69 protein-coding genes, 2 pseudogenes and 1 CRISPR repeat array (1 of these 72 running past the window's edge) are annotated in these 103,444 nt (G+C 32.4%); of the genes and pseudogenes, 64 read left to right on the top strand and 7 right to left on the bottom strand.

Annotated features, from left to right (window positions below; genetic code table 11):
- Positions 1-219: 219 nt before the first annotated feature.
- Genes N5B56_RS11350 through N5B56_RS11340 form a run of 3 tightly spaced genes read left to right on the top strand, consistent with a single transcriptional unit; the run spans position 220 to position 3,807 of the window.
- On the top strand, positions 220-1,701 hold the full coding sequence (locus N5B56_RS11350) for an HsdM family class I SAM-dependent methyltransferase (RefSeq protein WP_260978989.1): 1,482 nt from the start codon (positions 220-222) through the stop codon (positions 1,699-1,701).
- 14 nt (positions 1,702-1,715) lie between these two features.
- Positions 1,716-2,855, top strand: coding sequence for a TaqI-like C-terminal specificity domain-containing protein (locus N5B56_RS11345; RefSeq protein ID WP_260978988.1), 1,140 nt, complete (start codon positions 1,716-1,718; stop codon positions 2,853-2,855).
- 16 nt (positions 2,856-2,871) lie between these two features.
- Positions 2,872-3,807, top strand: coding sequence for a ComEC/Rec2 family competence protein (locus N5B56_RS11340; RefSeq protein WP_260978987.1), 936 nt, complete (start codon positions 2,872-2,874; stop codon positions 3,805-3,807).
- A gap of 442 nt (positions 3,808-4,249) precedes the next feature.
- Here N5B56_RS11340 and N5B56_RS13545 read toward each other — a convergent pair.
- Positions 4,250-4,903 (bottom strand): annotated as a pseudogene (locus N5B56_RS13545) (IS91 family transposase); the annotation flags it as partial.
- Between the two features lie 62 nt (positions 4,904-4,965).
- Here N5B56_RS13545 and N5B56_RS11330 point away from each other — a divergent pair.
- The 14 genes and pseudogenes from N5B56_RS11330 to N5B56_RS11265 form a co-directional block, all read left to right on the top strand.
- Positions 4,966-5,325 (top strand): annotated as a pseudogene (locus N5B56_RS11330) (2-iminoacetate synthase ThiH); the annotation flags it as partial.
- Between the two features lie 524 nt (positions 5,326-5,849).
- A complete protein-coding gene (locus N5B56_RS11325; protein ID WP_260978985.1) occupies positions 5,850-9,188 on the top strand; it encodes a lectin like domain-containing protein in 3,339 nt (1,112 codons plus the stop codon).
- Between the two features lie 53 nt (positions 9,189-9,241).
- Positions 9,242-9,400, top strand: a complete 159-nt coding sequence (locus N5B56_RS11320; RefSeq protein WP_158562608.1) for a hypothetical protein — start codon at positions 9,242-9,244, stop codon at positions 9,398-9,400.
- Between the two features lie 36 nt (positions 9,401-9,436).
- On the top strand, positions 9,437-10,054 hold the full coding sequence (locus N5B56_RS11315) for a sugar O-acetyltransferase (protein ID WP_260978984.1): 618 nt from the start codon (positions 9,437-9,439) through the stop codon (positions 10,052-10,054).
- Positions 10,055-10,513: 459 nt separating this feature from the next.
- The gene (locus N5B56_RS11310; protein WP_260978983.1) at positions 10,514-11,494 is read left to right on the top strand and encodes a cohesin domain-containing protein; all 981 of its coding nucleotides are present in this window, start codon (positions 10,514-10,516) and stop codon (positions 11,492-11,494) included.
- Positions 11,491-16,905, top strand: coding sequence for an InlB B-repeat-containing protein (locus tag N5B56_RS11305; protein WP_260978982.1), 5,415 nt, complete (start codon positions 11,491-11,493; stop codon positions 16,903-16,905). Before N5B56_RS11310 ends, N5B56_RS11305 begins: the two co-directional genes overlap by 4 nt.
- A 58-nt stretch (positions 16,906-16,963) precedes the next feature.
- The gene (locus N5B56_RS11300) at positions 16,964-18,220 is read left to right on the top strand and encodes an SH3 domain-containing protein (protein ID WP_260978981.1); all 1,257 of its coding nucleotides are present in this window, start codon (positions 16,964-16,966) and stop codon (positions 18,218-18,220) included.
- Positions 18,221-18,710: 490 nt separating this feature from the next.
- Complete coding sequence (locus N5B56_RS11295; protein ID WP_178514684.1) at positions 18,711-19,445, top strand: histidine phosphatase family protein; 735 nt, start codon at positions 18,711-18,713, stop codon at positions 19,443-19,445.
- 88 nt (positions 19,446-19,533) lie between these two features.
- Entirely contained in the window at positions 19,534-22,512 is a 2,979-nt protein-coding gene (locus tag N5B56_RS11290) for a DEAD/DEAH box helicase (RefSeq protein ID WP_260978980.1), read from the top strand.
- 131 nt (positions 22,513-22,643) lie between these two features.
- Entirely contained in the window at positions 22,644-23,045 is a 402-nt protein-coding gene (locus N5B56_RS11285) for a (deoxy)nucleoside triphosphate pyrophosphohydrolase (protein WP_022088140.1), read from the top strand.
- Between the two features lie 128 nt (positions 23,046-23,173).
- Complete coding sequence (gene iorA, locus N5B56_RS11280; RefSeq protein WP_022088141.1) at positions 23,174-25,021, top strand: indolepyruvate ferredoxin oxidoreductase subunit alpha; 1,848 nt, start codon at positions 23,174-23,176, stop codon at positions 25,019-25,021.
- A gap of 69 nt (positions 25,022-25,090) precedes the next feature.
- Positions 25,091-25,654, top strand: coding sequence for an indolepyruvate oxidoreductase subunit beta (locus N5B56_RS11275; protein ID WP_022088142.1), 564 nt, complete (start codon positions 25,091-25,093; stop codon positions 25,652-25,654).
- A gap of 190 nt (positions 25,655-25,844) precedes the next feature.
- Positions 25,845-27,077: a phenylacetate--CoA ligase family protein gene (locus N5B56_RS11270; RefSeq protein ID WP_260978979.1), complete on the top strand. Its 1,233-nt coding sequence runs from the start codon at positions 25,845-25,847 to the stop codon at positions 27,075-27,077.
- 54 nt (positions 27,078-27,131) lie between these two features.
- Positions 27,132-27,419, top strand: a complete 288-nt coding sequence (locus N5B56_RS11265; protein WP_199522655.1) for a hypothetical protein — start codon at positions 27,132-27,134, stop codon at positions 27,417-27,419.
- Between the two features lie 412 nt (positions 27,420-27,831).
- Here N5B56_RS11265 and N5B56_RS11260 read toward each other — a convergent pair whose 3' ends face one another.
- Positions 27,832-28,950: an SLC13 family permease gene (locus N5B56_RS11260; protein WP_346432204.1), complete on the bottom strand. Its 1,119-nt coding sequence runs from the start codon at positions 28,948-28,950 to the stop codon at positions 27,832-27,834.
- Positions 28,951-29,495: 545 nt separating this feature from the next.
- Here N5B56_RS11260 and N5B56_RS11255 point away from each other — a divergent pair.
- A complete protein-coding gene (locus N5B56_RS11255) occupies positions 29,496-32,384 on the top strand; it encodes a fibronectin type III domain-containing protein (RefSeq protein ID WP_260978978.1) in 2,889 nt (962 codons plus the stop codon).
- A gap of 117 nt (positions 32,385-32,501) precedes the next feature.
- On the opposite strand, the gene N5B56_RS11250 is transcribed toward N5B56_RS11255, so the two are convergent.
- Positions 32,502-32,795, bottom strand: coding sequence for a hypothetical protein (locus N5B56_RS11250; RefSeq protein WP_260978977.1), 294 nt, complete (start codon positions 32,793-32,795; stop codon positions 32,502-32,504).
- A 263-nt stretch (positions 32,796-33,058) separates the two neighbouring features.
- On the opposite strand from N5B56_RS11250, the gene N5B56_RS11245 reads away from it, so the two are divergent.
- Genes N5B56_RS11245 through N5B56_RS11230 form a run of 4 tightly spaced genes read left to right on the top strand, consistent with a single transcriptional unit; the run spans position 33,059 to position 36,135 of the window.
- Complete coding sequence (locus tag N5B56_RS11245) at positions 33,059-33,820, top strand: ABC transporter ATP-binding protein (protein WP_260978976.1); 762 nt, start codon at positions 33,059-33,061, stop codon at positions 33,818-33,820.
- Positions 33,820-34,383, top strand: coding sequence for an ABC transporter permease (locus tag N5B56_RS11240; RefSeq protein WP_260978975.1), 564 nt, complete (start codon positions 33,820-33,822; stop codon positions 34,381-34,383). The genes N5B56_RS11245 and N5B56_RS11240 overlap by 1 nt, the downstream gene beginning before the upstream one ends.
- Positions 34,384-34,388: 5 nt before the next feature.
- Positions 34,389-35,000, top strand: a complete 612-nt coding sequence (locus N5B56_RS11235; RefSeq protein WP_260978974.1) for an ABC transporter permease — start codon at positions 34,389-34,391, stop codon at positions 34,998-35,000.
- Positions 34,987-36,135 (top strand): ABC transporter permease, encoded by a 1,149-nt coding sequence (locus N5B56_RS11230; protein ID WP_260978973.1) that lies wholly within the window; start codon positions 34,987-34,989, stop codon positions 36,133-36,135. The genes N5B56_RS11235 and N5B56_RS11230 overlap by 14 nt, the downstream gene beginning before the upstream one ends.
- A gap of 178 nt (positions 36,136-36,313) precedes the next feature.
- On the opposite strand, the gene N5B56_RS11225 is transcribed toward N5B56_RS11230, so the two are convergent.
- Positions 36,314-38,569, bottom strand: coding sequence for a hybrid sensor histidine kinase/response regulator (locus tag N5B56_RS11225; RefSeq protein WP_260978972.1), 2,256 nt, complete (start codon positions 38,567-38,569; stop codon positions 36,314-36,316).
- Between the two features lie 183 nt (positions 38,570-38,752).
- On the opposite strand from N5B56_RS11225, the gene N5B56_RS11220 reads away from it, so the two are divergent.
- The 6 genes from N5B56_RS11220 to N5B56_RS11195 all read left to right on the top strand — a co-directional run bounded on the left by N5B56_RS11220 (position 38,753) and on the right by N5B56_RS11195 (position 49,263).
- Complete coding sequence (locus N5B56_RS11220; protein ID WP_022088989.1) at positions 38,753-40,084, top strand: sodium-dependent transporter; 1,332 nt, start codon at positions 38,753-38,755, stop codon at positions 40,082-40,084.
- 2 nt (positions 40,085-40,086) lie between these two features.
- A complete protein-coding gene (locus N5B56_RS11215) occupies positions 40,087-40,992 on the top strand; it encodes a hypothetical protein (RefSeq protein WP_260978971.1) in 906 nt (301 codons plus the stop codon).
- A gap of 208 nt (positions 40,993-41,200) precedes the next feature.
- Entirely contained in the window at positions 41,201-41,938 is a 738-nt protein-coding gene (locus tag N5B56_RS11210) for a LytR/AlgR family response regulator transcription factor (RefSeq protein WP_022088991.1), read from the top strand.
- Positions 41,939-43,270, top strand: a complete 1,332-nt coding sequence (locus N5B56_RS11205; protein ID WP_022088992.1) for a sensor histidine kinase — start codon at positions 41,939-41,941, stop codon at positions 43,268-43,270.
- A 182-nt stretch (positions 43,271-43,452) separates the two neighbouring features.
- Positions 43,453-48,855 (top strand): lectin-like protein, encoded by a 5,403-nt coding sequence (locus N5B56_RS11200; protein WP_260978970.1) that lies wholly within the window; start codon positions 43,453-43,455, stop codon positions 48,853-48,855.
- A gap of 177 nt (positions 48,856-49,032) precedes the next feature.
- Positions 49,033-49,263: a purine biosynthesis protein PurH gene (locus N5B56_RS11195; RefSeq protein WP_117908290.1), complete on the top strand. Its 231-nt coding sequence runs from the start codon at positions 49,033-49,035 to the stop codon at positions 49,261-49,263.
- A 42-nt stretch (positions 49,264-49,305) separates the two neighbouring features.
- Here the strand turns inward: N5B56_RS11195 and N5B56_RS11190 are convergent, their stop codons facing one another.
- Positions 49,306-50,058 (bottom strand): class I SAM-dependent methyltransferase, encoded by a 753-nt coding sequence (locus N5B56_RS11190; RefSeq protein WP_260978969.1) that lies wholly within the window; start codon positions 50,056-50,058, stop codon positions 49,306-49,308.
- Between the two features lie 177 nt (positions 50,059-50,235).
- Here N5B56_RS11190 and N5B56_RS11185 point away from each other — a divergent pair, with 177 nt between their 5' ends.
- From N5B56_RS11185 to N5B56_RS11075, 23 genes are all read left to right on the top strand, one after another.
- Entirely contained in the window at positions 50,236-52,425 is a 2,190-nt protein-coding gene (locus N5B56_RS11185; RefSeq protein WP_260978968.1) for an ATP-dependent helicase, read from the top strand.
- Positions 52,426-52,583: 158 nt separating this feature from the next.
- On the top strand, positions 52,584-54,179 hold the full coding sequence (locus N5B56_RS11180) for a peptide chain release factor 3 (protein ID WP_260978967.1): 1,596 nt from the start codon (positions 52,584-52,586) through the stop codon (positions 54,177-54,179).
- 470 nt (positions 54,180-54,649) lie between these two features.
- Positions 54,650-55,138, top strand: coding sequence for an RNA polymerase sigma factor (locus tag N5B56_RS11175; RefSeq protein ID WP_118564924.1), 489 nt, complete (start codon positions 54,650-54,652; stop codon positions 55,136-55,138).
- Positions 55,131-55,529 carry a hypothetical protein gene (locus N5B56_RS11170; RefSeq protein ID WP_260978966.1) on the top strand — a complete coding sequence of 133 codons (399 nt, stop codon included), beginning with the start codon at positions 55,131-55,133 and terminating at the stop codon, positions 55,527-55,529. Before N5B56_RS11175 ends, N5B56_RS11170 begins: the two co-directional genes overlap by 8 nt.
- A gap of 242 nt (positions 55,530-55,771) precedes the next feature.
- Positions 55,772-56,089, top strand: a complete 318-nt coding sequence (locus N5B56_RS11165) for an HIRAN domain-containing protein (RefSeq protein ID WP_260978965.1) — start codon at positions 55,772-55,774, stop codon at positions 56,087-56,089.
- A gap of 89 nt (positions 56,090-56,178) precedes the next feature.
- On the top strand, positions 56,179-56,439 hold the full coding sequence (locus tag N5B56_RS11160; RefSeq protein ID WP_260978964.1) for a hypothetical protein: 261 nt from the start codon (positions 56,179-56,181) through the stop codon (positions 56,437-56,439).
- 184 nt (positions 56,440-56,623) lie between these two features.
- Positions 56,624-60,406 (top strand): type V CRISPR-associated protein Cas12a/Cpf1, encoded by a 3,783-nt coding sequence (cas12a, locus tag N5B56_RS11155; protein ID WP_260978963.1) that lies wholly within the window; start codon positions 56,624-56,626, stop codon positions 60,404-60,406.
- Positions 60,406-60,972, top strand: a complete 567-nt coding sequence (gene cas4, locus N5B56_RS11150; RefSeq protein ID WP_147585347.1) for a type V CRISPR-associated protein Cas4 — start codon at positions 60,406-60,408, stop codon at positions 60,970-60,972. The genes cas12a and cas4 overlap by 1 nt, the downstream gene beginning before the upstream one ends.
- 1 nt (position 60,973) lies before the next feature.
- Positions 60,974-61,936: a type V CRISPR-associated endonuclease Cas1 gene (gene cas1, locus N5B56_RS11145; protein ID WP_260978962.1), complete on the top strand. Its 963-nt coding sequence runs from the start codon at positions 60,974-60,976 to the stop codon at positions 61,934-61,936.
- A gap of 20 nt (positions 61,937-61,956) precedes the next feature.
- On the top strand, positions 61,957-62,232 hold the full coding sequence (gene cas2 / locus N5B56_RS11140; RefSeq protein ID WP_147585349.1) for a CRISPR-associated endonuclease Cas2: 276 nt from the start codon (positions 61,957-61,959) through the stop codon (positions 62,230-62,232).
- Positions 62,233-62,357: 125 nt separating this feature from the next.
- A CRISPR array of direct repeats spans positions 62,358-63,581; the repeat unit is 36 nt; unit sequence GTTTGAATAACTTATAATTTCTACTAATTTGTAGAT.
- A 236-nt stretch (positions 63,582-63,817) separates the two neighbouring features.
- Positions 63,818-64,660, top strand: coding sequence for a hypothetical protein (locus N5B56_RS11135; RefSeq protein WP_260978961.1), 843 nt, complete (start codon positions 63,818-63,820; stop codon positions 64,658-64,660).
- Positions 64,661-65,017: 357 nt separating this feature from the next.
- Positions 65,018-66,370: an MATE family efflux transporter gene (locus tag N5B56_RS11130; protein ID WP_346432202.1), complete on the top strand. Its 1,353-nt coding sequence runs from the start codon at positions 65,018-65,020 to the stop codon at positions 66,368-66,370.
- 138 nt (positions 66,371-66,508) lie between these two features.
- Positions 66,509-66,670 (top strand): hypothetical protein, encoded by a 162-nt coding sequence (locus N5B56_RS11125; protein WP_022088824.1) that lies wholly within the window; start codon positions 66,509-66,511, stop codon positions 66,668-66,670.
- A gap of 178 nt (positions 66,671-66,848) precedes the next feature.
- A complete protein-coding gene (locus tag N5B56_RS11120; protein ID WP_260978959.1) occupies positions 66,849-67,142 on the top strand; it encodes a Dabb family protein in 294 nt (97 codons plus the stop codon).
- Between the two features lie 231 nt (positions 67,143-67,373).
- The gene (locus N5B56_RS11115; RefSeq protein ID WP_260978958.1) at positions 67,374-68,609 is read left to right on the top strand and encodes a deoxyguanosinetriphosphate triphosphohydrolase family protein; all 1,236 of its coding nucleotides are present in this window, start codon (positions 67,374-67,376) and stop codon (positions 68,607-68,609) included.
- Positions 68,610-68,822: 213 nt separating this feature from the next.
- The gene (locus N5B56_RS11110; RefSeq protein WP_428979605.1) at positions 68,823-69,644 is read left to right on the top strand and encodes an undecaprenyl-diphosphate phosphatase; all 822 of its coding nucleotides are present in this window, start codon (positions 68,823-68,825) and stop codon (positions 69,642-69,644) included.
- 296 nt (positions 69,645-69,940) lie between these two features.
- Complete coding sequence (locus tag N5B56_RS11105) at positions 69,941-71,278, top strand: MATE family efflux transporter (RefSeq protein ID WP_260978956.1); 1,338 nt, start codon at positions 69,941-69,943, stop codon at positions 71,276-71,278.
- Between the two features lie 191 nt (positions 71,279-71,469).
- Positions 71,470-71,919 (top strand): hypothetical protein, encoded by a 450-nt coding sequence (locus N5B56_RS11100; RefSeq protein ID WP_117908322.1) that lies wholly within the window; start codon positions 71,470-71,472, stop codon positions 71,917-71,919.
- Positions 71,920-72,586: 667 nt separating this feature from the next.
- Positions 72,587-74,011 carry an ABC transporter substrate-binding protein gene (locus N5B56_RS11095; protein WP_260978955.1) on the top strand — a complete coding sequence of 475 codons (1,425 nt, stop codon included), beginning with the start codon at positions 72,587-72,589 and terminating at the stop codon, positions 74,009-74,011.
- 172 nt (positions 74,012-74,183) lie between these two features.
- A complete protein-coding gene (locus N5B56_RS11090; protein WP_022088830.1) occupies positions 74,184-75,107 on the top strand; it encodes a carbohydrate ABC transporter permease in 924 nt (307 codons plus the stop codon).
- A 12-nt stretch (positions 75,108-75,119) separates the two neighbouring features.
- Entirely contained in the window at positions 75,120-75,998 is an 879-nt protein-coding gene (locus N5B56_RS11085; RefSeq protein WP_117908326.1) for a carbohydrate ABC transporter permease, read from the top strand.
- A 177-nt stretch (positions 75,999-76,175) separates the two neighbouring features.
- Positions 76,176-78,491, top strand: a complete 2,316-nt coding sequence (locus N5B56_RS11080) for a glycoside hydrolase family 65 protein (protein WP_260978954.1) — start codon at positions 76,176-76,178, stop codon at positions 78,489-78,491.
- Between the two features lie 67 nt (positions 78,492-78,558).
- The gene (locus tag N5B56_RS11075) at positions 78,559-80,745 is read left to right on the top strand and encodes a glycosyl hydrolase family 65 domain-containing protein (protein WP_260978953.1); all 2,187 of its coding nucleotides are present in this window, start codon (positions 78,559-78,561) and stop codon (positions 80,743-80,745) included.
- 118 nt (positions 80,746-80,863) lie between these two features.
- On the opposite strand, the gene N5B56_RS11070 is transcribed toward N5B56_RS11075, so the two are convergent.
- On the bottom strand, positions 80,864-81,883 hold the full coding sequence (locus N5B56_RS11070; RefSeq protein ID WP_022088834.1) for a LacI family DNA-binding transcriptional regulator: 1,020 nt from the start codon (positions 81,881-81,883) through the stop codon (positions 80,864-80,866).
- Positions 81,884-81,993: 110 nt separating this feature from the next.
- Here N5B56_RS11070 and pgmB point away from each other — a divergent pair, with 110 nt between their 5' ends.
- Genes pgmB through N5B56_RS11055 form a run of 3 tightly spaced genes read left to right on the top strand, consistent with a single transcriptional unit; the run spans position 81,994 to position 84,867 of the window.
- A complete protein-coding gene (pgmB, locus tag N5B56_RS11065; RefSeq protein WP_117908332.1) occupies positions 81,994-82,638 on the top strand; it encodes a beta-phosphoglucomutase in 645 nt (214 codons plus the stop codon).
- Positions 82,632-84,236 carry a glycosyl hydrolase family 28 protein gene (locus N5B56_RS11060; RefSeq protein WP_260978952.1) on the top strand — a complete coding sequence of 535 codons (1,605 nt, stop codon included), beginning with the start codon at positions 82,632-82,634 and terminating at the stop codon, positions 84,234-84,236. The genes pgmB and N5B56_RS11060 overlap by 7 nt, the downstream gene beginning before the upstream one ends.
- 10 nt (positions 84,237-84,246) lie before the next feature.
- Positions 84,247-84,867: a discoidin domain-containing protein gene (locus tag N5B56_RS11055; RefSeq protein WP_260978951.1), complete on the top strand. Its 621-nt coding sequence runs from the start codon at positions 84,247-84,249 to the stop codon at positions 84,865-84,867.
- A 161-nt stretch (positions 84,868-85,028) separates the two neighbouring features.
- Here N5B56_RS11055 and N5B56_RS11050 read toward each other — a convergent pair whose 3' ends face one another.
- Positions 85,029-86,573 carry a leucine-rich repeat protein gene (locus tag N5B56_RS11050; RefSeq protein ID WP_260978950.1) on the bottom strand — a complete coding sequence of 515 codons (1,545 nt, stop codon included), beginning with the start codon at positions 86,571-86,573 and terminating at the stop codon, positions 85,029-85,031.
- Positions 86,574-87,185: 612 nt separating this feature from the next.
- Here N5B56_RS11050 and N5B56_RS11045 point away from each other — a divergent pair.
- The 10 genes from N5B56_RS11045 to N5B56_RS11000 form a co-directional block, all read left to right on the top strand.
- On the top strand, positions 87,186-88,004 hold the full coding sequence (locus N5B56_RS11045) for a hypothetical protein (protein WP_117908338.1): 819 nt from the start codon (positions 87,186-87,188) through the stop codon (positions 88,002-88,004).
- Positions 88,005-88,028: 24 nt separating this feature from the next.
- The gene (locus N5B56_RS11040) at positions 88,029-89,927 is read left to right on the top strand and encodes a hypothetical protein (RefSeq protein WP_260978949.1); all 1,899 of its coding nucleotides are present in this window, start codon (positions 88,029-88,031) and stop codon (positions 89,925-89,927) included.
- Between the two features lie 73 nt (positions 89,928-90,000).
- Positions 90,001-92,313 carry a right-handed parallel beta-helix repeat-containing protein gene (locus tag N5B56_RS11035; protein ID WP_260978948.1) on the top strand — a complete coding sequence of 771 codons (2,313 nt, stop codon included), beginning with the start codon at positions 90,001-90,003 and terminating at the stop codon, positions 92,311-92,313.
- 60 nt (positions 92,314-92,373) lie between these two features.
- On the top strand, positions 92,374-96,390 hold the full coding sequence (locus N5B56_RS11030; protein WP_260978947.1) for a CARDB domain-containing protein: 4,017 nt from the start codon (positions 92,374-92,376) through the stop codon (positions 96,388-96,390).
- Positions 96,391-96,698: 308 nt separating this feature from the next.
- Positions 96,699-97,358 (top strand): HD domain-containing protein, encoded by a 660-nt coding sequence (locus N5B56_RS11025; RefSeq protein WP_022088843.1) that lies wholly within the window; start codon positions 96,699-96,701, stop codon positions 97,356-97,358.
- A 153-nt stretch (positions 97,359-97,511) separates the two neighbouring features.
- Positions 97,512-98,576 carry a 16S rRNA (cytosine(1402)-N(4))-methyltransferase RsmH gene (gene rsmH / locus N5B56_RS11020; protein WP_117908346.1) on the top strand — a complete coding sequence of 355 codons (1,065 nt, stop codon included), beginning with the start codon at positions 97,512-97,514 and terminating at the stop codon, positions 98,574-98,576.
- Positions 98,577-98,721: 145 nt separating this feature from the next.
- On the top strand, positions 98,722-99,825 hold the full coding sequence (locus N5B56_RS11015) for an ADP-ribosylglycohydrolase family protein (protein ID WP_022088845.1): 1,104 nt from the start codon (positions 98,722-98,724) through the stop codon (positions 99,823-99,825).
- 225 nt (positions 99,826-100,050) lie between these two features.
- A complete protein-coding gene (locus tag N5B56_RS11010; RefSeq protein ID WP_117908351.1) occupies positions 100,051-100,614 on the top strand; it encodes an HD domain-containing protein in 564 nt (187 codons plus the stop codon).
- A 124-nt stretch (positions 100,615-100,738) separates the two neighbouring features.
- Positions 100,739-101,578 carry a patatin-like phospholipase family protein gene (locus N5B56_RS11005; protein ID WP_117908353.1) on the top strand — a complete coding sequence of 280 codons (840 nt, stop codon included), beginning with the start codon at positions 100,739-100,741 and terminating at the stop codon, positions 101,576-101,578.
- A gap of 594 nt (positions 101,579-102,172) precedes the next feature.
- On the top strand, positions 102,173-103,444 hold the start of the coding sequence (locus N5B56_RS11000; protein ID WP_260978946.1) for a discoidin domain-containing protein. 3,888 nt of this gene lie beyond the right edge of the window; 1,272 of the gene's 5,160 nt are visible here — the first part of the coding sequence; its start codon is at positions 102,173-102,175; its stop codon lies beyond the right edge, outside the window.

Here is a 103,444-nt window from a genome sequence, read left to right as displayed (position 1 = left end):
GGAAGAAACAAATATGCAAATGGGTAGATGAAAATGGTGTGAAAGGTTAAATTCCACTTATGTAAAAGTAAATTCCACTGTAAGGTAGGAGAGTGGAATTTAAAATTTTATTTTAGGTGTATAAGTTTAAGGATTATAATGATAGATTTGGGCATAAATATGTGCTATAATAAAACGGACTATAGAGTAGAATGTTTGAAATGTTAAGGAGGTGCAACGATGAAAAGTGTATATATAAAAAATATGCTTGGATCATTGGGATATAGTAATGAACATTTTTCTGAGAATTATTCTGTACAAATTAATGGTACCTCCGCTATCAAGTTTGATTATGTTGCGTTTAGTGATAGATATTTGAAGGATGTTTCAACTTCCTGTATAGCTATACAGGAGGTAACTGATGACAGCGAGGAAACAAAATATTTAGAGGGGGCTAAATATTTAGCAACACCAATTGTTATTATATCTAAGAACATACATGTGCGTGTTTGGAACATAGCACCACAGAAAACGACATTGCTTAGCGACAATGAAGAAAATATTATTCATTTATATTTTGAAAAAAATAGATTTGAATTTATGTCTGATAATTTGATTGATGCTAAAATGGGATATAGGCAAATGAATATTTTTGAGGCATCAGGATTAATTGACTTTTCAAGAGAGGCAACTTGTAAAATATTAAGTGAGGAATTTGAAAAGGGGTTGCTTGCAGCAAAAAAATATTTAAAAAGTAAAAAAAATATTAATGGTCAAGATTTAAATAATATCACAAGCATTACAATGCATGTGATTTCTGCTTTAATTATCAATAGTAAAATAAGACCAGATGAAAAAGTACCAGATATATTTGATTTACTTACTAGTTTGTCACAAACATATATAGAATATTTTAGTGATAAGTTAATGTTTAAGTATGGAAAAGATTTACTTAGTGAAATATACAAAAATTTAAATTGCAGTATAAACTATCAAAGTGTTGATCATGAATTATTGGGATATTTTTATGAATCTACTTTGTTACAACTTAGTGAAAAGAAAGCTGAAAATATTAGGAGAGAATTTGGAATATATTATACACCAAGGATATTAAGCCAGGAGATAGTTTCATGTATTCCTTTTGAAAGTATTCCTATTAACGAAAGGTATGTATTGGATGGAACTTGTGGGTCTGGAAGTTTGCTTTTAAGTACATGCAAAAGACTTGAGGATTTGGCAAGTTACGAAAAGACTGAGTTTGATAGACATGATTATTTGACAAGGATGATAGAAGGATATGACATAGATAAATTTGCGTCAGAAGTTGCTAGATTATCTTTGCTTTTATACAGCTTACCTTATGGAAATAAATGGAATATTCATGCAGGAGATTTGCTTCGTATAAGCAAATCTAAAATAAAGGAACCATTTGTTATATTAGGAAATCCACCATATGAAGAAGTTCGTGGAAATAGTCAGAAAACACAGAAGGCTACAGCTTTTTTAGATAAATATTTAGAGTGGTTGCATGATGAAGGATTTATAGGAATAATTTTGCCGGAAAGTTTTCTGCAAAATGATAGTTCAATATTGCAAAGAAAAAAGTTACTAAACGAATTTGATATTATGGAGCTTTGGATGCTTCCAGGACAGATTTTTGAAAATAATTGTTCGACTGTAGTTTTGTTGCTCAAAAAAAGAAAACACAATGTGAATGTTTAACAAAAATAAAGGTATTGGTAAGAAATAAAGAATCTATTAGAGGTTATTTTAAACATCGCAGATGGGATTTTGAATTTTTTATTAACATTCAAAATTCTTGGAAGAATGAACCTAGATATAGAATTAGTGTTTCACCTATAGAAGATATACTTCAAAAAATTGTAAAAGGGAAGAGAACTATTGGAGATATTACACAAAATGTTATGGGAATTATGATGCCATCAAACTATAATTTTTCACAAATGAAATTTGATGGATGGATTCCTTATATTGCTAATGCAAATAATTTTAGAAAATATGTAATATCACCTGAAATGCGTGATAATGTAGGCTTTTTTGATTATCATATGTCTAAGGAAGAAGAAAAAGAAATAAAAAAAGATTACAAAGGATTGAGGTTGCGTAGAGATTACGAGAGTATATATGCGGCTTCTAATAAAATATTGGTAAAAATGTCTTCTACTCCAGGAGAAATAAATTGTATTAATGCTCTAGTAGATGAAGACGGATATTATCCTAGTCATTCATTTTTTGTGGTAATTTCTGAGGACAAGAAAGTATCGAATTATGTCCTCTGCGCATTGATAAATAGCAAAATAATTAATGCATATGTACGTAGGGAGTGTGTAAAAAGAACCCTTACAACTAGTGTAGTGCGAAGCATACCTGTGCCAGAATTTAGTGATGTGCAGATTAGCAAGATTGAGCAATGTTATTTGAGTATAAAAGAGGCTTATGCATTGGATGATAAGGAAAAAGTAGAGGAAGTTCAGGAAAAAATTGATGACATAATTTTTGAAGCTTTTGAGTTAGGAAAGGATGAGAGAGAAAAAATAACTAAATTTTTTGAAGTTTATACAAGAGATGGAGATAATTCGCCTTCAGCGAATGTAGAACTTGAGGAGTATCATAATATTTCAGGGCAGGTAGAAAAAATTGATACTGAAAGGATGTATTGTACTGTTTATCTAGCAGAATTTGGAGAACAGGAGATAAAAATTGAAAAATCAATGCCAGGATGGTTTTTGCGACAAGGAGCAGAATTTTCAGCGAAATATCATGCAGGAAAGCTTTTTGAGATTAAACCATTAGTGTATTCGTACCTTGATGATGATGAAATTATTGCGTTATTGAGCAGCAAAATTTCTGAGTGATAGGAGGAGAACAATAATGGAAAGTGAGAATCAAAGAGTTAAATTTCTAGATGTTGGACATGGCGATAGTTCTGTAATATATTTAAATAGTGGTCATTCAGAGAATGAAAATGTTGTTATTGTAGATATTGTAGATTCTGATAAGTTATTAACGGAATTAACAAGTCACAAGATTAAGGTTGTTGATTTGATAATTATTTCTCATTCAGATGCAGATCAATGCAGAGGTGTAAATGATTTTTTGGAAAAATATATGGCGGTAGGTATTGTTAAAAATATATGTTTTAATCTAGATAAGAGACAACCAACTAAAACCATGAAACTAATATTAAAAAAATTTATAGAAATTTATCAGAAGCAGCGAATAACATTGCTGATGGGACAGAATGATACTTCAGTTCAAAAAAGGGAATTGATTTCAAACGATAAATCGAAATTATTTTTGATATATCCTAATGTGGCTGAATCTACAGAAGCATATTTAAAAAATGATACAAATAATACTTCAATTGTATGCTTGTTAGAAAATGATGTTTGTAATGTCCTTTTTTCTGGGGATTTAGAAGGAAGCGGATGGGAAAAGTTATTAGAACGAATGCCTGAATTGAAATGTGAAGTTTTAAAAATGCCACATCATGGAGCTTTTTATGATGAAAAAAGTGGAATCGGGTTGAAACAAATACTAGAAATTTTGCAACCTAGAGATGTTATCATATCGTCCGGTGATAATAAAAAATATAAGCATCCCGACATGCAAACAATTGAGCTTTTGAAAGAAAAAAATATAAAAGTTTATTGTACAGAATTCACGAGTCTTTGTCATTGTAATGCAAATGAATTTAATAGAAAATGTTATGGCGATATAGAAATTGCAGTAACTGATACTGCATATGAAATAAGGACAGAAAAGGAAAATTTTTCTTTATTAAATCATATTGCATGTCAAGAATAATGCAAGTTTATTATTTGTTTAATTGAAATACAGTTGTTTTGCTCATTTATTCTGGTATAATTGTTATGGCAACACTTTGGCAACAGAAAATCAGTAAGCCAAAATAAAATGTGTAAATGAAGTAAAATATCGGCAGATTTCAAATAAAAATTAAACAAAATAGTTTAAGACAAATCAACAACTTGCCGAGTTTGAATAATTTTCAAAAGCTCGCAAAGCCTAGTAAATGGTGTGCTACCCGTCAAGTAGACATTTTAAATAAAGGGCTTAGAACCACATAATTGTATATAATATTACCGAGGTGATACCAATATGATACCATTTCGGCAAATATAGGAGAATAATGCTCCAATGTGATTAATTAGTCACATTGGAGTCTTTTTTTCTTTATAGGAAAGACCGTAGTTAGCGTTCTGGTAAATTGAAAACAGCCTGCCGGGAGGCGGGCATAGATTCCATCATATCGAATCATTTTAAAGTGCTTTTCAGGGATGTGTATGATTAACCGTTTTATGAAATCCATAGCAGGGAGAGTTTTTTCGACATACTTTTCGTCTTCGTGACGATTGTAATGGAAGGTAACGAACACGTCGTTATAGCTGTAGCCACCTTCGGAAATCAGGCAGTGAATGTGAGAATTCCATTTGAGATCCCTGCCAAAAGTATGAAGAACCATGATATAACCGAGAGTGAAGTTTTTGGATTTGTTCATTTTAAAGAACATGTGGAAAATAACACTGGCAACAGAATGGAAAAAACAATGAAGCAGAGTTCTGTCCTGAAGCGAAAAATCACGGAGATTTTCATCAATCGTGAAGACGCAGTGTCTGTGCTGAACGTTAACCAGTTTAAAAGACATAGATGTAGTACGTTCCATGGAATACTTGTTACCGCAAGAGGGACAGAAACGGCTGTGGTAGCGAAAAGGAACGGACTTAAGATTTCCACAGTGTGGGTAGCCGTACATAGCACCACCAAAAGAAGGATCACCACAGTTTATCATCTTTTCGATATTTTCTATCTCAGAAGCTCTGGGATGAAGAGTATATTTAATCTCTTCATAATAGTTGGTAAAGATTCTTTGTAAGATATTCATATGTCTATTATGCAGAAAAATGAAGCAAAAGAAAAGCCCACCCCTCAAGATTGAGGGGCGAAATGAATAAGTATGATTATGAAAAATATACGGAACGTGACGTGAAAGTTGCAATTAATAATACAGAAAGAACTGTTGAGGATTTTAAAGCTTTATTATCACCGGCTGCGCTTCCTTTTATTGAGGAAATAGCTCAAGCAGCACAAGTGGAAACAAGAAAACATTTTGGAAATAGTACATATATGTTTACACCAATTTACATAGCAAATTATTGCGAGAATTATTGTATTTATTGCGGATTTAATTGCCATAACAAAATAAAATGAGCCTGTCTTAACGATGAAGAAATTGACAAAGAGATGAAGGCAATTGCAGAGACAGGACTTCAGGAAATTTTAATACTTACAGGTGAGAGCAGGTCATAAAAGAATTTTTCCATATAGAGTAAACGCTCAGGAAAGAGCTTTAATGGGTGGAATGCAACCGGTAATAAGCGATTATATTTACGGTTAGTGGCATGATGAAATAAGCTACGTAATGGTAGCATACTAAATGATAACATACAAAATGATAACATACAAAATGATAGCGTACGAAATGGTAGCGCATGAAATGATAACATACAAAATAATTTCATATAAAAATATATAAAGGTAAAATTTATGAATACTACATTAAAAAATGAAACAGCGGACATATATGACAAAGTTATATGTGTCACAAACAGACATTTATGCAAAGAATCATTGCCAAAGCAATTGGAGGAATAAAACTTTCAGATGTACAAATGGATGAAATAATCAAATGCGGTGCCAAAGGCGGTTGTATAATGTCTGGTATGATGAGCCTATAATTCTAAAAAATTAGAATACAAAGTTAATCTGGTAAATGCTATAATGAATATATAATTAAGGTGTAAAAGAATAAATGATTAAAAGGAGATTTTATGAAAAAAGGGTTTAGTATAATCATGGCGTTTGTTACGGTTATGACAATGCTTTTTAGTGGCGCAACTTTTGCTGATGATACGAATGAAAATACAGAAAATAAAACAAAAGAAAGTAATTTTACAAATCTTATAGTATTTGCAAGATTTTTAGATGAAGATGAATTTATAGATAATTCTTATAATGGGGAAGCTGTTAGAAAAATTACAGATAATTCTTACAACAATGCAGATTTTAATGTTTCAGATTATTATGAAACTGCTTCAAATGGAAAGTTACATATGAATAGTGTGTATTTATTCGACAAGGGTGGTTCTATACAATTGTCACATCCAAGAGGTTACTATGCTGAATACAGCGATGAAAATCCTGAAGGCTATACGGACAATGGCGAAAAATTACAGCGTATGTACGAACTAAAAACAGACTGGTCTGAAGCTATAAACAGAGCTATATTAGCGGGCAATGTGATTACAAATTATGATGGTACAAAAAAGTACAACTTTTCTGAACTTGATAAAAACAACGATGGGGCAATTGATGCAATCACCATTATTTACAAAAATACAACTCAGAGTATTTCTGTGGGTTGGTCCTCCCCTTTATGGAATTATAAGGATTATGCAGATTACGTAAAAATAAATGCAGATGGAAAAACAATTACAAGTAAAAACTATGTACAGGTGACAAATTCTTATAATTATTTATACAAGGATAATCGGGAAAACGTGATTTTGCCTATGGCAGTGGCGACTCATGAAATGGGGCACATTTTAGGATTTAAGGATTTGTACAATAGCTCAAATAGTTCGCCGGTATATTATATGTCTGCAATGGCAAAGCATATGTCACCTGTGCCACAGTTTATATCTGTAAAAGAAAGAGAAGCAAAGGGGTGGCTTACATCTGACAATGTTAAAACAATTTATCAAAATGGACAGTATACCTTAAAGGAAGCATCGACTAGAGGAGATTCACAGATAGTCGGATACAAATTAAATTTAAAAGGAACCAATAAAACACTGTACTTAGAATATAGAAATTTTGGCACAGGTGGTAATAAATATGATTGTCAGTCAAAAGAATTGTATAAAACAGATGGAACGAAGCTAAAAGGATTGACAATTAGTTCAGGACTTGTTTGTTATTTGGTGGACAAAGACACAAAATTCCCAAACAATATGGGATGCGTTGCAGGAAAGTGGAATTATGAAACATTAGGTGGCACATATGCAACAAAATCTGACGCACCATTAAAACTGAATCAGAGCTTGGAAATAACCGATGATATGTATGTTGAAGTCACAAATATAACTGATAATCAATTAACATTTAAAATAGAAGGTGATTTTGAAGAACAACAGACTGAAACTAAAGAGATATCAGACAGGGAAAAATATGATGGAAGGGACGATGGCATAGTAACACCTGTAAAAGATCAGGGAGATACCAATTTGTGTTGGGCATATTCAAGCATTGCGGCAGCAGAATCATCCATTTTGAAAAGTGGAATTGATTCTACAGTAACAAAAGATACACTATCATTAAATCCGATGGCGGCAGCTTATAGAGTTTTTAAGAGAGAAAGCGATCCATTGGGAAATACAGATGGAGACTGGCAATCAGTAAATTATTTGACGCAGTCAGGAGACCCACTAAAAATTGCCAAGTTATATTCAATGTGGTGGGCACCGGTATCGGGTAATGTGGTTACGACAAACCCATATGAAAATCCATCATATAGATTTGAAAATGCAATTTATATACCTGAAAACAAATCAAATCCGGAAGAATACATTAGGTCAATAAAAAAAGCCATAGCAAAATATGGGGCAGTAACATTTCAGTACAATAATGCAAGAGAAACGTTATACTACAATCCAAAGAATGAACATAGCAGTACAATTTCTCCCCATGCATGCACAATCATTGGCTGGGATGACAATATCCCATCAGACAAATTTGTGCCAAATGGTGCTACCCAAAAGGGTGGCTGGCTTGTAAAAAACAGTTACAAATCATTGGAGTATTTTTGGCTGTCATATGACAATACAAGCAGTTGTTCTTATGCATTTTCATTTGCACCAAAGGACAAGTATGACTTTAATTATTACTATGATGGAAGCATGGACGATTTCCCATTAAGAAAAGATAAGTCAGTGGCAAATGTGTTTAAAGCAAAAAAATCTGATGATTTAAAAGATGAATATATAAAAGCAGTAAATGTGGCTATTGGTGGTGAAAATGTAACCGCTAAAGTGGAGATATACAAAAATGTAGATTATCCTTATGGCGGACAGGACAATGTACCAGTTTCAGGTGGTTACCTGGCAAATACTACAACGGCGTATTTTGAAAACAGTGGATATGTAACAATAGAACTGAATCAGCCGGTAAAGATTGAAAAAGACCAATGGTTCTCTGCAATAGTAAGTGTTTCAAATGAAAATGGCGACGCCAAAATAATGACTTCATATAAAAATGGCAGGGAAATGTCATATATAAACAATGGTAGTGGATGGACACAACTTAAAAACTATGTAGGAAGAATAAAGGTATACACAAAATTGGAGAACAAAGTGGAGAATCCAACTATAGAAGTGCCTACAACGGAAGCACCAACCACAACTGAAGTGACAACAACATCAGAGCCTACAACGGAAGCACCAACCACAGCGGAAGTGACAACAACATCAGAGCCTACAACGGAAGCACCAACCACAGCGGAAGTGACAACAACATCAGAGCCAACAACAGAAGCACCAACCACAGCGGAAGTGACAACAACACTAAAGCCAACAACGGAAGTGACAACTACATTAGAACCAACAACTGAGAAACAAACTGAGACAACTGTCACAGTAGAACCCACAACTGAAATATTGACTACAGAAAATACAACATCAGAAACTACTGTAGAAAATCAAACAACTGACGAAACAACATCAGAAAAAGAATCAACTACAACTTTTGGACAAGTTGTAACAAAGGAAAATGAACCAACAACTAACGGAAAAACTACAACTCGTGTTGACGGTGTAAATAAAAAGAGTTTAAAGCAAACAAAAATTCTAAAAGTAAAAAAATTTAAAAATAGAAAAGTGAGAATTACTTTTAAAAAGGTAAGTAAGGCTAAAATATATCGGATACAGTATTCAACTGACAGAAAATTTAAGAAAAACGTAAGAACAAAACGTACAGGAAAAAATACATATCTGTTAAGAAAATTACGTGTTAGAAAAAGATATTATGTAAGAGTGAGAGCAATAGTTGGAAAAGACAAAGGCAAATGGAGTAGTGTAAAATCTTTTAAAGTGAGTAAGCGGTTTTATAAGTAATTGACAGTTATTCCATATTTGTTATAATACCGTCACTTGGTAGCGCAATGGTAATGTCAATTTACACACTTACAGATGCAATTGTAATTGGACAGGGAGTTGGGGCTAACGCCCTTGCGACACTTGCATCAGGGCTTATGGGCTGTAATGCCGGTGGTGGAAGTTTTGGTGTTAGGGTGGAGTGTAGTGTTTTTGAAAAATATAAAGTATAATACAAAATAATAAATTTCTAGCTAAGGAGACCAACTATGTCAGAAATTCAGAATACACAAAATAATATGGATAAAGCTCTTGCGAGGATTACTTCTATGGAACCATATCATTGCAATCCATTTGATAATCCGCCGGAATTAAGACGAAGAGCGGAAAGATTATTAAAAGAAATTGAAAGTCTAAATGAAGATGAAGTTGCAAAGAAAGAAAAAATTATGGAAGAACTTTTCGGAACGTATAATAAGCTTGCGTTTCCGGGACTAGGATTTAAATGTGATTTTGGATTGAATATTCATTTTCACGGACTTGCAGTTATAAATTATAATGTGGTGATGCTTGATACATCACCTATAAATATCGGGCATGGAGCGTTTATAGGACCGGGGGTATGTCTTGCATGTGCGGGGCATGCCATTCATCCGTCCCAGAGAAGCAACGTTCTTACCAGTGCGCCGATTACGCTTGAAGAAGATGTATGGTTAGGAGCAAATGTAACTGTATTAGGTGGAGTGACAATAGGAAAAGGAAGTGTAATTGGAGCAGGAAGTGTTGTGACAAAGGATATACCGGCAGGAGTTATTGCTGTGGGAAATCCATGCAAAGTTAAAAGAAAAATTACAGATAAAGATATGTTTGATGATATACAAATATAATGATATTAGATAAATGCTACAGTAGTAAGAAAAGTGTCTGCAAAATTTGTGGATAGACATTATTTTTACTACTGTAGTTTTTTTGTTATCTGTGTGCCATTTGATTTTAAAATTAAAATCGATTCAATTTAGAAAAGCCCCATTTTATGGAATTATTTAATGGGCATGGTTACTAAAATATGGTAAAATTATTTTATATATATTGAGCGGGAATTTAATTAATAACATGAAATTTTAGAGATAAATTTATGCAGAATATATAAATTTATGTAACAAAGAAAAAATTACATCTCTACGATAAATTTATGTAATAAGGAAAAGTTTATACTTTTGTATTAATTTGTGTTACAGAGACGAATTTATATCTCTTGGATATATTTATGTCTAACGTTTTTTGTTATACGATGGGTGGCAAAATGTTACGGGGAAAATTAAATAAAGAATTAGGCAGGTGATAGTTTGAGAAAGATTTTTTTTAGTTTACTTATAGCACTCATGCTTTTATGTATAACACCGGAAAATAATGTTACACAGGCCAAAGAAAATGCGACTCTTACAGTGTCGTCAACTATAACAAAAAATGACAAGGCAGTTGTAGATATTGATTTAAGTGGAAACAGTGGAATTTGGGCACTTAAGTTTAAAGTTGGATATAATCATTCAGCATTAACTTTGGAGTCAGTACAAAATGGCGAAGTGTTTTTGGATGGTGATTTGACGATGCCGGACAAGCTGGATAAAGAAGAGTTTGTTTTTGTTGCAAGTTCAAATAGTCTTAAAGATATTAAAGGTAATGGAACGGTTGTGACCTTTAATTTTAAAATAGTAGATTATTCACCGGAAGGAAAATATCCTATAGAGCTTACGTTAATCCAGGCAATAGATGTAGATGGAAACATTATTAAAATGGATACGCAAGATGGCACGGTTACTGTATCTTACGATATAAAAAATGAGGATATTGTATTTGATAAGGCAAAGAACGAAGAAATCAGGATACCGTTAGAAGCTAAGGAAACAGTTAATAAAGTGAAAATAAATGAAACGGAAATTAGTGAAGATAGTTATACTGTTGATTCAGATGGAAATGTGGTAATTGGTTCGGATTATTTAAATACTTTAAAAAACGGAAAATATAAAGCAAGTGTGGAAACAGAAAAGAAAAATTATGCAGCAGATATTTTTGTAAAAGAAGATGTGGAAAAAGAAATAGAGGAAAAGAGTAAAGAGGCAAAGGAGGAAAATAAAAAAGGAGAGGAAAGTAAATCAACAAAGAAAATAAACGGGAAGGATAGTAAATCGGAAAAAGGGGTAAATAAAACAAAAAATGGTAGAACAGGACAGAAATCAAATAGTGCAATTGTCATATCAATTATAGGATTGGTAATTATTGCAGGGATTGTCTGTGTACTAGTAAAGAAAAGGAGAGTGAATGGATGAAGAAAAGAGTGTTAACCCTATTTTTAGCAATTGCAATTATTGTTTCACAAATGCCAACTCAAGAAATATTTGCAAAAACCAGTGGAAACATGTATGGCGATGTAAATGGGGACAGAGTAATTGATTTAAGAGATTTGCTAACACTAAAAAAATATATTTCTGAAGAAAAAATAAAAGATTTTGTATTTGCAAATTCAGACATAAACGCAGATGGGCAGGTTGACTTAAAGGACTTTCTTATTCTTAAAAAATATTTTGCAGAATGGGATGTTCATTTAGGAGCAAAACTTTTAACAGTATCTTTTTATGACGGAGACAGACTAATAGAAACTTTGCCGGCTGAAAAGGATTATCCTTTAGGCGAATTACCATCAAAGGAAAAGGCAACAAAGGACAATGCTGTTTTAGTAGGATATTATACTGATAAAGAATTTACAACACCTTTCTATTCAGATGATGCTGTTACAGATAATATAAATGTTTATGCTAAATATCAGGAAATGGGAGGAAAAGAAGAATTAAATATTACTTCATTTGCTCAAATGGACCAGACTCCTGATATGACATTTAGTATAAAAAAAGTGTCAGGCGATATTGAACCACAGGAAGCAGCAACATTAGTTGTTAAAGACGGTTCTGACAACGTGGAAATTAGTATTGAAGACAATGATGGAGATGGCATATATACAGTCAGCGCACCGAATGGATTTAATGAGGGATGTTCATATGAGTTAAATCTTGCAGATGGCTGGGTGTTTGACGGAAAAGAAGAAACAATACGAACAGCATCATTTTCAATAGCCATGAAGGAAGTTGAAAATCTGGAAATGAATGATGACATAGTTTATATAAAGGATACGGATGAAATAACTTATTCTGTTGATGGAAAAAATTATGACGTATTGACTTCAGAACAGATAAATGAAAACGGTGGAAGTTTTGAATATGATGAGGCTTCAAAACTTAATGAAGATGATATTATTTGTCTTTACGTTGGTACAAAACCAACTGAAAGAAATACTGATGAAACTTCTGAATTATTAGATCCGGCAGTTTACGTTAAGGTAGCAGCAATAGATGGAAATGAGGTAACATTTGCAGCACTTGATGAAAATGATCAGGCAAAAATATATAACATGCCTGATAATTTTCCATTAATAGTACAGGAATTGCCAACTGAAGAGACCGGAACAATAAGTCTTGAAGAGTTAGATGTAGATATGTACGCAAATATGATGGGAGATGAAGGTACATATGAAAATGCAGTAGATTCAATAGGAATAGGTGATTTTGTTACATTATATGTTTCAACTGATGAAATTAAATCAGGAAATGATGTATATTATGGTGAAATCACAGATTATGATAAAGATACAGAGTTAATTACATACAAAGAAGTAGAAAAGAATGATATAGAGGAAAGCATGGACCTCTATTCTGAGATTCCTATTTCCGGAAGTGACATCATTAGTGATGAAGAATGCGAACAGTTAGAAAATGTCGTACAAACACAGATGGAAGACAGTGGATTTGGCGAAGAGGCAGCAGACATTCTTTGTGATATGGTAACAAAGACAGATGGCTTCAAAGAAAATACGAGTCTTCAAAGCCTTGTTTTAACAGATGAAAACGGTCAGCAATTATCAGCAAAGCAACTCAGAAAAATGAATGTTGGAAAGAGCTTTGAACTAACAGATGATGTAAAGCTTTCTGTTGAAATAATAAATAAAGGTGAACAACTTCATTTTAACAATGGAATCCAGCTTGCAGTTGGTGTTGAAGCTGAATTTGAAGTAGAGGTAGAAGATGGTACGGTAAAGATTGACCTTTCAGCAACATTTGTTGAAGAATGTGAATTAGTGCCACGAGTAAAAGGAAGCATTGTTACAAAAGAGATTCTTTTTATTCCTATTCCGGTTGGTATTTGTGTAAACACATCAATGGATGTAAAGAATTTTACAGCATTTTCATTTAACGCAAATATATATACAGTAGCAGAAGAGGAACAGTCTCTTTGGGAAAAATTCAAATCTATTGCTGATGATCCGACAGAAGCATTAGGACTTTCTAATTTGCCAAGTGGACTTAGTGCAGGTCTAAAGTCTGTAAAAGATGTTATGGATAAGATTGAAGAAATTCAGACAAAGATAGACCAGGCAAATGATACAGCAGAACAGATAAAAGGATATAAAGAAGATTTAAATGCTCTTTGGGAAGTAATGAAAATGAACGGAACAGACAAAGAGCAATGGAATGAAATGTGCAAAACATTTGAAAAGTCAAATGTTGCAAGTGATATTTTAGATGTTATGGATTTAAGCACTGAAACAGAACTTGGCACAGAATTTCTCGATGGAATGCAGGCACTCATGGATAAATATTCAGAGACACTGCAAAAGGAAACAGACTGGGTAACACTTGTAAACAAAGAAATCTGTTCAACAGAAGTATGTTATTTCGGCGTTGTAATTGGTACACAGGTAAACTTCCTTGTTAGAGCAGATATGAACATAGCAATCGGTTCAAATTTGGAATACGAAGTAGGCAAGCGATACAATTTCTGGTTTAAAGTTGGATTGTTTAAACCGTCAGCAGGTTCTTCTACAATGGATTTGTTAGATGAAAGATTCGATTTCCAGTTTTATGTAATGGGTAAAATTGGTTTAAAAGCAGGAATAAGAGCTAAGCTTTATGCGGGTATCGGTAGTGGCAAATTTGCATCTGTAGGTATTGCGGCAGAACTTGGACCATATGTCAAATTATACGGATTCTTTATATATGAATATTCAAAGTATCGCCCGGCAAATACGCAAAATACTGTAAGTAAAGAGCGAATGGCAGGAGCTTTGTATCTGGAATTTGGCTTATATTTTATGATGAGTTTTGAGGCAAATGCCATAGGAAATCTTTTTGAATACAGCAATGATTTCGTAAATGAAGAAATACCATTGCTGACGGCAGGAAGAAATGTATTTTATTACAATACAGCTTACGAGCCACAGGAGGATGAGGTAATACTAGTAAAGGATGAGGATGGTGACAGCACTAACGGAATTACCATGGATGTTCCGGCTAATGTATTAGCATTGTCATATGTAGAATTAAATACAGGTATTCAGGGAGTAGAGTCACTACATCCTTCAAATTATAATATTAGATTTACAAACAGAAACTTTAGTGTTGATTATAAAACAGGAAAAATTAACGTCAATGTTCCTAAAAACACACGTTATATGACTGCAGAAATGACTATTACTTACCTATATAGTAAGGTTGCATTCAGTCAGTATGACATGACGGTAACAGTTCCTGTAGTATGGACAAACCTTACAACTGAAGAATTAAGCGAATACTATACTGCATCAGTTCGTGTTGGTAATGATACTGACGGTTATAAGACTGTATGGAACAAAAAACTTTTAAAGAACGAAGAATTTGATTTGCCAACAGAAGACGAATTAAAGAATTTACTTAACTGGAATGACTACAAGTATACTTTGACAAAAGGATATGATGGTCAGAATACGGAAAAATTAACACTTGTTGATAACTCAACTTATGACTTCTATGTAGATTACAAAACATATGCAATTACTGTAACTGATATACAGAATGCAAATGGTACAACAAGAAGTAAGACATTTTATGCAAAATATGGTGAAAGATTTGATTTCTCAGAATTAGAATCAACAGGTTCTAACCGACAGGGTGCATATAATAAATTCGCAGGAATTACAACAACGGCAACTATAAATGTAAATGGTTATCCACAGACTATTGATTTGACACAGCCGATTAACAGCAAGGTTGCAGAAGCCTTAATGCAGGGTGTTACAGCAAAAGCAAATTATGTGGATGACAGCGTAACAGCAACATTTGTATTTAACGGAATTGATGTAGAAAATACTGTAGTTAAACTAAAAAGAGGTACAGTTCCAAATTATGATTATTTTGAAGTAGCTCAGGAAAATAACACGGATATTATTGGAATCAGTCCTGAAGTAGATAAGATATCAACACCAACAACATATTATGTTGAATGTAAAAATGTAATTAAGAAACTGGTAACAATGACATTTGATACAAATGGAGGAAATACAGTTGATCCGATAACAAGAAAGGAAACAACAATTCTTCCTACAATTCCAATCCCTGTTAAAAGAGGATACGAATTTGATGGATGGTGTACAGATGCCGCATGTGAAAATATGTTTACATCAAAGACTGTTCCAACAGAAGACATAACACTTTACGCAAAATGGAAACCGGCTGTATATACACTTACATTTAATGTTAATGGTGGAAATGAATTAGATAAAAATACAAAGAGAGTAACATACGATGGAAAATATGGTGAAATACCACAACTTGTAAGAGACGGTTACGCATTCCTTGGATGGTACAATAAGGTAGAAGGAGGCGAACAGATTACAGCTGATGACCAGGTATTGATTACATCAAATACAACACTGTATGCACATTGGAGAAAATTAAAACCTATTCCGGCTGAAACATTTGTATTTAATCCACAGACATACTACTATGATTCAGCTATAGAACGTGCTACAGAGTATACATTTAATCCACCGGAAGATGAAAATTTAAGCGAAGAAGAAACATATACCGAAGACAGTTTTACATTTAAATTTAAGTCACAGAGCAAGGACGAATACGAAAATGGATTCCCTTCAGATATAGGTGTTTATGATGTTGTAATAACACGTCCGGCAGATCAGTATTATCTGAAATTTGAAACATTATACGAAGGAGTTTTGGTAATTAAGCCGTATGACTTAAATTGCTCATATTATAAGGTTTATGTTGATTGCAGAGATTCAGTTGGTGGATCGCAGAAACTTAATAGTACTGTATCCTGGTCAAATGGAGCAAAAACTTCATTCTCAATTGAGATGGATACAAGCACTAATTATGGATATACAACAAATTATGCTTGTTATCCGACACAGATATATATGGAATCAAGTGGAAGAATGGTTGGTCAGCATGTATGGATGACAACAAGGGTACATGATATCACAGATAACATAAAATCGATAAAGAACAGACATAAGGAATATTGGGCAAACAAACTTAATTATACATGGGGACTTGGAAGTTATCCAAGCGTTAACTATTCAGCTGGAAATTATGAGGTCAGCAAGGATGGAAAGATAAAGGTTAGATTTACTACATATGGAAATAACGGAGCAGTATCGAATCTAACATATTCAACGTCATGGGATGGTAACAATAATGATTCCTGTGTAACAGTAGACGGAAATTACTTTATCATTGATGGAAGTAAATTAACAGAAGAAAAACATACTATTAATGTATATGCTAAATATGGTGGTTCCGGCTACTATCAGGTAGGCAGATTTACAGTTAGTCCTATTGATGGAGATGAATAGAAACAGTACGGTATAACAGCAATATTATGAGAAAATGAACGTGAAGGAGGTTTTCCATATGTATAAATTAAAAAAATCCGGCATTCGCAAGTTACTTGCCATGTTATGTGTAGTATTTATATTTGCAAGTGGTATTTATGTAAGTGTACCGACATTTGCACAGACAGAAACTAAAGAAAGTGCAATTTCAGTATCTTCAGATACAGTTGAAAAAGGTGATAAGTTTTCTATTACAGTTGATATAAAAAACAACCCGGGTATCTGGGGGCTTAAGTTTAAAGTAGGATATGACCATTCTGCATTAACATTGACATCAGCAAAGAATGGAAATGTATTTGATAATGAGGATGCAACTTTACCAAGTGCTTTAGATAAGGAAGAATTTATATATCTTGCATATTTAAACAGCCTTAAAAATAACACTACAGACGGAACTATTTTAACTTTAGAGTTTACAGCAAAAAATGAAGCAGAGTTTAAACCATACATTATTGCAATTAATGTTGAACAGGCAATTAATGTTAATGGTGACGATATAGCTTTAAAATCAAATAATGGTGCTGTTTCTGTAGTTAAATGCGTACATGTAAGTGACACAAAATGGGAGAGTGATGCTGATACTCATTGGCATAACTGCAAATATAGTGACTGTAAAGAAAAGATATTAAAGACTGTAGAAAAACACACAGTAGAAGTAATACCGGCAGTAAGTGCAACATGTACAGAGGATGGATTAACAAGCGGAAAGAAATGTTCTGTATGCGGATATATTATTGAAAAACAGCAGGTAGTTAAAGCTACAGGGCATACATCGGTTAAACTTAAAGCAGTAAAGGCTACGACAAAAAGAGAAGGATTAACAAGTGGAAGAAAATGTTCTGTATGTGGAGAAACTTTGGTAGTGCAACAGGTAATTCCTAAAATTACATATAAGATGAAAAAGGCTGCAAAGACAAATGGCAAAATAAAAATGTATAAAAAGAAAAAGCAGTCATCAAAGGTAGTTCAAAATGTAAAAAAAGGAGAAAAAGTTACCATAGTTGATATGGACAAAACATGGTATTTAATTAAATACAAAGGTAAAGTAGGATATGTAAAATCCACATCAATAACATGGAATGCAAAGGTAAATGTAACAAAAGGAAATCTTAGAATAAGAACAGGGGCAGGACTAAAATATCCAATTATTTCTTCCCGTCCAAATGCAACAAAAGTATCAGTTGTTGGAAGAACTGCAAATGGTTGGTACAAAGTTCAGATAAAAGAAAAGAAAAAAACCATTGAAGGATATATGTATTCAAAATATGTTAAATAGAAGTTAATAAGTGTTGATGGAAATTAATAAATATTAAATAAAAGTTAATAGATGTCAATAAAATAAAAAAACAGGGCTTATATGGATTTGAGAAATTAAAATAATTCGTATAGGCTCTTTTTTTATATTTTGGGTAGAAAAACAATACTAACATCACAATCAAATATAGGAAAAGTTTATTAATTAATTTAAATGTAAAATATATCAATGTTGGTAAATCAATGTAATAATAATAGTTCTCATCAAGAAAATATGATAAAATTTAGACAGAGAATTTTTTTGTTGGGATAGATTATAATTGAAAAATAGAAGGAAAAAACAACAGATTTGATTGAAGAATTTATTCAGCAAAATGAATTGTAACAGGTAAAGTACTATGATATTGTGTAAATATAAGGACAAATAGTTGTTAGCAGTAAAAAGAATAATATTTATTTTGAAACAGAAATGGACATAAGAAATATAATAATTTGAATTGAGGTGACAAACTATGAGAATTATAATTGTACGGCATGGAGAGCCAAATTATGAAATAGACTCTTTAACTGAAAAGGGGTGGAAAGAAGCAGAATTAGCTTCTAGAAAATTACAGAAATTAAATATTGATAATATTTATGTATCGCCACTTGGAAGAGCAAAAGATACATGTTCTCTAACGGAAAAAGCAATAGGAATGAAAGCAGTGGAAAAGGAATGGCTTAGAGAATTTATGTCTCCACTTCAAGATGAGATGATGAAGGAAGAGGGGAATTCTGTTGTGTGGGATCAGTTGCCGAAAACATGGACTTCAGATTCAAGATATTTTAATTATGACGAGTGGTATAAAACTTCATTTATGAAAAAATGGAAGGTTAAGGAAGAATATGATTGGGTCACAGGTGAATTTGACAAATTGCTTAAGGAGCATGGATACGAGAGAAATGGAAATTATTATAAAGTAAATAATGCAAATGAAAAGACACTTGTATTCTTTTGCCATTTTGGACTAGAAGCTGTATTGTTATCTCATTTAATGCTTATATCTCCGATGAATCTTTGGCATGGATTTTGTGCAGCACCATCTTCAATAACTACAATTTATTCAGAAGAAAGAAGAAAAGGTGAAGCTTTTTTTAGAGCAGCACAGATTGGTGATGTATCTCATCTTTATGTTGCAAACGAAGAACCTTCATTTGCAGCAAGATTTTGCGAAACATATGAAAATAAAGAGCAGAGGCATGATTAGGATAATAAATAAAATTAGCACAATATTTATGTGGGTTGTGGCGTTTCGCAAACACCTATTAAGTAGCAAATAATAAAGGAGCGACTATATGGCAGCAGATAAAATTACAGAATTAAAAAATGGTCTCACAACAGCATTTATAGATAGTACATTTAATTCAAATTTGGCGTACAAACCTCAGTTGGTTTACAACAATTATAAGAATGGGCAAAAAGTTTTTTCTGCTGTTGAAGATGAACTTAGAAAATGTGACAAATTTGCAATTAGCGTGGCATTTATTACAAGGGGTGGAATTACACCACTTTTACAGACACTTAGGGAATTAGAAAAAAGAAATGTGCCTGGAAGAATTCTGACGACAGATTATTTGGCATTTAGTGATCCTGTGGCATTAGATACATTGGCCGGATTGTCAAATATAGAACTTCGCATGTATGAAACAGGAAAAGCAGGAAATGGATTTCACACAAAAGGTTATATTTTTCGGAAAAATGAAGAATATAGATTCATAATAGGAAGTTCTAATTTAACTCAGGATGCACTAACAAAGAATATTGAGTGGAATACAAGATTAGTATCTACGGAAAAGGGAGAGATGCTTGGTACACTTATAAATGAATTCGACAATTTATGGAATGACAGAGAATGCACGAAAGAATATAAAGAATTTATAGATAATTATAGACATAAGTATAGGGAAAAACAGCTATTTAATAAAATGGTAGCTGAACAGAAGCGTATAAGCAAAAAGGCACAAATTCCGTCACTTGAAGCGTATACATTAAAGCCTAATTCAATGCAGCTTAAATTTATAAATAATTTAATGGAGTTGAGGAAGAATGATGTTGATAGAGCATTATTGATATCAGCTACAGGTACCGGTAAAACTTATGCGTCGGCATTTGCAATGAGAGAACTTGGTTTTAAGAAAGTATTATTTTTAGTTCATCGTGAGCAAATTTTAAAGCAGGCAAAAAGATCTTATGAGAATGTTTTTAGCAATAGAATTACTACAGGCATTCTTTCCGGAAATCATAAAGAAAAAGATGCTGATTATCTTTTCTCAACAGTTCAAACAATGAGTAGAGACTATATTCTTACCGAATTCGAAGAAGATAGGTTTGATTGCATTATTATTGATGAAACTCATAAGGCAGGGGCTGAAAGTTATCATAAAATAATTAATCATTTTAAGCCCAAATTGCTTTTAGGGATGACGGCGTCGCCTGAACGTACAGATGGATTTGATATTTACAAATTATTTGGACACAATATCGCAAGTGAGATTAGGCTTCAGGATGCCCTTGAAGATGATTTGTTATGCCCATTCCACTATTTTGGAATTTCAGATTTAGTTATAGATGGAAAAGAAATTGATGAAAAGACAGAATTTAGATATTTGGCAAATGAGCAAAGAGTAGAGCACATAATTGAACAAACCGAATATTTTGGGTATTCAGGAAATAGAGTAAAAGGGCTTATTTTTTGCAGCAGAAAAGAGGAAGCTAAGGCTTTATCAGATGCGTTTAATTATAGAGGCTATAATACAGTTGCACTTTCAGGTGATGATTCACAGGAGAAAAGAGAGGAGGCTATTGAACGATTAGAGATGGAGTGTGAGGTCGATAATTGTGGAAGACCTATAATAAAATCGGAAGTAGTAAAACATAATCAGCCACTCGATTACATTTTTACTGTAGATATTTTTAATGAAGGTGTAGATATACCACAGGTAAATCAGGTCATTATGCTAAGACCTACGCAGTCAGCAATTATATTTGTACAGCAGTTAGGTAGAGGACTTAGAAAAGCGGATAATAAAGAGTATGTAGTTATTCTTGATTTTATTGGTAATTACAGCAACAATTTTTTAATTCCAATTGCGTTGTCAGGAGATAGAACATACAACAAGGACAATGTGCGTAAATACGTGCGTGAAGGATCACGATTGCTTCCGGGGTGTTCAACAATTCATTTTGATGAGATTACGAAAAAGAAAATTTTTGCATCAATTGATAGAATGACTACGACGAAGAAAATGCTTACAGAAAAATATATGCAGGTAAAATTTAAAATTGGTAGAATACCTACTATTATAGATTTCTACAAACTTGGCGAAATTGATCCTATGCTATTTATTAACTATGCAAAAACGTATGATAATTTCCAGCGGGCTGTAGATAAAGATTATACAGTTGTGTTTACAGAAAAAGAAGAGCAGATACTTGCATTTATTTCATCATTGATAATTGATGGTAAGAGACCGCATGAACTCTTGATGTTAAAGATGATGTTAGATGGAAAATCAGTTGCGATAGATTCATTTGCTAAGGAACTTGTAAGCATAGGCGAAAAGTTCAAAGAGGCTGATTATAATTCTGCGGTTCGAATGATGAGTTTAGAATTTGTAGCCGGAGCAGATGCAAATAAATTCGCACAGATAGAATTGCTATCTAAATTAGATTTAAAGTCAGGTCTATTAAAACGTTCACTAGCGTTTTTAGATAAACTTAATAATACGAAATTTAGGGAAGAGATATCAAATCTTTTAGATTATGGGATGATGCGATATAAGGATATGTACGCAAATCATGATGAAAATAATTTAGTGTTATATGGAAAATATTCAAGAAAAGATGTTTGTCGACTTATGAACTGGGATAAAGATGAAAGCTCAACAATGTATGGATATCGTATCAAACACGGAACGTGTCCAATATTTGTTACATACGAAAAGAAGGATGATATTTCTGAAAGCACAAAATATGAAGATCAGTTTATTAATCAGAAGACATTTAGCTGGCTGACTAGAAGTAATGTGGCAATTGATAATAGAGAGAGTCAGGAAATAATAAATTATAAAAATAGTGGATTAAAAATAGTTCTTTTTATAAAGAAGAGTGATGGCGAGGGTACAGATTTTTATTATATGGGTGAAGTTGTGCCTAAGAGCTGGATGCAGAAAACTATAAAGAATAATAAAGGAAAAGAACTTCCAATCATGAATTTTATTTTCGAGTTAGAACATAGTGTAAGAGAAGATATTTATGAGTATCTGACTAACTAAGAAAATTTATGATAAAACATTTTGAAGAAAAATATAAAAATAAGAGGGACGATTTTATTGGGGGCAGTAAAATCGTCTCATTATAAGTAATAAGAAAATAAATTTGTTTACGAAATAGGAGAAAGCTATAAATGAAAATAGTACGAGTAGTTGCAGCAGTTATAAAATCTATAAATGAAAAAGGACAAACAATTATATTTGCAACACAGCGTGGATATGGAGATATGAAAGATGGTTGGGAATTCCCCGGCGGAAAAATAGAACCGAGGGAAACCCCGCAGGAAGCTTTGAAAAGAGAAATAATGGAGGAAATCGAAACAGAAATTGAAGTAGGTGAATTGATTGATACTGTAGAATATGATTATGAAACATTTCACCTTTCAATGGATTGCTTTTGGTGTAATATTAAACAAGGAAAGCCAATTCTCAAAGAACATGAAGCTGCAAAATGGCTTACAAAAGGACAATTATATGATGTAGATTGGCTACCGGCAGATGTAACGTTGATAGATAAAATAAAGAAAAACATTTGAGATATAGAAGCGTAAAAAATGTTTCAAAATGATATTTTGATTTAAAATGAAACGTTGCTATATATCATAATTAATATTATAATAAATAGATAAAAACGTTACAGAGATATGTTTAAGAGGTTACATAAATGAAGCAATTATTAATGGGGAATGAAGCAATAGCTATGGGTGCGATAAGAGCCGGAGTTAATTTAGTTTGTGGATATCCGGGAACACCCTCTACAGAGGTTTTAGAAACAGCAGCAAAGAAAAATGACGGTTCATATTATATTGAATGGTCAGTAAATGAAAAGGCAGCTCTTGAGGTTGCAGCAGGCGCATCGTATGCAGGTGCAAGAACACTGGTTACAATGAAGCAGGTAGGACTAAATGTTGCATCTGATCCTATCATGAGTTTATCTTATGTAGGAATTAAAGGTGGAATGGTAGTTTTAGTAGCAGATGATCCGGGACCGATATCCTCTCAGACAGAACAGGATACAAGAGAATTTGGCATTTTTTCAAAAATACCGGTATTCGATCCATCAACACCGCAGGAAGCTTATTTGATGATGGCAGATGCTTTTGAAATGTCAGAAAAATATAACACACCTGTAATTTTCAGACCTACAACAAGAGTATGCCATGGATGTGCGGATATTGAAATTTTAGAAAATATAAAAAGAGAGCCACCGGAGGGATTTATAAAAGATACTCAGAAATGGGTTATTTTCCCAAGAACATCTTACCTCAACCATATTAGGATAGAGGAAAGAAATGCAAAACTTACACATGTACTTTCTGCAGATAGTACAGATGAATTGGATTTATCAAAATGGAACAAAATTCATCTTTGTGAAGATAGTAGGAAGGCAGTTGTATCAGGCGGAGTTTCAAGAAAATACGTTCAGGAATACTTAGATTATGACAAGGCAGGATTTTTGGAAATAGGAATTTCATATCCTTTTCCGGAACAACTTGTTGCAAGATTTTTAGAGGGAGTGGATGAAGTTCTTGTAATAGAAGAATTAAGTCCGTTTATAGAAAGAGAAATCACATACGTATGTGGAAAATATAATATTAAATGTAAGGTGTTAGGAAAACTTACAAAAGATGTACAGTGCGCAGGAGAAAATACTGCAAAATCAGTAAGAGAACAGCTTACTAAATTTGGAGTTGCAAAAGATATAGATGACGAAACACTTAAGGAAGTAGGCGAAAAACCAGAATTACCTGTAAGACCACCGGTACTCTGTGCAGGATGCCCACATAGAGCTTCATTTTATGCCGTAAAACAGGCAATGAAAGAAAAAGAAGCAGTATTTTGTGGTGACATAGGTTGCTACACACTTGGAAATGCAAAGCCATTGGATATGACTGATACATGTCTTTGCATGGGAGCGGATGTAACAATAGCGCAGGGGCTTCATAGGATTGAACCTGAGAAAGTGCATTTTTCATTTATTGGCGATTCAACATTTTTCGCATCAGGAATTACAGGAGTGGTAAATGCTGTATATAATGAGACAGACATAGTCCTTATTGTGTTAGATAATTCTACTACAGCAATGACAGGACACCAGCCACATCCGGGAACCGGTGTTACAATGATGGACATGGTTAAGAAAAAAGATACTAATCCAAAGGATGAAATAACTCATAAGATTTCTATTGAAGCTGTTTTAAAAGCAGTAGGAGTTGTAAGTGTTGAAAAAGTAAATCCATTTGAACTTGATAAAGCAATAGACGCGGTTAAGAGAGCGGCACAGATGAAAGGCGTTAAGGCAATTATATTTAAGAGTCCATGTATTGCTGTGAATAAGCCTAAAAAGGCTTATACCGTAAGCGAAAAATGTATTAAATGTAAGAAATGCATTAATGAAATAGGTTGTCCTGCAGTGACAAATATAGATGGAAAAATAGAAATAGATTCATCATTATGCTTTGGTTGCGGATTATGCAGTCATATTTGTCCGGTTCATGCTATTGAGCAGTAGAACTGTTGACAAAATAATTGCCGGAAATCGAAGATTACAAATAATATGCATGAAAGGTTTGGTATAAATATGAATTGTTTACTTTGCGGAGTTGGTGGACAGGGCACAGTTTTAGCGTCAAAATTACTTGCACAGGCTGCAATTGATAAAGGGATAAGTGTAAAAACAGCAGAAACAATTGGAATGGCCCAGCGTGGAGGTAGCGTTGTAAGCCATGTAAGAATAGGAAATGAAATAAAAGCTCCAATGATTCCTGAGGGAGAAGCGGATATAATTATCGGATTTGAACCGGGTGAAGTTGTAAGAAATTTAAATTATTTAAAAGAGGGAGGTACAGTTGTTGTAAATACAAAGCCGGTAATGCCAACAACTGCAAGTCTTGGACTTCACTATGATGGTAAAGAGATGATAGAATATTTACAAAAGCAAAATATTAATCTTATTGCTGTGGACGGAGAAAAGATTTGTAAAGAGTTAGGAAGCTCGAAGGCTTTAAATGTTGTACTACTTGGAGCAGCAGCCAATAGTAATGAATTAGGAATAACAAAAGAGGAAATTAAAAAAGCTATAGAAACAAAACTTAATCCGAAATTCCTTGAAATGAACATTAAAGCACTTATGGCAACAAACTAGTATATAAGTCTAAAAGACTTTTTATAAATTATGGACAAATGAAGAGGCATTTGTCATAAATACATAGAGGAGAAGAAAAGGTTAGAAGAAATAAAAAAGAAAGGAAAAACAATGCAAATCATTCTTTTAATCTTGGATTTGCGCCTTTCAAAGACATGAAAATGCATAGTTGAAAGGCTAGGTATAAATTATGAAAATGAAAGAAGAGCAGTTTGAACTAATTAAAGCACAGTTGAAAAAACTTACAAGTCAGTATTGCTTTTACCAGAAAAAATTGGAGGGTATTAATGTAGATGATATTAAGTCTCAGGAGGATTTTGAGAAACTCCCATTTACATGGAAGGGAGATTTAAGAGAAGCTTATCCGTTGGGACTTCGTGCAGTGCCTGAAGAAGAAATTGTAAGAATACATTCATCTTCAGGTACAACAGGTATACCTGTTATTATTCCATATACAAAAAAAGATATTGATGATTGGGCAACAATGTTTTCACGTTGCTATAAAATGGCAGGAGTAACTAATAAAGATAGAATTCATATTACACCAGGTTACGGATTATGGACCGCCGGAATAGGATTTCAAAATGGTGCTGAAAAGCTTGGAGCAATGACTATTCCTATGGGTCCGGGAAATACAGATAAACAGCTTAGAATGATGGTTGACTTGGAATCTACAGTTCTATGCGCAACATCATCATATGCGTTGTTACTTGCGGAAGAAATTGCCAAGAGAGGTATTGGAGATAAGATTAAACTTAAAAAAGGAATAATTGGTTCTGAACGCTGGGGAGACAAGATGAGAAAAAGAATTGCAAATGAACTTGGCGTTAAGCTTTATGATATTTATGGACTTACAGAAGTCTATGGTCCTGGAATTGCAATCAGTTGTGAACATGAATGTGGAATGCATTATTGGGATGATTATGTCTATATAGAAATTGTTGACCCTAAGACAGGAAAAAATCTTCCTGATGGAGAAATTGGAGAAATAGTTATTACAACATTACATAAAGAAGGGGCGCCACTTATCAGATATCGTACACATGATCTTTCAAGAATTATTCCGGGAGAATGCCCATGTGGTTCTAAATATCCAAGAATCGATGTTATTTTAGGAAGAACAGATGATATGGTTAAAGTAAAAGGTGTAAATATCTTCCCATCACAGATAGAAGAAATGTTAAAAGGCATTAATGGGGCGTCAAGTGAATATCAGGTTATGATAGATCATTTGAATGGAAAAGATATTCTTACATTATTTGTTGAAATAAAGGACGATGCAAATGCTTATGAAATGGAACATGAAATTGGAGCAGCATTCAAGGCTAAAATAGGTATCGCAGCAATAATTAAGCCTGTTGCAATTGGCGATCTTCCAAGAAGTGAGAAAAAATCAACAAGAATTTATGACAACAGATACTAAATTGTGATTTAGAAAGTGATAAATCAATGGAATTAAGAGTTTTGCGGTATTTTTTTGCAGACAAATATTCAGGCGAAAGATATATTAAATATGATAGAAGAAGAGTATGGAGCATCAAAATATGGTTCAGTAAAATACAATTTGAATGAACTATATTGGATAGGATATCTGTATCGGTACTTTTCATACACTTATAATATGTCATCAATACAAGTGTACAAGATTGTAAAGCCAAAAGAGTTACGAGGATTGTATTTACCATATCACACATTAGATCCAAGTCAGGCAATAGAAAGAATATTAGGATCAAAGAATCTATTATTAGATGAAAAAAAGAATTAGAGAGACAGTACGAAATATTCAAAAGAATCCGAAATGAAAATTAAAGTAAAAATTACAACTTGTTAAATCTAAACAATACGTAATTTTTATTTTATCTACCTTAAAGCATAAATTACAAAAGAAATAGAATTTTCTAACTACAGCCGGCAGAAATTTTCATAAGCAAACGATAGGCAGATTTTTACAATTTTGCGAGCATAGCGTAAGTTCAAAAGATATGTCTGAGCCGGTAGGCGAGTTTATCTTTTGAACTTACAATAAGCGGCGCAGCAAAATAAAAAAATCAACGTGTTTGCTATGAAAATATCTGCCGGCTGGGGTTGTGAAAGTTGTGTTGCTTATGGATACTTCTGCTGGTTGTGGGAAGGTGAAACAACGTGTTTGTTTATGAAAGTTTCAGTCGACTGGAATATCAGTTAATTATAGTGTTTAAAATCAGTAAAACTACAAGAAATACAATATTTACAACTGTAAAATAAAGCAAATATTTTCCTTTTGTGCTGTTGTTATTATGTGCATATAATTTGTAAGAAATTAAACTAGCCATTGAAGCAATGAGTGTTCCAAGACCACCAACATTTACACCTATAAGTAATCCTTTATAGTTTGTTGTAAAACCAGATAAAAGCAAGGCAGAAGGAACATTGCTTATCACCTGACTCGCAAGTACCCCAATTCCAATTTCATTTCCTATAACAATTGAAGCCAAATACTTATTTGCAATTGGAAGTGAACCAATATTTCCCGTAAAAATAAAAAATCCAATAAATGTAAAAAGTAATGCGTAATCTATTTTATATAGCACATTTCGCTGTATAAAAAACACAACAATAAACACAAGAAATATAAGAATATAATAAGGAATTAATTTAAATACAGTTCCTAATGCGATTACAAATAAAATTACATAGAAAAATAAGTTCCCCTTATATTGAATAATATCATTTTCTTTACCATCAACAACAATTTTACTTTTCTTATCCTTAATAAAAAACAAAAATAGTAAAAGAAGAAAAAATGAAACAATTGAATAAGGTAAAATAGTTTTTATGAATGTAAATATGTTAACTCCCCATAAACCATATAAATATAAATTTTGAGGGTTGCCAATTGGAGTAAGCATACTTCCAAGATTAGCTGCAATGGTTTGCAAAACAATTATTGGAATCAATAAATTTTGTTTTTCACATTTTCCTAAAATCATCATTGTAAAAGGAACAAATGTAATAAGTGCAACGTCATTTGTAATTAACATACTTGAGAAAAAACAAATGAATACCAATGTTATACTTAGCTGCCATACATTTTTCGTCTTTTTTAATAATTTATAACCTATCTTTTCAAATAATCCATTACAACTTAACCCTTCCATGATAACCATAAGGCTCCATAATATTCCAAGCGTTCTAAAATCTATGTAATCTATGTATTTAATATTTGGTTTTACAAAAAATGCGGATATAATTGCCAAGACCCATGCAATTACTAATACTGTTTCTTTACGTACTAATTCTATAAATTTTTTCATCATTAAATATATCCTTTTTTAACATGATTATAGCATATTGCTTAAACAGGATTTTTGTCAATTAATATATGACATATTTAGCAAATATTTTTCAAGGAAAATAATATATTTAACATTGTTTCAGCTAACAGAAAATCCATAGACAACACAATTCCCACCCCTAGTCGACAGAAACTTTCATAAGCAACACACTTTCCTCGCCCCAGCCGGCAGATATTTTCATAGCAAACACGTTGATTTTTGAAATTTTGCTGCGCCACTTATTGTAAGTTCAAAAGATAAACTCGCCTATCGGCTCAGACATATCTTTTGAACTTACGCTATGCTCGCAAAATTTCGAAAATCTGCCTATCGTTTGCTTATGAAAATATCTGCCGGCTGGGAAAGGAAAATCAACGTGTTTGCTGTGAAAATATCTGCCGGCTGGGGAAAGGAAAATCAACGTGTTTGCTATGGAAACTTCTGCTGAATAATAATTTAAATAAAGACTTCAAGATTATATTATGTTAAAATTATAATATAAAAAATGTAGTAGAAAGGAGCTGCCTATGAGAAAGTATTTTAGCCTTATTCTAAGTATAATGTTGGTAATATCATTAGTACCACAAAATACTATGGCACAACAAACAAATAATGTTATAACTAAAGAAAATACGAAAATTTCCGTATACGAAAATAACAGTGACGCTTCAATTGCCCAAAGCGATAATTCTGAAACTAATGAAAATTTAGTATACGTAACAGGAGACATAGTTTCAGATGATGGAAGTAATGTTGTAACATGGACAAAAGATAAAACATATGTTGTATGTTCAAAAAATATAGTTGAATTACCATATGTTAAATGTAAACTTGTAATCGAACCGGGAACAACAGTTTTATTTGGAACAGGAACGGGAAATGTTAACGGAGTAGAAAATTCAGATGTAGTTTATAGACCATATTCTATTTTTAGAGTAGAAGAAGGCGGAAGCATAGAAGCAAAAGGTACACAGGATGAGCCTATTGTTTTTAAAAATATTGATACTCACGCAGGGTGGAATGGAATAGAGATAACACTTCCTGATAATGGAGAAGTGACAGACACATTTGAATATTGTTATTTTATAAACGGTGGAGCACAGTTTAGAGATTTCACAGAGGGATTAATTGATGTATCTCATGGAACAAAGGATACCAAATTTAATCTTACAGTAGACCATTGTATATTTGATAGTACAGAGTTAGTAAGCAAAAATATTTTGCAACCGAGTGAAATAGGTGCAGGATTTTTTTATGGAGATTATGATGCAAATACTGTTGAATCAAATATTAAAATATCAAATTCAATGTTCAAATCACTTTCAATGGGAATTGAAGGTTATACAAAGGATTTAGCATATGAGTATTTTTATAATGATAAATCAAAATGTAAAATAGAAAATAATACATTTAAAAACAATATTCCCGGTTCTTACAATCCGTCTGTTAACTGGGGAGGAAATGCGGAAATAATAAATAATGAATTTTATACAACAGAAGGTGGAGCATTAACAAAAAATGCGTTGAATCTTGATGGACAATGTGATTTTGTAATAGAGGGAAATGTATTCCACGGAAGTCAATCTAATGAATCATCAGAAATGAATAAGTGTGCACCTATACGAGTTCAATTTGGAGCAAATGTCAATGCTGATAAAACAAGAACTTATGCGAACAATACATGCGATTACTCAGCTGTATTTGGAAAGTACGTTGAACTTAGTGGCTCAATGATAACTCCGGAATGTACATTAGGAGAAATAGACGGTCTGGAATATTACTTTAAAAATTGTACTATAGGATATAACAATGGAAATGATGCAAAAGTAATATTGACTTCAGAACATCCTTATGTAATTGCATCGTTAGATATTATGTATAATGGAGAGCTGATTGCAAAAGGAACAAAGGAAAATCCTATTAAATTTGTAGGGGCTTCTGACAGAGGATTAACAAATGCAAGCAATCAAATTTCCATAACGCAGAATTCGTCTTCGGATTATTTAAATGGAAAAGCCGTATTTGAAAATTGTGAATTTGATAATGTTAAAATGCAGGCAAACATAATAAGCAAAAATACCGGATATGAGGGAGAAATTCCGCAAACACTTACAGTAAAAGATTGTAAATTTACCAATGAATCAAGTGGAATGTATGTTACACTTAACAGCTATAATGATTACATTTATGGAAAAATTTCTGTAGAAAATACAATTTTTGAAGGAAAAAACAATGATTCTTTCACGGGATTAAGCATATCAGCTTATGGAACAAAAGTACCAAAAGATAATATTTTCAAAATTTCAAATTGTATTATACATAATTTTAATAAGCAAAATGATGGAATTGGTCTATCATTAAGTGTAGAAGAAGATTTAATTGAAAAAATAGTTTTGGAAAATGTTACAATTGCAAACTGCTATTATGGAGTAAGCATAGGCAGATATATGACAAAACTTCCGATAATAAAAAATTGTATAATAGCCGGAAACAAGAGAGGATTTAAGAATCTAAATGACGATACAGACACATCAAATATAACATATACATGCATATATAATGATAGCTGGAATGGTAACACTTATAATTATGGAATAGGATGTATATTTGAAGAACCATTATTTGCAAATATAGAAAAAGGAAATTATCATTTGAAATCTAAAGGCGGAAGATGGAATGGAACGATGTGGATTGCGGATGATGTTACAAGCCCTTGCATAAATGCAGGTGACCCGTTAAGTGATTATTCAAATGAACCGGCTCCTAATGGAAGCAGAGTTAATATGGGTGCTTATGGAAATACGGCAGAAGCTTCAAAAACAGATGATGGGACTTTTATTCCAACTGAATGTGAGCACAAAAATACGACAATTATAAATAAAAAAGATGCAACAGAACAAGAGGAAGGATACACAGGAGATACTTATTGTAACGATTGTGATAAAATAATTGCAATAGGAAAAACATTACCAAGAATTATAGCATCAACTTCTGAGACAACAAAAGAAGCAGATTATACACAAACAACAAAAAAAGCAGATGTAACTAATACGACAACACAAAAGCAGCCGGAAAGCAAAACTGAAACAACAACAAATCCGCAGAATACAACTGCTGTAGTTTCAACACCAAAGGCTACAAAGATTAGCAAGACAATTGCCAAAAAGAAATCAATTACTTTAAAATGGAAAGCAGTTAAAAACGTAAAAGGATATGAAATTCAGGTAGCAACTGATAAGAAGTTTAAGAAAAACAAAAAGACAATATCAGTAAACAAACAAAAGGCAACTATATATATTGTAAAGAAATTAAAAGCAAAGAAAACATACAATGTTCGAATCCGTACATACAAAATCGTAGATGGAAACAAAGTATATTCAGCATGGTCAAAGACAAAAAGAGTTAAGACAAAATAGTAAAAAATAATTAAAAATTACTAAGGTGAAATACCGAAGGTCTATTGTTAATAGATTTTCGGTATTTTTTTAAATTAAAGTATGAAAAATAGAAAATTTAATCAACTATATCCGATTTTAAAGAACCATATAAATTAAATCACCCAATCTGTCAAAACTTTTTATAAGCAACAAAATTTCCACAACCCCAGCCGGCAGAAATATCCAGAGCAACAGAATTTCCACAATCCAGCCGGCAGAAATATCCAGAGCAACAAAATTTCCACAATCCAGCCGGTAGAAATATCCAGAGCAACAAAATTTCCACAACCCAGTCGGCAGAAATATCCAGAGCAACAGAATTTCCACAACCCAGTCGGCAGAAATTTTCATAAGCAAACGATAGGCAGATTTTTGCAATTTTGCGAGCATAGCGTAAGTTCAAAAGATATGTCTGAGCCGATAGGCGAGTTTATCTTTTGAACTTACAATAAGCGGCGCAGCAAAATAAAAAAATCAACGTGTTTGCTATGAAAAAATCTGCCGGCTGGGGGGAAGGAAAATCAACGTGTTTGCTATGAAAAAATCTGCCGGCTGGGGAAGAGGATTAAAAATGTAAAAGATAATAAAATTAATATATGATATAATCAAATCTAACATAACCAGAGCAAATTAACAAAAATCATGGAGGCAACATGGAAAAAGTAATAGAGGTAAAAAATCTAACTAAAGAATATAAAGAAAAAAAGGCAGTTGATAATTTATCATTTGATGTATATGAAGGAGAAATATTAGGATTACTTGGACCTAACGGAAGTGGTAAAAGTACAACTATAAATTCAATTTTAGCATTGCTTAAATATCAGAACGGAAGCATAAAAATATTTGGTAAGGATATGAAACCCGATTCGTACGATATAAAATCGAAAATTGGAGTCATTTTTCAGGAGGTTGCAGTATTTAATGAATTAAATGTATATGACAATATAAACTATTTTTGTGGATTATACATAGAAGATAAAAATATCAGAAAGCAATATGTAGAAGATGCCATTGAATTAGTAGGACTTGGTGAATTTAAAAAATATTTGCCAAAACAACTTTCAGGGGGACTTTTAAGAAGATTAAATATTGCCTGTGGAATAGCACATAAACCAAAACTTATTTTTCTTGATGAACCAACAGTAGCAGTCGACCCACAGAGTAGAAACAATATTTTAGATGGAATTAAGAAATTAAGAGACGATGGTGCCACAATAGTTTACACAACACATTATATGGAAGAGGTAGAGATACTTTGCGATAGAATTATAATTCTTGATAAAGGAAAAATAATAGCTCAGGGAACAAGCGAAGAACTGAAACAACAGGCAAATATTGAAGAAAAAATAGAACGTGTAGGACCTACATTAAATGATGTATTTTTGAAATTAACAGGAAAGGAATTAAGAGATTAATGTTTATTCATAATTTGAAATATACGATAAAAACATTGTTTAAAAATAAAATATTAGTCTTTTGGACATTTGCCTTTCCGATTATTCTTGGAATATTTTTCAATATGGCATTTTCCAACATAGAAAAAGATGAAGTATTAAAAGTGTTTGATATTGCAGTCGTAGATAATGACGAATTTGAAACGCAGGAAATATACAAAAACGCATTAAAAGAATTATCGGATAATGATAATAAAGACAAATTATTTAATATCAAATATGTAAGTAATAAAAAAGCAGATTCGCTATTAGATGATTCTAAAATTGAAGGATATGTTGTATTTAAGAACGACGAACCACAGGTTGTAGTAAAGGCAAATGGTACATATCAAACATTACTTAAGTTTGTCATAAATGAAATCAGACAGAATGAAACAATAGTAGAAGAATTGACCGAAAAAAATATAGAAAACGAAATAGCAAACGGGAATTTTACATTTGATACAGACAAAATAGTAAATCAAATATTAGACAAAATTAATAATGAACAAGTTAATTTGAAAATATTTCTAATTCAAATTTAAGTTATATGCAAATAGAATATTATACTTTAATTGCGATGATGTGTATGTATGGTGGAATATTCGGGTTGACTGCAATAAATAACTGTCTGGCGAATATGAGTAGCAAGGGAAAAAGAATTTCCGTGTCACCAAATAAAAAAAGCACAATTATTTTGAGTTCGACTATAGGAAGTTATGCGGTAAGTCTGGTAGGACTTGCGGTACTTATGGCATTTTTGACATTTGTAATAAAAGTTGATTTTGGAGAAAATCTTTTGTTAATTATTTTACTTTCCATGGTAGGAAATCTGGCAGGAATTGCACTAGGGGTAGTAATTGCTTCAATATTCAGAGTGTCAGAAGGTGCTAAGACAGGAATAACTATTGCTGTTACAATGTTCTTTTCTGTTTTTTCAGGAATGATGGGAGTTACATTAAAATATGTAATTGATAAAAATGTGCCTATAATTAATCTGATAAATCCAAATAACTTAATAACTGATGGCTTTTATTCATTATACTATTACGATACTTTAGACAGATATTTTAGAGATATCATTTATTTGATTATATTTATCATAATTTGTCTATTAATTTCGTTTGTTAGCTTAAGGAGGGAAAAGTATGACAGTATTTAAGACTATTTTAAAGATATTAAATAAATTAAAGGGAATGATTATTTTATATACTGCCATACTTGTTGCAATAACAGCGCTTAATCAGACATCAGGTAATAATATGACAAATTTTGAAGATTCAAAACCAAGTGTGTTAATTGTAAATAAAGACAGTGAAGATAATATTACTAAAGGCTTTGAGGATTATATAAGTAAACATTCAGAAATAAAAGATATAGATACAAAAGACGAAGACAAAATAAATGATGCAATTTTTTACAGAGACGTAAATTATGTAATTTATATACCAAAAGATTTTGGAAAAAATTTATTAGATGGAAAGAATCCTTCGTTGGAATATAAATCATGTGGTGATGAATATTCTTCATATGCCCAAATGATGGTGGAAAAATACATAAAAACCGTGCTTATTTACAAGGATTATTATAGTGGAGCTGAGTTAATTTCAAAAGTAAATAAAGTTGTGGACAAAGATACAAAGGTTTATATGAAAACGACTTTAGATACATCAAAGTTAAGCAGCATGACACAGTATTTTAATATCCTAAATTACGCCTTGCTTGCAGGATGTGTGTATTGCATCAGCATGATTTTAGCAAGTTTAAATGATGAGACTGTAAGGAAGAGAACAATTATAAGCAGTTTCAATTACAAAAAATATAATAGAATCGTATTATTATCAAATTCCATAGTAATATTTGCAATGTGGATTTTATATATGATTTTGGCATTGATTTTGTTTAAAGACTTAATGTTTAGTTCAAATGGTTTAGGCTATGTTATAAATTCATTTGTATTTACGATATGCAGTCTGACCATAGGATTTTTAATTGGAAATATTACGCAGAATAAGAATGCTATTGGTGGAATAGTAAATGTAATAGCACTCGGCACATCATTTCTTTGTGGATGCTTTGTGCCATTTGAATACATGCCTGATTATGTATTGAAAATAGCACATATATTGCCAACATATTATTATGTAGCAAATAACCAACTGATAAAAACTATGGAAGTTTTTAATTTTGAAAGCATTAAACCATTGTTAATAAATGGGGCAGTTATAGTAATTTCCAGTTTTATATTTGTCGCAGTAACAAATTATGTAAGTAAAAGAAAACAGATAATAAATTAAGAATTTTAAAAATGCTATTTTATAGTTTTTTATCAAAAATACCCGGTTGTGAAAATGGTTCACAACCGGGTATTTGTTTTTATTATTTGCTACATTCTAAAACAAAGGCTTTAGCAGCAACTTCGGAATTTTCATAGACACCTGCTCCTAAATAATTAGCCTCCATTATTAAAGTTTTTTAAAATTTATAGTCCTTCTTTAATACAGTTATTAAAACTGATAATATCTGTTTCATATTAATAGGCTTTGGTATATGAGCATTCATTCCGGCTTCTTTACATGCCTTTATGTCTTCAGCAAATGCATCAGCAGTCATTGCTACAATAGGAATATTTCGTATATACGCATCTTCGTTTTTCCTGATTTTACGTGTAGCTTCTTTTCCGTTCAGTACAGGCATTTGGATATCCATTAAAATTAAGTCATAAAAGCCTTTGGAAGAGGAAGTCAAAGTGTTTATGCATTCAAGACCATTTACGGCACGGTCACATGAAACTTTATATTCGGAAAGCATTGTTTTAATAATTTCCCAATTTAAATCATTGTCTTCTGCAACAAGTACATGTAATGAAGAAAAATCATAATTTTTTTCATATAATGAATCCGGATTTACGGTATCTAAATGCTTGTGTTCGTTAAGTACTGCTAAATCAAGGTAAACAGTAAATGTAGTTCCTTTCCTTAATTCGCTTTTACAATCAATTGAGCCGTTCATTAAATCTACAAGCTGTTTAATAATGGCAAGGCCTAAACCGGTTCCCTGAATTTTATTAGTTCGACTGTCAAGAGCTCTGGTAAATGAATTATACATTGTTTCCTGAAATTCTTTAGTCATACCGATTCCGTTATCAGAGACAACAATTTTTAGTCGTATTTTTTCGTCATCATCCGGTAATCGTGACTGACTTATATCAAATAAAACTTTTCCACCATTGTCAGTATATTTTACGGCATTAGTTAAAAGATTAGTTATTATCTGATTAAGTCGTAAAGGATCAGCTGACAAAGTTTCGTAAATAATGTCATGCATATTAACCTCAAGCGAAATGCCTTTATATTCAGCCTGAGGGCGAATAATACTAACAACTTCATTTACACAGTCCTTAAGTGAAAAAGGTTCTATAGAAATAGCCATTTTCCCACTCTCAATTTTTGAAATATCTAAAATATCATTTATTAATGTTAAAAGATGATTTCCGGCAAGAAAAACTTTATCCAGACATTCGCCCATATATTCAGGATCATTTAAATGTTTTTTCGCAATTTGAGTCATCCCCAAAACGCCATTCATTGGAGTACGGATATCGTGGGATATAGTGGACAAAAATTGTGTTTTTGCCTGACTTGCATGTTCAGCTTCACTTGCAGCTTTTCTTAAACGATGATTAATTGATAATATGTAAAATGTATCAAGAATTGTTAAAAACAATACTGTTCCACATATAATTGCAACAATACTCCAGTTCATATTAACTGAATCAATATCCTTTACAGGAATATATCCTATGATGTATAAATCTAAATTTTTTCCAAAACTTGAATAGTACCAATAGCAATTTTCGTTACGATAGTCTTTGTATTGAAGCAAGCCACTATCGGACGATTTAATTTTGTTAGCAAGCTCGTCGACTTTATTGTAATCATTTTGAAAATTGTATCCGCGAATATAGTCATAAAAAGTTCTTGATTTCATCGAAGGAGACTGAATAACATATTCACCGTTAGAGTTAATAAGACTGATTTCTGCTGATTTATATTCAGTTGGAAATGCCCATGCATTTTTTAGGTAATCAACAGGGAGCAATCTTAAAAGCAGGTAAGGCTTTGTCTTATTGTTACCAATATTTAAATAAACTCTAGTACCAACACTGATGACAGTCTGTTGTAGTCCGTCAACGCGATATTTACCAAGAACATAAACCTGACCGGATTGTGATTTAAATATATTCTGCATTTTTTTAATCATTGCATGACATGCATTGGTATCTGTATCATAAAATGTTTTGTAACAGTTAACAGAGTAATTTCCATTTTTATCTGCAATAGTAGAAATAGCTGAGAAGTCATCCATATCAACGAAGTGTGCATAGCGGTTGCCCTGTGTGTTAATATTCTGTACAAATTTTATTGCTTCATCTATAGTCATATTATTGCTGGAAATGTAGTGAGCCCAGTTATCGACATATCCTTTTTCTGCATATAAATAGCTTTCAGTAAGCTGTTTCATAGAGTCAGTAGAGTTGCAGAAATTATCTAAACGTAAGGCGATGCTTTTGTTTTCCGTAGTAATAGAATAGGAGTAGGAAGATAAAATTGCCACTACAATTATAATAATATTGTATAAGAGTAAAAGAAATTTTTTGATACTAGTTTTTTTAGTATACTTATTTGTATATTTATTAGCTGAGTTATCTTTTGAATTATCTTGTGTCACAATAATCTCTCCTTTCGCAAAATTTAGTAATAATTTGCTTGCAAAGAAGCAATAAAAGTATTAATTTTCCGAACCAAATTATATTATCTAATTATAACATATTTAGTAAAATTTAACTATAATAATCCCTATAATGTGATACAATATTTAAGGTATGACTGAAAAAGGAAAGGATAAAAATTAATGGAAAAAAAGAGGGACGGGTTTAAGAGTAGAACAGGCTTTGTAATTGCATGCATAGGGTCAGCAGTAGGAATGGGAAATATTTGGAGATTTCCTTATATGGTGTCAGACTGGGGAGGTATGACATTTTTAATCCCATACGTTTTATTTGTTATTTTAATTGGGGCAACAGGGCTTATCGAAGAAATGGCGCTTGGAAGAGCTGCTAAAGGTGGACCTATTAAAGCATTTGGCAAATGTACTGAAGTTAGGACAGGTAATAAAAGAATCGGAGAAGTGATTGGTGCACTTCCGGTTATCGGTTCATTAGCATTAGCAATAGGATATACGGTAGTTGTAGGATGGATATTTAAATATACATATTTAGCAATTACAGGTCAGCTTTCAGATATGGGACATGATATGGATGCTATTGGCGGAATGTTTGGAAGTACAGCTACAAGCTATGGAAATAACTTATGGCTTGTAATCGCAGTAATTGTTACAGCCGTAATAATGGCATTTGGAATTGCCGGTGGTATCGAAAGGGCAAACAAATTTATGATGCCACTTCTTTTTGTATTGTTTTTGGGATTAGGAATTTATGTATTTACGCTTCCGGGTGCAAGTGATGGATATAAATACATATTTACAATAAATCCTAAAGGATTGCTTGACCCGAGATTGTGGATTTATGCATTTGGACAGGCATTTTTCTCATTATCAATAGCAGGAAATGGAACAGTAATTTATGGTTCATATTTAAGTGAATCAGAAAATGTAGTAAGTTCTGCAAGAAACGTAGCAGTATTTGATACAGTAGCAGCATTACTTGCAGCATTTGTAATAATTCCGGGAATGGCTGTTGGTGGAGCAGAATTGTCTTCAGGCGGACCGGGACTTATGTTTATCTATCTTGTAAATGTATTTAATGGAATGCAGGGTGGAAAGATTGTAGGAATAATTTTCTATATTTGCGTTTTATTTGCGGGAATGAGTTCTCTTGTAAATTTATATGAGGCACCGATAGCAACATTGGAAGAAAGATTAAAATTTAAAAGACCGGTAGCTGTTTTGAGTATAGCGGTAGTTGGCTGCGCAGTTGCGCTTGTTATTCAGGGGATTGTTTCAGGATGGATGGATGCAGTATCAATTTATATTTGTCCATTAGGTGCAATGCTTGCAGCAATTATGTTCTTCTGGGTTGCAGGGAAGGATTTTGCAATTAGTGCAGTAAATAAAGGCAATAATAAGCCGATTGGCAAATGGTTTATGCCACTTGGAAAATATGTGCTTGTACCATTAGCGTTTATAGCACTTGTGGCCGGAGCAATGCTTGGAGGAATAGGCTGATAATGTTAAAAAAAGAAACAGCATATTATCATCTTCCCGGATTATTTGAATTTTACGGGCTGTATAGTGAGTTTTTACCATTATTTCGTGAACATAGAGAATATTTTTATGACTGGTGCGATATTGGTTCTATATATGGAGCTCCGGCTGATTGTGTTTGGGGCGGAGGCCGTGTTGGCTTTAGAGAAAATAATCCAAAAGAAGTTTTAGCATTAATGAAGGAATATGGCATTTCAGCAAGACTGACATTTAGTAATTCATTGTTAAGAACTGAACATCTTTCAGATAAAAAATGTAACGACCTATGTGCTATGTTTGGAGAAAAGAATGGAATACAAAATGGTGTGATAATTCACTCAGATTTGCTATTAGATTATTTAAAAAATAAATATCCTGAATTTTATTTTGTCTCATCAACAACTAAGGTGTTAACTGATTTTGAACAATTAAAAAATGAGATAAATAGAGATGATTTTCTTTATGTTGTTCCGGATTTTCGGTTAAATAAAGAATTAGATAAATTGAATAGGTTATCAGAAAAGCAGAAGGATAAAGTCGAATTTTTATGCAATGAATGCTGTTGGTTTGGTTGCACTGACAGAAAAAAATGTTATGAAACTGTAAGTCGCAAAAATTTAGGAGAAAAATTCAAAGAGTATCGTTGCGTGGCTCCTGATGCAGAGAGTGGCTATAAATTTTCTAAAGCAATGACAAATCCCGGTTTCATTGGTATAGATGATATAAAAAATATTTATATGCCTATGGGCTTTTCAAATTTTAAAATTGAAGGACGAAGCTTAGGAAGTGCTTTGATTCTGGAATTTTTACTTTATTATATGACTAAGCCTGAGTATCAGATTCATGTCAGAGAAAGAATTTACTTGGACAACATGTTGGATTTATTTTAAAAGTAGCATAGTAGCCTGGTATTTGGTTTGTGACTTGGATTTTATCCCAAAAAGATGTTATGTATTTAAGCAAATTTTATTTATATAAATCTGAGCGAGGAAATGGATATGCACGTTAAATGTTGGAATTTGTCATTAAAAATGCAAAGGAACTTAAATTAAATGGCATAGTTAATAACTATATGTTATTAGGAATAAGGAGAAGGACATGAAAATAGCTATCGTTGATGATAATGAGGATGACAGAAAGAGACTGCAAGAGGAAATTACAAAAATTTGCGATAACAAATCAAGAAAAGATTTTGAAATCACAGAATTTTTTAGTGGAGAAGATTTTATAAATTTAATAGAGAAAAATGAAAACAAAAAATATTTTGACATTGTATTCTTAGACATTTATATGAATGGAATTACAGGAATTGAAACGGCAAAGAAACTAAGAGAAACAGACAATCAGTCAAAGATAATATTTATCACAACAAGTAATGAATTTGCCAGTGAAAGCTATGAAGTTAAAGCATATGACTATCTGATAAAACCATTTAGTAAAGAACGTATACTTAAAACTATGGAAAGAATATCTGAGGATGAAAAGAATAATAAAAAAATATTAGATTTACCGGATGGACAGATTATACCAATTGATTCTTTATTATATACAACTTTTTCAGGGCATTATGTAACAATTTATCTGATTGATGGAAACAAAATCCAATTAAGATGCACACAGAAAAATTTTGAAGCATGTATACAAGAACATAAGGAACTTATTCAATGCTTTAAAGGAATAGTAGTTAATATTACAAAAGTAGATGGGCTTGAGGAAGACAGATTTAAACTGATAAATAAAGAATATGTTCCAATTAGCAGGAGAAAATATGCAGAAGTAAAGAAATCTTACACAGATTATCTGATAGAGAGATTAAGACAAGGGGAGGATATATAAATGTCTAATTTAAGAATATTTGAGATAATATTATATTCGTGTCTTAATTTAATTCCATACTTAGGACTTGCAATTTATCCCTTTATTGATAAACTACGTTTTTCAAAGAAAACAACAATGTTTTTTGCAATTATTCTTACGATATTTCAAAATGCGATGGGGATATATGCAACAACCTGTTCGCAAAGTCAGAAAGGACTTATTTCCCTAATAAGTACGGTAAGTTATGCAGCGTTCTATTTTATTGCCATAAAAGATTATTTTGGAAAACTTGTATTTGTGCTTCTTATAGTATCAAATTTTGCTAATTTTATTGTAATGGCAGGAAAATGCATGGAAGGTCACATATTCCCACAAATGGCCATACAGAATAACCGTTGGACATTTTCATTATGCACAATAATTGTGCAGATAATATTTGTACCAATTATATTTATATACTTTAAAAAATATATAAAAGGTCTTGCAGACATTAAAATTAATGGAAAAATGTGGAGATACCTATGGATGATACCTGCCACATTTTATTTATTCTGGTATCACGGTCTGTATTTTAACTCTAAATCTTCATTGGAACTTGCTTTAAATTATGTCAGTCTAATATTTACATTTTTAGTAAATGTAGGTGCGCTTTTGGTATATGGAGTATTAATCAGTGCAATGTTTGAATTTGAACACAATTTAAAACTGCGTGATGAAAATAAGCAGCTTGCACTTCAGAATCTTCGTTATGACGAAATGAAAAAACAGATGGATGCAACAAGAAGGGCAAGACATGACTTGAGACATCACATAAGTGTTGTACATGCAATGGCACAGAATAATGAATGCAAAAAAATAGAAGAGTATCTGGGAAAATATCTTAAGCATTCATATTTGAAAAATCCAATTGTATATTGTGGAAATTTTGCATTAAATACGGTGCTTGTATATTATGTGCAGGAGGCTGAAAAATCAGATATAAGTATAAATGTAGATGTTTCTATTCCAAATGAAGTAAATATCAGCGATTCAGATTTGACAGTGTTATTTGGAAATTTGCTCGAAAATGCTATTGATGCATGCAAAAATATAGAAATAGAAAAAAGAAAAATTGATTTAAAAATACATAAACCAAATGCAGAAGCAATAGTATTTTCAATAGATAATACATTTGACGGAAATATAAAAATGAAAGGAAACAGATTTTTGTCAACAAAAGAAAATGGTAGTGGAATAGGAATTGAATCCGTAAAATATGTTGTAAATAAATATGAAGGAGACATTAAAATAGAAATTAACGAAAAGAAATTCTGTGTTAGTGGAGTATTATTGCAACCACCTGAAATATAAAGAAAATATAGAAATAAAAAGGATACCGGCTTTATATGAGTCAGGTATCTTTTTTATTACAACCACTTGATGCCTAAAATTAACCGTTTGACGCCAGAACATAGAATTGAAATATAGTCTTATTCTATAATAAAACATGAAGTAAATTGGAAAAATATACATATCTAAATGGGAGGGCAAATATGAGAAAAAAAGTGACACGATTTTTAAGTATGACACTACCGTTGGCAATGATTTTTACTAATAATTTCATGCCTGTCAGTACATATGCAGCTACTGATAATAGTGAAGAAAACGTAATGTATGCAGACAATATAGCATATGACAAGACTACAGGACACTTGTATAAATTGACAAGTGAGGAAGGAAATTATGAGCGGGTTTTGGCTTTGGCAAAAGAAAGCGGAGGCTATCTTGCATGTATTTCCAATGCAAGGGAAAATGACATCGTTGCGAATGTTATTTCAGAGCAAGGTGCTAATACATCATCTTATATTGGACTTATAAGAAATGAAGAAAATCTTGATGAATGGCTGTGGGCAGATGGAAGTGAAGTAAGTTATACTAATTGGAATGATGGCGAACCAAACAACAAGAATGAAAAAGCAGGAGAGGTTTACGATAATAAAAGATCAAATGGTGCAGGAAAGTGGAATGACTGCAATACGACTTCACTTCGCACAGGTGTTATAGAATATGATTCATGTATTCATCCTAAATCACAGAACGTTATAAAGGATAGAACTTTAGCTGACTGTGAACAGGGAGGGTATACCGGAGATGTTTACTGTGGATTTTGTAATGAAAAAATAAGTGACGGCGAAGAGATTGAAGCTAGAGGACATTCTGATGCAGTATTAGATGAAAGCACAGTTAAAGAAGCTACATGTACTGAAACCGGTTATTCGGGTGATAAGATTTGTCCTGTTTGCGACAAGGTATTAGAGCAGGGCAAAGTGCTTAAGGCAAATGGACACAAAGAGGCTGAACAGGTTAGAAATGCCAAAAAAAGCAGTTGCTATCAGAAAGGCTATACAGGAGATAAATACTGTGAAGTATGTGATGAAACTTTGCAGGAAGGAAAGGCAATTCCTAAGCTTGAGCATGAATACGAAAATGATGTATGTAAAAACTGCGGAAGAGTAAATAACGCTCAGGTAGACGTAACATATAGCTTAACGAAAACAATAGATTGTCCGTATACAGTATTTCAATTTACGGCACCTGAAAGTGGGGGATACACATTTACAGGAGATTCAGAATGGGATAGCTATGGATATCTTTACAAGGCAGATAAATTTAATGATTCCGTAATAAGTGCAGGAATGGAAATGTATTATGCCAGATTAAAGGACAATAATGCATCAACACCACGATTAAAAGATTATTGGATAAGTGATGATGATAGCGGAATTGGTCCAGCGCCTAAGATAACTGCAGAACTAACAAAGGGAGAGACATATTACTTTGTTTTTGGACCTTATATAACAGAATATGGAGATTTTAAGCTGACAATAACGTGTGCGCATACAAAAACGCATGTTGAAGGAAGAACACTTGAAAGCTGTGAGCAGGGAGGCTATACCGGAGATGTTGTGTGCGATATATGTGGAAAAGTAATAGAAAATGGCACTACAGTTGAACCTTCAGAGCATACGCCGGGTGATTTAGAGAATGCCAGAGAGAACAGTTGTTATTTAGACGGCTATACAGGAGATAAATACTGTACGGTATGTAATACGCAACTTCAGCAAGGAGAAGTAATTCCTAAACTTGAACATGAATACGAAGATGATGTATGTAAAAATTGTGGAAGAGTAAATAATGCTCAGTTAGATATAACATACACTTCAAAGACAACAAAAGATTATCCGTATACAGTATTTCAATTCACGGCACCGGAAAGTGGAAGATACACATTTACAGGAGATTCAGACTGGGACAGCTATGGATATCTTTACAGGGCAGATAAATTTAATGATTCCGTAATAAGTGCAGGAATGGAAATGTATTATGCCAGATTAAAGGATAATAATGCATCAAGACCACAATTAAAAAACTATTGGATAGGTAATGATGGTGGTAATAACCTGGCACCGAAGATAAATGTAGAACTAACAAAGGGAGAGACATATTACTTTGTTTTTGGACCTTATTCAACAGAATATGGAGATTTTAAGCTGACAATAACGTGTGTGCATACAAAAACGCATGTTGAAGGAAGAACGCTTGAAAACTGTGAGCAGGGAGGCTATACCGGAGATGTTGTATGCGATACATGTGGAAAAGTAATAGAAAATGGCACTACAGTTGAACCTTCAGAGCATACGCCGGGTGATTTAGAGAATGCCAGAGTGAACAGTTGTTATTTAGATGGCTATACAGGAGATAAACACTGTACGGTATGTAATATGCAACTTCAGCAAGGAGAAGTAATTCCTAAATTCGAACACGAATATGAAAATGATGTATGTAAAAACTGTGGAAGAATAAGAAATGTACAGAAGAATAAAGTATATGATACTCAAATAACTAAAGACTTACCAATTCAGGTAATAGAATATACTGCAGATAAGGATGAATATGTTAGTTTTTATTGTAGTAATAAAACCGGTTGGGACAGTTATGGATTCTTATTTGATTCAGAGAATTATAGTGATGAAATGATAAGAAATGAGCTTGATAAATTCTTTGATGAAGACGAATACAAAATACGATTTAATAATGCTCTTGACTCTGATGATGATGGTGGAAACAATGGAGCTCCACAGGTTGAATACGAGCTTACTAAGGGTGAAAAATATTATTTTGTAGTTGTACCTTATGGCTATAATGATGAGTATGAATATGGCGAATTTACCATAACTGTTGGTTGTGCACATTATAATATTCATGTAGAAAATAAAACAATTAATAGTTGTGAAGAAGGAGGTTATACCGGAGATATTATCTGTGATGATTGTGGAGAAACAGTAGAAGAAGGAGTAACCATAGAACCTCACAGTGAACATTCTTATTATGAATATAACAGAAAAGATGCAACGTGTAATGAATATGCAAAGACTTATTACAGATGTAGGTATTGCAATGCTAAGAAAACTGAAATAGATACTAATGCAGGATATGGTTCACATAAATATGAATTTGTAGGTAGCATAGAAGCAACATGTACAACAGACGGATATCTTGGAGATTACAAGTGTATATATTGTGGAGAAGAAAGTGAAAATCAGCCTACAAATAAAATTATAAAAGCATATCATGATTATCCGGAAGGAAGCAGAAATCAATATTTTATATATGATTATAATATGGTCAAGGCAACATGTGAAAAGGATGGTTATACCGGCGATGTATACTGCCCAATTTGTAAAGAAACAATAGAAAAAGGCAAAGTAATAAACAAATTAGGTCATTCATTTAAAGATGGTGTTTGCGAGGAATGTGGTGCAGAAGAAGAATTCGTAAAACAACAAAAAGACGGATATTTTGAAATTACTACATTTGAAGACCTGATATTATATTTGAAAAATATTTACAGTGGTATTAATGGAAAACTTATGAGTGACATTACATTCCCTGAAAACTATGAGGATGAAGATGATCTTATAGGAAATGTGAATGCAGTAAATATTATTTTTGATGGTAATGGCCATTCGATATCAGGAATCAACCAAAGAGGAGAAAACAGACCATTATTTAATTTTGTTTATTCTAGTGAAATAAAGAACATTAATATTAAATATGTAAATGAAAACTTTACAAGTGGAATGGCTGCAGACATAGCAATTGGAGCAAAAAATTCAGTTTTTAGAAACTGTAGTGTTAGTGGTAACAAAAATCTTAATAACCTTAATGACTGTTTATCAGCAATGGTTTGTTTTGCGGATAATTGTAAATTTATCGGTTGCACAAATAATGCTAATGTTACAGGTACGGGATCAGGTGGAACAGCAGCAGGAATTGCATATATAATAACTGAAAATACTATTGTAGAAGATTGTGTGAACAATGGAAAATTATCTATGCAAAATGGCATGGCAGCAGGAATTGCAGTCAATGTATATTCAAGCACAATTAAGAACTGTATAAATAATGGTAGTATTAATGGCTATAATATAGCAAGCGGAATAGTAATTGATGTTCAGGGAGAACTTATTCCGGGGACAACTGAGATATCAGGTTGCATAAATAAGGGAAGAATAGAAGCAAATAGTTACTATGATCATTATGCATCCGGAATCTGTTCTAAATATAAAGGTAATTTTGATTCACCGGGGAAACTAATAATAAGTAATTGTGTAAATGAAGGATATGTCAAAGGTGGTACAGTAGCCGGAATTATTTGTGAAGCCAATGGAAAGTTAGAAATAACAAGTTGTGAAAACAATGGAAATATTGATGGAGATGATAGCGCAGCAGGAATCTGTGAATATATAAATAATGCACAGAATCACAACAAAATAAAAATTAGTAATTGTAAAAATAACGGAGATATATCAGCAGAAAGTGCAGCCGGAATAGTTGATTATGGATATTACTTTGATATTAACAATTGTATAAATAATGGAAATATTTTATCTGACAGATATGGCGGAGGAATATTAGCATATGTATATGGTGTAAATGGTTCTGAATTAATTAATAATGGCGATATAAATGCATACGAATATGCCGGAGGAATTTGTGCATATGATGAAGGAAAATCAACGTATGATAAATTATACAATTCAGGAAAAATTGATACTAGAAATATTGCAGCAGATAAGAATAGTCTTGTAAATTCTGATGAAGAAATAAACGTAACTAACTCAGAAGAAAAACATGTACATAACTATGATAGCGAAGCAAATATTATTAAAGCAACATTAGAAGCTGACGGTTACAGGGAATTTAAGTGTTATTGTGGTGACAGTAAAAAAATTGCAATAAGCAGAATTGATAGTGTTAATATTTCAAATGAAAAATATGAATACACTGGAAATTCAATTGCATTACCAACAGTAACAGTTACTGATGCAGCCGGTGAAATTGTATCAGACCAGTATTATACAGTTACATTTAAAAATAAAACTACAGGTGCTGCGGTTACTGAAATTAAGGACGCAGGAACATATGAGGTTATAGTAACATTTAATACATTATATGAAGGTGAAGTTGCAAAAGAAATTACAGTTGTAAATAATTCCGGAACAACTCCGGCAGATACAACACCGGGAGGTACAAATAATTCCGGAACAACAAATGTAAGCAATTCTGATACAACAAACAAAACAGACAATGATAACTCTGTTACAAAACCGGGCAAAGTTAAGAAGGTGACAACAAAGGTTAATAAGAAAAAGAGTGTTATCATTAAATGGAGAAAACAGAAAGCTGTTACAGGATATCAGATTAGATATTCAGTTAACAAAAAGATGAAAAAAGCAAAAATTAAAACTATTACAAAGAATAATGCAAAAACTGTTCTTAAAAAATTGAAACCTGGAAAATACTTTGTTCAGATTCGTGCATACAAAGTGGTGAACGGAAAGAAAGTAGCAGGAAAATGGAGCAGCAAAAAGGTTGTAAAAGTAAGTAAATAATGTATAATCTAGAAAGAGGGTCAGATTTATCTGGCTCTCTTTTAAAGTGAAATTTGCAACGAATAGCCGTCGATTAAAGAGAGGGCAAATATCATATTATTAAGGGAAAAAGCAAATTAGATTATAATTACATAAAAAATAGAACAGCGTAAATAACATAATATTAGGAGAGAAATCATGTCAGGATATTTAATAAAAGATACAACAAGAGAAGAAAGAAAAAAGATAGTTGAGGAGTCGCTTGGAAACATAGAGGCTAACTGTGACGGATGTATGGCCGGACTTGCTGAAATGTATAATGATTACATTGATGGAAAGAGAGAAATAAGAGATATCAATATGGAATTTAATGCAAGATATGTTAAAGGCGATATGGAAAAAGATAATGGAAGAAGTTGCCCAATGTAGATGGGCAAACTACTCCGTTATTTAAAATAATTATTACAATATTTACAATTTTTTCTGAAGTAAAAACAAGCGGTTCATACCATCCTGCCACGGATAAGGAAATTCAAGATAACGAATAATTTCATAATGTTTTTCAAAACTTTGTTTCCAGGAAGCGGTATCTAATTCACGATATCTAAGAACGCCATTCTCCTCGAAAAGATTATCCTTTATCTGAGTGAATCCCCATGCCTTCATATCAGATTTCTCATAATATGGATTGAGTTTAACGAACATAAGTCCTGAAGGAACAAGCAAATCCGTAAGCCGTCTAAAAGTCTTTAAAGCAACATCCTTAGGCATAACATCTAAAACGTTAGATAAAATAATACCATCAAAACTATTACTATTATAATTATCAAAAAAAGAAATATCGCCAATTTGGAAATCAAGATTGTGATAATTGTTTACGGAAGCAAATTTTTTAGCAAATTCAATTCCTGTTTCAGATAAATCCACTCCTAGTCCTGAATCTGTATTTCCAAATTCATAGCACTGAAAAAGAATATCTCCTGTTCCACAACCAAAATCTAATATGTTTTTGCATTTGCTTGCAAATATATCAAGGCAAATATCAAACATAGGCTCAACAGATAATGATTTTCCCTTTAAATCTACAATTTTACAATTAGAATAAACATCATTCCACATGTTTATTGAACGGTCGTAATCACGCTTGATAAAGTCTCCATTATTAGCGGTATTGTCAGAAGAATCGGATAATTTGTTGATATTTTTTTGAAATTTTGATTCCATTTTAATTCACCCCACTTCTAAGAAAAAAATTGATTGATAATAGAATAATTATAACTTATTAAAAAATATTTTGTTATTTTTATTTTTACAAGTATACAATTTTATCTTTATTTTTGATATAGTGAATAGTGAGATTGTAGAGGAACTAATGATGAAAATGGGGAGAGGAAAAAAATTATGACATTACAGGAATTTATTACCAAATTCAATGTAAAATTAAATAAACAACAGTTAGAAGCAGTGCAGAGCGTTGAAAAACCTACACTGCTTTTAGCTGTGCCGGGAAGCGGAAAAACCACGGCTTTGGTTACCAGATTAGGATATATGATTTACTGCTTAGGAATTCGTCCGGAAGAAATCCTAACAGTTACATATACTGTGGCTGCAACAAATGATATGCGAAAAAGATTTGCATCTATATTTGGAGACGAACTTGCTGCAAGACTTGAGTTTAGAACCATAAACGGAATATGTGCAAAAATAATAGGATATTGTGAAATATGTGTTGGGAAAAAAGCATTTGATTTGTTGACTGATGAGGGATATAAAACAAAGCTTTTGTCTGCAATTTACACAGAACTGGTTCATCAATATCCGACAGAAAGCGATTTGAAAAACATAAGCACATTAATTACGTATATAAAAAATATGCAACTTTCAAAAGAAGAGATAGATAAAGCTGGTAACGAACAGGACATACCACTTTTAAAAATTTATAGCGCATATTGTGATGAAATGAAAAAGCAATCACTTATGGATTATGATGACCAAATGGTGTATGCCCTGACTATGCTAAAAGTATCGCCACAGATTTTAGAATATTTTCAGGAAATGTATAAATATATTTGTGTGGATGAGGCACAGGATACCTCTAAAATTCAGCATCAGATTATCGCCTTACTTGCAAGTAAATATAAAAAAGTATTTATGGTAGGAGACGAAGACCAAAGTATTTATGGGTTTAGGGCAGCCTACCCTGAGGCACTTCTTTCATTTGAAAAAAATTATAAGGACGCAAATGTATTGTTAATGGAAGAAAATTTCAGGTCAAATGCAAAAATAGTTTATGCTGCGGATAAATTTATACAGAAAAATAAATTCAGACATGAAAAACATATGAAAGCATTTAGAGAATCAGGGACTGAAATACAGAAAATTCATTTGAAAAACCGACGTGCACAATATAGTTATCTGGCAAAAGTAGCTGAAAATACAGATGTAGAGACAGCGGTGCTTTACAGGGATAATGAGAGCATTATTCCGGTGGTTGATTTGTTAGAAAGAAAAGGAATTGCATATAGAATTAAAAATGCTGACCTGACTTTTTTCTCGCATAGGGTTGTGATGGACATAAAAAATATTATCAGATTTGCAATGGAGCCAACGAATACAGAAATTTTTATGCAAATGTTTTACAAGATAAATACTTATATGAGTAAAGCCGTGGCAACACAAGTATGTAAAATAAGTCAGGAAAGAGGAATTACAATTTTGGATGCAGCCATTGATTATGGAGATGTTCCCGCGGGTACACGTAAAAGTGTAAAATCGATGCAGACACATTTGAAAAGAATGCTTGAAGAAAGTGGTGGCAAGGCAATTTATAGAATTATACATTCTATGGGATATAAGGAATATTTAGACAGGTCAAATATAAAGGATAGCAAATTAAGTATAATTCAGGCAATCGCATATAATGAGCCGTCTGCATTAGCTTTAATAAACAGATTAGATGAACTTGCGATGCTTATAAAAGAAAAGCCTTACGATAATGGATGCAAATTTATTTTATCAACAATTCATTCAAGCAAAGGTTTAGAGTATGACAAAGTATACATAATGGATGCAGTTGATGGAATTTTTCCTGAAAATGTTATAGCAAATTATGAAACATGCAAAGCAAAAGGCGAAGAGGCAAAAGAGTATGAAGAAGAAAGAAGACTTTATTACGTAGGTGTAACCAGGGCAAAAAATGAACTTTGCATATTTGAATTTGACGACGGTTCTACATTTACAAATGAGTTGCTTGGAATCGAAAATAAAAATAGTGCAAATTCTAGTGATATATATGGAATACCAGGTAGATTGTCAACCCGAAGTATGTCAAAATCATCGTCTTATAAAAATAGCATAGATTTAACTAAACCAACTTCTTATCAGAAAACGGAAACGAAACGCAAAAAAATTACGGAGTCTGAATATGCCGATAAAATAGAAGAAATTTATTTGACAGGAACAGTTATGCATAAGAAGTATGGTTTAGGTAAAGTACTTAAAATATCCGGTGATTTGCTTGAAATCGAGTTCGATGGAAGAGTAACAAAATGCAAATTAAAGTTTATGATGGAACATTCGCTGATTGAGTAAATTACGCAGGTTGTCTTGTGGAAAAGAAAATAATTGTATATAATTGTGAGAGTGCTTGGCACGGAACCATCCGTAGGCATCAAAGTCGGGGAAGTTTGCCACGACAACATATAATGATGTCGGCACAATTTAGTTAAAATAAACATTTGGAGAATAAAATGGACGAAAATTTGAAAAAAGAAATAGAAAATCGAAGAACATTTGCAATTATTTCTCATCCTGATGCAGGTAAGACTACATTAACAGAAAAATTCCTGTTATACGGAGGAGCAATAAATACAGCTGGTTCAGTAAAGGGAAAGGCAAATTCAAAATATGCGGTTTCTGACTGGATGGGAATTGAAAAGGAAAGAGGAATTTCAGTTACTTCATCAGCATTGCAGTTTAATTATGAAGGATATTGTATCAATATTTTGGATACTCCGGGACATCAGGATTTCTCGGAAGACACATACAGAACATTGATGGCAGCAGATTCCGCAGTAATGGTAATTGATGCATCAAAGGGTGTTGAAGCACAGACAATCAAACTTTTCAAAGTTTGTGTAATGAGACATATTCCAATTTTCACGTTTATCAATAAGATGGATTTGGAAGCAAGGGATCCATATGAACTTTTAGAAGAAATTGAAAATGTCTTAGGAATAAAGACTTGTCCTATAAACTGGCCAATCGGTTCAGGTAAGAGATTTAAAGGCGTTTATGACAGAGATACAAAGAAAATATCAATGTTTCAGGCAGTATCTGTTGGTGGCGCAAAAAGCGCAGCGGAGACAACTTATGATTTAGAAGATGAAGCCTTTAAGAGCGAGGTTGGAGATGAATTATATGACCAGCTTATGGATGATGTAGAATTGTTAGACGGAGCAAGTGAACCATTTGATCAGGATTTAGTTGATAAAGGTGAATTATCTCCGGTATTCTTCGGTTCAGCTTTAACTACATTTGGTATAGAAACATTTTTGGAACATTTCTTAAAAATGACAGAATCACCACTTCCAAGAATGTCAGATATAGGACTAATAGATCCTATAACAGAACCATTTTCGGGATTTGTATTTAAAATTCAGGCAAATATGAATAAGGCACATCATGATAGAATTGCATTTATGAGAGTATGTTCGGGCAAATTTGATGCCACAAAAGATGTGTTCCATGTACAAAGTGGAAAGAAAATGAAATTATCAAGACCGCAGCAGATTATGGCACAGGATAGAAAAGTAATTGATGAGGCTTATGCAGGAGATGTAATTGGTGTATTTGATCCCGGAATTTTCTCTATTGGCGATACAATTTGCACTCCGGGCAAAAAATTCACTTACGAAGGAATACCTACATTTGCACCAGAACATTTCTGCCGACTTGTAGCACTTGATTCTATGAAGCGTAAGCAATTTATGAAAGGTGTAACACAGATTGCTCAGGAAGGTGCTATACAGATTTTCCAGGATTATAATCTTGAAATGTCTGAAATTATCGTGGGTGTTGTAGGAACACTTCAGTTTGATGTGTTAAAATACAGAATGGAAAATGAATATAGCTGTGATGTAAGACTTGAACCATTGCCATATGGTCATATAAGATGGGTAAAAGACCCGGCTACAGATTTAAACAGCATAAAATGCCCAAGTGATACTAAGAAAGTTAAGGACATGAAAGGAAATCCTTTGATTTTATTTACAAATGAATGGTCAATAAGACTTTTATTAGAAAGAAACGAAGGAATCGAGCTTACAGAATTTAAGAAGAATTAGATTGATTGGAAAACCGGTTTTGGAAACTTGTAATTTAATTTATAAATGAGTTAAGGAAACCGGTTCTGAAAACTTGTAATTTAATTTATAAATGAGTTAAGGAAACTGGTTTTGGAAAACTTGTAATTTAATAAAACCGAATTAAAGAAAATATAAAAAGGATGGAATCTTTGTTATGGGATTTCATCCTTTTTATATGTTAAAGTCTGGTCGCGGATTATGTAGATTAGAAATAAAGGGGGAATTTGTTGCTTTAACGGTATGTAAAATAAAAGCAGGCTTGAAATTTCTCTTTTGAAAATTCCCAAATGAGTAATAAAAAAATGACATAATACAAGTTAGAGAATAAAACAAGCCCGGGAAACATGATAAACAGGCAGGCCACAACCCGGCAAAAAAAATGTGATATTATTCTTTCCTGAATTGTTATATTATTAGAAAGATCTTTCAAAGCAACAAGGAGGAAAGCAGTGGAAACGCAAAAGTACAAAGAATTTGTATCGGAATATGCAAATATGGTATTTAAAATTGCTTATAATTATTGCCGAAACAAATATGATGCCGAAGACATAGTCCAGAATACATTTTTAAAACTTTTACAATATAAAGGCGAATTTGCTGATGGTGAACATGCAAAAAGATGGCTTATAAGAGTGACTGTAAATGAATCGAAAAACATGTGTACATCATTTTGGCACAAAAGAATAGTTTCGCTGGAAGAATCCAAATCAGATGCCGAATTTTCTTTTGAAAATGATGAAGAATCAGAACTATATGATGCAGTAATGAAGCTTGGCGAAAAATACAGAATAGTAGTTCATTTGTATTATTACGAAGAATATTCAGTAAAAGAAATCGCAGAAATATTAAATATAAAAGAGACTACAATTCAAACAAGACTTATGAGAGCTAGAGCAAAAATTAAAAGTATGGTCAAAGGAGATTGGTTAGATGAATAAATATAAAGGAATGTTTGACAAAATAAATATTTCAGACGAGTGTTTAAGAAAGGTGGAACATATGGAAAAGAATAATCACAAAATAAAGAAATTCAGAATACGTTATGTGGCGGTTGCAGCAGTTATGTTTGCTATATTCGCAATGACAGATGTTGTGTCTTATGCGGCAACCGGAAATGGAATAACAAAGCATGTCCATGTATTTTTGGAAAACAATAGCGATAAAAAAGAACTTAAAGAAAATGGCAAAGGAAAATACATTTACGAGGGCGAAGACAAGAAGTATGAGCTCGAAATGAATGAAGACGAAATGGAAAAAGAGGGCATAAATGCTGAGGTAAATGTTGATGAAAGTAGCGGAGAGGTAAATATAGAACTAAAGGCAAATTAATCAAAAAAATAAATTTAAAAATAAATATATGTCGACAAATAAAAACAAACAAAAGAAGTCCACAGGCGAATTAAAATTATGAAATTCTCTTGTGGGCTGTTTTTATGCTTTAAAATAAGTGAAAACAGAACAGAGTTTCGAAAAAATAGCAAAATCGAGTCCTGAAAAAGGGACAGTGAATATGAGAAAATGGAGTCATAAAAGGAAAAAGAAAAATAGCAGCTATAAAGGAGGAAAAAATGATGGCAGATAAGATTTATTTTACAATTACAGGAACAGGATTTTTTGAAGGTGACGAATTTTTTGAAAAGGATATGGAAGTGCTTCTTGAGAAAGAACCGGACAACAAATATGACCACGAAGCAATTCTTGTAAAAATGCCGGGAATTGGAAAAGTTGGGCATGTGGCAAATAGTTGTAGTACAGTCATTGGCGAGTCATATAGCGCCGGACGTATTTATGACAAAATTGGCGACACAGCAGTTGGAAAAGTGCTTTACAAAATGCCAAGAGGAATTTTGTGTGAATTAGTAAAACCAGTAGATGAAATTAAATTTTAAAGAAGTTATTGGAATTAGAATTATGGTGTAGCTGAAATGGAAAATGATAGTACAAATAATGAAATAATGTATAAATAAGGAGGCAAATTATGGGATTTTGGAACGGAAAAGTAGATGGACCTTTAGATAAGATGTTTGATTTTAACAGAGACGGAAAATTAAATGCTTGGGAAAGAGCAATGGAACTAGGATTATTAATGGATGATGAAGATGACTACCAGGATGATGATGAATTTGATGAGGATATGGATAGTGACTTTGATGATGACGAGTTTGACGACGATGAAGAAAGTGAAGAACTGATGGAAGAAGATTGGGATTCAGATTACGATGAAAGTGATGAGTGGTAGAAGCAATTATAAAAATAAATTGACATAACGTTATATATATAATAAGATTGAGTTAACAATTTCTACTTCAGTAGATTAAGATAATTTGGTCTGATGTATCGTATATAACGCTACAAAAAGCGTTATATTTTTATAAATTAATTTAAAAATTTTGACATTATCTTATAAAAGAGGAGGAGCAAAAATGAACAAAAATGAAACAATATTTAGTGAAACTATAGGACAAACGTATGTATCAAAAACATTAAAAAATACAATGATTCCAATTGGAGCAACACAATTAAATATCGAAAAGAATGGATTAATTACAGAAGATAAGATAAGAAGTGAAAAGCGACAAGAGTTGAAGGAAATAATGGATGATTATTATAGATACTTTATTAGTAATATGTTGTCAGGAAATTTAGCCAAAACTATAGAATGGGGGGAATTATTTGACGCAATAGATAATAACTATATTAATAATTCAGATAAAACGAAAAATGAATTAGAAAACATTCAAATGAAAAAAAGAACGGAATTAAATAAACTCTTTAAATCTAATGATGATTATAAAAAGATGTTTAATGCAAAATTATTATCTGATATTTTACCTGAATTTATAAATAAACAAAAAATAAGTAATACCGAAAAAGAAGAAAGATTAAACACAGTAAACTTATTTAATAAATTTACTTCATCCTTTACAGATTTTTTCACAAATCGAGAGAACATTTTTGCAGATGATAAGTCTACTTCAATTTGCTACAGAATTGTAAATGAAAATGCATGGATTTTTTATCAAAATTATCTAATTTATAACAAGATAAAGGAAGATGCGGAAAAAGAAATTATAACAATAGAAAATAATAATGTAGATGGCTTAGATGGATTTACATTAAATAGTATTTTTAATTTTGATTTCTATGGTATGTTAATAAATCAAAAAGGAATAAGATTCTACAATGATATATGTGGAATTGTGAATGCACATATGAATTTATATTGCCAAAAATATAAAAAAAAGGCTGCAAAATATAGACTCAAAAGAATGCATAAACAGATATTGAGTATTGATGAGTCAACATTCGAAGTACCTAAAATGTTAGAAAGTGATAAAGAAGTTTATGACTTAGTCAATGGTTTTTTATACAAGTTAAATGAAAAAAAGGTTTTAGATAGAATAAGGAAAATCAGTGAAGATGTAACAAGCTATGATTTAAATAAAATATATGTATGTGAAAAAAATTATGAAAATTTATCTTTGTTTATGTGTCGAAATTGGAGCATACTTAGAGATTCTATAAAAGCATTTTATCAGGAAAATACAACAGGAAGTAGCGCAGGAAAAGAAAAAAAGATAGAGAAATTAATGAAAGAAGATAAATATAGAAGTTTACAGAATATAAATGAATTAATTAATAAATATAACAGTAATTCTATAGAAAGAAAGGCAGAAGAATATATTGTTAATATAAATGAAAAATTAGAAAATAAAGAACTTGTTCAATTAACAAATAACGAAGATATAAGTTTAATAGAAGATGAAGAAAGCGGAGAAGAATTAAAGCGTGTTTTAGATTTAATAATGAGTATAAATCATTGGATAAAAATGTTTATTATTGATGAAGAAGTAGATAAAGATATGGCGTTTTATACTGAAATAGAAGATATATATTATGAGTTAGAACCGCTTAAATCTATATATGACAAAGTACGAAATTATATAACTCAAAAGCCTTATAGCAAAGAAAAAATAAAGCTCAATTTTGGAATCCCTACATTAGCAAGTGGATGGTCAAAAACTAAGGAGTATGATAATAATGCTATTATTTTAATTCGTGAAAATAAGTATTATATTGGAATATTCAATGCAAAAAATAAGCCGGACAAAACAGTTATTGAAGGACACAAGAAAAAAAGCGACAGCGATTATAAAAAAATGGTGTATATGTTTTTACCAAAACCATATTTAATGCTTCCAAAGGCATTTCTTTCTAAAAAGGGAATTGCGACGTATAAAACTTCTGAATATATACTAGATGGATATAAAAAGAAAAAGCATATTAAATCTAGTAAGAATTTTGATGTAAATTATTGTAGAGAATTAATTGATTATTTTAAGGAGTGTATTAATAAAAGAGATGAATGGAAAGGATATAAATTTAAGTTTTCAGAAACATCCACATACGAAGATATAAATGATTTTTATAAAGAGATTGAAAAGCAGGCATATACAATTCAGTGGACCTATATAGATGAAAAAGATATAGATGAGATGAATGAAAAGGGACAATTATATTTATTCCAAATATATAATAAGGATTTTTCAGATAAAAGCACTGGAACTAAAAATCTTCATACTATGTATTTTGAAAATTTGTTTAGCGAAGAAAACTTAAAAAATATTGTACTTAAATTGGATGGAAATGCCGAAGTATTTTTCAGAAAATCAAGCATTAAGCAACCTATTATTCATAAAAAAGGAAGTATTTTAGTAAATAAAGGTTACAATGAACAAAAAGAAAATGAAGAAAGAAAGACTATACCTGATGAAGTATACACAGAACTTTATAAGTATTTTAATAAAATTGGAGAAGTAAAATTATCAAATGAAGCAAAGAAATTAATAGATGAAGGTAAAGTTGAGTACTTTACATCTGATTACGATATTGTAAAAGATTATCGATATACTGTAGATAAATATTTTCTCCATTTACCTATAAAGATAAATTGTAATGCAGAAAATTATTCACCTGTAAATGATATTGCATTGAAGAATATTGCTGAAAATAATGATATGCATATTATTGGTATAGACAGAGGAGAAAGAAATCTTATTTATGTTTCAGTAATTGATTTACATGGAAATATTATAGAGCAGAAGAATTTCAACATAATTAATGGAGTGAACTATAAGGAAAAATTAAAACAAAGAGAAAGTGAACGTGACAGTGCCAGAAAGAATTGGAAACAAATTGGAAAAATCAAAGATATAAAAGAAGGATATTTGTCTTTGGTTATTCATGAAATAACAAGCTTAGTATTAAAATATAATGCGATAATTGCTATGGAAGATTTAAATATGGGATTTAAGAGGGGGAGATTTAAAGTTGAACGTCAAGTATACCAGAAATTTGAAAATATGTTGATAAGTAAATTAAATTATTTAGTTGATAAAAATAAAGCAGTAAACGAAGAAGGAGGAGTATTAAAAGGATATCAAATGACATATATCCCTAAAAGTTTGAAAGAATTAGGAAGACAATGTGGATATATTTTTTATGTTCCGGCAGCATATACCTCAAAAATTGATCCAACTACAGGTTTTGTATCCGTTTTCAATTATAAAGAAATGGATGATGAAAAATTTGTGACAAGTTTTGATTCAATCAAATATGATAAGAACAGACAAAAGTTTGCTTTAAAATTTGATTATACAAATTTCATAACGCACAATGTTAAATTAGCAAAAAATGAATGGACAATTTATTCTAATGGAACAAGAAAAATAAGAAAGTATAGGAATGGCAAATGGAATTCACCGGACAATGTTAATTTAACGAATGAAATAATTAAATTAATGGAGCAGTATAACATTCAATATGATAATGAACAAGATATATTAGAACAGGTGGAGACATTAGAAACTAAAAATAAAAATAATTTCTGCAAAGAAATGAAAAAATTAGTTAAGTATATTGTGCAAATGAGAAATAGTTTACCTGATAATAATTCAATTGAATATGATGAAATTATTTCACCGGTATTAAATGAGTCAGGAGAATTTTATAATTCAGAAGAAAAAAATAAAAAATTACCTCTGGATGCAGATGCAAATGGAGCATATTGTATAGCACTTAAAGGATTGTATGAAGTAAAACAAATCAAAAATAATTGGAAGGAAGGCGAAAAGTTTCCTAGGAAAACACTAAAAATATCTCATAATGATTGGTTTGATTTTATACAAAATAAAAGGTATTTATAATGGATGATATTATTAAAATTTCAAATATAAATGATTTTATATTTTGCCCAGTTTCCATTTATTTTCATAATTTATATGGAAATCAGGAAAAGCTGATGTTTCAATCGAAATATCAGCTTAATGGGACAAAATCACATGAAACTATAGATAAAAATAAGTATTCAACAAGTTCTGATAAGATTACTTCGTTAGAAGTATATTCTGAAAAGTTTAGAATAATTGGTAAAATTGATATTTATGATAAGAAAAAGGAGCTTTTAGTAGAAAGAAAAAAACATATAAAAGAAATCTATGATGGATATGTATTTCAATTATATGCTCAATATTATTGTATGACAGAAATGGGATATAATGTTTCAAAACTTCAAATTAGAAGTTGCGATGATAATAAAATATATAAAATCAAATTACCTGATGAAGATAAATCAATGAAAGAAAAATTTGAAAATACAATTAATGATATGAGAAATTTTGATATAGAACAATATCATCAAGTTAATGGATTAAAATGCCGAAATTGTATATATGAGGATGCATGTGATAGAGCTATGAATCGAGGGGAATAATATGTTAAGTGCAAATGATTTTAGCAAAAAACAAATAATATTCTTGTTTACTAATACAGGTGAAAAATTATCATTTTCAAATGATAACATTGTAATAAAGGGCAAAGAGGGAAAAATAAAACACCAGTCTACATGCTATAGATTATTTATGGTATGTGTGGTTGGAAATATATCAATAACTAGTGGATTGATTCAACGCAGCAAAAAATTTGGATTTGCAATTTGTTTGATGTCAACTACGTTTAGAGTATATGAAATAATAGGAAGCAGAATGGAAGGAAACACAATGCTTAGAAAACGTCAATATGAATACACTCAAAATGACATAGGCAGAAAGATAGAACAAAATAAGATAGCAAATCAAATGGATACTTTGAAAAATATAAGAAAAAAGACTGAGGAAATAAAAGAAGGAATAGAATTTCTTCAAGATATGATTGACAAATTAAATGAACCTTTAAATTATTTGGAAGTAATGGGAATAGAAGGAAATGCTGCAAGAGTTTACTTTACGAGGGTGTTTAACAATGTTAAGTGGAATGGAAGAAAACCTAGAATAAAAAATGACTATATTAATGTTACATTGGATATAGGATACACAATGTTGTTTAATATTGTAGATGCAATATTACAAATATATGGGTTTGATACTTATTATGGAGTATTTCATAAATGTTTTTATATGAGAAAATCTTTAGTATGTGATTTGATGGAACCAATGCGTCCAATTGTGGATTATTCAGTTAGAAAGGCAATTAATTTAGAACAATGTAAAAAAGAAGATTTTGAAGTGTATGATAACAGATGGGTATTAAAGTATAAAATGAATTCGAAATATATACAGTTTCTCATGAAAGATATTCTGGAATATAAAGATGAAATTTTTGTTTATATACAAAAATATTATAGATTTTTTATGAAAATGAAAAGTGTTGAGGAATTGCCGAGGTTTGAAGTACATTAGAAAAAAGGGGAGAAGAATATATGATAGTGGTGAGTTACGATATATCAGATGATAAACTGAGAACTAAATTTTCAAAATATTTATCCAAATTTGGTCATAGATTACAATATTCAGTATTTGAAATTGACAATAGCAAACGTATAGTTGATAATATAGTTACTGATATAAAAAATCGTTTTGAAAAATGTTTTACACAACAGGATAGTGTTATTATATTCAAACTGTCTTCAAGTTGTGAAGTACTTAGATTTGGTTATGCAAAAAATGATGAGAAAGATTTCTTTATAATAACATAATGCAAACCTAAGTCTTAATTAATTAAAATAAAAGTTATTCAACAAAATTATGTGCAAAATAAATAAAAAAATATATAAATATAAAGAAAATTCAACTCAAAATTGTGAATAATGACAATGTAGGAGTTTGAATAACTTATAATTTCTACTAATTTGTAGATCTCACATAATAAAGATAACGCTTATTAGTTTGAATAACTTATAATTTCTACTAATTTGTAGATAATAGCCAATACCAAAGAAGATTATTAAGTTTGAATAACTTATAATTTCTACTAATTTGTAGATCTACATTGATACCGATAGTATAAAAAGTTTGAATAACTTATAATTTCTACTAATTTGTAGATTGACAAAATTAATTCCTGTAACCACTGTTTGAATAACTTATAATTTCTACTAATTTGTAGATCCTGAAAACTTTCGCATTCCTCTACTCGTTTGAATAACTTATAATTTCTACTAATTTGTAGATTTTTTTGTGGGAGGATATGTTTTTTTGTTTGAATAACTTATAATTTCTACTAATTTGTAGATATACTGCTGTGTTTATCTGTAACATAGTTTGAATAACTTATAATTTCTACTAATTTGTAGATAGAGAAGTAGAAATGTTATTTATAAGGTTTGAATAACTTATAATTTCTACTAATTTGTAGATCATTCCGAACTATACGGAACGTGGCTATGTTTGAATAACTTATAATTTCTACTAATTTGTAGATAAATAGTGGCGTTTGCTTTGGGCTTCGTTTGAATAACTTATAATTTCTACTAATTTGTAGATAGGAACCAAGTCAACTTTATCCGTCAAGTTTGAATAACTTATAATTTCTACTAATTTGTAGATGCAGTTCTGTAATATGCCGTGATGATGTTTGAATAACTTATAATTTCTACTGATGTGTAGATCTCATAATCAAGCTTATCCATGTTTTGTTTGAATAACTTATAATTTCTACTGATGTGTAGATTACCTCTCTTTCTATTCTGTATACTCAGTTTGAATAACTTATAATTTCTACTGATGTGTAGATAGTCAAATAAAGCGACTGTGCTATTAGGTTTGAATAACTTATAATTTCTACTGATGTGTAGATAAAATACGATGATAGACCGTTCTGGAAGTTTGAATAACTTATAATTTCTACGGATGTGTAGATCGAGTGGATTTAATCTGTCGTTAGTGTTTGAATAACTTATAATTTCTACTGATGTGTAGATTGACAATTAACTCATCCCCGGAAGAAAGTTTGAATAACTTATAATTTCTACTAATGTGTAGATAGCTTTACGACAAGCATCTAAATCAGGTTTGAATAACTTATAATTTCTACTAAAATATGGTAGATAGAACCTTGTAGTTTCGAATAAATATAAAAATTGGTTGCAAAGGTAACTGCTAGTTTGCAAAAGTAGTAGCATGGAAAAACTAGCAGTTTAAATTGCAATTAAATCTTTAAATATTCCCCTACAAGTCCCATCTATTGGACACCAAATATGTGATAATTACCTCAATAAAAGAAAAACATTCTTTTACCACACAATTTGTAAAATATTTATAACACATGATTGGAGGTTAATTATGGGAATTTGGAATGGAAAGGCAGATGGACCGTTAGACAAGTTTTTTGATTTTAATAAAGATGGTAAATTAAATACATTTGAAAGAGGCATGGAATATCGCTTTATGAACGAAACAAGAAATCAGAATAGCCAGAGAAAACAGTATGGAGATTATGAAGATAGTAGTTCCAGATATCATAACAATGAGGAAAACAATGGCAGGACCTACAGCAAGAATAATGATAAGAGTAATAACAACAACAATAATGACAAGAGTAATAGCAACAACAATAAAGTTGACAACAATGACGATAACTATGGCAAACAAAATGGTGGAGGTGATTCAACCATGAAAAACAACAAATCAACTTCAGTTATAAAATTTGTCATATTAATAGTAGCCATATTTGGATTAATATACGGCTTTAAATCAATTTATACTAACATAAAAACATGCGCAGAGCCCGGTTGTAATTTTAATAAAGAAAAAGGATTTGATTATTGCTATCGTCATATGAAAGAGCATGGGCTTGATTATGATTTTCCTGATTTGGAAAATGATACAACAGAAAATGATGAAACCTACGAAGAAGAGACAACCCGTTATGACATCATAAATAATACTCAGAAACCAACTAGCAACAGCAACACATATGAAAGAGAGACAACAAGAAAAACTTATAATTATTCAAATAGCTCTAAAAAACATTATTATTATGATGACTCATACGACGATGGATATGATGATGTAATATCAGATGACGACTATGATTATGACCGCTATGATGAAGATGATGATTATGCAGATGGTGTTGACGATGCAATAGATGAAATGATGGAAGAGGGAGAAGGCGATTGGTAGATTTGAAGAAAGTGCTTAAGTTTTATTGAATTAAATCCCAAGTTTACCCGCTTAATATAGAAACACAAAGTGCTACAACAACACAAAAAATGTCATAAAATTTTGCCATAAAAAATCCATAAAATCTTTGCAAATAAATTTCAAATCTATTCCCTCAACACCCATTTTATGCTATAATACTAGTAAGAAATCGAGACAGGCTAGGACGGTGGCTTGCTCATATGGAAACTCAGGATTGCATTGACGAAGGTATGTAATTCTGGGTTTCTTTTTTGACAAAATTTATTAAAAAAATTACGGAAAATGGAGTAAGGTCGCAACTTAAATAGTAAATAATTGTGACCGTAAGTTTTGCATATGGATTTGACGCAGGGAAATATAACAGGAAAATTAATTAAATTTGCATTGCCTCTTATGTTAGGAAATATTTTGCAGCAGTGTTACAATATTGCGGACACATTGATAGTTGGAAGATATGTGGGAAATGATGCGCTTGCAGCGGTAGGGTCATCATACACTTTGATGATATTTCTGACTTCGATAATATTGGGATTAAGCATGGGATCCGGAGCTTTTATTTCTATGGAATTTGGGAAAAAAGATTATGACCGAATGAAAAATGGAATTGTATTAGCATTTGTGTTAATAGGCAGCATCACTTTATTAATAACTTTTGTATTTTTCGCGGAAATTAATAATATAATTAAGTTTTTGCAGATCCCAACTGAAATAACGAAGCTTACAAAACAGTATCTTCTTATTATTGGAATAGGAATAATTGGTACATTTTTTTACAATTTTTTTGGAAATGGGCTTAGGGCAATCGGAAACTCACTAATGCCACTTATTTTTCTTGGAGTTTCAGCGGTTCTTAATATTGTGCTGGACCTTATTTTTATAGTTAAATTCAATCTTGGAGTTGCCGGAGCAGCTGAAGCTACCGTGATTTCACAGTATGTTTCAGGAATGGGAATAACCATCTATGCACTTTTAAAATCTACACATTTTAGAATTAAGCTAAAGCACTTAAAATTTGATATAAATATTGTTAAGGAACTGGCAAATCTTTCTATATTAACAGCTTTGCAACAGTCGGTTATGAATTTTGGAATCCTCCTTGTGCAGGGATTGGTAAATAGTTTCGGAACGGTAGTTATGGCGGCATTTGCGGCAGCAGTAAAAATAGATACTTTAGCATATTCACCGGTACAGGATTTTGGAAATGCAGTATCAACTTTTGTTGCACAAAATTATGGAGCAGGTAAACACAGAAGAATAAAGGATGGCTGGAAGCAGTCTATGATTGCAGCATCTGTTTTTTGTGTGTGCGTGAGTGCAGTAGTGTTTATATTTGCTGAAAAATTTATGGGCCTGTTTGTGTCTGATGGAACTGAAATTATAAAAGTGGGAGCAGAATATTTGAGAATTGAAGGAAGTTTTTATATTGGAATTGGCATATTATTTTTGCTTTATGGATTTTACAGAGCAGTTGGAAAGCCGGAAATGTCCTTGATTCTTACAATCATTTCACTTGGAACAAGAGTTGTGCTTGCATATGCATTATCAGCAATTTCCAAGATTGGTGTCATTGGAATATGGATATCTGTACCTATAGGATGGTTTTTGGCTGATATGACAGGGCTTTTATATATGAAAAAATTACCACTGTTAAAAAGTAGATTTAGAAAGAAATATGACTTGCATATATGAAATATTATCGAAATATATGAAAAATAACCAAAAACTCAATTGACAATTTGGCTATTTATACTATACTTAGATTGTTGTAAGGGATTTAAGGGGTAGATTCTAATGCAATTATTGGTTGAGGTGAGAAAGGATGGGAGTATGGCTAAAACACTTACGGAAAAATTTGAAAGCGAAAGAAAAGAATGCGTAACATCTGAAGATTTTTTAAGATTAATTAACAGATGGAGAAACATTCAGGGAGAGAATGTAGTAGGAGTTGAGTACTCAAGAAAAGCAATGCAATGTCTGAAGAAATGTTAGTTTACATTTTTTGAGGCATTTAAACTACTAGTTGATATCGCGGAGAATATTAATATGTCGCTTAACATTACATAAAATGTTTAAAGTCATCTTATTATTGATAAATAAGAGGGCTTTTTTTATTGATATAATTTGATAAAATAAAAGCATAGATTATAGCAGAGAAGGAGACGGGATAATGCTTAAACATTTTGTTATATTTACATTTGAAAAAGATTTTTTTAAAGAAGAACATTACAAAGAATATTGTGAGGCATTTGCCAAAATAAAGAATGCATTTGATGGAATAAAGGATGTAAAGATTCATAAAAATTGCGTTGACCGTCCGGCAAATATGGACCTTATGATTGAGATGGATTTGGAGGACGAATCAGTTTTAGGACAATATTTAAATTATCCTGAGCATGTGAGAATGGGTGAAAAATATAATCCACATGTAACAAACAGGGTTTCATTTGATTATAAAATGTAATTTGATATGTATCAGGCGGATATTTATTAAGAGCGAAAGAACGATGGAATATCAGCCATGAGTTTTTTTGCTGTATCAGACAGATATTTATTAAGAGCGAAAGAACGATGGAATATCAGCCATGAGTTTTTTAATTGTATCAGACAGATATAAAATAAGAGCGAAAGTTATATTTATATCATGTGGGCAAAAATAATTGCCGGGAAATTATGAAGTTTGATGGGAGGTAAAATGGAGTTAAAGAAGGAACAGTCAAACGACAATTTAAAATACGACCAGTTAAGCATAGAATTGCAGGAGCGTATTAAAGACGATAGGAAGCAGGGAAAAGTTAATCCTTACAGATGTAATGACGATATGGTAATTAGAAGAAATATGAATCACGACAAGCCTAATTTATGGCGACCGGCATTTGTGCGTGATATTGAGAAAATTATTCATTTGCCATATTACAATCGTTATGCGGATAAAACGCAGGTGTTTTCATTTTACAGTAATGATGATATTACAAGAAGAGCTTTGCATGTTCAGCTTGTGTCAAGAATTGCGAGAAATATAGGCGCGGTGCTTGGACTTAATCTTGATTTAATTGAAGCCATTTCTTTGGGACACGATATTGGGCATACACCATTTGGCCACGCAGGCGAAAGATTTTTAAGCGAATTACTTCAGAATGAAACCGGACGTTTTTTTAATCATAATGTACAGAGTGTAAGGGTTCTTGAAAATATGTTTGCAAGAAATGTCTCACTTCAGACTTTAGATGGAGTTCTATGCCATAACGGTGAATTTGAGCAACAGGAATATCGTCCGCACTTTGGAAAAACATTTGCCAAATATGACAGGGAAGTAGAGGACAGTTATGTAATCGGTCATGATGCGATTTCACGTCTTGTACCGCTTACACTTGAGGCATGTGTGGTAAGAATATGTGATATTGTTGCATATCTTGGAAAAGACAGACAGGATGCAAGAATTGCAAAAATAATCGACAAAAATTATCAGTTTAAGACTAATAAAATAGGCGCGGAAAATGCCGCAATAATTAATAATATGACTGTTGATATTCTAGAAAACAGCTACGGAAAAGATTACATATTGTTAAGCAAATCTGTATATAATGATTTGAAAACTGCAAAAAGAGAAAATTACGAAGTTATATATAACAACAAGAAACTTGAAGAGCAGTACAATGAAATTATTAAACCAATGTTTAAGGAAATGTATTATAAATTATTGGATGATGTTCATAACAAGAGCACAGATTCAATAATTTACAAGCACCATATTAAGTTCATAAATGAAAATTTGCAGTACTACGAGCATAAAAATTATCTTGATGAAGAAGAAAATCAGATTGTTGTAGATTTCATTGCCAGCATGACTGACGATTATTTTATAGAGCTGCATAAATATTTGTTCCCTGACAGTAAATATAAAATAGAATACAAAAGCTATTTCCAGTAAACAAAAATTATTAAGAAAAAATTTACTTTTATTAGAAACACTGCTGTACTATAATGAAGAAGTTGTGTGAAAAGATAATTAAAAAATATCTACAGATTTATTTAGCCTGATTTAAATAGAGGAAATATTTTATTTAAAAAATGCCTTCGTGAACTGTAGGTATAAAATCTTTTTTCAAATTAACAAGTAAATAAAATTGGAGGACTTTATATGTTGGAGTTTATTGAATGGCTTAAAGTTGTTTTCTTAGGAATTGTAGAAGGAATTACGGAATGGCTTCCTATCAGCAGTACAGGTCATATGCTTTTGGTAGATGAGTTTATCAAGTTAAATGTAAGTGATGCATTTAAGGAAATGTTTTTTGTAGTTATTCAGTTGGGAGCAATTTTAGCGGTTGTAGTAATTTTTTGGAATAAAATGTGGCCTTTCCAAATGCCAAAAGAATCTCAATCTATAATTAAAAAAGACAGATTCTCATTATGGTTTAAGGTAGTTGTTTCATGTATTCCGGGTGCAGTGGTTACACTGTTGTTTGATGATTATGTTGAAGCACATTTTCATACACCTGTAGTAATTGCAATTGCATTAATTTTCTATGGTATAGCATTTATCATTATTGAAAATAAAAACAAAAATAAAGTTGCAAGAATTAATACATTAGAAGAAATAAGCTACAAGGATGCATTTTTAATCGGTGTATTTCAGGTGCTTTCAATTGTTCCCGGAACATCCCGTTCAGGCTCAACAATCATCGGTGGTTTGTTGATGGGAATATCAAGAGTTGCTATAGCGGAATTTACATTTTTTATGGCAGTGCCTGTAATGTTTGGCTTAAGTGCAATCAAAATAATAAAATTTGGATTTAACTTTACACACACTGAGCTTGCAATTCTCATATGGGGAATGGTAATAGCGTTCACAGTATCAATCATTGTAATTAAATTTTTAATGAGTTACATAAAGAAACATGATTTCAAGATATTTGGCTGGTACAGAATCATATTGGGTATAGTAGTGCTTGCATATTTTTTATAAAATATCTACATAGAAATATTTGTTTTATAATAAATTTTGCACTTTTGTCCTGAGATTGAAAATGATTAGAAGTTAATGACTATAGATTTGAAGCATATTTAATGCCGGAGTCATAAATAGTTTATGGATAAAAGAATCTTGACATAACAAATAAACAATATTAATATATCAAAGGATTAAAACCTTTAAGGGGTGGATTTTTAGAGAGAAATCTTTTTTCGCCACACAATTACAGAAGTAGTTGTGTGGCTTTATTATTGTTATAAACAATTAGCAAAAAAGAAAGGTAGGATAAAATGGATCAGAGTTTTATGAAAGAAAAGAAAATTTTGCCATTAGTATTGTCGATGTCGCTGCCTATGGTTATTTCAATGGCAGTAAACTCGATGTATAACATAGTAGACAGTTTCTTTGTGGCAAAATTAAGCGAGAATGCGATGACATCATTGGCACTTGTATACCCTGTTCAGAACATAATAACATCAATTGGTGTCGGTATAGGAATTGGAATAAATTCGACAGTTGCGTATTATCTTGGAGCAGAGGATAAAAAAATGGCAAATAAAGCAACTACACAGGGTGTTGTAATGAATTTCATACATGGTTTGTTGTTAACAATTCTTTGTACAGCTTTTATGCCGGCATTTTTAAAAATGTTTACAAATAACCAAAACATAATTGATATGTCCTTAGAATATGCAAATATAGTATTTATGTTCAGCGTGGCAAGTACTGTGGGAATTACATTGGAAAAGATTTTTCAGGCTGTAGGGCAAATGAAAGTTTCCATGTTTAGTATGATTTGTGGATTTGCAACAAATATAATTCTGGATCCTTTAATGATATTTGGAATAGGTCCGTTTCCTAAAATGGGAATTTCAGGTGCAGCTTATGCAACAGGAATAGGACAGGTGATTTCGTTATTAGTTTACATAATTGTGTATTTTGCAAGACCAATTCCTGTAAAAATAGAAAGCAAATCATTAAAGCCTGATTTCAAATTGTTAAAGAGATTATATGGAATAGGAATTCCGGCAACATTAAATATGGCATTACCTTCATTCCTGATATCTGCGTTAAATGGAATTCTTGCAGAGTTTTCAGACAAATACGTGCTTGTGCTTGGGGTTTATTATAAGCTTCAGACATTTATTTATCTTAGTGCAAACGGAATTATTCAGGGAATCAGACCGCTTGTTGGATACAATTATGGAGCGGGAGAACACAAACGTGTTGAAAAAATTTATCATACAACATTAAAATTAACAGTATTAATAATGGCACTTGGTATGGCACTTTCATGGATTATTCCATCTCAGCTTATAGGTTTGTTTACCACAAATCCTGAAACAATTAAAATTGGTGTTACGGCACTTCATATAATAAGTTTTGGATTTATAATTTCTGCAGTATCAGTTACATCCAGTGGAGCATTAGAAGGTTTAGGAATGGGAAATCCATCATTGATGATATCCCTTCTTCGTTATGTGATAGTGATTATTCCGACTGCATTCGTTTTGAGCCGATTCATGGGAGCAACCGGTGTGTGGATGGCATTTGCCGTCGCAGAATTTGTGACAGGTATAATTTCATATTTCATTTATCAGAAATATGCTAAGAAAACTATTGAATAGATATACAATGATAGAATATGCGGTTATGAAATTAGATATTTAGATGCAAATCGAATTTGATAATTTGAGATTAGAAAAATTAGAAGGTGAAAAATCTAACAAGTATAGACAATAATTAGCCAAGAAAATTCAATTATTTTGCAAAGCATTATAGTATAATGTGTTCATATATTTTATAAAGGGGGTTAAAAATGAATAGAAAAAGAATAATTGCTTCAACAATTACTATTTTAATAATTTCAGGATTGCTTGTTGGATGCAATGAACCAAAGAATAAAATGAAGATGAGTAACGTAAGATATATGGAAGACGATGAAAGTCAGAATGAAATAAGGACATTAAAGAAATGGCCGGATAATAGCTTTACAGAAGGTTTTCCGGAACTCAATAATGCAGACTCATATTCTTATACGGAAGATAAAGAGAATAAAATGTATTCACTGTTTATAGATGGTATAAGCAAGAAAGAGATTGAAGAGTACATAGAAAAATTACAAAGTTCCGGAGTCGAAACTGTAGGATATATTCATGATGATAAAAATAAATATGAAATGATAGAATACACGGGAACAAAGGATAATGTTTCAATATCAATCTCATTTTCTGATAATGGATGTGTAATTGGTTTTATGGAACAGTAATGCAACATAATGATGCCAGGATAAAAAGACCTAAGAACACATGAACTTGCTCATAAATGGGTGAAAGACTTTGGAACTCGTCACGATATGAAAATCAAAGTTGTGGCTTTTGACCACAACATCATAAAATATAAAATTTATAAAGAGTTAAAAAATTACCTTAAGAAAAAGTATTTGAGCTTAGTCTTAAGGTAAATTTTTTGTTATGGAATTATAAAAGTAAAATAACATTAAAATATAAATATAATATTTGAAACCGGACCAAGATTAATCTCAAGGTTTAAATATCAGGAGCCAAAAAGTTTATCAAAGATAATACTTAAGTATAATATTTAAAATAAAATCTCAACCCTTAACATCCATAATTGTTAATTAATAAACAAAGATAATATGCTAATTGTGCAAAATTACTAAAACAAGAAACGTTTTTATAAAAAAATAGGGCATAAATATTAGTAAATATGCTTTGAATGTAAATATTGACAAATAAAATAAACAATGTTATTATTAGTTTAACGTTAAACGGTATAACAAACTTACAAAGAAGTTGAATATTCTTTTGATTGGGGAATTTATAGAAGGTACGTAGGTATATTATGTTCTTAATTAAGTTTAACGTTAAACTTAACGTAATATATTATTATATAATGTAGAAGGGAGTATTTATATGAGAAAGAAACAGTTACTTAGTTTGGCATTGATTGCCGCGTTGACAACAACAATGTTTGCAGGATGTGGAAGTTCAGGAGACAAGGATTCAGCCAAGAAAAAGGCAGAGAAAGAGGGAAAGACAGTTCTCTCATTAGGAATCTGGCCGTCAGCAGATTTGGTTGATGATGTTAAGAATTTTGAAAAGTACAAAGAGACAATGAATGAACAGCATAGTGATGTATATGTTGAACCTGCAAGTTATACATATGCAACAGACACATTTGTATCATTAGCGGAATCAGGAAACTGCCCAACAATTTTTGAAACATGGTTTACTGAACCTCAGAAGTTAATTAAACAGGGATTGGTAGCAGATGTTACTGATATTCTTAAAGAAAGAGGATGGATTGATGACATGAGTCCATCAGTATTATCACTTTTATCAGATGAAAACGGTCACGTATATGGTGTTCCTAGAGATGCTTACGCATTAGGACTTATGTGCAATGTAGAATTATTTGAAGAAGCAGGACTTGTTGATGACAAGGGTATTCCAAAGTTCCCACAGACATGGGATGAACTTGCTAAGGATGCTAAGATTATCAAAGACAAGACAGGAGCTGCAGGCCTTTGCTTATTAGCAAAAGATAATTCAGGCGGATGGCATTTTTCTAATATTGCATGGTGCTTTGGAGCTACATTGTGTACAGATAATGGCGACGGAACATACACTTCACATTTAGATTCAACAGAAGCTGTTGCAGCTATGGAATATGTATATGATTTGAAATGGAAATATGATGTTTTAACAGCTGATCCAACAGCAGAAGATTGGGCATCAGGATTCCAGCAGTTAGGAACAGGAGCAGCAGCAATGTACATCGCAGCTAATGATGCAGTTGCACAGCCAACACAGGTTAATGGATTACCAACAGATAAGTTGGCAATGGGAGCAATTCCTGCAGGACCTAATGGTGATCAGTATTCATTAACAGGTGGTACACCTTATATGTTCTCTAAAGATGCAACAAAAGAAGAAATTAATGCAGCTTTAGATTTCCTTGAAATTATGGGTAAATCTCCTGTAGTTAATGATACAAGTATTGAAGGTAAACAGGCAGATGCAGCTAACCGTGTATCAAATGGAGTTCCTGTAATTAAATCATTCCCATGCTGGATTAATCAGGATTATGTAGATGCTGAACAGAAGGTTATTGATGAATACAAGAACGTTGACTCAGCGCTTTATGATTCATATTTCGAAAAGACTGGAGCTGAAGGTAACTTAAGAGCGGAAGAACCGGGAGATACACAGTCAATGTACAAGGAACTCACAAAAGTTCTTCAGGAAGTTGTTACAAAGAAAGATTGTAATGTAGAAGAACTTATGAAGACAGCAAATGAAAATTATCAGAAAGTTTTAGACAAATTAAACAAATAGAATATTACCAAGGAAGGGTGGGCGACTAGTCCGGTTGCCTGCCCTTTTTCTAAAAACAGGAGAAGGTTTTACTATAAAATTAAGGAAACAGAATTGTTTTCTACAAATGTTTCAGAAAATTAGCTACTGACTAAAGGTGAGGGCAATACATATTATGTGAGGAGGTTTCCAGGTGAAAAGTAAACAACAAGTTCAAACAAAACAAACAAATTATAAACCTAAAAAACATAAATTTTCTAAGAGAGATTTACTGGGATGGTGCGTAATGCTCCCATCAATATTGTTATTCACATTCTTTGTTTGGGAACCGCTACTTGAAAGCGTGAGATTATCGCTATTTTCAGCAAAGGGAGTTCAGCTCCAGGAGTTTGTTGGGTTAGACAATTATATAACAGTAATTAATAACGTTAGTTTTAAAGCAGCGTTTCTAAACACATTTAAGTACATAGGATGGTCCTTGATTATAGGATTTTTTGTACCGATTATTTTGGCAATATTCATCAGTGAGACCGTTAGAGGAAAGAGCTTTTTCAGATTTGCAGTTTATTTTCCAAATATGATTCCGGGAATGGCTGTTTCACTTCTTTGGGTTTATTTCTTCAAACCGGGTCCTACAGGTGTTTTAAATATTTTACTATCTAAATGTGGTATAGAGCCACAGGTATGGTTAAACAATGCAGCGTTGGTTATCCCGTTGATTATTATAGCAATGACATGGAAAAGTGCAGGCTCCACATCCCTTATTTATATGGCGGGAATAAGTGGAATTAATCCGGAATATTACGAGGCTGCTGCAATTGATGGAGCGGGTGTATTCCAAAGAATTTTCCATGTAACTCTTCCTTGCATCTTAAGCTTAGGAAAGACAATGCTTATTCTTCAGGTTATTTCCGTATTCCAGATTTTATATGAACCATTAGTTTTGACAAATGGTGGACCAAATAATGCAAGTTTATCAATAATGCTTTTGGTTTACCAGTATGCGTTTACTGAATTTAATTATCCATGCGCAGCAGCATTGTCAGTAATGATTTGTATAGTATTAATTTTGTTGAGTGGATTATATATGTACTTAACAAGAAAGAAAGATGATTAGGAGGAAAGGCTGATGTATTTTAATAAGTATGCAGACAAAACAGACGGTGCCATCAGAGGGTTTGACGTCAAGTCGACAAAAGTAAAAATAATCTGCCTATTCTTCGTGGCAGTATGTATCTTATTTGCAATAATTGCAATGTTCCCTGCAATATGGGTATTTTTATCAGGATTTAAAGATTTAAAAGAGTTAACAAGAGAAGCAACATTGTTCCCTAAATCGTTTAATTTTTCAGGATTTAAGGAAACATGGGATAAATTGAATTTCGGATTGTATTACAAGAACTCATTTATCATGGTTATCGGTTCAGTTATATGTGCAATTATTTTTAATGGAATTTTAGCATATGGACTTGCCATTTTAAAACCAAAGGGATATCAGATTGTAAATGGTCTTGTAATGTGGAGCCTCTTGATTCCTGCAACAACAAGTGTAGTTGCTTTGTTTGTAAATATTAACAGAATTGGTTTAAATAAATCATTTATTCCATTGTGGCTTGCATATGGAGCAAATGCCTTTTGGGTAGTTTTATTCAAAGAATTCTTTGAAGGACTTCCACCGGAACTTATAGAAGCGGCAAGGTTGGATGGATGTAATGTAGTACAGGTATTTTATAAAATTGTATTACCTTTATCAAAACCAATCATTATGGTAATCGTAATTTTTGCGGTTACGGCAGCGTGGTCAGATTTCCTTCTTCCATATTTGATTTTAAATGGATCAGGAAAAGAAACAGTTATGGTTAAGTTGTATACATATTCAACTTCAAGAACAACAGCGATAGATATGATTAGAGCAATCTTCTTCTCGCTGATTCCACCTACAATTCTGTTTTCTATATTCCAGAAACAGATTACAGATGGTGCAGCCGGTGGGGCTGTAAAGGGTTAAGATATTTGGATACTAACATCCCCTTACGTTAGTAAAAAATATATTTGATAAAGATTATTTCTGTATAAAACTGACAGTAATAATCTGAAATGATGTGAGCTGTCGGCAATTTCCTCCGTGGTTTAGAAAGACCATGTTTCTCATATTGTCGACAGCAGGAAAAGATGGAGAAGAATTATGGCGAAAATAGCAGATAAATATTTTAAAGTGGATTCTTGGAAAATAATTGAAGAGGGTTTTAATCCGGATTACGGAGAAGTATCAGAATCTATATTTTCATTAGGAAATGAATATATGGGAGTTAGAGGATATTTTGAAGAAGGATATAATGGACCAAAGTTAATCGGAAGTTATTTTAATGGAATATATGAAAGAACAAAACCGGATTACGGACATTATAAAGGTATTGTAGATTTTACTGAATATATGGTTAATTCCGTTGACTGGTTATATACAAGAATATGTGTTGATGGGGAAGAATTAGAAATTTCCAAAGCAGATATCTCAGAATTTGTTCGTGAATTAGATATGCAAAACGGTGTATTAACCCGTTCATTTATATGGAACTTATCAAATGGTAAAAAGTTAAAAATTTCTTTTGAAAGAATTCTTTCGATGACTGATGTACAGGTTGGTGCACAAAGAGTTAAGCTAACTGCATTAAATTTTGATGGAGATGTAGAAATAAAGTCAGGACTTGATTTTTCTAACCCGCATTGCATGCAGAAAATGAACATGTGGGAAATAAAAGACATATTATATAAGTCAGGAAAGAATGCATTTGCCGGAATAGAAGGTGAAACACTTCATACACAGCAAAGAGTATTTAGCGCATGTGCAATAAAAGCGGATGTGAATGAGTTTGACAATGTTAAGGAAGAAAAAAAGGCAGTTGTTAAATTTAATCTTTTATTAAAACAGAATGAAGAAAAAAAATTTGAAAAGATAGTTAAGAATTTTACATTAAAGGAAGAAATAGAAGAAAATAAATTCCGTGAAGATGTAAAGGCAGTATATGAAGAATTTGAAACAGAAAAGGAAAATGACATAAGTTCTATGTCATTTGAACAGATAAAAGAGGACAGCACTAAGTGGTGGAAAGAAATCTGGGAAACATCTGATGTCACAATAGACGGAGATGAAGAAAACCAGCAGGGAATCAGATTCTGTATTTTCCAGTTATTCCAGACTTATCACGGTGCTGTAAAAGGTACAAATATTGGTGCAAAAGGATTGACAGGCGAAGCATACAATGGAAATGCTTTCTGGGATACAGAAACATACTGCTTACCATTCTTCCTTTTCAATAATAAGGAAGCAGCTCAGAATCTTCTTTATTTCAGATATAAGACATTAGATGAAGCGAGAGAAAGAGCAAAGGCATTAGATTGTGAAGGCGCATTTTATCCAATAGCGACAATAAGCGGTAAGGAATGTTGTAATTTATGGCAACATGCAAGCTTACAGCTTCAGGCATCTACAGCAGTTGCGTATGGTATTTGGTTCTATGAAAAACTGTATCAGGATGAAGAGTTTATGACACAGTATGGATTAGAAATGTTAATTGAAATATCGAGAATGTTAGTTACCCGTGGTGATTTCTCGCAGGATGGCAAATATGGTTATTACTGCGTAATGGGACCTGATGAATTTCAGATGATGGTTCATAACAATTGCTACACGAATTTTATGGGTAAATTTACATTAGATTTTACACTTAAAGTAATTGAAGATATTAAGAAAAATGATAAGAAGGCTTATGACGAAATAGTTGGAAAAATTAACTTCGATGAGTCAGAAATGGACAAATGGAAAAAAGTTAGTGAATGTATGTACATTCCTTACCATGAAGATAGTCTTTTGTACGAACAGCATGAAGGATTCTTTAAACTTCCTCATTTGAATATTGATTCAATTCCAATTGAAGATTTCCCACTATATAATCATTGGTCTTATGACAGAATATATAGAAATGACATGATTAAACAACCGGATGTTTTAATGTTTATGTTGTTATTTAATTCTCATTTTACAGAGGAACAGTTAAAGGTAAATTATGAATATTACGAACCTAGATGTATACATGAAAGTTCATTGTCACCTTCAGTACATTCAATTTTAGCATCACAACTTCATAAAAAAGATGAAGCATATGATTTCTTTGGATTTGCTACAAGAATGGACTTGGATAACTATAACAGAAATACAAGAGAAGGTATACATACAACAAGTATTGCAGCAGCATGGATGAATATTATTTATGGATTTGGCGGACTTAGAACAGATGGAGATATTATTCATATTACACCTTCAATCCCACAAAACTGGAATAAGTACACTTTCAAAATCCATTATATGGGAGAAGTTATTGAAGTGATGGTTACTAAGGATAAAGTGGAAATCAGTACTAAATATGGCAAAAATATTTTAGTTCAGGTTTATGATGAAAAAATTGAACTTGGAGAAGAAGCATATATTTGTGACGTCAAATAAAAATAAATTTAATGCCGGGGCAGAATACAAAGTGTTTTGTCCCCGGACAAAAATGGGAGGTAAATAAATGAATTGGGAGTTGACAGAAAACGGGTTTAATTCAGAAAAAATTGCTCATTTAGGAAATAAATTTCTGACAGGTAATGGATATATGGGAATTAGAGGCACTCTCGATGAATTTGATTCCCGGGATTTAGTAGCTGTTAACTTGGCAGGAATTTATGATCAGGTAGGTAATAGCTGGAGAGAACCGTTGAATGCTCCAAATGGTTTTTACAGTTATCTGATTGTTGATGGAAATGTTTTAAAGGTTCAGGATAATGCGCCTAAAGAACATTTTATAAAATTAGATTACAGACATGGAATATTTAAAAGACATACAGAGTGGACAACGAAGAGAGGAAACATTGTACTTGAATCAGAGCGCTTTGTAAGTATGGATGATGTTCATATTGGAGTAGAGAAATACAAAATTACGGCGGATTTTCATGCAGACATTAATTTTTTAACAGGAATTGATGGCGATGTATGGGACATTAACGGACCGCATTATGATGAAATTATTATGGATGAAGATGACTGTATAAGCATAGTTGGAATATCTCATGAAAAGAAATATCATGTGGCGGTAAGTGTAAGTGAAGATGAAAATTTCCCATGTGAAAAGAAGATAATATTAAAAAAAGAGGACAAAAAGATAATAAAATCATTAAATTTTGTCTCAGATATTAATAAGTGTTACGAAATTCACAGATTTATGGCAATTTATACATCAAAAGATTGTGAGAATCCTTTAGATAATGCAAAAGAAACGGCTATAAATATTAGAAATAAAGGATATTACGAATTGCACGATGAACATTGTAAATGCTGGGAAAGCATTTGGAGCAATTCAGAGGTAGAAATTGAAGGCGATGATGATGCGATGGAAGCATTGAATTATTCCTGCTATCATTTGAACAGCATTTCGCCAAGACATACAGACAGCCTTTCTATTGCAGCCAGAGGTTTATCGGGACAGACGTATAAAGGTGCTGTTTTCTGGGATACGGAAATGTTTATTTTAGACTTTTTACTTATGACAAACCCAAAAGTAGCAAGAAATGTAATGAAATATAGAATTGATACTTTAGATGGTGCAAAGGAAAAAGCAAAAAGTTATGGATATGATGGTGCATTTTATGCATGGGAAAGTCAGGAAGGCGGATATGACGCCTGCTCAGATTATAATGTTACAGACGTTTTTACAAAAAGACCGATGCGAACATATTTTAAAGATAAACAGATTCATATTTCAGCAGCTATTGTATATGGAATTGGCAGATATATAGACCTTACAGGTGATATGACAATTTTATCTGAGGGTGGAGCAGAAACAATAATTGAATGTGCGAAATTTTATTATGATTTACTTCTTAAAAAAGTGTCAGGAGGATATTATGAACTTCATGATGTTATAGGACCTGATGAATACCATGAAAGAGTTAATAATAACGGTTATACAAACCGAATGGCAAAATATACATTTGAACAGGCTGTTAAAGTAATTGATTCAATTGATGAATTAAACGAACAGTATGCAATAAAGTTGTGTAAAGAATATAACTTAAAACAATTAAAAGAAAAATTTGAAATGGCTGAGCGTAATATTTATATTCCACAGCCAAATGAAAATGGAATCATTCCACAGTTTGACGGTTATTTTGATTTAGAAGATGTAAGCGTAAATACTGTAAGAAGCAGACTCTTAGACTCTAAGGAATATTGGGGAGGAGCAAATGGAGTGGCAGCACATACACAGGTTATAAAACAGGCAGACGTAGTAACATGGCTTACAATGTTTCCGGATGATGTAAGTGATGAAATAAAACTCAAAAACTGGCAGTATTATGAACCGAGAACAGAACATGGTTCATCATTGAGTGCATGTATGTATGCTTTGTTAGCCTGCAAGTGTGGAATGAAAGAAAAAGCCTATCCGCTATTTATGAAATCAGCTTCGGCAGATTTGAATGAAGGTGGAAAGGAATGGGCAGGACTTGTCTACATCGGAGGAACACATCCGGCGGCAGAAGGTGGAGCCTATATGGTGGCAATAAAAGGATTTGCGGGAATTTATTTTGAAGATGGAAAAATTAAAGCAAAACCTGATTTGCCAAAAGCATGGAAAAAAATGAGATTTCATATTTGTTATAGAAACAAAAAATACAAAATTGAAATAGAAGACAATAACGCAAATATTGTGGAAATATAGGAAATGAATACAAAGCAAAACAGTGCAAGTGTAGAATTTAAAATTTATATGACAATATAAGTAGCATTTATAAGATTGTTAGGATTCATTTGAAATCTCCTTAAATAAGAAAGAAGCGTTAGAAAATACTTCTAACGCTTTCTCTTTCTACAATAGAAGTTGGAAGTGATACTTCGCATGGATTAGGCATTCTGTGTTCTAACAATTCCAACATAAATTTAACGGCTGTACGACCTTTAAGGTCCATATCCTGATGAACAGTGGTAAGAGCCGGAGTTGTAATGTTACATATATTTAAATCGTCGAATCCTACTATTGATATATCTTCAGGAATACGAACACCTTCTTTATGAAGGTTAGCCATAATATTTCCTGCAAGAAAATCGGCAGTAGTAACGAGTCCTGTTATTTCAGGATGAGAAGATAAATATTTAGCGATATGTTTTGTATTTTCAAGGTCCATACCACATTCAAAAACAAGGGAATCATCAAATGGAATACCGGCTTCTGTAAGGGCAGCCTTATATCCGAGGAAACGCTCCATTAAAACGCCACCTTCTTTTATGTGAAGAGAGGCAAATGCAATTTTACGATGACCTTTGCTGATTAAATACTTGGTTGACTGGTTGCTTCCACCAAAATCTTCTAATCCGACATTACAAATGTTCTTTTCATGAACGTAACTGTCAACGAGAACGATAGGAAGCTTTTTAGCACAACTTGCAATGGCTTCAAAAAAGTCATCGCGGAAGATACCTGCTAAAAACAAACCGTCAAGATCCCATGTTTTTAAGAAAGCTTTAAACTGTTCAGGCGTCTCAACAGTACGCAACATTAAAAAATAACCATTTTCACGAAGAACCTGTTCGAGAATTCCGATAAATCGGGAAAGAAAAGGGTCTTCCATGAAATTTGAGTCTTTATTAGTAACAATATGGTTTACGAAACCAATAACTTTTGATGAACGTGAAACCAATGATCTGGCAGACATATTAGGTACATAACCTAAATCATCAATTGCTTTATTAATTTTAGCGACGGTTTCAGCAGAAACGCGACCGGTTTTTCCATTGATAACATTGGAAACGGTTGTTGCACTTACGCCTGTAGCCGAAGCAATATCTTTAATAGTAACCATATAATAAATCCTTTCTGTTTTTAGAATAGGTAAAACGTAAAACCTATATAGAAATAGTAACACTAAAATATGATTTTGAAAACAAAAAAATGTAAAGGAGAAGAGAAAAAATGAAGGGTGTAATTTTTGATTTAGATGGAGTTTTAGTTTCTACAGATGAACTTCATTATCAGGCTTGGAAAAAATTAGCTGATGAACTGGGAATTACTGAATTTAACAGAGAGGACAATATGCGACAGCGAGGAGTAAGCCGTATGGCTTCTTTGGAAATTGTTCTTGAAAAAGGTGATAAAACATATACACAGGAAGAAAAGATGGAGCTTGCAGACAGAAAAAACGGATACTATGTTGAAATGCTCCAAAAACTGGATTCAGGTGCTGTACTTCCGGGAGCAGTAGAAACTTTGAAAATGCTAAAGGAAATGGGAATTATGTCAGCAGTTGGTTCGGCAAGTAAAAACGCACCAATAATACTTGAAAGGACAGGTCTTGCACCTTATATCGACAAAATAAGCTGTGGATTAGATGTAACTAAATCTAAACCTGACCCTGAAGTATTTTTAGTGGCTGCAAAGAAATTAGGACTTAATCCGGCGGATTGTCTTGTAGTTGAAGATGCAGCAGCAGGAATAGAAGCAGCAAAGAGAGGCGGAATGAAATCCCTCGGTGTAGGACCGTTTCATGAAGAACTGGGAGCAGATTTTCATTCCGAAACACTTGCAACAGTAGAAAACTGGAGGGAAATTTTATGTTAAAAGGAAAGAAACAAAAAACAGGGGAAAACAATAATTCAAAGCCAATGGGCAAAGGATTTTTTGTAGTTGGATGTGTAATAATTTATTTCCTTATTGTAGGAATAGTAAGCGCGGCAATTCATTTGCCTGTAGCAATAACAAAAATTTCAGACAATAGTGAGATAAAAAACGCCAAGGTTGTATTGTATGATGGACCTAAATCACTTAAAGATGCTACAGATGCTGATTTGGAAAAAGCATCAGAAGAAAAAAGAGATATTTCATTAATGCATTGTGTTGATACTAAAGTTGCGGTAAACGGCAAAGACTGTTATGTATACGATACAAATGTAAATAACACACATACATGGATGGGTGATTATATGCCGGCAGAAGACAGAACACCTATTACATATTTTGATTTTGAAGGAAAAGTTAAAATAACAGTTACAGTTCCTAATACAGATATTGAATATGTAAATATCAGACCATTAAAATATAACATTAAGCCGGAAATTAATACTAAAAAGCATACGGTGACATTTACAATTGACACACCTGATGCCTACACAGTTGAATTTAATAAAAAAGTAGAACGTGCAGTACATATTTTTGCAAATGAAATTGAAAAAGATGTTCCGGACAAAGATGCTGAAGGTGTTAAATACATTGGACCTGGTGAATGGAATATCGAAGATATGGTATTAGAAGATGGAGATACAATTTATATCTCAGGTGGAGCAGTTGTACATGGAGCAGTTACAGCATCATTTGCTAAAGATGTAACAGTTAGAGGAAGAGGCATTATTGATAATTCTAATTTAGAAGGTTGGAAAGGTACAAGTGCTACAGTTCCACTTAGATTTGATAACTGCCAGTACGTAACTGTTGAAGGAATTATTTCATTAAATGCAAATGCATGGTGCTTCCAGGGTTACAATTCAGTAGCTGGAGATATCAGTAATTTAAAGATTATTACAGCAAGACCAAATGGTGACGGAATTTCATTACAGTCATGTAAGAGTTTTGATGTAGAAAATTGTTTTGTACGTACATGGGATGATTCATTAGTAGTTAAGAATTATGATGTAAATTCAAACAATATCAAGTTCAAAAATGTTCAGGTTTGGACAGATTTGGCACAGTCAATGGAAATAGGTTATGAAACAAATAAAGGTGACAAAGAAAACTCGACAATTGAAAATGTTATATTTGAAGATATAACAGTACTTCATAACTTCCATAAGCCGGTATTGTCAATTCACAATGCAGATAATGCAGCAATTTCTAACGTGACTTATAAAAATATTGTAGTTGAAGATGCATGCATGGGACTTGGAGATGGAACAAAAGAATTAATTGATTTACAGGTATTAACAAATTCAGGATGGTCAACAACTTCTGACAGAGGAACTATTTCAAATGTTACAATTGACGGCTTCAAGGTACTTTATGGAAATGAATCACTTCCTTCACAGATTAAAGGATTTGACGAAGAACATGGTATTGATGGAGTTTCAATTTCAGGATTAAATATTAAGGGTAAAGATATTAAATCATTTGAAGATGGTGAATTTGAAGTAGATGAAGACACAGTAAAGAATGCGGAAATAAAGTAGGAGGAGCATTATGAAGAAAAAGTTTATAATTATAATAGGATGTCTTGCCGTAGTATGTGCAGTAATGTCAGCTGTTGTAGCTGTAGGCAATTCATCAGTAAAAATGTCAAATAAAAATTTGACGGTAGTAACAGCTCCTGACCAGAAGGAAGCGATGGAGAACGATGCATTTAAGGAAGAAGAATATGTTGCACCTGAAATTGATGGCACAAATGTGGCGTTAGACGGAAGAGCAGATGCAAATGGATTTAACGATGTTTACAGAGCACCGAATATAATTGATGGCAGCAGATTAACATACTGGGAAGGTTCTCAAAATGAAGAAAGCCAGATAATTTCTGTAGACTTAAAGGATTCATATACTATTCATACAGTTGTAGTTGGATTGAATCCGGCTCAGATTTGGGGAAAGAGAACTCAGACGTTTAAGATTGAAGCAAGTGATGACGGACAGAATTATACAGAAGTAATACCATCTAAAGATTATGATTTTGATCCAAAGACAGGGAATCAGGTTATTATTGACATTGATAATGTCAAAATGCAATACATAAGATTAACGTTTACAAAAAATACAGGTGCTGTAGCAGGTCAGATTGCTGAACTTGAAGTTTATACAAACGACAAATAAAATTATGTAGAGTATAAAGATTTTGATTAAACATAGCGTGATTGAAAGGCACTTTTAAGGAAATTTTATATCAAAAATATAATTTGATTCATAACAAATAAAAAGAACCATGCTTATTATCAGTTTCACAATGAGATAAATCTGATAAAAGCATGGTCCTTTTATTTATTAGCATCTTCAGAATATTCTTTAAATTTAAACGTATTGTCAGGAACACACTTGTTAATTAGTTTTATGTATGCTTTAGACATGCTCTTAGGCAGTTTGAATTTGGCTCTAACATATATTTTTGCGAAAGCCTTTTCTCCTATAGAATCTAAAGTATTGCTCCTTATTTTAACATATTTTAAATTTGGAAGTTTATAGAAAACTTTTTCTTCGATTGTATTTACGCTATCGCCAATAATGACTTCTTCAAGTTTAGTACAGTTTACAAAAGCCTTTTTAGGTATAATCTCAACTTTGTTTCCAATTTTTAAGCGCTTTAATTTGTTCAAATTATCAAAAGCCTTTTTTGAAATGGAAACTACATCAAAAACTCTTCCCTGAAATTCAATGGTTGATGGAATATCCAAAGACTTAATACTTGTGTCTTTAACTCCTTCAAAAGAAACAGTTGAATTTGATAAAATTTTGAAATTATAACCATCAACTTCACAAGTTTTATTAACAGAGGATTCAACCTCAAGTGAACCGTCGTACCAGTCAATTTCATTAAATGACATTGCATTTTCAAATGAAGTTACAGTTGGTTTTTCTCCGCCGTATTTTTTATACCAGCTTGATGGATATAAAACATTTTTGTTATAGTGAGTTAAACTTGTGTCTACATCTGAGGATTCATTTTTTCTAAGCTTTCTGCAAACGACAACAGTTCTATAATCGTGTACTTCATATGAGCAAGTGGATAACATTAAAAGTGAATCTTTTTCATTTATATCTACAGGACATTTATAGGATGAACGAATCTCTATCTGATATACAAAATTTAAAAATTGTTCCTTTGTCTGAAATGTACTTTGTAGATAATTGAATCCGTCGCTGCTTTTGAAATCTCCTGCCACTCGCATATATCCTATTATTTTCCACTTGCTCTCTTTATATAAGGTGTCAAATGTAATTACCGGATGCTGTTTGTAAAATTCGATATCTTTATATTTTAACAACTGATGAAACATCATTCCTGTCGAATCCATATTATGTCCATGTATGACAAGATTCTTTGAACGAGGTTTGATTTTTGAATTGCTTTGTATGTAAAGGCAACCATTTTTATCACGACCACCTTCAAAATCATGCTTTAAATAAAATTCTGAGTTGCCGGTTGACTGCATTACCGGATAATCGATATTAGTTCCGGGAACTTTTAACCAACCTCGTATGTCCGAGTTTATCTCTATAAGTTTTGAGAACTTTAATAATATTCCATCAGAGCCTTTAGCCCCTTCTTCATATGATTTGTCCAAATTAATGTCAACAGGGGTATTCTCGGACGAATCGTCATCTATAACTTCATTGTTGCCGTCAGATTCAGGAGAATCTGAAACTGAATAATATAATGATTTATATTTATTGTTAAGCTGTTTGGAATGATAAGGCTGTATGCCTAAGTAATAAATCAAAAAAATAACGCATCCAATTAACAATAAAACAGAACAAATCATTACCGTAAGTCTGATTTTTTTCTTGCTTTTAATACTAATCATAAATATCTCCTATTGGATTTGGAAAAGTAAAATAAAGATAATAATGACAAAATATATTTATTTAATTTTCATTATAAAGAGTGTTTAGGGGGGATTTTAAAATAGTGTTGAAATATAAAAATGCTTTCGGATTGTTCTGTATTATGTAACAGGAAAATCCACATTTAACTTTAAAATAATTATAATTGTAATAATAAAAAAAAGCAATAAAACATAAAATTAATAGTAGGAAATAAAGTCAGGTTATATATTGGTAAAACCGTTCCCAAAACAAAGCAGAAGACACAAGCGTAAACATAAAAAATATAGACATAAAATACAAAATAATTGACAATTGAAAGGTTTTTTTGTGCAATAATAATAAAAAAATGGGTGGTTTTTGGTTAAAACGCACCCACCAAACAGATTGACAAAGGCATGGTGCCATGTTAATATTAGTTTAACGTTAAACGGATGTGGGAAAAGTGATTTATTGGGGTGTGTCCGGGGGGACAATTTTCAAAAAAATCTTTTATTTTACCCAGGAAACAAGAAACAATTAAATAAGTGAAAATCTTTAAACCGTTACAAGTTTAACGTTTAACTTATTCGAAGAAAGGAAGAGGTAGAGAAATGAAAAAAACATTTAAAAAGTTATTAGTTATGGTAAGCGCTGTTGTTCTTACATTTAGTATGAATGTAGCAGCTGCAGAGGATATTGTGTTGAATGATAGTGGAAGTCCATTTATTAAATCGTTTGATCCGGGAACAAGTGGAGAGTACAAGTATTTAGGATATGCTTACTGTTTTGAAGTAGGACCTGAATATAAATATTTACAGATTACATATACAGGTGATCCTACAGCATTTGATGAATTAAGATTAGAATTTGTAGTTAACTCAGACCCATCAGAGGAAAAGAAATTAACTCCTGTATGGTTCAGAGAAAATGACGAAGGTACAGTTAGAACAACAGACGGCGGATTAGTTCCTAATCCTTCAGATAAAGAACAGACAGCAGTAATCGATTTAGAAAAATCAGGAATTGACTTATCAACAGGTATCAGAGCGTTCCATATACATGATACACCTGGTAAAGGTAAGTTTACAATTACAGATGCAAGATTAATGACTAGTGCACCAAAGGGTGGAGCATCAGCAAGTGCAAGCGACGTTAAATCATCTTCAGATGATAAGAAAGCAAGCAGTGATTCAAAATCAAAATCAAGCTCAAGCACAGACAGTAAGAGTTCGGATTCATCTTCAAGCAAAGACAGCTCAGCATCATCAGCTTCAGCATCTTCATCAAGCGATAGCTCAGAATCAGTAGGAGGTGGCGCAACAGCAGCACCTACAACAGGTTCAGCAACATATCCAATTGCTATAGCTATAGGAGGTATTGTAGTAGCAGGCGCAGCATTAGTTGCATCAAAGAAAATGAAAATCCAGTAGTTTTAAGAAAGGAAGAAGGTTCATATGAGATTAAAGAAAATTAGTAACAAAGCAATTGCTTACGCATGCGTCGGAACATTGGCGGTAAGCAGCTTGGCAGGGGTGAACTTTGCATCAGTAAAAGCGGATGAAGAGAGCGGAACAGAAGCAGAAGTTAATTCGTATAAGGAAGTTAGTATTCCATGGATGGTTAAGGAATATGATCCGGGCACAGATGGTGATTACAAATATCTTGCAGGAATTGATCTTGCAGCACTAGAATTGACTAGTGATTATAAATATTTACAACTCACATATACAGGCGATGCTACGGCATTTGATGCTTTAAGATTTGAAATGGCAGGAGCAGATGGCTCTTTAGGAACATATTGGTTTAAGGAAAACCCACAGGGAACAATTAAGACATCTGATGATACATTAGTTGCAGATCCTTCAGAAGAGGAACAGACAGCAGTAATTGATCTTGAAAAATTAGGAATTAGTGGTGCAGACTTAATTACTACGATTCATATGCATGATTCACCGGGAAATGGTAAGTTTACAATTAAGGAAGCTAAGTTTACAAACAATCCAAAAGAAGTTAAGTCGATTAGCATTCCATGGATGGCTAAAGAATATAATCCTGGAGAGGGAGAAGGATATCAGTATCTTGCAGGAATTGATCTTGCTGACCTAAATGTAACAAAAGATTACCAGTATTTACAGTTATCATATACAGGTGAATCTACATCATTTGATGAACTTAGATTTGAAGTAGTTGGAACAGATAAAGGATTAGGAACATTCTGGTTTAAAGAAAATCCACAGGGAACAATTAAGACAGTAGATGACACATTAGTTGCTAATCCAACAGAAACAGAGCAGACAGTTGTAATTGACCTTGCAAAATCAGGAATTACAAATGCTGAAGGAATTGCTACAATCCATATGCATGACACAAAGGGCAAAGGTGCATTTACAATAACAGACGCTCAGTTTACAAACACACCACTTCAGGTAGCTAAGACACCGGTAGAACCTGAAGAAACAACTCCAGAGGAAACAACACCTGATAATAATGGGGAAACAACACCGAAAACGACAACAGAAAAAGTAATTGCAGATGGAACAAATGATATTATTTTAAATGGTGATGATCAGGGTAAGAGTGCTATGATTGGAACTTACTCAATTAAGAAAGGCTCTGTAGAAAAACCAAATTACAAATATCTTGGATGGGCAACATTTAAAGACTTTGCAAACGAATCATACAAATACTTAAAGATTACATATACAGGTAATATTAAATTACTTAGATTTGAATTTGAAGGCAAAGGTGGAGAAAAACAGGGACCATTCTGGTTTGATCCTGAACAGGCAACTCATTTTGTAACAGAAGATGGTAGTGCAATTCCACTTGTTGGAAACAACACAACAGTAGTAATTAATCTTGCTAAATCAGGCGTTGATATGAGCAAATATAATTCAGGTGTACATATGCACTGCTCAGCAGAAGACGAAGATGTAAATATTTCAATTACAGACGCAGTGTTATATGGTGGAAAGAAGAGTGAACCACAGCCAACAACAACTGCAGCACCAACAACAAAACCAACAACTGTAGCACCAACAACAACTCAGGCAGCAAAAGTTTCAGTTGGAAAGACAGCTGTTAAGAGTGCAACAAAGAAAAAATCAGCAAAGAAAGCTTCTGTAGTACTTAAGAAAGTTAAAGGTGCAAAAGGATATCAGGTTAAAATTTCTACATCTAAGAAATTTAAGAGTAAAGCAACAAAGACAATCACAACTGCAAAAGTTAAATTTGTTGTTAAGAAATTAAAAGCAAACAAGAAATACTATGTTAAGGCTAGAGCATACAAAGTAGTAAACAAGGCTAAAGTTTATGGTAAATGGTCAGCAGTTAAACAGGTAAAAAATAAATAATAATAACAGTTAATTACTAGAAAGCCCTCACGTAATAAACATGTGAGGGCTTTCGTTTTAAAAGAAAGGGCAAATGAAAGTGAAGAAGGGAAAAGTTTTTACAGCTATATTGATGGGAATAGTAATGACAACAGGGGGAAATATGACAGAATTTAATACAGAAGTAAAGGCGGATATAAGTTCAGAATTTGAAATTCCTCAAGCAGATGAGGCAGGAAGAATTGGTGCAAGCATGCCCTATCTTAGATATGATTCAAAAGATGCAGAGATTGGAAATGGCGCAAAAATAGAAGAATCAGTAAAATCTGAACGAACAAAGATTGCAAGTCAGGCGTCACAACAGTCGTATGTAAGTCTGCCGGTTAAAAATTCATATGCAGAATGGACTGCAGTTAAAAGTGGTTCAGGTGTAACAATGAGATTTACAATGCCGGATTCAACAGACGGTAAAGGATTAACAGGTAGTCTTGATGTATATGTAAATGGAGAATTTTGTCAGAAAGTTGATTTGACATCTTATTACATGTGGCAATATTTTGCAGGTGGAAATCCAAGAGATAAAAACAACGGAGGAGTTCCGTGCTTTGCATTTGATGAAGTACATTTTATTTTGAATAAAACTTTAAATCCGGGGGACAAAATAAGAGTTCAAAACTCAGGAAGAGACAATTTAATTTATGGTGTAGATTTTGTTGAAATCGAAGAAGTTCCACAAACTATTGCACAACCTGCAAATTCTTTGAATGTCGTAGATTATGGTGCGAAGCCAAATGATGGAAAAGATGATTATAATGCAATAAGAAATTGTATAAGTGCTGCTAATATTCAGGGAAAAGATGTTTATTTTCCAGAAGGAACTTTTAATATAGGCAGAAAATGGACTTTTTATGGAAAGAACATAAAAGTTACGGGAGCAGGAATGTGGTATACAAACATTCAGTTCACAAACAGTAATGCGAATAGCGGAGGAATTGCATTTGCAGGAGAAAATTCATGTTATAATGTAGAATTTTGCAATATGTATATTAATTCAAATTTAAGCTCAAGATATAATGAACAGGCATCATATAAATGTTTTAGTGATGTTCCGGGAAATGGAAGTGTAATACATGATATTTGGGAAGACCATTTTGAGTGTGGATTTTGGTTAGGAGATTATAGTGGAACAGTTGATTATTCAGATGGAATGAAAATAATCAATTGTAGAATTAGAAACAATTTAGCTGACGGAGTAAATTTCTGTCAGGGTACAAGCAATAGTGTGGTATATAACTGCTCAATAAGAAATAATGGAGATGACGGACTGGCATGTTGGAATAATAATTATTTGTCAGCGAAAGATGAAACAGGAAATGTGTTTGCATATAATACAATAGACTTTATTTGGAGAGCCGGAGGCATTGCAATATATGGAGGAGATGGATTTAATATTTACAATAATTATATTTGCGATACATTCATGGCATCTGGAATTCATTTGAATACAACATTTGATGGATATAAATTTAATAATACGAAAAATATAAAATTCGAAAATAATACATTGGTAAGATGTGGAACATATAAAGATAGTTGGGGTAGTTCTTTAGCAGCTATAGATATTTCGCAAAATGTAAAGAATGTTTCATTTGTTAATACAAAAATATATGATGCATGGCACGATGGAATAGCTTTAAAGGACAACATACAAGGGATAAAATTTGAAAATACAATAATTTATGGAAGTGGAACTGCAGGACAGAAAGTGTCAGGAAATGTAGGAGCAGCAATTAAGACATCGGGAAGTCCGAAAGCTCAAATTGATAATATAAGTATAACTAACAGTGCTTATAATCATAATGACAAACCGTATCTTTTTACAGGAAGTTATAATGGAATTTCAATTTTGAACGAATTGTTGTATAATAATTTGGCTTATGAAGTACCGGGATATCCTGAAGTTTCAGATGTTACAAAGGATGAGGAGACAATAAAACCAGGTGATAACGAGACAACACCTGGAAATGACAACCGTAATGATACGGGAAATTTAATGAATTCGGGAACATCTTCGAATTCAGAAACAGTTTCAAATCAGAATGATGAGACTAAGAAAAAAATAACAAAGAATAAACCGGGAAAAGTAAAAATTAAATCTGTAAAAAAGACAAAAGGTAAAATGAAAATTACTTTGAAAAAATTAAGAGGGGTTTACAGGTATCAGATTAAAGTTTCAACTTCAAAGAAGTTTGTAGGCAAAAATACTCTTACTAAAAACTTAAAGGGGACAAAAGCGGTTTTCAAAAAAATCAATGTAGCAAAAAAGTATTACGTTAAGGCTAGAGCGTATAAAATTGTGGAAAAGAAAAGATTATATGGAAGATGGTCGGGGGTCGTATCTAAATAACCAACACAATTGCGAATAGTTGAACGTAAAACTTTAAATAAAATAAGAAGGAGAAGAAACATGAGAAAAAGTATTCAAAAGGTTTTATCATTTGCTTTAGCAGGGGCAATGGTATTACAACCTTTACCTTCAGCACAGAGTGTGTTTAAGGTAAACGCAGGGGTGGCTTCGGAATCAAAGTTTGATATTCCGCAAGCTGATGCAAGTGGACGTGTAGGAGCTAAGGTTCCTTACACAAGATATGATTCATTACAGGCGAATATTGGTGGCGGAGCACAGATTGCTTCATCAAAGAATTTCGACAGAATGAATATTGCAAGCCAGGCTTCGGAACAGTCATATGTAAGACTTCCTGGAAAAGGAGCTTACGCAGAGTGGACAATGAACACTACCGGAGATGGGGTTACAATGAGATTTACAATGCCTGATTCCAGTGATGGAATGGGACTTAAAGGCTCATTAGATGTGTATGTAAACGGACAGTACAAAAAGACAATTGATTTAACATCTTATTTTATGTGGCAGTATTTTGCCAGTGGAAATCCAAGTGATAATAATGATGGTGGAGTGCCATGTTTCGCTTTTGATGAAGTACATTTTAAATTAGATAACTCTTTAAAAAAGGGTGATACAATCAGAATTCAGAGCAGTGGAGCCAATGCTTTAGAATATGGTGTAGACTTCCTTGAAATTGAAGATGTGCCGGATGAAATTGCACAGCCGGACAATTCTTTAAATGTTGAAGATTTTGGAGCAGTTCCTGATGATGGACAGGACGACTATGATGCAATTTATCGTTGTATAGAAGAAGCAGACAGATCAAACATGGATGTTTATATCCCGGCAGGAACATTTGAAATCGGACAGGTTTGGAGATTATATGGTTCAAACATGAAGATTACAGGTGCAGGTATGTGGTATACAAATATTCAGTTTACAAATCCTGATGCCGGTGGCGGTGGTATTTCCGGTGGATGGCAGACAAGCGGTTCAAAGGATGGATATTGTAATAATATTGAATTTTGTAATATGTACATTAATTCAAATCTTAGATCACGTTATAATCAGCAGGCAGTATATAAATGCTTTATGGATGTATTCACAGATGGATCAGTAATCCATGATATTTGGGAAGAACATTTTGAATGTGGATTCTGGTTTGGTGATTACAATGGAAAAATGGATTACTCAGACGGAGTTAAAGTAATGGACTGTAGAATTAGAAATAATCTTGCAGACGGAGTAAACTTCTGTCAGGGTACAAGCAATGCAACAGTTTACAACTGCTCTATCAGAAACAATGGTGATGATGGCTTGGCATGTTGGAATAACAGCTGGGGCGGAGCTAAAAATGAATCTGGAAATGTATTCGCATATAATACAATTGATTTCATATGGAGAGCCGGTGGTATTGCAATCTATGGTGGTGATAATTTCAAAGTTTATAACAACTACATTTGCGATACATTTATGGCAGCAGGTATTCATTTAAATACAACATTTGACGGTTACAAATTTAGTGAGTGTAAAAATATGACATTTGATAATAACATCATAGTTCGTGCCGGATGTACAAAGGACAGCTGGGGTGAAGAACTTGGTGCAGTTGATATCAAGCAGGAAGTCAAGAATGTAACATTTAACAATACTCAGATTTACGATGCTCAGCATGATGGTATTAGAATTCTTGATAACTCAGCAAGCAATGTAGTATTTAACAATACTAAGATTTTAGGCTCAGGTATAGATGGTCAGCAGGGAAATTATTCATCAGTTCCTCATGCAGGTGCAGCTATCAGACTTGGAAGCTCATCATCAGCTACATTTAATGGAATCGAAATTGCAAATTCTGCATTTAAGAATACAGATGGTTCACCATATTTCTATACAGGTGGAACAGATTCATCATGTATAAAGAATGCAACAATCCATGAAGATGATGTTACATATACAGTACCTGGTTATCCTGAACCATATATTGATGGTGGACAGCAAGGTGGTGTTACAAATCCATTAGAAGGTATTACAGGATATGATATTGCTTTAACAGGTTTAACATGGAAAAATGAAAATGGCTCATCAGACCTTAAAAATGGAGATAAGGTTACATTCTCTGTTGCAATTACTAATACAAGTAATGTAGATATTCCTGAAGGAGTAACAATTGGATTCAAAGTTGTAGTTGATGGAACAACAACTTATAGAAATCAGAAATTCAAAGATGGTTTGAAAGCAAGACAGACAGTTAAACTTTCAACAACAGGTGCTTGGACAGCTTCAAGAGGAGGTCATACAATCGTTGCAACAGCAGATGATACAAATAAACTTCCAAATGAAACAGACAAGAACAATAATACAAGAACAAAGAAATTTAATGTTTATGGAGATGCAGCTACAAATCCTGTAACAAGAGTTTCAGGTGGATATGACTTAGTTGTATCAAAGATAGTTGCTAATAAGCAGGACATTGCTGTTGGAGATCAGTTAGTATTTACTGCAACAATTACAAATGCAGGTGATACAGCTATTCCGGCAGGAACAACTATTGGATATCAGTTACAGATTGATGGAAATACATCAAATATTTTATGGTGCGATACATATAATAGCGGATTGGCAGCAGGACAGTCAGTTGATTTAACAGTAAATTCTGGTTCAGCACAGAGAAATTACTGGACAGCTACAAGTGGAAAACATAGCATAATGGCATGGGTTGATGATGTTAATAGAATTCAGAATGAAGTTAATGAAGATAACAACAAATATACTATTTCATTAAATATTCCAACAGCATCAATGATTGAAAATCCTGATGCACCTGATGATTTAAACAATCCTGGACAGGTTGAAACAACAAAGCCGGTTGAAACAACAAAGGCACCTGAAACAACGACAAAACAGGCTGAAACAACAACAAAGGCACCTGAAACAACAGCTAAACCGGCTGAAACAACAACTAAGACACCTGAAACTTCAAGAGATACATCAGGAGATATTGTACTTAATGAGTTTATGAAAACATGGACAGTAGGTACAGGAAGCGGATATCAGTATATGGGTCAGGTAAATTACAAAGCACCTGCAGGATACAGATATCTTCAGTTGACATATACAGGTGATACAAGAGCATTTGAAGAACTTAGATTAGAATTCTTTACAGATATGAAGAATCCGTATTGGTTCAACAAAAATCAGGCAGTTAAGTTTGTGACAACAAGCGGCGATGTAGTTGAAGCTCCATCATCCACTGCAAAGACAGTTGTAATTGACCTTCAGAAATCAGGTTTAAATATTAACCAGACAAATACTGGTTTCCATATTCATAATACACAAGGATACGGAAGCTTCACAATTACAGATGCACGACTTTATAAAACAGCAGCTGTAGAACAACCAACAACAAAACCGGTTGAGACAACAACAAAGCAGGTAGAAACAACAACAAAGGCACCTGAAACAACAACTAAACAGGTAGAAACAACAACAAAGGAACCTGAAACAACAAAACCGGCAGAAGCTCCATCAATGGTTTCAGATAAAGTTATTGTACATGGATATCAGATGAGTGCTAAGTTCAACGGAGTAGAAGGAGATATGGGAATTCGTATCGTATATTCTGTAGAACCTGAAATTGATGGAAAGAAAGTAGAAAAAGCAGGTGTTATTTGCGGAATAGTATATGGTGACAACCCAATAACAAAGAATGACATTGTATTAAACAGCAAGAATTCTTATGTAGCAAGCTATGAAGCAACAGACAAAGGTTTAATTGGTGATGTAGTTGGCAATTCAAAGACAGCAAAGAATTATGTAAGAACATTTGGATTAAAAGATTACAATGCAGCAGGACTTTCAGCAACATATTACACAAGATCATATGCAATTTTAGAAGACGGAACAATTGCATACAGTGATGTAGAAGAATTCAATATTTATGAAATCGGAAAGAAGATTTACCAGAAGAGATCAATGGTAAATGAGGCAGCTCATAATTACTTATATGATAAGATTCTTAAGGTGGTAAATCCTGCAGAATTACCAATTGATTATAATTGGAGCAATACAATAGAAAAATAAATAAAAGATATTGAAAACGGAGGCTATCGCTTCAACATTTAGGTTGTTGAAGCGAAGCCTCTTTGTGTTATATATGGGACTTTATTATGAATCAATTTTAATGAAATATTTGTATAATTTTTGATGTAATACTTGTATGTTTTTTAATGAAATATTTGAAAAAATCACCGCAATATTTGTATGAGTTTAAGTGCAATATTCCAGGGTTTTGGTAGAACATTTTACACTAATATGATAAAATAAAATAATAACTTTATTTACAATTTAATAGTGTCAAATGCGTATAACAACACAAAGGGGTGATTATTATGACAAATGACAAAGTAAGAATTCATCAGAGAGTACAGGATGTAATGAACGTGGATGAACTGTACAATTATATTTACAGATATGTGCATGATAACAACATGGAACAGTCAATTATGGCATTGGAAATGGCGAATGAATGCCATAAGGAACAGACAAGGATGGAAGGTGGACCGTATATTATTCATCCGTTAACAATTGCAAGACATGCAATATCCTTAGGAATTAAAGAAGACAACATAATTGCAACGATGCTTTTACATGATGTGTGTGAAGATTGTAATATTTCGGAAACAAGTATGCCTATAAATGATATTGTTAAAGCTGGGGTAAAAGCAATGACATTTGAAGTTAAGCCAGGTGAGGATAAGGAAGAAGCAAGATTAAAATATTTTGCAAGGCTAATTGATAATAGAGAAGCAACGATAACAAAGATGTTTGACAGGTGTAATAATGTGTCGACAATGGCTTTAATATTTTCGAGAAAAAGACTCGTTAAGTACATTAATGAGACAGATAAGCATGTCATTCCTCTTATTCAACAGGCAAGGATAAGATATCCTGAATTCGAGCAAATATGCTTTGCAGTAGAATATCAGATGAATTGTATGTTAAACTCGGTAGAAATGTTATTAGAATTTAACGATTCAAAGAGAGTATAGACTATTAAATGTCTATATAGTTTACAGAAAACGGTATGCAGTTATAAATAAATGTGACGTGATTAAAATTTGTGCAAATAACTACCATTTCATAGCTGTAAAAAATATATATTTTAAATACCCCCTAAAATATAATAGTGAAAGGATTGCATAATGGATAACAACCAAAATATTGAGACAGAAAAAGTTCACAAAAGAAGGGTAAGATATAAAGGAACACACCCGAGAACGTATGCAGAAAAGTATAAAGAACAACAGCCTGAAAAATATGCTGATACAATAGAAAAAGTAATACGAAAGGGAAGTACTCCTGCAGGTATGCATATATCTATTTGTGTAAAAGAAATATTAGAATTTTTACAAATAAAGCCGGGGCAGAAAGGATTGGATGCAACTCTAGGATATGGTGGACATACATCAAAGATGCTCGAATGCCTTGAAGGAAATGGTCATGTATACGGATTAGATATAGATCCGATAGAAATAGAAAAAACAAAAAAGAGATTAGCAGACAAAGGATTTGGAGACAATATATTTACAGCTATTAATACTAATTTTGCAAATATAGATGAAGTGGCAAAAGAATACGGCCCATTTGATTTTGTATTGGCAGATTTAGGTGTATCATCTATGCAGATTGACAATCCGGAGAGAGGATTTACTTATAAATATGATGGCCCGCTTGATTTACGATTAAATCCGCATAAAGGAATTTCAGCAGCTCAAAGATTGGAAAATATCAGGGAAGATGAACTTGAAGGGATGTTTATTGAAAACTCAGACGAACCTTATGCCGCTGAAATTGCAAAGGCTATAGTGGAAAGGAACCGAAAAGGACAGAAAATAACAACAACACTTATGCTTAAAGATGTAATAGAAGAGGCATTATCTTTTATTCCACAGAAAGAAAGAAAAGAAGCAGTGAAAAAGTCCTGTGCCAGAACATTTCAGGCTTTAAGAATTGATGTAAATAATGAATTTGAAGTGTTATATGATTTTCTTGAAAAACTACCGGATGCAATGGCACCAGGTGGAAGAGTTGCGATTCTGACTTTCCATTCAGGTGAAGACAGACTTGTAAAGAAGGCATTTAAAGCCCTATATAAGCAGGGAATATTTTCAGAAATTGCAAAGGATGTAATAAGACCGTCTGCAGAAGAATGTAATATGAATCCGCGTGCAAGATCAACAAAAATGCGTTGGGCAATAAAAAATTAACAAATTAGTAAAATATTGTTTTGAGTATATAGAATATTTGTATTATAATGGAAAATATGTAAGAACGTGAATAGTTACATCGCACAATGAAAAATTGGAAATGATAATATAGTTGTGCGTAAAGGATAAAAGGAGGAGGAAATTAATGAATCCTATTATTTTAGATAAGGTAAGGGGTTGTATGTTAGGTGGTGCTGTAGGTGATGCACTTGGTTACCCGGTTATGAATCTTAACATTGATGATATTCGTAAAGAACATGGTGAAAATGGTATTAGCGAATATTTATTAGATGAAAATGGTAAAGCAGGAATATCAGATATAACACAGTTGTCGTTATTTACTGCAAATGGAATTTTATCAGGAAAGACAAAAGCCTGTAAAATAGGTACTGAGGGACCAGATGTTGCAACAGTATGTCAGGCATACAAAGATTGGGTTAAAACACAGGAAAGTGATAATACTAACGAAAGCCATACAACATGGTTATATAATATAGAAAATTTGCATAGTAGAAGACATTCATTAGAATCAGGAATAGATATTTTCAAAGGCGATTTTGGAAGTGTTGAAAAGCCTGAAAAGTTAGGAATGGATTTTGGAGCTATTACAAGAATCGCTCCTGTGGGACTTTATTTTAAAGAAGAAAATATGCAGATTGAAGAAATAGATGTGTTTGCTGCAAATGTAGCTGCATCTACACATGGATATGATGCTGCTTATATTTCAGCTGCAATATTAGCTCATATAATAAATAAAGTAACATATACGGAAATGACTTTAAAAGAAGCTGTGTCAGATGCAATGAACACAGTAAAAAGATTATGTGGATATAAACCACATGTTGAAAGCGTCATGGAAGGGTTAAGCAGAGCTGTTTCTTTAGCCGGTGACGATATAGATGATAAAGAAGCAGTATCAGAAATCGGTATAGGAAATAGTGCCGATGAAGTACTTGCAGCAGCAATTTACTTTAGTTTAAAGTATGAAGAAGATTTTGAAAAAGCAATCCATGCTGCTGTCAATAATGACGGTAAAAGCGGAGCAATAGCATCCGTAACAGGAAATATACTTGGTGCATATCTTGGAGCAAGAGCAATTCCTGAAAAATATTTAGAAAAATTAGAGTTACGCCATATAATCCAGATAATAGCAGAAGATTTACACGAAGATTGCCCGAATACAAATTATTTTGACAACTTCAATTGGATTTGGGAAGAAAAATATGGCGAAGCCTGTTATATTATTTAATAACTCAGAATTACAAAAAACTGCCTTCATGTTCGCATGTAAAGGCAGTTTTTCTAAGAAATCAAAGCCATAAGGAATGAGTCTTACAGGGAAGAAGCCGAATGGAAGGGGCAATACAGATTAATAAAGGAGGAAACAAAATGAACGAAGTTCATTTTTTATAAATGTTTCCGACGAATAGCCGCTGACCGAAGGGCGGGGCAATACAGATTAATAAAGGAGAATATGTTGGACGACAAATTAAAGCAACAAATATTTTTAGAAATAGCAATGCCTATTTGTACCAGAGAAAAAGTAATGCTTATGCATAAGTTTGTACAACATGGAAAAACAAGTTGCTTAGAACATAGCATAGCTGTAGCATACAATAGCTTTTTGATGGCAGAAGCCATGGGAACTGAATATGATAGGGAAAGTCTTATAAGAGGCGGCCTTTTGCATGATTATTTTTTATATGACTGGCATAAACCTCATGGAAGATGGCATGGATTTAAACACCCGGCAATAGCATTGAAAAATGCTACAAGGGATTTTAAACTAACAGAAATAGAAAAGAATCTTATAGTAAGACATATGTTTCCGCTAGTACCGATACCACCTAAAAATATTGAGGGTGGTATAGTATGTATGGTTGATAAGTGGTGCTCACTTAAAGAAACATTTTGTAGCGATATTTATAAAAAAGATGGAATGGTTCAGCAGATAATTAAAATAGTTGAAATTAAACTAAGAGAAGAAGAAACAAGAGAGTCAACGGTTAATATTTCACAGAGACATGTTGTTTTATAAAAATATACTTTTAGGCTGCAAATAACAAAAGATACAATAAAAAACAAAAGAGTGACTTTAAAGTTATTAATTGGATTAGTATTTTATGTAAAACAAATCTGAATGAAGCATTAGGAGGAATAGTATGGCAGGATTAGTTTTAGAAGGCGGAACATTCAGACCTATTTTTAGTTGTGGCGTAATGGATGCGTTATTAGATAATGGTATCGAATTTCCTTACGTAATAGGTGTATCGGCAGGAATAACGGATGCGATATCATACATTTCAAAACAGAAGGAAAGAAATTTACTGGTATTAGAAAAATATAGAAATGACAAAAGGTATATTGGAATAAACAATTTTAAGACTGATAAAAGTTTATTTGGTCTTGAATTTGCATATGGAACAGTTCCAAATGAATTAATGCCATTTGATATGGAAACATATAAGAAATACACAGGAAAGGTAAGAGTTGGTGTAACTAATTGTATTACAGGAAAAGCTGAGTATATGGATGGCATGGAAATGGATGATAAATATACAATGCTAAGAGCAACATGTGCAATACCCGGATTTTTCCCAACGATTAACATTAATGGAACACCATATTATGATGGAGGGATAGCTGACCCGATTCCGATACGTAAGTCTATGGCGGATGGAAATGAAAAAAATCTAATTATCCTGACACAGCCTTTAGAATATAGAAAAACATTAAATGCAAAGACTAAATTTGCAGCGAATCGTGTTAAAAAGAAATATCCTGAATTAGCAAATGCCCTATACACAAGACACATCAGATATAACGAGACAGTAGAGTATTGTCATAAATTAGAAGATGAGGGAAAGGCAATAATACTTCAGCCAAAGGTGAAACTCAACAGTTTTGAAAAGGATGTGAAAGTGTTGAGACAGACAAATGAAATGGGATATGAAATGGCTATGGACAAAATGGATTTAATAAAAGAATTAATAAAAAAATAAAAACATTTTTATCAAAAATAAGCGTAAAATTGTGTTTTTTCGACACTTTTTTGCGCCATTTTTTTTGCAAAAAAGGCAAAAACACCAAAATGAAAATTTTGAAATACCATAAAATAGTAAGGTATTTGTGCATAATCAACAAAAAAACAAATAAAATAGACATTTTTTTGATGATATATTGCAAAAAATGTTTTTAAATTCTAATATTTTAAATATAGAACGACATATATATTGGGAATATGTTGGGGGTCGGATTCAAAAAAGCGGGCAAGTCAGCCTGATATTTCGTGAGTTAATGCGTGTATTGAAAACTTTTTAATATACGCTTTATTTTTATCTTGGTAATTTAGAAAAATAAAAATTACCAAATAAATATGTATAGAGTTTTGAATTATTATTGAAAACCGTGGAGTGATAATAATAGAAATCAGAAAGGGTTTGTATTAATTATATTATGCGGAAAATGTTGAGATTATTAATTATATTTATGCGAGAAATATTGAGATTGGGCAAATATTTTACGTAATCGCAGAAAGTGAATAAAAACGCATAGCGCGTTTTTCATAAAAAATATGAAGGGGAGGTTTTTATTCAATGAAAACTAAAAATCTAAGGAAAGTGTCAAAAAGAGCAGCAAGCTTTGCACTTTCAGCAGCGTTGGTAGTTGGAGTAGTACCTGCGCAGAATTTAATGCCTACTGTAAAGGCAGCGGATGACAATACACCATATGTTATTTCGAACGGAAGAATGGTATATGCCAGCTCATCTGTAGAAAACAGTGATCCGTCTTATGCAGTGGATGGCTCAACATCGACAAGATGGGAAAGCTCATGGAACAACAAAAATGAATGGATGTACGTAGATATCGGAAAAGTTACACAGATTACAGGTGTAAAACTTATGTGGGAAGGTGCGTACGCAACAGCTTACAAGATTCAGTTTTCTGATGATGAAGAAAACTGGAGAGATGTTTACACAAACAATTCATGTAAGGGTGGAAACGAAACAATTGATTTAAGTGGCTCAGCAAGATATGTAAGAATTTATATGACAGATAAAGCTTTGGCTGCTTATGGATATTCATTATATGAATTTCAGGTTCTCGGATTAAACGGAGTTACACAGAGACCTGTAGATTACGGAAAAAATATAGCAGAAGGCAAGAATGTAACAGCTTCATCACTTAGAGATGTATGGTGGATGTATGATGACAAAGGAGTAATTAATCAGTCGACAGTACTTGCTAAGAATGCAGTAGATGGAAATATGAATTCATACTGGACATCAGGTGAAAAAGACAACCAGTGGTTGTGTGTAGATTTGGGCAGAAATCATGAAATTGGACGTGTAGTTATTAACTGGGCATCTGATGCAGGTAAGATTTATGATATTCAGACATCAACAGATGGAAATAATTGGACAACATTATACAGACAGACAAAAGGTTCAGGAAATAAAGTAGACAATGTAGAACTTTATGCTAATGCACGTTATGTAAGAATGTATGGATATACAAGAGTTGAAAATGGAAGTGGATTTAGTATAAATGAATTACAGGTATACGAATATAAAAATGGAGATAAGAAGGTAACACACAATATAGAAGCGTTACCACAGTCTCAGGTAAAGAAAACTGCTAATAATAAAGGAAGCTATTTGTCAAATGATATGTACGAAGCAAAAGCTAAACTTCCGGTTTATGCAGCAGATAATATTAAAGTTCCTGTTGAAAGTAATGACTGGTGGCAGTCAATCTTAATCAACAAGTTTGGAAACATGTTATCAACACTTCCATTAAAGACAAAATATTCAACAAAGGGACTGGGAGTTTTAACTGCTACAGAAGGTTGGCTTCCTGCAATGGGC

Origin of the sequence: Eubacterium album (assembly GCF_025336545.1) — a bacterium.
In the GTDB taxonomy this organism is placed as follows: Bacteria; Bacillota; Clostridia; order Lachnospirales; family Lachnospiraceae; genus Eubacterium_U; species Eubacterium_U album.
This window is presented reverse-complemented; position numbering and strand designations above follow the sequence as displayed.

What these genes read in the sequence shown, in the direction of transcription:
- N5B56_RS11235 (WP_260978974.1), top strand. Translation starts at nt 34,389, where the DNA reads ATGCAAATAGAATATTATACTTTAATTGCGATGATGTGTATGTATGGT.
- N5B56_RS11095 (WP_260978955.1), top strand. Translation starts at nt 72,587, where the DNA reads ATGAGAAAGAAACAGTTACTTAGTTTGGCATTGATTGCCGCGTTGACA.
- N5B56_RS11250 (WP_260978977.1), bottom strand. Translation starts at nt 32,795, where the DNA reads ATGCTCGCAAAATTGCAAAAATCTGCCTATCGTTTGCTTATGAAAATT.
- N5B56_RS11240 (WP_260978975.1), top strand. Translation starts at nt 33,820, where the DNA reads ATGTTTATTCATAATTTGAAATATACGATAAAAACATTGTTTAAAAAT.
- cas1 (WP_260978962.1), top strand. Translation starts at nt 60,974, where the DNA reads ATGTTAAGTGCAAATGATTTTAGCAAAAAACAAATAATATTCTTGTTT.
- N5B56_RS11295 (WP_178514684.1), top strand. Translation starts at nt 18,711, where the DNA reads ATGAGAATTATAATTGTACGGCATGGAGAGCCAAATTATGAAATAGAC.
- N5B56_RS11055 (WP_260978951.1), top strand. Translation starts at nt 84,247, where the DNA reads ATGAAGAAAAAGTTTATAATTATAATAGGATGTCTTGCCGTAGTATGT.
- cas2 (WP_147585349.1), top strand. Translation starts at nt 61,957, where the DNA reads ATGATAGTGGTGAGTTACGATATATCAGATGATAAACTGAGAACTAAA.
- iorA (WP_022088141.1), top strand. Translation starts at nt 23,174, where the DNA reads ATGAAGCAATTATTAATGGGGAATGAAGCAATAGCTATGGGTGCGATA.
- N5B56_RS11230 (WP_260978973.1), top strand. Translation starts at nt 34,987, where the DNA reads ATGACAGTATTTAAGACTATTTTAAAGATATTAAATAAATTAAAGGGA.
- N5B56_RS11040 (WP_260978949.1), top strand. Translation starts at nt 88,029, where the DNA reads ATGAGATTAAAGAAAATTAGTAACAAAGCAATTGCTTACGCATGCGTC.
- N5B56_RS11160 (WP_260978964.1), top strand. Translation starts at nt 56,179, where the DNA reads ATGGGATTTTGGAACGGAAAAGTAGATGGACCTTTAGATAAGATGTTT.
- N5B56_RS11120 (WP_260978959.1), top strand. Translation starts at nt 66,849, where the DNA reads ATGCTTAAACATTTTGTTATATTTACATTTGAAAAAGATTTTTTTAAA.
- N5B56_RS11025 (WP_022088843.1), top strand. Translation starts at nt 96,699, where the DNA reads ATGACAAATGACAAAGTAAGAATTCATCAGAGAGTACAGGATGTAATG.
- N5B56_RS11015 (WP_022088845.1), top strand. Translation starts at nt 98,722, where the DNA reads ATGAATCCTATTATTTTAGATAAGGTAAGGGGTTGTATGTTAGGTGGT.
- N5B56_RS11210 (WP_022088991.1), top strand. Translation starts at nt 41,201, where the DNA reads ATGAAAATAGCTATCGTTGATGATAATGAGGATGACAGAAAGAGACTG.
- N5B56_RS11305 (WP_260978982.1), top strand. Translation starts at nt 11,491, where the DNA reads ATGAAGAAAAGAGTGTTAACCCTATTTTTAGCAATTGCAATTATTGTT.
- N5B56_RS11035 (WP_260978948.1), top strand. Translation starts at nt 90,001, where the DNA reads ATGAAAGTGAAGAAGGGAAAAGTTTTTACAGCTATATTGATGGGAATA.
- N5B56_RS11190 (WP_260978969.1), bottom strand. Translation starts at nt 50,058, where the DNA reads ATGGAATCAAAATTTCAAAAAAATATCAACAAATTATCCGATTCTTCT.
- N5B56_RS11045 (WP_117908338.1), top strand. Translation starts at nt 87,186, where the DNA reads ATGAAAAAAACATTTAAAAAGTTATTAGTTATGGTAAGCGCTGTTGTT.
- N5B56_RS11350 (WP_260978989.1), top strand. Translation starts at nt 220, where the DNA reads ATGAAAAGTGTATATATAAAAAATATGCTTGGATCATTGGGATATAGT.
- N5B56_RS11080 (WP_260978954.1), top strand. Translation starts at nt 76,176, where the DNA reads ATGGCGAAAATAGCAGATAAATATTTTAAAGTGGATTCTTGGAAAATA.
- N5B56_RS11070 (WP_022088834.1), bottom strand. Translation starts at nt 81,883, where the DNA reads ATGGTTACTATTAAAGATATTGCTTCGGCTACAGGCGTAAGTGCAACA.
- N5B56_RS11200 (WP_260978970.1), top strand. Translation starts at nt 43,453, where the DNA reads ATGAGAAAAAAAGTGACACGATTTTTAAGTATGACACTACCGTTGGCA.
- N5B56_RS11205 (WP_022088992.1), top strand. Translation starts at nt 41,939, where the DNA reads ATGTCTAATTTAAGAATATTTGAGATAATATTATATTCGTGTCTTAAT.
- N5B56_RS11270 (WP_260978979.1), top strand. Translation starts at nt 25,845, where the DNA reads ATGAAAATGAAAGAAGAGCAGTTTGAACTAATTAAAGCACAGTTGAAA.
- N5B56_RS11105 (WP_260978956.1), top strand. Translation starts at nt 69,941, where the DNA reads ATGGATCAGAGTTTTATGAAAGAAAAGAAAATTTTGCCATTAGTATTG.
- N5B56_RS11050 (WP_260978950.1), bottom strand. Translation starts at nt 86,573, where the DNA reads ATGATTAGTATTAAAAGCAAGAAAAAAATCAGACTTACGGTAATGATT.
- N5B56_RS11170 (WP_260978966.1), top strand. Translation starts at nt 55,131, where the DNA reads ATGAATAAATATAAAGGAATGTTTGACAAAATAAATATTTCAGACGAG.
- N5B56_RS11260 (WP_346432204.1), bottom strand. Translation starts at nt 28,950, where the DNA reads ATGATGAAAAAATTTATAGAATTAGTACGTAAAGAAACAGTATTAGTA.
- N5B56_RS11060 (WP_260978952.1), top strand. Translation starts at nt 82,632, where the DNA reads ATGTTAAAAGGAAAGAAACAAAAAACAGGGGAAAACAATAATTCAAAG.
- N5B56_RS11115 (WP_260978958.1), top strand. Translation starts at nt 67,374, where the DNA reads ATGGAGTTAAAGAAGGAACAGTCAAACGACAATTTAAAATACGACCAG.
- N5B56_RS11340 (WP_260978987.1), top strand. Translation starts at nt 2,872, where the DNA reads ATGGAAAGTGAGAATCAAAGAGTTAAATTTCTAGATGTTGGACATGGC.
- N5B56_RS11215 (WP_260978971.1), top strand. Translation starts at nt 40,087, where the DNA reads ATGTTAAAAAAAGAAACAGCATATTATCATCTTCCCGGATTATTTGAA.
- N5B56_RS11245 (WP_260978976.1), top strand. Translation starts at nt 33,059, where the DNA reads ATGGAAAAAGTAATAGAGGTAAAAAATCTAACTAAAGAATATAAAGAA.
- N5B56_RS11300 (WP_260978981.1), top strand. Translation starts at nt 16,964, where the DNA reads ATGTATAAATTAAAAAAATCCGGCATTCGCAAGTTACTTGCCATGTTA.
- cas4 (WP_147585347.1), top strand. Translation starts at nt 60,406, where the DNA reads ATGGATGATATTATTAAAATTTCAAATATAAATGATTTTATATTTTGC.
- N5B56_RS11220 (WP_022088989.1), top strand. Translation starts at nt 38,753, where the DNA reads ATGGAAAAAAAGAGGGACGGGTTTAAGAGTAGAACAGGCTTTGTAATT.
- N5B56_RS11325 (WP_260978985.1), top strand. Translation starts at nt 5,850, where the DNA reads ATGAAAAAAGGGTTTAGTATAATCATGGCGTTTGTTACGGTTATGACA.
- N5B56_RS11130 (WP_346432202.1), top strand. Translation starts at nt 65,018, where the DNA reads ATGGATTTGACGCAGGGAAATATAACAGGAAAATTAATTAAATTTGCA.
- rsmH (WP_117908346.1), top strand. Translation starts at nt 97,512, where the DNA reads ATGGATAACAACCAAAATATTGAGACAGAAAAAGTTCACAAAAGAAGG.
- N5B56_RS11135 (WP_260978961.1), top strand. Translation starts at nt 63,818, where the DNA reads ATGGGAATTTGGAATGGAAAGGCAGATGGACCGTTAGACAAGTTTTTT.
- N5B56_RS11290 (WP_260978980.1), top strand. Translation starts at nt 19,534, where the DNA reads ATGGCAGCAGATAAAATTACAGAATTAAAAAATGGTCTCACAACAGCA.
- N5B56_RS11125 (WP_022088824.1), top strand. Translation starts at nt 66,509, where the DNA reads ATGGCTAAAACACTTACGGAAAAATTTGAAAGCGAAAGAAAAGAATGC.
- N5B56_RS11085 (WP_117908326.1), top strand. Translation starts at nt 75,120, where the DNA reads ATGTATTTTAATAAGTATGCAGACAAAACAGACGGTGCCATCAGAGGG.
- N5B56_RS11315 (WP_260978984.1), top strand. Translation starts at nt 9,437, where the DNA reads ATGTCAGAAATTCAGAATACACAAAATAATATGGATAAAGCTCTTGCG.
- cas12a (WP_260978963.1), top strand. Translation starts at nt 56,624, where the DNA reads ATGAACAAAAATGAAACAATATTTAGTGAAACTATAGGACAAACGTAT.
- N5B56_RS11285 (WP_022088140.1), top strand. Translation starts at nt 22,644, where the DNA reads ATGAAAATAGTACGAGTAGTTGCAGCAGTTATAAAATCTATAAATGAA.
- N5B56_RS11275 (WP_022088142.1), top strand. Translation starts at nt 25,091, where the DNA reads ATGAATTGTTTACTTTGCGGAGTTGGTGGACAGGGCACAGTTTTAGCG.
- N5B56_RS11005 (WP_117908353.1), top strand. Translation starts at nt 100,739, where the DNA reads ATGGCAGGATTAGTTTTAGAAGGCGGAACATTCAGACCTATTTTTAGT.
- N5B56_RS11180 (WP_260978967.1), top strand. Translation starts at nt 52,584, where the DNA reads ATGGACGAAAATTTGAAAAAAGAAATAGAAAATCGAAGAACATTTGCA.
- N5B56_RS11165 (WP_260978965.1), top strand. Translation starts at nt 55,772, where the DNA reads ATGGCAGATAAGATTTATTTTACAATTACAGGAACAGGATTTTTTGAA.
- N5B56_RS11255 (WP_260978978.1), top strand. Translation starts at nt 29,496, where the DNA reads ATGAGAAAGTATTTTAGCCTTATTCTAAGTATAATGTTGGTAATATCA.
- N5B56_RS11010 (WP_117908351.1), top strand. Translation starts at nt 100,051, where the DNA reads ATGTTGGACGACAAATTAAAGCAACAAATATTTTTAGAAATAGCAATG.
- N5B56_RS11195 (WP_117908290.1), top strand. Translation starts at nt 49,033, where the DNA reads ATGTCAGGATATTTAATAAAAGATACAACAAGAGAAGAAAGAAAAAAG.
- N5B56_RS11030 (WP_260978947.1), top strand. Translation starts at nt 92,374, where the DNA reads ATGAGAAAAAGTATTCAAAAGGTTTTATCATTTGCTTTAGCAGGGGCA.
- N5B56_RS11100 (WP_117908322.1), top strand. Translation starts at nt 71,470, where the DNA reads ATGAATAGAAAAAGAATAATTGCTTCAACAATTACTATTTTAATAATT.
- pgmB (WP_117908332.1), top strand. Translation starts at nt 81,994, where the DNA reads ATGAAGGGTGTAATTTTTGATTTAGATGGAGTTTTAGTTTCTACAGAT.
- N5B56_RS11320 (WP_158562608.1), top strand. Translation starts at nt 9,242, where the DNA reads ATGTCAATTTACACACTTACAGATGCAATTGTAATTGGACAGGGAGTT.
- N5B56_RS11075 (WP_260978953.1), top strand. Translation starts at nt 78,559, where the DNA reads ATGAATTGGGAGTTGACAGAAAACGGGTTTAATTCAGAAAAAATTGCT.
- N5B56_RS11185 (WP_260978968.1), top strand. Translation starts at nt 50,236, where the DNA reads ATGACATTACAGGAATTTATTACCAAATTCAATGTAAAATTAAATAAA.